Consider the following 115343-nt stretch of genomic DNA (forward strand, 5'->3'; position numbering starts at 1 on the left):
TTCCGAGAAGAAATAGTCGATGGTGTCTTGGCTGTAAGCAGGTTCGATGCGGAAGCGTTCCACGCCGTCGAAATCGCTGTCAAAAAACGAACGTGCGCCGACATTGAGCATATTGTCCACGACAACCAGTTCGGTATTGGGGAAACGGTGTTTCCTGAAGGCTTCTAAAATCAGATGAACGCCTTTGATTTTGGTTTTTCCGCCGACATAGCCGAAGCGGATAACGTCTTTTTTCCGTTTGGATATTTGACCCAAGGGGCGGGTAACACCGTTTTTGTTGACGAGGACGTTCCTGCCCAAGGTTTTTTCATGCAGTTCGGCAAAATATTTGCTGGGCGCAAGCAACATATCGATTTTCGCCAAGGCGCGGGCTATGGTTTTGCTCCGTTCGTCTTCGGTATTCCATTGCTCGCGGAAGACTTCATTTTCGTCAAGCATGAACTGGTTCGGACAAATCCACCATGCATCATGCAGGGTAACGAGGGTTTTGACACCAGCTTCCCGACAAATATCGACCATACCGACGCCCATGCTTTGAATGCAATGGATATGGGCGATGTCGGGCTGTACAAGTTCGATGATGTCTTTGACAGCCGCATCAAAACGCGGGTTTTCGTGGGCGGCTGCATCTTCTGAAGGAACGGCAACGCCAAACACGGTTACTTTGCCGTATTCGTAACGGATGACGCTGTACGGCGGCAGCCAGCTTTTCATCGGCAAAGTCGTTACCGCATATATTTCGTAGGCTTCTTCATCGGCAAGCAGTTTGTTCAGTTGCTCGGCAACAATAGTCGCCCCGCCAAATGATTGCGGATGATAGTAAACATTAAACGATAAGACTTTGGTTTTCCCTTTTGCGGCAGATTCAAAACGGATGGCAGGTGCAAGCTGCGTGCTGCCGATGGCTTGCGGGCTGTATGTTTCCGTGACCGTACGGTATGCCTCCTGCGCCATACTGTCGCGCAACTCGGGATTTTGAATCAGGGTGTCGAACGCTTCATGCCATTGCTGTTCGCTGTCTGCCAGAAAGCCGTTTTCACCATTGACAATCACATCGGCGAAAGCCGCCCTTGGCGAACATACGGACGCCACTTTGGTAATCGATGCTTCAAGGTATTTGATATTGCTCTTGGCATCGTTGAAAACGAAGTTTTCCAAAGGCGCGATGCTGATGTCGCATTCGGACAAATAAGTCAGGTATTCTGTATAGTTGCAAAACGGGATGCGCTCGATTTGGCTTTGTACTTCATCGAAATATTCGGGCAGCTCCAAATAGCCGATGATTCTGAACCTGACATTCGGATTTTCTTTCAATATGTTGGCAAGCGCGGGAGCGGCTTCCAAAAAGTCGATGTTGTGCGTTTTGGTGCCCGAACCGTAAATAATCCGAATCAAGCCATCTTCTTGTTTTTTCAGACGACCCTCGATGCTGTGTGCCGCTGCCAGCGTTTCATCATCCAACGCGTTTTCAACCACATAAACGGTTTCCAAACCTGCTTCCTTCATGGCTTTTGCCAGCCCGGAAGTCGAAGCGATACCTTCGTCGCACGCCAACATGGCTTGCCGGTAAAGTTTCGCGCCGTTGATCACGCCTTCTCTTTCTGCCGGTTCAAGCGAGTTGATGGTGCTGCTGGTTTTCAGGACATCTTCGTCAAAAATCAAATCATCGACATCCCATAATGTTTTGATGTTCAGACGACGGCATTCCGCAATTAAATCCATTACGCTGTCAAAACCGGGAACGCGGTAGAAAATCACCAAACTTGCCAAAGAAATCTGTTTCTTGGCTTCGTTGCTGTCCGTCCATGAAGTCACGGAACAAGGAATACCCAGCTCTTCAAGCATTTCCTGCTTTTGGATGACGCGGTATTTTTTGCATTGCGGAATACTGAGTTCGGCAATGATGGCAACTTTAGGCGCAAGCGTGTCGGCAGCGTGTTTGGTCAGCCGTTGGATAAACGTTTGCGGAATCGGGTCTGCCTGAACACCAAGAACTTCCTGTGCAACAACAGGCGAAGAACCGACCATTTTTAAAAGCTGTTTCACGCTTTTAATCGAATGGGTTTGCTTGTAATGGCGGCGTAAAAACTGATATGCCTTGCCGATACTACCCTTCTCGCGCACCAAAAGACGGAAGCCTTTGCGGTAGCGGTTGGCAGAGCTGATGGCCTGTTCGGTTTTAACGAAAGGCTTGAATACCTTAACCGTCCACAACCCTTTGTATTTTGCCAATCGTTGGCTTTCCTGACGGATGTGCTGCTCCAATAAAGCACGGTTTTCATTGAGTCCGTGTATGGTTTGCTCGAACGATTGTCTGTTTTCATTCAAGGTATGGATGGTGTGTTCGAGCGACTGTTTTTCCTGCTGCAAGGTATCGATTTGTTTTTTCAGCAGTTCGATTTGTTTGTCTTGTTCTTTCGATTGCTCTTCTGCTGCCTGGCTGCGCACCATCAACTGCATCAACATGTCGATTTGCTGTTGTAGAGACTCGGTCTGCTTGGCAGACAGTTCGGTTTGTTGCAGCAGTTTTGCCATTACATGCTGCAATTCTTGGTTTTGATTTTGCATATTGGTATTGTCTTCTCGCAATTGAAGGTTTAGCTCGGATAAAGATTGGATTTGTTGTTCTAGTAAGGATATTTTTTGAATACAGTCGGAATATCCCAAATGATGTTGCATAAACAGCGCGCGGTTTTTCTCGTAGACTTTTTGCCAGTCTTCGCGGTTTAAATCAGGATTTTGCTCCAAGCGGTTAATCAGTGATGACCCGTCACGGCGTTTGCGGTAGCGGAACAACACTTCCGGAATACGGATAACGGTTCCTCCGTTGCTTAAGAGGCGTATCCAAAAATCCCAGTCTTCATGTGTCGTCAGGTTTTCATCAAACCCACCCAAGGCGGCAAAATCTTCGGCGCGGTGCATGGAGACGGATGAAGGAAAACGGTTGCCCATCAACAGGCTTTCCAAACCGTCATAATCCGGCAGATTCCATAAGCCTTCTTGCGCATCGAAATATTCCGCCAACGGATACACCAGCTTGCAGTCGGGATTGTTTTCCAAAACTGTGACGCATTTTTCGATGTAATCCGGCAGGATGAGGTCGTCTGAATCGAGAAACAGGAAGTATTTGCCCCCCGCCAGCCGCGCCGCATGGTTTCGGGCGGCGGCAACGCCTTGATTGTTTTGTACGGCGTAACGTATTGCAGGCTTGTCCGCCAGAAACTCCCTCAAATAATCGGCGTGTTCCAGGTCGGAGCCGTCGTCAACAATGATGATTTCAAAATTCTGATAGCTTTGGTTAAGGACGGACTGGATGGTTTCTACAATGTATTCCTTACAGTTGTAGTAAGGGATCATCACGGAGACGGTGGGGGACTGGGCTTGATGATTCATGCGGATAGTTCCTTTCTGTCTGTTCGGCAGCCTTCCTTGTCTTTCGGCTCGGTGTTTTCAGACGACCTCTTAGGCAAATCGTCCTTCAACTGACCGACAGGTCGTCTGAAAATCAACCTGCTGCCTGTTTCGGCATATTGCGCAACATGGAGTAATAGCCATTTTGAGCCATCAGCTCACTGTGTGTGCCTTGTTCGACAATATGGCCTTCATCCATAACGATGATACGGTCGGCTTGTTCGACGGTGGTCAGGCGGTGGGCGACGATGATGCTGGTGCGGTTTTCCATCAGGCGTTCGAGGGCTTGTTGGACGAGGCGTTCGGATTCATTGTCCAGCGCGCTGGTGGCTTCGTCCAAAAGCAGGATGGGGGCATCTTTCAAAATGGCGCGTGCAATGGCGACGCGTTGACGCTGACCGCCGGAGAGCTGATTGCCGTTTGCGCCTATCGGTTGGTTCAAGCCGTATGGCGAACTTTCAACCAAGTCTTTCAAATTCGCGGCTTTGAGGGCTGCCAATACTTCTTCTTCAGTGGCATCGGGACGGCTGTAACGGACGTTTTCCAAAAGAGTGTCGTCAAACAGGAAAACATCTTGGGAAACAAGGGCGAATTGGGAACGCAGGTTGTCGAGTTTGATGTCTTCGATGTTGGCATCATCCAAATAAATCGCGCCCGAGCTTGGTTCGACAAAACGCGGAAGCAGATTGACGACGGTGGATTTGCCACTGCCTGAGCGACCGACCAAAGCAACGCGTTCACCTTGGCGGATGTCAAGATTGAAGCCGTCCAAGGCTTTTTTACCGTCTTCGTGGTAGCGGACATCGACGTTTTCGAATTTCAGACGACCTGAAACGTTTTTCAGATGTTTGGTACCCTTGTCTTGTTCAGGCTCGGTATCTAGGAATTGGCAAACCGCATCCGAAGCGATAAACATGGTCTGCATGGGGATGCTGATGTTCGCCAAGTTTTTGATCGGACCGAGCATTTGCAACATGGCAACGATAAATGCCATAAATTCGCCGATGGTGGTATAGCCTTGCTGACTCTGCCAAAGGGCGATAAAGATGACGACAGCCAAAGCAAACGACGCAATCAACTCGCTGAACGGAGAACGCGCCGCGCTGGCTTGTGTGATTTTTTTACCGAGACGGACAATGGTGTCATTGACTTCGGCAAAGCGTTCGGACGCTTTCTTCTGACCGCCGAAGAGTTTGACCACGCGGTGTCCTTGGTGGACTTCGTTAACGACGTTATTGAGCGTACCGATACTTTGCTGCGCACTGGCAATGATATCTTTCAGACGGTTGCGGTAATAACGGGACAGTAAAGACAGCAACGGGAACATCAGGGCGACAATCAGGCTGAGCTGCCAGTTCAAATACAGCAGGACGCAGACCAAACCGATGACAATCATGGTATCGCGGGTCAAAACGATAAAGACATTACTGGCGTTGCTGATGGATGATTCCGCCATTTGCACCATGTTCATCAAAACTGTGCCGGAAGGGGTTTCCTGATGGAATTTGGAAGAGAGTTGCAGCATTTTGGCAAACATATCGCGGCGCAGATGACTGATTGCCATAACGGAAACCCAAGTCAAGAGATATGTGCTGACGAAGCGGCTGATGCCTCGAATGATGACCAAAAAGATAAAAAATACCGGCACGACCCAGACTTTATAGGGCGTACCCCAAATCAGGTAGGTAAATTGGTCTTTCCAGTTTTGCAGCGTGGCGACGATGCCGCCTGCGGTATTGAGTTCGGGCGGAGCGGAAGGCGGGGCGAAGCCTTGGTTGACCAAGGGGGCAATAAAGGCGGCAAGATAGCTTTCGGTGGCGGCGACGCCGAAGATAGCAATTAATGCAAAAATGATGCGGACTTTATAAGGACGGATGTAAGCCATCAAGCGCATGAAACTGCGCGAATCTTCTTGGGTAAACAGGCCGAAGGTCAGTTTTTCTATCATTGGCTCGGTGTTCCGGATTAATGCAGATTGAATATTTTATTAATCTGTCGGATTGGTAAAGCCTATGATTATATCGCAACGAAGTTACCGATGCGACGAAATTGCTGTTTTTAAATGAATAACGATTTTTATTTCTGTAAAGTTTTTTCAGACGACCTTAAATGTTCAAAATAAATTGATAGTGGATTGGAATAAGAAACACCCTCCTGCTGCCAGTCCCTTCCCTATCCAAACACAACCAACAGACATTAAAAAACGACCTTTCATTAAGAAAGGTCGTCTGAAACAGACAAGGCGGCAAGTTTAATGCGCTTCGATAAAGGCAGCGACTTGTTCGGAATTGGTCAAAGCGCTGCACACGGCTTCTTTGTTGATGCGTTTTGCCAAACCTGCCAACACTTTGCCCGGTCCGCATTCGGCGGATTCGGTAATGCCTTCTGCAACGAGTGCGTTGACGGTTTCCGTCCAGCGTACAGGGCTGTAAAGCTGGCGGACGAGTGCATCTTTGATTTTCTCTGCATCATCGTAAGCGGCAACATCGGCATTATGGATGACGCGGATTTGCGGTTGTTTGATTTCGACGGTTTTGAGCGCTTCGGCAAGTTTTTCCGCAGCAGGCTTCATCAGGCTGCAGTGCGAAGGAACGGATACAGGCAGCGGCAGCGCGCGTTTGGCTCCCGCTTCTTTGGCTGCATTCATGGCGCGCTCTACGGCGGCGGCATTGCCCGCAATCACGACTTGTCCGGGCGAATTGAAGTTGACGGCTTCGACCACTTCGCCTTGCGCGGCTTCTGCACAAATGGCTTTAACCTGTTCATCTTCCAAGCCGAGGATCGCCGCCATCGCACCTACGCCTTGCGGTACGGCAGACTGCATCAGTTCGGCGCGCAGGCGGACGAGTTTGACTGCATCCGCAAAATCCAATGCACCGGCGGCAACAAGTGCGGTGTATTCGCCGAGGCTGTGGCCGGCAACGACGGCAGGCGTTTTGCCGCCCGCTTCAAGATAGGCACGGTAAACGGCAACGCCTGCGGCCAGCATGATGGGCTGCGTATTCACGGTCTGTCCGATGAGTTCGGCATCCGTACCGTTAATCATCGCCCACAAATCTTGACCCAAGACGGCAGAAGCTTCGTCGAAGGTGTTTTTTACGACCGATTGTCCTGCGAAGCCGTCCATCATATTGAGGCTTTGCGAACCCTGACCGGGGAAGAAAAATGCAAAAGACATGATATTCCTTTGTTTCAGTTTAGTTTTTCAGAAAATTCGTCAGAGGATTATCGGCGTAATGTATCAGCAGGGCATAGGTAATGGCAACATTTATTGCCACTGTCAGCCAGAAAATCTGAACAAAAGGAACTTTCTTGGTTTTGTGGCGGAACGCGGCGCGCGCAACCAATGCGCCGGGCCAGCCGCCCAGCAGGCTGAATGCGTGCAGTTTGTTTTCTGGGATACGGTTTTGGTATTCGTTTTTACGTCTGATTTTGCGCGCGGACTCCATCGCCGTCTGCTTGTCCTGTTGATAGAGGATGAAGGCGGTGATACTGATAAGGACGTAAATGAAAAACAGTTTATTGGAAAGTACGGCGACAACGGTCAGGAAAACGACGGCGATAACGCTGTTGATCAGGAGTGCCTGCATATCGATATTGAGCCTGTTGTAGTCGGGTGGCAATTCGTCAAACAGGAATGCTTCGTCGCCCAACCGGACAACCTTGACGGCTTGTTGGCGGTTGCCTTCTATCGGGCGGTTACAGTAGAAACTGACGCGCTGTCCTGTTTGCGGACGGCAGGTATTGTAATGGTACGCACTGATGTGGAAGAAAATATTTTGGGATTCGTCGCCGAAACGGATAAAGCCGTAGCCTTTGGCATCGTCCCATGTGGTAATCGTACCGCTCATGACCTGATTGGGCGGCAACAGATTCTTTTGAGCGGATTTCGGAGCGGGATAGCGGGTTTCGGCAACCAACGGCTGCTCGATTTTGACTTCAACTTTAGGACCGTGCTCCGGACGGAAAAAGTGTACGGTTTGACCTTGCGCTTTTTGGGCGGGCGCAGCGTGTATCGATTCAGGCTCGGGTTCGGACTCAGGCGTACTGCGGATAACGGCATTGACCAGCAGCCATTGTCCGTTGGGATGGCGGCGGAGCGTGCCTTCAAGGCGGTCACCCGCCCTAGGCGTACGGGTTTGGTCGGCAAGAAACTGTCCCAACACAAAGACCGGCTGCCCTTCATTTGAAACGTCCATTCCATAACCACCATTCTTCGACCAATCCCAGTCGGTCAGCGTAATGACCGCGCTGTCATTGTTTTTATAACCCGGATTGACGCGCTCGACATCCCTTGCGACGGCGCGGTTGTTTTCCGTTTCTATTTGAAAGCTGACACGGTGTCCGGTTTCAGGTTCTTGATAATCGGGGTGGAGGGATTGGCGGTTGGCAAAGATGCGTTGCGAAGATTCGTCGCAAATAATGGAGCCGCGGCTCATTTCCCCGAACCAATGGGCTATTGTCCCGTAATGTTTATTATGGTTCATTTTATTTTTATATTAAGGAAAAAATGTATTGGATAATCAGTTTTGAAATTATACCAATTTATCATAATTTATGCATAATTTAACCATAATGAATAAAAGGTCGTCTGAAACGGTGTCGGTTTGAAGCAACGACACATTTTCAGACGACCTATTTTCAATGCTCGACAGAGACAACGCCCTTCCCCCTCTGCCTAACATATAGTGGATTAAATTTAAATCAGGACAAGGCGACGAAGCCGCAGACAGTACAGATAGTACGGAACCGATTCACTTGGTGCTTCAGCACCTTAGAGAATCGTTCTCTTTGAGCTAAGGCAAAGCAACGCCGTACCGGTTTAAAGTTAATCCACTATACTTTTCAACTACCACCCTGAATCTTCTACACTATAAACAACTAACCCGGCCCTCAAAATACAAATCCCGGCTTTCCTATCAAAAAGGTCGTCTGAAACCGCACCAACGCAGTTTCAGACGACCTTTTAAGTTTCAAACAAACAAAAAATCAGTATTTCACCAATACCGCGCCCCACGCGAAGCCTCCGCCTATGCCTTCGAGCAGCAGGTTTTGTCCGCGCTTGATTTGACCGTTTTGAATACCGACATCGAGCGCGAGCGGGATGGACGCGGCGGATGTGTTGCCGTGTTCCTGTACGGTCAGGATGACTTTTTCCATGTCCAGACCCAAGTGTTTGGCGGTGGAGTCGATGATGCGTTTATTGGCTTGGTGCGGCACGAGCCAGTCGATTTGATCGGGGGTATAACCTGCTTCGCTGATGACTTCGTCGGCGATTTTTGCGAGCATTTTGACTGCGAATTTGAACACGCCCGGCCCATCCATCGTAATGTAGGGCGAGCCGCAAACTTGTCCGTTGGCGATTTGACCGGGTACGTTGAGCAGGTCGAGGTAGTTGCCGTCGGCTTTGAGTTTGCTGTGGATGATGCCCGCTTCGTCAGACGCGCCCAACACGACTGCGCCTGCGCCGTCGCCGAACAAAACGCAGGTTGTGCGGTCGTTCCAATCCACGATGCGGCTGAACGTTTCCGCGCCGATGACCAAAGCCTTTTTCGCCATGCCGCTTTTGATGTAGGCGTTGGCAGTGGACAGGGCGTACATAAAGCCCGCGCAGACCGCCTGTACGTCAAATGCGGGGCAACCGTTTGCTATACCGAGCTTTTGTTGGACGATGGTCGCGGTGGACGGGAACTGCATATCGGGGGTGGCGGTCGCCACGATAATCAAATCGATTTCATCGGCAGTGACACCGGCAGCAACCAGCGCGCGGCGCGATGCTTCGGCGGCGAGGTCGCTGGTTTTTTCGCCTTCGTCTGCAATATGGCGGAACTTGATGCCGGTACGGGTGGTAATCCACTCGTCGGACGTATCGACTTTTTTCGCCAAATCGTCGTTGCTGACGCGGTTGGCGGGAAGATAGCTGCCGGTACCTAAAATTTTGGCGTATTGCATGTGAAGGCCTTTGAGCGTTGATTCGGATAATCGGCTATTGTAAGCGAAAACGGATGAATTGCCCAACGCCGCGAGGGCGTAAAACAGGTAAAGCGGGCAATGGCTTGAAAAACAAATATAGTGGATTAACTTTAAACCAGTACGGCGTTGCCTCGCCTTAGCTCAAAGAGAACGATTCTCTAAGGTGCTGAAGCACCAAGTGAATCGGTTCCGTACTATCTGTACTGTCTGCGGCTTCGTCGCCTTGTCCTGATTTAAATTTAATCCACTATATAAGCCCATGATTTTAATGAAACTGACTTTTCAAACCATCTAGGGATTTACGCTTCCCATCCCGTTTTCAGACGACCTCGGTTACACAAAATCCCCCCAAAGCGTCTGCATCGCCGCAATCGCCGCCAGCGAAGCGGTTTCCGTCCGCAGAATCCTCTTGCCCAGCGTTACCGACTGGAATCCTGCCTCAAACGCCAACTGCTCCTCCTCGTCCGTCCAGCCGCCTTCCGGCCCCACCATAAAAATCAGGTCGTCTGAAAACGGCTTGACGGCACGCAAACTCTGGGCGCGGTTCAAACTCATCAACAGCTTGGTCGTTTCAGACGACATCTGTTTCAAAGCCTCGCGGTAAGGCAGCAGCGGGCGTACCTCCGGCACAATATTCCTGCCACTTTGTTCGCAGGCAGACACCACAATTTCCTGCCAACGCGCCACCCGTTTGTCCGCCCGCTCGCCGCTCAGGCGCACGACGCAGCGTTCGCTGATCACCGGCTGAATTGCTATCACGCCCAGCTCCACGCTTTTCTGCAAAGTAAAATCCATACGTTCGCCGCTCGATACCGACTGCACCAGCGTGATTTTCAGCGGCGACTCATTGTCCGTCTCCTCCTCGCGCAACACTTCCGCACAGGCGCGGCGTTTCTCCAAAACATCCAAACGCGCGGGATATGCCTTGCCATTGCCGTTAAACAAAACGACCTGTTCCCCGCAGCGCACGCGCAAAACATTCAAATGACGCACAACATTATCAGGCAGTTCAACGACTTGCCCCGCATATAAAGCATCAGGCAGATAAAATCTGGACATGGTTCTTCAAGTGAAAACGGATATAATAACGCGATTATACGATTTCGCACCCCAACCGCAAAAACAAGGACAAAAAGTGTTACACCGATTGCAAAAAGTCGTCCGGCACATCGCGCAAACCGAAGTCATGCCGCGCTTCCTGAATACCCCGTCGCACCGCAAAGAAGACGGCTCCATGCTCAGCGAAGCCGACCTTGCCGCCCAAACCGCCTTCGCCGCCGCCCTGCCCTTGTTGATCGACAGCCCCATGCTCGGCGAAGAAATGAGCGTGCAGGAACAAACCACCCTTTGGAAACTGCACGCGCATACCGACGGGCTGTGGGTCGTCGACCCCATAGACGGCACCAACAACTTCGTCAACGGACTGCCCCATTTCGCCGTTTCCGTCGCCTTCGTCAAAAACGGCCGCGCCGAACTCGGCATCATCTATAACCCCGTCAGCGGCGAATGCTTCTACGCCGAACGCGGCAAAGGCGCATACCTCAACGGCACACCACTGCCCCTGCGCACCGTCGACAAAAAACTCAGCGAAGCCATCGCAGGCGTCGAAATCAAATACCTGCGTTCCGGCAAACTCACCAGCCGCATGAGCACGCTCGCCCCCTTCGGCACCATCCGCAGCATGGGCAGCAGCACGCTCGACTGGTGCTACCTCGCCAGCGGACGCTACGACGTTTACGTCCACGGTGGGCAAAAACTGTGGGACTACGCCGCCGGTGCGCTGATTTTCGAAGAAGCAGGCGGCAACCTGTCCACTTTGGAAGGCGACGACTTCTGGAGCGGCGAACATGTTTTCAAACGCTCCGTCATCGCCGCCCTGCAACCCGCCCTGTTCGAGCGTTGGGAAAAATGGATACGGGAGAACCAATAAACCCGTTTTAACAAATACAGTGGCAGATTGAACAAAACAAAGATAGAAATTATGAAAAGGTTTTTCAGACGACCTTTTTGACATCAATCGACCCATTTTGAAGCAATCAAACTGATGAGCAGACCTTCCGTTATTTTCATTGATGTGGACGACACCCTTGTCAGAAGCGTAGGCAGTACGCGCATTCCCATGCCCGAAGTCATCCGCCAAGTCCGCCGCCTGCATGAAAACGGATATATGCTTTACCTCTGGAGCAGCGGAGGAGCCGACTACGCCCGTCGCAGCGCAGAAGAATTGGGCATATCGGAATGTTTCCAAGCAGTTTTACCCAAACCAAACGCCTATATTGACGATCAAGCGGTACATGAATGGCGGTTCTGCACCCACTTCCTTCCTACCAACAGCGGGCAAATCGACGGATAGCGGCAATAGTGGCATTTTGCCCGATGGGATTAAAATGCCATTGCTACGCATCTTGGTATGTCCCGTATACAAAAAGGTCGTCTGAAAATAGTTTTTCAGACGACCTTCTAAAATGGTTGTTGTAAAAATATGACATATGAAATTTAAAATACAACAAATTTAATACCGCTTATCTCAATAAATTAACGTCTATCGGAGTTTTCGCGCAATTTATTCAAAAGATTTCACTTCTTAACAGCATTTAATACTAATGCTGCTAGAATTCAAATCGCTGACACACACCGCTCTTTTATCCCTTTTGGGCGGTGCAGCAAGTAAGACGTTTTCCCGCAATGTATTGGCCATTCATACTTCTCCCTTGGTATGAATGGTTTTTTTTATCTACGGTTTTGATAACCCATTCCTGACGCCTGATTAAGCAATATCTATATCCCAAACGCCATAAAAATCCCGCTGTAAGCCAGGGTATATCTACCATCTCATTATCCAGCTTCAAAAACCGCCTTGAAAATTCGATAACAAAATAAGGCAGATATACGCCTAACCCACGCAACAGCATTTTATGCCAAAATTTATTCAAAAACTGAAATATCAATCCACCCCAGAACCGACAATCCCATTGACACCGGCAGCCTGCGCCAACCGATATAAGATATGTTGCGGCATATCGTTGTGCCACAACCGCGTGATGTTCGCAATCACCGGCAGATGACAGGTTTGCCGCACCCTGACAATCGCATCCACATCCAAACGATAAGCATGTTCCGGCTCGAAACTTAAAGTCCCCGCCTCGCCCAAGATAATATGGTGATTGCCGCGTAAAGCGATGTGTTCGGCAGCCGCCAGCCAATCATCAACCCGATGATGCTTATCTTTACACAACACTACCGGCGTATTCAGACGACCCACTTCATCCAACAAGACCCGATTCCCCATCAGCTCTCCGCCCAGATACAAAACGTCTGCCTGCGCCTTCAAAGCCTCATCAATCTGACGCACATCGCGGATACGCACCAAAATCGGTTTTCCCTGTTCATGAAGCCGCCGAATATCCTGCTGCATCAGTTGGATTCTTGCCTTTTCGCTCCCGTTGTCCATTTCCGCATAAGGCCGTGCCGACAGATAAAACGGATCGACAAATCCCGCATCCGCATCCTCAATCCGATTGATATCCGCCGCAATATCCAAAACCTTCTCGCCGCCAAACAACACGCCCCGTATCGAAATCTTGCTGTCTTCAGGCTGCCCCTCCCGACTGATGATTTTCCAATCGTTCAAAACCCGGAACACGCGCTCCACATCGGGCAATCTAGCCAATTCATTGGAATGGAAGACCCGCTCGTCGCCCAGTGCGCCGATAATCGTCCTTTCTTCGCCACGCGAAATATGTTCCCGCAAGCCACGGCTGCGAATCGTATCCACCACCCGTTGAACAGATTCCTCACTCGACCATTTGCGCATTACGATAATCATCGACACCCTCCTCATACCAATAGAACCTGCATTATATAGCCACGTTTTATCCAAACGATACCTCAACACAAAGGGACAAGTGCAAACCGCCCACATTCATATTTATAAGGCATAGCAAACCATCAGGTCGTCTGAAACCCGCAACCACCATTCATACCCATTTACAACCCTCTGTCCTGCCGCACCAACCATCCCAAAGGCATGTGCTATACTCTTATACTTTAATTTTTATAAAAGCCCATGAACCTTCTGCCAAACTCCGGAAAATTCTGGCTGAAACTCCTCATCTTCAGCCTCATAGCGGTCATCGCCACCGCAGCCGGACTATACGCATCGGTTTACAACTTCTTCACACCCAAACGCATCGAAACCCTTACCCAATCCGCCCTGCAATCAACCCAACGCACCATCCGCTTCAGCCCTGAAATCCGGCGCAGTTGGTTCCCCCGCCCTACCCTTACTCTCAAAAACGTCGTCATCTCCTATCCCAACAGCACGCAAGCCGCCATCCACATTAAAGAAACCAACATCGGAATCGGCTGGAGCAGCCTGTGGAACGACACACCCATTATCGAAAAATGGGTGCTTAAAGGCGCAGATGTCTCAATCGAACGCGCCGAAAACGGCAAATGGAGCCTGCAAGACCTTTGGCAGCAGCCCCGCAACACGGCCACGCTCAACCGCCTCGTCGTAGAAAACAGCACCCTGCGTCTGAAACTCGACAACACACCGTACACCATCGAAGACTTCAGCCTCAACCTCCGTTCGGAAGATTCCGACGGCCGCCGTTTCAAAATCGGCGGCAACATCCGCAATCCGCAGTTCCCCCTCGAATGGAACGGCAACGGCCTGCTTCAAACCAACGCAGCAAACTGGAGCATTCCCGAGTTCCGCTTTGAAGCGCAGAGCCGCCGCGACCAAAACACGGTAAAAATCAACATCACCAGCGCCTTAGACTGGCAAACGCAAAACCACACCCTACAAGTCAGCAACATCAACCTGCGCGCAGACAGCGTTCAACAAAACCTCCACTTGACCGCCCAAGCACCCCTGCTCATCTTCAAAGACAACCACCTCAGCCTCAATACCGTCAGCGGAGCCTTTACCGCAGGCTCGCCCGACAGCCAATGGGACGGCTCCTTCAAACTCGACAAAACCAATCTGCGTCCGAGCGTCATCACCCTGGACAGCTTCGATCTCAACGGCAGATACAAAAACCAACTGCGCCAAACCAGCTTTACCGTCAGCGGCCCCATGTTGTGGCAGAAAAAAACCGGATTGCAATCCGACAGCCTGCGCATTACCACCCTGCAGGACACCGTCAACCGACTGCCCCAACCGCGCTTTATCAGCATGCTCGACGGAAATTTCAGCCTGACCGATTCCGGCAACTGGCAAGGCAGCTTCAAAGGCACATTCGACCGCCAACCCGTTGCCTTGAGCTTAAAATACCAAACCCAAGCCGAGCAAAAACCCAGACTCGAAGCAGGCGTCGCCCTGCAAAAACTCAACCTCACCCCCTACTTGGAAGACTTTCAAGCCGGTTCAGACGACCCCTACCCGAAATTTCTCAACCACGCCAACACCCCCGATATCGAAGCCAGCATCAAGGTCAACAATATCCAAACGCCCGGCTTCCAATTGGACAACGTCGAAACCCGGCTGACCGCCAATAACGAACATATCACCCTGAGCAACTTCAAAGCCGGACTCTACGGAGGCCGTACCGAGGGCGGCATCAGCATAGCCAACACCACACCCCTCTCCTACCACCTCCAACAAAACGCAGAAAGCGTACAAATCCAACCCTTGCTGCAAGACCTGTTCGGCTTCCACAGCTTCAGCGGCAACGGCAACGCCGTCATCGACCTGACCACCAAAGGCAACAACCGCGAGCAAATGCTCAAAAACCTCAACGGGATGCTGACCCTCAACATCTCCGAAGGCGCATGGCACGGTATCGACATGGACAACATCCTCAAAAACGGCATCATCAGTAAAGACAACACCCAACAAACCCCGCCGCCCAAAACCCCTTTCCACCATTTCGTCCTCAACAGCGAAATCGACAAAGGCATCAGCCGACACGTCAATACCGAGCTCTTTTCCGACAGCCTGCACGTTGTCAGCAGCGGCTATACCGACCTCAGCACCCAAGAGCTATCGGAAGACCTGCTCATCCGCAATGCCCTGAACCCGCAAAACAAACCCATTCCGCTCAAAATCAGAGGCACAGTACAAAACCCGTCCATCACCATCGACTACAACCGCCTGACCGACGGCCTCAACAGCCCGCAGGAAAAACAAAAAGCCCTCGAAAACACCCTGCGCGAACAATGGCAATGGATCAACCCCAACCGCAAATAACTCAAAGGTCGTCTGAAAACCGTTTTCAGACGACCTGCCTAGCCACACGGCAATCCGCCTTTTCACGGTTCGCAAGAAAATGAAGCTAAAACTGACTGATACGCAGATACCCCCTCTTCCGCCAAACAGAAGAAGGGGTATTTTATTGCTGGCCAGAATTTTGACTTATGGCAAGAGTATGTGAAAAAACGTGAGGTCGTCTGAAAAAACGGTTGCCATTTTTTACAGATGGTTTATAGTTCTTTATAACTAATTTTCAGCTAGTTCCTTATATCTATCTTTGCAACCTTGGATAAGCAGTTGCCATTGGGTATTCCGCCCGGCGGCAACATTTTTTTATCCGCCGGGATTTGATAAAATCCGTCCGTTTTATCTGACGCAGGTCGTCTGAAAAACATAATACTTTGAATATTTATAGTTTTTATGGTTATAAATATCAAATAAAAATAAACATTTTACGACAACAGCTTTATCTGGAATCAACCAAATGAACAATACAAACAAAGAGAAACTTTTCAAACTCAGCACCTTGGCGTTCTGTCTTGCCGCGCTGCCGCAAGCCGTTCACGCCGCTGAAGAAGTGCAGCAGGTCGAATTAAAGCAGGTCAATGTGGTCGGCAAAAACCGCAGCCTGCGTACCGAAAATCGAAATGACTATACGACTTCGGCTATGAGTTCTACCACAGGACTGGCATTGACTCCGCGCGAGACGCCGCAATCCGTCAGCGTTATTACAAAAAATCAAATTAACGATCAAGGTATTACTACGCTGGCAGATGCGTTGAAAACAACGACTGGCGTAAATGTCGTTCGCCAAGGGAACCGCACCCATTTCCAAAGCCGCGGATTCTATATTGAAAAATTGGAAGAAGACGGCATGGCTACCACTATTGGTGCGCCGGGCATATTTGGCAGTCCTGCCAGAGACGGGCACAACATCACCGACCTTGCCATGTATGACCACATTGAAGTTGTGCGCGGTGCGGCCGGGCTGACCCAATCCAACAGCGCGCCCGGAGGTACGATTAATGCCGTACGCAAAAAACCGACGGTTAAAAAACAAATCAGTATGAATGGTTTAGCCGACCGTTTCGGCAAACGGCATATCGAATTGGATGCCTCGGGCACTTTAAGCTCAGAAAACCAACTCCGCGGGCGTATTGTCGGCAGTTTTGATCATGACAAAACATTTCAGGATAAAGTGAAAGGGCAAAATAGCCTTCTTTATGGCGTTTTGGAAAAAGACATCGGAGAAAACAGCAAGGTTTCTGTCGGTGCGTACCGTATCGCCCAGCGCAACACCCCTAATCTCAACGGCTTACCTTTATGGGAAGACGGAAGCAGTCTGCCGCGCGACAGCTATTTCGGTGCCGATTGGAATCATGGGCGATTCATCAAAAATGGTGTTTTTGCAGAATTTGACCACTACTTCAACGACAACTGGAAATGGAACAGCAAAATCGATTGGCGAAACAGCCACTCTGACCAAAGGTATGCTTTCTTAATGGCAGACAAAAGCGGGTTGAAAGCCAATCAATCCATCGGTATTGAAGACCAACAGGCTTTCCGCTATCAGCACGACAGCAAACATCTGCATATTCAAAACAACCTGCGCGGCAAGTTTGAAGCCTTGGGTCAAACCCACGACATCTTCCTGACTCATAATTATTCGAAAGAGCGCAATAACCTGCACCATACCCGTATGCAGGCAACCGGCAGCTACGATCCATTTTCTGCCGTTATCCCCCAGCCGGACTGGGCTGCCGAACCATACAGCATTATGGACAGCAACAACCATTTCTATACGCACGCCCTTGCAGCAGGTACCCGCATCAATCCTACGGAAAAACTGCATCTGTTGGTAGGCGGACGCTATACCCATTGGAAACGCGACTTCGATTACAACTGGTCCCGTTATGCAGGCGCTCCGGACAATGATGCAAAAACCTATTCGGTCAAAAACAGCAAATTCATTCCATACATCGGCATCACTTACGATTTCATGCCGGGGCAAAGCCTCTATGCAAGCTATACATCCATCTACAAACCGACTCTGAAAACAAATGCAGACAACAGCTATCTCGCGCCCGAAGTCGGTAAAAACTACGAATTGGGTTGGAAAGGCGAATGGATGCAGAGCAAACTCAATACGGCCGTTTCCCTGTTCCAAACCGATAACACCAACGTCGGCGTGCGTGTCAACGTTCCGGCCAGCGGCAACAGGAAACAGACTTTCTACTACGTTCCCGCAAAAGAACGCAGCCGCGGTGTAGATGCGGAAATTTCCGGAGCAATCGGCGCAAATTGGAAACTGTTTGCCGGCTATACCTACAATATCCGCAAAACAGAAAACCATCCCAATACCGAGGGCGATTTTGCCAACTGGACCCCAAAACACATTTTCCGCGCTTACAGCAGCTATACGCCGCCGTTTGCAAACGGTAAGTTAAGTATCGGTATAGGCTTGTCCAGTCAAAGCAAAACCGGCAGCAAGCTGCCCCAGGGCGGCTATACCGTTTGGAATGCCGGTTTGCAATACCGTCCGACCGACAATTTGCAACTTGGGCTGGCGGTCAACAACCTGACTGACAAACGCTACTATGAAAACAACAGCAACCGTACAAAAAACTACGGCGGCTTCTACGGCGAACCGCGCAATGCCGTGTTCAGCCTGAAGTGGAAAATGTAGTCCGTCTGCGGTAGCAAAATTAAAAAACAATAACCAAATCATATTCGGCAATCTATCCGACCTGCTCCTGACAGACAGGGAACGGTTGCCGTTGCTGTAAAAGAAAGGGGTCGTCTGAAAACCGCCGTTGGGTTTTCAGACGACCCCTTTCCCATAAAAACCTCTTCATCCCCACTTGAAGGAGCTGCGATGAACCATCCGATCCGCTACGCCTGCCTGCTTGCCGCCGTCCCGCTGCAACTTTCCGCCCAAACCGCCGAACAGACGGAACATGTTGACCTGCCCGCCGTTAACGTAACCGGACAAAGCCGTACTGCTTCGCGTGACAGTTATACCGTGCCAACCATGTCCACCGCCACCGGCCTGCCGATCTCCCCCAAAGACACGCCGCAATCCGTCAGCGTCATTACGCGCAAACAGATGGACGATTCGGGCGCGACCACGCTGGAAGACGCATTGAAAACCACCACGGGGCTGAATATTTACAAACAGGGTTTCCAAACCCGCTTTCAATCCAGAGGCTTCGACATCGCGCAGATCAGCGAAGACGGTGTCAATTCGACGGTCTGTACCATGTGCGGCAATAATCCGCACGATGCCAAACAACTGACCGACACCGCGCTTTACGACCGCATCGAAGTCGTGCGCGGGGCAACCGGCTTGCGTAAAGCGCAAAGCGAGCCGGGCGGCAGTATCAACGCCATCCGCAAACGCCCGACCGCTGCGCCGCTGCTTGAATTTGACGCAACCGCCGACCGCTTCGGCACGCTGCGCACTTCCGCCGATGTGTCGGGATTCCTCAGCCGCGACAATGGCTTGCGCGGGCGCGCGGTTGCCGTACTTGAAAAAAACAAAAGCTGGCGTAAAAACAGCGACGGCAATAAAGGGATCATTTACGGCGTTATCGACAAGCAAGTCGGGGAAAACGATATGCTGACGTTGAGTGCGATGTACCACCGTGAAAAAGATGTACCTTCCCTGTTCGGGCTGCCCGCCAATCCCGACGGCAGCGACCTGCGGTTACCGCGCGACAGCTATTTGGGTGCAAACTGGAACCGTGCGGATTACAAAAAAGCCAATATATTCGCCGAATGGAAGCACCATTTCGGCGATCGTTGGAATCTGACCACTTCCGTCGATTACCGCCGCAACAAATCCGTTACCGAATATGGTTACGTCCCGCAGCGGCAAGATATTTCGCCCGCAGGCACATTGAGCGACGGCTATACCGGCAGAAGCGACCGCAACAACAGTCAATGGACTGTGCAAAGCGATTTAGAAGGAAAATTTGATTGGTTCGGTCGCGAACATGAGCTTTACGCGGGCTATGAATACACCAAAGAAAAATTCGATAATATGTGGCGAGGCACACCCTTGAAAGATGGCAACTATTCTGTTTTTGCTTGGACGGGTGATGAAATTGCCAAACCTGATTGGAACACGGCCCGCAATATCGAAATCCGTAAAACCGTTCCCGACACCCACACGGCAACCATAGCCACCCGCCTGAACATTGCCGACAAATGGCACATCCTGCTCGGCACAAGTTACAGCCGCTGGCGGCAATCACAATATCTGTCATGGATGAAAACCCCCGACAGCCACTATAAAAAAGGCCGTTTCATCCCCTACGCAGGCATTACCTACGACATTACCCCGCAACAAAACCTATATGCAAGTTACACCAGCATTTTCAAATACTCGGGCGATTATTACGACATCAATGACAAGCTCTTGCCGCCTGTAATGGGCAACAGCTACGAAATCGGCTGGAAAGGCGCGTGGAACAACAATAAATTGAACACCACCCTCGCCCTGTTTCAAACCGAAAAACACAACCAACCCACAGACACATGGTTGGGTAAAGACCTCGCAACGGGCAATATCCGTCCTTGGGTACGCGGCAACCGCGCCATCTACACGCCTGTACGCATGGAAAGCCGCGGTATTGATGCCGAAATTGCCGGCAACATCACCGACGACTGGCAGATTTTTGCGGGCTACACCTTCAACAAAAGGCGTTATACCTCCACCGCTGCCGCCCAAACCGCAGAGCGCAACGGTCGCGGGGTCGATTTCAGCCAGCACACGCCCCGACATATCTTCCGCCTCAATACCATGTACCGCCTGCCCGGTGCGGCGCGCAAATGGACGGTGGGCGGCGGTGTCAACGTCCAAAGCAAATCCAGCCCGATTATGGTGGACGGAGAGAAACAATATTTGGGCGGTTACGCAGTTTGGCATGCAGCCGTACAATACGAACCCTCCAAGCACGCCAAACTCAGTCTGAAAGTCGACAACCTGACCGACAAACGCTATTACGAAAGTTACGCCCACCGCGCTACCTACCAAGGACATTTCTACGGACAACCGCGCAATGTAACCTTGAACTTCAAGTGGAAGATGTAGCCATTTTATAAAGCGAGGTCGTCTGAAAATACAATCCGGCTTTCAGACGACCTCCCGTCCTGCCGCCATGCTGCCCATCCCGACATGACGGCATCGGTATTTTTATTTGAACCACTGCAAACCGTCGTCTGAAAACCGGCAGGAAACAAAAGCGTCGGATAGCGTGTCTGATGCCGTTATCCCACCAATGCAGATTTTCAGACGACCTCCCGTTATTTGTACCAACACACCATCCATGAACATCCTCAAAAAATTCTCCCGACTCGCCCGCCCCTTTTGGACGGGGGCGCACGGGCGCATCCAATGGTTGATGCTCGCCATCCTCATCGGCTTCACCCTTTGTTCCATCACCATCAGCGTTTGGATTGCTGCGTGGGACAAACGCTTCTACGACGCGCTCGCCGCGTTTGACGGCGCGTCCATGCCTTCGCTCATCGTCGAATACCTCGGTTACATGGCGATGATTATCGGCTGCATCGTCTGCGGCGACTGGCTGCAAAAACGCCTCATCTTCCGCTGGCGCACCCACCTGACCGAACAATTCCAGCAAAACTGGCTCGAAGGCCACAAACACTACCGCCTGCGCCTGACCGGTGAACCCGACAACCCCGACCAGCGCATCGCCGAAGACATCTACCTCCTCGCCGACAAAAGCATCAGCCTCTTTCGCTCCTTCATCAATAATATTGCCAAATTCAGCGCATTCGTCGCCGTATTGTGGACGCTCTCCGGCGTGCAGACCTTCAACATCGGCGGACGCGACATCACCATACACGGCTACCTCGTCTGGGTTGCCCTGATTTATTCCGTCATCAGCACCCTGATTGCCCACCTCGTCGGCCGCAAACTCAAAAATCTCAACATCGACCGTCAGCACCGCGAAGCCGACTACCGCGCCGCCCTCCTGCGCGTGCGCGACCACGCCGAACAAATCGCCTTCTACAACGGCGGCGAAGCCGAAACAGGTCGTCTGAAACAACGCTACCTCCGCATCCGCGACAACTGGCGGCGGCTCACCAACTGCGAATTCCGCCAAGAAACCTTCTGGGCGGCCTATGTCCGCATCAGCATCTTCATCCCCATCCTCGCCACCCTGCCCATGTACCTCGCCAAAACCATGACCTTCGGCGACATGATGCAGACCCGCACATCGTTTGCCCGCGTCCAAGACAGCTTCGGCTGGTTTACCGACTCCTACCGCCGCCTCATCGAATGGGCGGCAGTCGTAGAACGCCTCTCCGGTTTTCAGACGGCATTGGAACAAGTAGAGCAGGAAGGCAGAAGCGCCGCCCACCCAACGTCCGCACCCGCCCTGACTTTAAACAACCACCGCCAAAGCGGCATCCTCGTCCTGCAAAACCTTACCGTCCACACCCAAACCGGTAGCCCACTGCTCACCGACATCAACCTCGAAGCCCACGCCCCCGAATGGGTGTTGCTCGAAGGCAGAAGCGGTATCGGCAAATCCACCCTGCTGCGCGCCCTCGCAGGCTTGTGGCCGTATTACCAAGGCAGCTTCGCCCTCGACGGCAGCCTCCTCTTCCTGCCCCAACGCCCCTACCTCCCCGCCGACACCCTGCGCCACACCGTCAGCTATCCCCACCCCGCCTGCCAAGACGACCGACTTATTCAGACGACCTTGGAACAAGTCGGACTAGGCCGCCTGAAAGATAATTTAGACGAACCATACGAATGGCACGGCATCCTTTCCGGCGGCGAACAGCAACGCCTCAGCCTCGCCCGCGCGCTGCTGCACAAACCGCAAATCCTGTTCCTCGACGAAGCCACCAACCAGCTCGACGGCGAATCCGCATTGACGCTGATGCAGGTTCTCAAGCAAAACCTTCCCGACACCCTCGTCATCGGTATCAGCCATCAACCCGAAATCCAAGCCTTGTTCGGACGTAAAGTTAATTTAAAACCACTTGGCGAACTTGCAAACCGTTCAGATTAGTAATATAGTTCTTTCTGACTAGTTTCATAGTTCTTTAGGGTTACTTTTAAAACTCCTTGGATAGCCTCCGCCAGCTCCCGGCAGGAGGCGTTTTTTTGTCCGCAGTTTTTTACCTTCGCTTAAGACATTGAATTTCAAAGCACCCGGCCAATATCAACCGCACTAAAAAAGGTCGTCTGAAAAACATTTCTGCTTTTCAGACGACCTCTTGCCATATCCAAAATCAAATAGAGAAATCTTCGACCACCGGCGTATAAAGAATACGGTCTACCACATCCCGCGTCAGCTTCGGCGAGAACATTTCGATAAAATCGTAGGTATAACCGCGAAGATAAGTATCCGAGCGTACTGCAATCCAAATGGGCGAAGGCTCAAACAGATGCGCAGCATCGACCAATTCCAAATCCGCATCCTTCTCCGGATCAAATGCCATCTTCGCCATCAACCCGACCCCAAGCCCCAGTCGGACATAAGTCTTCAAGACATCCGTATCCGCTGCCGACAACACCACATCCGGATTATCCAAATGCGCCTTATTAAAAGCACGCGCAATACTGCTGCCCTGATTAAATGCAAATTCGTAAGTAATCAAAGGAAACGAAGCCAAATCCTCAATACTTAAAGGATTCATACATTCCAACAAAGGATGCTCTTTCGGCACGATGACCGCATGGTTCCATTCATCACACGTCAACTTGCTCAGTTCGGGATGATCGTCAATCCGCTCCGTCACAATCGCAATATCCGCCTCGCCATTGCTGACCATTTGCGCAATAGCAGCAGGACTCCCCTGCTTGATCGTCAGATTGACCCTCGGATAACGCTTCACAAAATCCGCCACAATCAAAGGCAGCGCATAGCGTGCCTGCGTATGCGTCGTCGCAATCGTCAGAGCACCGCTGTCGTGATCGGTAAACTCGCTGCCGATATTCTTAATATTTTGGACATCTCGCAAAATCCGTTCCGAAATTTCCAACACCGCCTTACCCGGCTGGGAAACAGACACCACACGCTTGCCGCTGCGTATAAAAATCTGCACCCCCAGTTCTTCTTCCAAAAGGCGGATTTGCTTGGAAATACCCGGTTGCGAAGTAAATAGCGCATCCGCAGCCTCAGATACATTCAAATTATGGCGGTACACCTCCAACGCATACCGCAATTGCTGTAATTTCATAGGTAGTCCGGTTGTATTGTGTTTGTATGTTTTATACGACAAGCGGCACATAATTTAACATATTTTGCCGGATTTGTCGGACATCCAAAAAACACACAAGGAAGCTTTTGTTTTCAATAAAACTATACATATAAACTATGAAAACCGTCTTTACAGCACGCAAACTCTTGTTGCGTTTCCGCAACTGCAAATGGAAACAGACCCGAATTTCCTGATAAATAAATGACACAAGCTTGATTTTTAGGCATGATTCACCATTAGGAGGCAAGCAGTTTCATGTTTTTATCAAGGCATCGAGTATTGACAGTCTGTGCCATGCTTCTTTATAGTGCAAACTGATATATCCGATTTGCCGCTGTTTTATGCTGCGGCCTGTATATTGGTAATTTGCTGCGGCTGCTTCCTGTATCCGCCGCATAACAATTTTGATGAGGGAATAAAATGACCAAACAGCTGAAATTAAGCGCATTGTTCGTTGCATTGGTTGCTTCAGGCACTGCAATGGCAAGTGAAGCGCACACCAAACACGGCTACACCGTAAGCAGCCAATCTCAAGAAGTCGTCCGTAACAACTACGGCGAGTGCTGGAAAAACAGCTACTTCGACAAAGAAACCCAAGGTCGTGTCGAATGTGGTGACCGCGAAGCGGTAGCCGCAGTTCAACAAGCTCCCGAATACGTTGACGAAACTGTTTCCCTGTCTGCGAAAACCCTGTTCGGCTTCGACAAAGACATCCTGCGTCCTGAAGCTCAAGAAAACCTGAACAGCCTGGCTCAACGCCTGAGCAACGAAAACGTACAAACCGTACGTATCGAAGGTCATACCGACTTCATGGGTTCTGAAGAGTACAACCAAAACCTGTCTGAGCGTCGTGCCAACGTAGTTGCCAACTACTTGGTAGGTCGTGGCGTTCCTTCCAGCAAAGTTTCCGCTACAGGTCTTGGCGAGTCTCAAGCTCAAATGACTGCTACTTGTGAAGCAGAAGTAGCAAAACTGGGCAAAAAAGTATCCAAAGCCAAAAAACGCGCTGCTTTGATCGCATGTATCGAGCCTGACCGTCGCGTTGATGTGAAAATCCGCAGCACTGTTACCAAACAAGTTGCTCCGGGTCAAACAATTGAAGGTCAAGGCGAACGTCCGGCAGTGGATGAAGGCTGGATTCCTTCTCCATACAACGGCGTACACGGCTACGCTAAGCCTTAATCGAAACATCCCAGAAACCCCGCTTCCCTGCGGGGTTTTTATTTTGTCGGATTAACGTTGATACAAAGGTCGTCTGAAAAATCGAGATTTGGCTTCTTTTAACTTTGCCACAACTTCCCCTTCAGACGACCTAGATTTTCCTCATGAATCCTTTTCTACCTCTTCTCGATCAATCTATCTGATAGAAGCTGAGAATTTCGGTATCAACCTGCCATATATCGCCGTCACCATTTGACACAGATAATAGCCAAATACAAAAAATTAAAAAGCGTACAAAAGCAAAAGGTCGTCTGAAACCAGAAAACCTGTTTTCAGACGACCTTTATTTGCAATACCGTTTACCGGAAGATTATTTCTTCGAGCCGACGAATGCGCCTACCGTATTGCCGCTAGAGAATCCGCCTGCAACTTCCGCTGCATTTTTGCCAAAGAAACCGCCTTTGACTTGGGTCGCACCGGATTGTTCAAACTTGTTGCCGCTAATTTGGGCATTAACAGCAATGTTGTCGCCAAATTTAGCATCACGAGAGATAGTGCCTGTTAATTTTTTACTGTCAAAATTGGCAGTCAACTCTGTGCGGGTAATATCGTAATTTGCGCCGCTATGCATAGAGGCAACGCTGGTGCTGTAATGAACTTGTCCTTTAGGCAGCTCGGCTGCGGGCGTAAAGTGTCCGCTGAAGAAAGCTTGTTTTTTGCCGTTAACTTCCAACACGCCGGCAGTAGCGTTTGCTGAAGCGGTATTGACCAAGAATTTCTGTACGGATTTCGGCTCGCCGGATGCAATTCCTGAAATGAAACCAGGAACTTTGCCTTTCCAATTATTCAAAGAAATACCGCCGCTTTGGGTCAAGTCGAAATCCACACCGTCAACGCGGATGTGTTTGATGTTGCTATTATCGATGGCAATGCTATTACCGCCAACTGTTTGCTGTGCGGCGGTAGGAACCGTCGGAGTAGCAGGAGTTTTAGGAGCGGTAGGCGTTTTAGGAGTAGTCGGCGTTTTACCCGTCTCAGGTTTTGCAGGAGTTGTCGTTGATGGGGGAGTTGCAGGCTTCTGCGACGTTGATGGGTTGCTTGGACCTGCGTTAGGCGTAGATTGTGAAGATGGAGTGGAATTTCCACCGCCACCCCCGCCTCCGCAGGCAGCCAAAGTTGCTGTACAAATCAATGCAAGTACTTTTTTCATGTCGTATCATCCTTTTTTAAATTGAATCTCGAAGTTTCTGTATTCGGGAACAAGTCTTGATTGTGCTTGCGATGCACCTGAATCAATGACTTAGACATTTTATACTAAAAAGGTAAGCCGACCCATATGTAATAGTTAATTCAAGTAAATTTACAAACAAAATATAACTAAATTATGACTAAGTTAACAATTTATTGGCAGGAAACACATAAAATCAACTCACTTTTTCAGACGACCTGCATTTTCCTCATGAATCCTTTATAATCTCTTCCTTTATAAATCAATATCTTTTGAAAGAAGCAAAATGTCCGATTTCCGTCAAGATTTCCTCAAGTTTGCGCTGGCGCAGAATGTATTGAAATTCGGTGAATTCACAACCAAGGCAGGCCGTCAGTCGCCTTATTTTTTCAACGCCGGACTGTTTAACGACGGCGCATCGACGCTGCAACTGGCGAAGTTTTATGCGCAGGCGATTATCGAGAGCGGCGTAAAATTCGACATGCTGTTCGGCCCGGCTTACAAAGGCATTATTTTGGCGGCGGCGACGGCGATGATGCTGGCGGAAAAAGGCGTGAACGTGCCGTTTGCCTACAATCGCAAAGAAGCGAAAGACCACGGCGAAGGCGGTGTGTTGGTCGGTGCGCCGCTCAAAGGCCGCGTATTGATTATCGACGACGTAATTTCTGCGGGAACATCTGTGCGCGAATCGGTCAAACTGATTGAAGCGGAAGGTGCAACGCCCGCCGCCGTCGCCATCGCGCTCGACCGTATGGAAAAAGGTACGGGCGAATTGTCCGCCGTTCAGGAAGTGGAAAAACAATACGGCTTGCCCGTCGTCGCCATTGCCAATCTGAACGACTTGTTCACGCTCCTGCAAAACAACGCGGAATTCGGCGGCTTCCTCGAGCCGGTCGGAGCCTACCGCGAACGCTACGGCGTTGCCTAAAATCCGATAAACAAAAGGTCGTCTGAAAACGGACAATCCCTTTTCAGACGACCCAATCCAATCAAACACACATTAAAACAACACATTCCACACTTTACACGGAAAACCCCTATGCCCGCCTGTATCTGCCCACACTGCAAAACCTCACTTTGGGTCAAAGACACCCAGCTCAACGTCGCACAAGGCTTTGTCGTTTGCAATAAATGCGAAGGCCTGTTCAAAGCCAAAGACAGCCTGGCGCCGTCTTCCGCACCCGCCAATCCCGACACGCTGCCCAACGCCGTTACCGACGTTCGCCTCGTACACGACATGGGCGGCAACATCCGCAACCGCAAACAACTCTCCCGCCACGAAATCGCCAGCTTGCTCGACAGCGCCGAACGTGCCAAAAAAGCCAAAGAAGAGGCGGCACGGCGTACCGAAGAGGAAAAGCGTCGTGTAGAAGAAGAAAAACGGCGGACTGAAGAATTCCAAGCCCTGATGGCGGCAGCCGCTGCCAAACCCGCCAAATCCGAAGAAGGCTTCAACTGGACGCTGGCGGTACTGGTTGCGCTGACCGTCCTCATCATGCAGCTTTTCTATCTGGTCTTGCTATGAACACATCTCCGGGCTTTGTCGCCGATTTTCGCGAAGCCGCGCCCTATATCCACTACCTGCGCGGCAAAACACTGGTTATCGGCATTACCGACAGCCTGCTCGAAGGCGACACCCTGAACCGGCTCGCCGCCGATTTCCACCTGCTTGCCGGATTGGGCGTGCGGCTCGTATTGGTACACGGCACGCGCCATTTCCTCAACTGCCTCGCCGCCGACAGACAATTCGTTCCGCAATACCACCGCAACCGCCGCATTACCGATGATGCCACCCTGCGCGACGCCAAGCAGGCAGTCGGCATGATACGCAGCGACATCGAAGCCGCCCTGTGCAGCAGCGCATCCGCCCCCTTGCGCAACAAACCGATTCCCACCGCTTCAGGTAATTTTCTCACTGCCCGTCCGCTCGGTGTCATTGACGGCATAGATATGGGCTACACCGGCATCGTCCGCAAAACCGACACAGACTCCATCAACCGCCGCCTCGACGATGGCGCTATCGTCCTAATCAGCCCGCTCGGACACTCCTACGGCGGCAAAACCTTCAACCTCAGCATGAGCGAAGCCGCCGAAGCCGTCGCCGTCGCCCTTCAAGCCGAAAAACTCGTGTACCTGACCGAAGAAGCCGGCATTTGCAACGCCGACGGCATCCTCATGTCCACCCTGTCCTCAGGCGAAGTCCGCCACCTGATAGAAACCGCACACAACGTCCCCGTGCGCCTGCTTCAAGCCGCCGTCAACGCCGTCGAAAACGGCGTCAGCCGCGTACAAATCCTCAGCGGGCGCGAAGACGGCGGACTGTTGCGCGAACTCTTCACCCGCGAAGGCTGCGGCACCGCCATCGCCCGCGATTCCTTCGTCTCCATCCGCCAAGCCCACAGCCGCGACATCCCCCGCATCATCGCCCTGATACGCCCGCTGGAAGAACAAGGCATCCTGTTGCACCGCAGCCGCGAATATCTCGAAAACCACATCTCCGGCTTCTCCGTCCTCGAACACGACCGCAACATCTACGGCTGCGTCGCCCTCAAAACTTTCGACGCCCCCGAAATCGGCGAACTCGCCTGCCTCGTCGTCTCCCCCGAAGCCCGCGACGGCGGCTACGGTGAAATGCTGCTCGACCACCTCTTCCAAAAAGCCCGCGCCATGGGCATCCGCCGCCTGTTCGCCCTCTCCACCCACACAGGCGAATGGTTTGCCGAACGCGGTTTTCAGACGACCTCTCCCGACGCATTACCCGAAGAACGCCGCCGCGACTACCTCGCCAACGGCCGCAATTCGCAAGTGTTCGTCCGAGAATTAGCCTAAACGGGATTTAAACCCAAGGTCGTCTGAAACTGCCGACGACCTTGTTTAACGCGCCCAAACATCAAACATGACTGAAAAAATAAGCCTGACGGCTTGCCGCCCTCTTTCATGAAGAGAAGACGACAAACCGTCAGGCTTACGTTTTGAAAAACTAAAAAGAAAACGCTGTTGCAGCAGGTTTTCAGGCGGCTTGATGTTCACAAAAAATCTATATTCCTAAACGGCCATTCCTCACTCAACGGCGCGACAATTTCAAACGTCTGACCTTGATAGTCGAATTTGATTTTCCACGCATGGAGGAACATCCTCGATGCAGGCTTCCCGCCGTAGAGCGTATCGCCCAAAATTGGGCTGCCCAAGCTTTTCATGGCGACACGGAGTTGATGGGTTTTACCCGTATGCGGATGCAGGACGAACAGGCGCAGGCCGGGTTCTAAACTATGACTGCCAAATTCGGTCACGGCGGGATTTTCCATGCCGCGCGTCAGTTTCCATGTGCCGCGCCGCGATTTTTCCATATCGCCTTTGATCCAACCTTGCTTCTTAGACGGCTTGTCCGTTGCCAGCGCCAAATAAGTTTTACGCATGGTTTTGGCGGCAAACTGCTGCGCCAACTCCGACGCGCTTTGCGGGTTCAGTGCAAACAGCAGCACGCCGCTGGTCAGCTTATCCAAGCGGTGCAGCAGCCAAACCTGCTCAAGACCGAGCTGCGCCGCCAGCGTCTGCGTCAGGCTGACTGCGCCCTCTTCCTGATGCACGGATACGCCGCAAGGTTTGTTGACGGCAACAAAATCCGGATGTCTGAATAAGATTTCCCACATTTCAGACGACCTATTTCAACATAATGCCGTCGCCCGCCAAAGTGATGACGCCCAATACGCAAAACAGTACGCAGGCGGAAATCCGCACGGCTTTGGCGGGGATTTTTTTTATGAGCATATCGCCCAGATAAACCACGGGGACAGTTGCCAACATCAATCCGGCAACGCTGCCGAGTACGACCATGGATAAGGATTGGTATTTTGCCGCCAGCAAGACCGTGGCGATTTGGGTTTTGTCGCCGATTTCCGCCATGAAAAACAGAAAAACCGTCGCCCCGAACGCGCCGTATTTGAGCCAACGGCTGTCGGGATTTTCATCTTTATCAGGCAGGAGCAGCCACAAACCGACCGCGATGAAGCTGATGCCGACCGCCCATTTGACGGTATCGGGGGAAACGGTTTCCGCCAGCCATACGCCGACAAATGCGGAGACCAAATGATTCAGCAAAGTGGCAATGAAGATGCCGGAGACTACCGCGTTTTTCTGGGCGAAACGTGCAGCAAGGAAAAGGGCGAGCAGTTGCGTTTTATCGCCGATTTCGGCAATGGCAACGCCCAGTATTGAAGAGAAAAATGCTTCCATAAGATACTCAACCGAAGCGGGCAAAAACAAAAAGCGTTGCACATACCGCCCGCAAGGGTATGGACAACGCTTACGTCTTGCCTGTCTCCCTGTTGTCAGGAAGATGCCGCCACCATGACCGATCTTTGTCGAACTCGGTCAATTATGTTGATAACGGCTCTGATTGTCAGTGAAAATCAGATGGCTACTCCCGTAAGAGTGTGCGCATTATAAAGAGGTTGGCACGTAAAGACAATCATAAAGGTCGTCTGAAACGGCTTTCACTTTCCAGAAGCTATTTTTACCTGCTTCACAAAAATGCGTTTCAGACGACCTTTGGTGTCAGACTCAGCCAGCATCAATACAATAATTTGCTGGGTTTGTGTTCGGCTTCGGACAGCTCCACCGCGTTGAGCAGGCTCAAATCCAAAGATGTTTCGGAGATACAGGTTTCGCCGAACACATTGCAATACGTCATGACAAGCTTCATGATGCCGCCGAATTTTTTCTCCGGCAGACTTGCCGACAGCTCGCGGATATCGCCAAAGACGCTGCCGTACACTTCTCCCGAAGCCAGCATATCCAAGCCGTCGCCAACGATGACCAATTTGCTGACCGCTTCAACGATAGCGCGTTCCGCCGCTTTATCGGACACGGACGACACTTGCAGGCGGATGTTTTTCGCCATGCCTTTGCCGTGGTTGCGGATAGTCAATGCCAGCATCTCCGGCTGTTCTTCCACGCTTTGCAGGGAAGCATGCAAGACGGGATGGACTTTTTCCTGCTGTATCAACTTTTCCCTGCGCAGCCATTCGTTCTTTTTCCGCGCAATGACTGAAACCGCCGTCCATGCCAACCACACCAGCGCAACGGCGCAAACCGCGGCAACAACGGGCGCCAAATCAGCAAGATAGTCTTTGGGGTTAAACCAAAGGCAGGCGGTCAGAAAGCCCGCAAAAAATATTACGACGTATAAAATCGGCGCGAAACGGCTTTGAATCGTAGCATGCATAGATTTTCCTGTTTGTGGCACAAAGGTCGTCTGGAACCGGACTGCCGCGTTTATCGCCATACAGCCGGAATTTCGGGTGGCATTCTAACGTAAACCGTATTTTTCGGCGCAATTGAATAACAAGCGGTAACAGTTGGGAAATATACGGCACTTTGCACCCGGTTCCGAGACAGGCCCAACCCGTTTTCAGACGACCTCTTTCAGGCATTTGTCCGCTTCGTACAGGAAAGCGGATCCGGCCTCACCCGCCCCCAATCAAGGATTTTAATTATTGAATATCAACCAATTAGATACATTATTTCACGCCGATATAAAACTTTTTCAATTTGTTGACAGTCTGTTACAATGCACTACTTCCGAACGGCGGCAAACCGTCCGTCATTCAAACTCAGAAAGGTTTTTATGGATAACAACTTTACCGAATCGCTGCACCAATTGGTTCAGAAAATCAATGATCCGATGTGGACAGGGCTGGTGTATGTCCTGCTGGGTGCAGGGCTGTTTTTCACAGTTGCCACCGGTTTCGTACAATTCCGCCTGCTCGGACGCAGTATCAAAGAGATGCTCGGCGGCCGCCAACAAGGCGATGATCCGCACGGTATTACGCCGTTTCAGGCTTTCGTTACCGGACTTGCCAGCCGCGTGGGCGTGGGCAACATCGCGGGCGTAGCGATTGCCATCAGCAGCGGCGGTCCGGGCGCGGTATTTTGGATGTGGATCACCGCATTGATCGGTATGAGTTCGGCTTTTGTCGAATCTTCACTGGCGCAGTTGTTCAAAATCCGCGATTACGACAACCATCATTTCCGCGGCGGTCCTGCTTACTATATTACCCAAGGCTTGGGTCAAAAATGGTTGGGCATCGTATTTGCATTGAGCCTGATTTTCTGCTTCGGATTCGTTTATGAAGCCGTTCAAACCAACACCATCGCCGTAACCGCCAAAGCCGCGTGGGGCTGGGACGAACATGCGGTCGGCGTCGCATTGGTCATCATGACTGCGCCGATTATTTTCGGCGGTATCCGCCGCGTTTCCCGCTTTGCCGAAATGCTTGTCCCGCTGATGGCGACTTTATATCTGCTGATGGCACTCTACATCATCATTACCAACATCAGCCTGATTCCCCACGTCTTCGGTCAGATTTTTGACAGCGCGTTCAACTTTGAAGCAGCCGGCGGCGGCCTGCTCGGCGGCTTGATTTCGCAAACCATGATGATCGGTATCAAACGCGGCCTGTATTCCAATGAAGCAGGTCAAGGTTCTGCACCTAACGCCGCAGCGGCAGCCGAAGTCAAACACCCTGTTTCCCAAGGTATGATTCAAATGCTGGGCGTATTCGTCGATACGATTATCGTATGTTCCTGCACGGCGTTTATCGTTTTGGTTTACCAACAACCTTACGGCAATTTGAACGGCGCAGAGCTGACCCAAGCAGCGATTATCAGCCAAGTCGGTGCATGGGGCGCAGACTTCTTAGCAATCATTCTGTTTATGTTTGCCTTCTCTACCGTCATCGGCAACTATGCCTATGCCGAGTCCAATGTGCAGTTCATCAAAAACCATTGGCTGTTGACCGCCCTTTTCCGTATGCTCGTTTTGGGCTGGGTGTATTTCGGCGCAGTCGCCAACGTGCCGCTGGTTTGGGATATGGCGGATATGGCGATGGGTACGATGGCATGGATTAACCTGGTCGCCATCCTGATCCTCTCTCCGCTTGCCTTCCTGCTGTTGAGGGACTACACGGCGAAACTGAAAATGGGCAAAGACCCCGTCTTTAAACTTTCCGAACATCCAGGCTTGAAACGCAAAATCAAATCCGATATTTGGTAAACCCATAGCCCGGTTAAAAAGGTCGTCTGAAACAGCATACAGCGTTTCAGACGACCTTTTGCCTTTTACCGAATCTCCCCAAACCAATCCGTTTCAGCCCTGCCGAAAATCCTTTATTCAGAAACCTATATCTCCCTATCGATTCCCGTTACAATACCGCCCGATAAACCCAAAAATCTCAACAAGATAGCCCCAATCATGAACGCCTCACAACGCGAACGCTTCGTCAAACGCTGGCTCAACTCCTACGAACGCTACCGCTACCGCCGCCACATACACGCCGTCCGGCTCGGACTGGCCGTACTGTTTGCCACCCTGCTCGCCAAACTCCTCCACCTCCAACACGGAGAATGGATAGGCATGACCGTATTCGTCGTACTCGGCATGCTCCAATTTCAAGGCGCGATTTACTCCAAAGCCGTCGAACGCATGCTCGGTACCGTCATCGGTTTGGGCGCGGGCCTGACCCTGTTGTGGCTCAACCAACACTACTTCCACGGCGGCATCCTCTTTTACCTGACCGTCGGTACCGCCAGCGCGGCCGCAGGTTGGGGGGCGGTCGGCAAAAACGGCTACGTCCCCATGCTTGCCGGACTGACCATGTGCATGCTTATCGGCGACAACAGCAACAACTGGCTCGACAGCGGCCTCATGCGTGCCATGAACGTCCTCATCGGCGCTGCCATCGCCATTGTCTCCGCCAAACTCCTCCCCCTTCGTTCCACGCTCATGTGGCGGTTCATGCTTGCCGACAACCTGACCGAATGCGGCAAAATGATTGCCGAAATCAGCAACGGCAAACGCATGACCCGCGAGCGGCTGGAGCAAAACATGGTCAAAATGCGCCAAATCAACGCCCGCATGGTCAAAAGCCGCAGCCACCTCGCCGCCACATCGGGCGAAAGCCACATCAGCCCCGCCATGATGGAAGCCATGCAGCACGCCCACCGCAAAATCGTCAACACCACCGAGCTGCTCCTCACTACTGCCGCCAAGCTGCAAGCCCCCACACTCAACGAACACGAAATCCGCCTCCTCGACCGCCATTTCAACCGCCTCCAACGCGACCTGCGCCTGACCGTCCGCCTCATCAAAGGCCACTACGCCCGCCGCATCCGCATCGACACCTCCATCAATCCCGAGCTGGGCAAACTCGCCGCCCGCCTCCATTACGAATGGCAGGGCTTCCTCTGGCTCAGCACCAATATGCGCAACGAAATCTCCGCACTCGTCATCCTCCTGCAACGCAGCCGCCGCAAGTGGCTGGACAAACACGAACTCCAACGCCTGCGCGAACACCTGCGCGAAACCCGCGAAGGCGATTTGGAAGAAGAGGTCGTCTGAAAACAAATCCTTTCAAAAAACCCGCCATATCAAAGAAAAACAGAAAACAGATTCAGCCAGACAACCCGCCAAGATTTTTCGAGAAGCGCTGCACCCACATTTAGGATGAAAATGTTTCCGCAAAAAAACCAGCGCGGCGAAAGGGAAGCAGAACAAAGACCAAGATTTCAGACGACCCCAAACCCTGCCATCTCCTGCAAAAAGGAAAAACGTATGGACTACCCCGCCCTGCTCGCCGTCCTGCAACAACACGCCAACCTCGAACGCGCCGTGCCGATGCAGGCATACATGAAACACCGCTTTACCTATTTCGGCATCGGCAAACCCCAGCTTGCCCGCCTGTGCAGCCCGTTTTTCAAAGGCGCCGCCAAACAGCCGGTCGATTGGGATTTCGTGCGCCGCTGCTGGGACGACCCGAACCGCGAATTGCAATACGCCGCGCTCGAATACCTGAAAAAAATGCAGCAGCGCCTGACCCCGCAGGACATCCCGCGCTTGCAAACGCTGATTACCGAAAAATCATGGTGGGACAGCGCCGACGTACTCGATCGTATTGTCGGCGACATTGCCCTGCGCTACACCGAAGTCAACACCGTCCTATTGGCATGGAGTACGGACGACAACATCTGGCTGCGCCGCGTCGCCATCGACCACCAACTGCTCCGCAAACAGCACACCGACACCGCGCTGCTGGAAAAAATCATCTGCAACAATCTGGGGCAAAAAGAATTTTTCATCAACAAAGCCATCGGCTGGGCATTGCGCGATTACAGCAAAACCAACCCCGAATGGGTACAAGGCTTTATCAACCGACACCGGCACAAAATGGCCAAACTGAGCTTGCGCGAAGCAAGTAAATATTTGCCGCCAAAGGTCGTCTGAAAACGTGAGCTTCAACGAAGTTAAACAAAGTTCCTACATAACTAAAATGTAAATATCATCCTGCACTTACCTCTATCAAAGTGCAGGATGTTTTGTTTCAGGCTGCCTGAAACGCCCAAAAAACAGTATGATTCATTTGTTTTCTGTTTGGAGGAGTCATCCATGATTGCAGCTACCATCACCATCCAAGACCAAAACCTCGCCGGCAAAGTGCTGCACGAACTGTTTTTGAAGTTCCGCACCAACCACATCAGCGCGGCGGAGCTGATTGCCGAACGCGTGCGACAGGAAGTCGCCGCCTACAACGACCGCGCCGCTGATGCCCTGCTGCGCCACAGCCTCGTCATCCCCACCGATCGCGGCGACATCGTAATTCAGGAATCGCGCGGCAAAAAGGGGGCAAATCCGCAGCCCGTGGACGCGGAAAAGCAAATCGCCGTTGCCCTAAAAGCTTTTGAACAAAACGCGTTTTTCATCCTTGCCGACAACCGCCAACTGGAAACGTTGGACGACATGGTGTACCTGCATGACGGACTGGTCGTCAATTTCATCAAACTCACGCCGCTGGTGGGCGGATAAGCAATCTGAAAACCGCCGCGCAAAACGCTACCGCGCCTTTGCCGAAACCACCCGATACAGCCTGAATAGTGCGGACAAGAAAACCCTTACCGACGTTGTCCGCCTTTGCAGCGAAATAACCAACACATTGATACGCAAGGAAAGTCCCATGATCCAAAACCAAACCGTGCAGATTTCCGACAGTCGCCGTGCCGAGTTCAATCAGCTTCTCGACGTACTGCAAAAGGAATGGCGCCAAAAATGTTTGAACGAATACGACACGATAAATCTGAAACTCTGCCCCAGCTTTGCCGAAGTGGAGAAAGCCGCTCCCGAATACCGTGTCGATTTCCTTATCCACTGCATTGATTTGATACGCGGCTGGGGGCGAAATAAAGTTTTTAACAACAAAGGCAGTGACAGGATACACAATTACGGCACCACCCGTGCGGCGGTGGCGATGGCTCTAGCGCGCAAAACGCTGCCGATGACAGAGCAGGATGTGCAGCGCATTTTTGCCGCCATGCTGGACGACAACGGGCTGTCCGAACGACAGGCAGATGACTATCCGCTCAAATATCTGATCAACCAAATCAAAAAACAGTTTCCCAATCCGAGCGAAACGCTTTCGGAATGCCTGAAAAACGCCTGCGACCGTTACCGCATCTTTGCGGAACACCTGTGGGACAAGAAAGCCGCTACCGCCAACCTTGCCGCTCTGGCGGAACTGGCAGGCGGTTCTGCTGAAGCCTGCTTCCCCGCCCAAGACGACGAGCTTGCCCAGTACGCCAATCCGCAGCTTGCCGCGCTGCCACCGGAACAGCAGGACGTATGGAGCAAGATCATTGCGCTTGCCCTATCCGCCAATGCGGGCAAGCCAAGCGAGAAATACCTGAAAGAAGCCAAAACGCTGATTGACACTCTGGGGGCGGACAGGTTCAAAAAGATGCTGCACGGCTGGATAGAATTTGTCTACGGTAATGAAGAAGTACGTATTGAAACCTTTACCCACGAATACAGAGGCGGCTCATACAACTACGACACCCATGTCCTGCCTGTTTGCAGCGTCAACCAGACCGTGCTCAAAGGGCTGGTGTGGATGTGCAGCCATTTCCACGACAGCGCCACCCTGTCCGCTCTTACCCAACTTGCGCTGCATTCATACGACAAAATCCCCAATCTCGGCGCGCGCTATGCTTCCGTGGGCAACGCCTGTTTCTACGCGCTGTTCCGCTCCAAAGGGTTGGACGGCATTGCCTGCCTTTCACGCCTGCGCCTGCGGATTAAGTTCAGCAACGTGCAGAGCGCGATTGCCAAATATTTGGACGAAGCCGCTGCGCAGCGAGGCGTATCCCGCAACGAAATCGAAGACATGGCGGTGGACAGCTTCGGCTTGCAGGAAGGCTGCCGTGACTACGACTTCGGCGGCTACACCTGCCGTCTGGCGGTAACGGGCGTAGGCAAGTCCGAACTGCGCTGGTTCAAACCCGACGGCTCTCCGCAGAAGACCGTACCCGCCTTTGTGAAAACCGACTACGCCGACAAACTGAAAAAGATTAAAGCTACACAGAAAAACCTTAACGCCACGCTCACCGCCCAACGCGACCGCTTGGACCAGATGATGCGCTCCGAACACCGCGTACCGCTGGAACACGCCGAACAGTATTACTGGCAACACGGACTGATGTCCTGCCTCACGCGCCCGCTAATATGGCAGTTTTTCCGCGACGAAAACGATACGCAGGGTCGCGCTGCATTGTGGTTGGACGGAACATGGGTGGACGAAACGGGCGCGCAAACCGATGTTTCAGACTGCCTGCAAATCAGCTTGTGGCATCCCGCGCTTGCCACGCAGCAAAGCATCGCCCAGTGGCGTCAACTGCTGTTGGACAAAGAAATCCGCCAGCCGCTGAAACAGGCATATCGTGAAATCTATCTGCTCACAGAAGCCGAAATCAACACCAAAACATACAGCAACCGCTTTGCCGCCCACATCCTGAAACAACACCAATACATGACGCTTGCCAAGGGGCGCGGCTGGAGAGGCTCGCTGGCAGGCGCGTGGGACGGCGGCGACGACGCAACCGTCTCGTTGGAATTGCCCGAATACAACCTGCTCGCCCAATTTTGGGCAAACGCAGTGGACAGCGAAGAAGCATGGACGGAAAGCTATATCTGGCAGTATGTCAGTACCGACCAAGTGCGCTTTCACCGGTTGGACGACGATTACAATGCTACCGCGCTGGACTTAATTGATATTCCGCCGCGCGTGTTTTCCGAAGTGTTGCGTGACGTGGATTTGTTTGTGGGCGTGGCGAGCGTAGGCAACGACCCGACTTGGGAAGACAACGGCGGAGAGGCGCGTTTTTACAGCTACTGGCAGAGCTATTCCTTCGGCGATTTGGGCGAAGTCGCCAAAACCCGCAAAGCCGTGCTGGAAACCCTGCTGCCGCGCCTGAAAATCGCCAAGGTTGCCCGCATAGACGGCAACTTCCTCGTCGTGCAGGGCAAACTGCGTACCTACAAAATCCACATCGGCAGCAGCAACATCCTGATGCTGCCGGACGACCAATACCTCTGCATCGTGCCCGACAGCCGCAAAAAAGACGCATCCGACAAGCTATTTATCCCGTTTGAAGGCGACAACACGCTCTCGGTTGTCCTCTCCAAAGCCATGCTGCTGGCGGAAGACGACAAGATTACCGACAGCACGATTACCTCGCAGATTCAGCGGTAAATTGGGACAGCCTGAAAACGCAAATGCCTCCATCCTTGCGGTTTCAGGCTGTTTGGGAACACAGGACGCGTAGGCAACACATGACCGCCCTACTGCGAGAACACAAGGCATAGGTCAGGTTCAAACCCAACATTTTGGGAATATTTGACCGTTTTGTTGCGGTTTGAGCCGACCTGCGCTTGTTAAATATCTGCTGCCGAAGGTTGTCTGAAAAAGGCAGCCTGTCCTTCGGGTTATCAAATTTCAGACGACCCGAAACCTTCACCAACAAGGAAAAACCATGCTTACCACCCAAGCAGAGCAACTGATGCAACAATATAAAACACAATTTATGCAGGACTGCGCCGAACGCGCTCCCAAATTGACCGCCTTTATCCAAGAAATATTGCAGGGCAGGCATTGGGGGTTTTCAGATGAAAACGAATCATTTGATCAGGCCGTGGCACTGATTATGGAATACGAATATCAGAATTTCTCTGTTTACGGCTGGCTGCGCAACCCAAATGGCGGCTATTTAGGCGACCGCATCATAGACTTCCCCGAAGAATGCCTGCCTAAATTTGATGCAGATGTGGAAGACGAGATATACGGCTTGGTACAGGACGAGGACGAGAACGAAGAAGACGAAGAAGACGAAGTATGGGATGCTGTAGACGATTTTTACAGCGGGCTACACGAATATTTCAGCCATTGGTTTGCGAACTGCTTCCGAACCGCCGCGCAAAACACCGCCTCCGCCCTGCCCGCCTATTTTTCTGTACACGACACCAACAGCTACACCAATCTTGCCACCATGCAGGAGGAACTTTGCGACGATATTGCCGAAAAATTCGGTTGGACATCGTTTTGGCAGGATTAGGCAACGTGAAATAGTCCGAAGGTCTTCTGAAAACTCAGTTTTAATACAATAAAACAGCTTTCCCGAATTTCCCGAAGAAAACATAGGTTACTTTCCCATCCAACCCAACGACAAACCCCATGAAGTTTCTCAAAAAACTATGCGAACGAATTCTTGACTGGCTCGTCACCAGTAACATGGCGGGCTATGTGATATTGCTGGTTATCGCCACTGTTCTCGGACTGATGTACGGCGGAGATATGATTCTGGATAAAGTCCTTGGTCACATTGATACACCTTGGCTCCCTATTATCGGCTTCTGTCTGGCATTGGCTACACTCTTCGCAATTTGTTTTATCGAAGAAGATTTAGCCGAGCAGACAACGGAATTCAAACGGCGCGACAAATATCTGTGCGGCGCAATCGGCGGTTTGGTCAGCGCGCTACTGATCAAATGGACGTGGCAGGCAGCCTTGGTGGGATTGTCGATCGGCATACTGCTGGCGGCGTTGATGAGATGGTTGAAATATGTGATGCGTTATATGTAAATTGGTCTAAGCATCCCTTTTCAGACGACCCTTCACACACAATCCTTTGAAATGTTCTCAAGAAACTGCATAACAATTCTAGAATTGATTCACTATCCTTGCCGCAGGCATACTGCTACCGAACAATCATCATGATAGGGAACCCTTTTTACTGCTCGGCGTAAGGCTTCCAACTTATCTAGCAAAGACGGGGAAGCGTTCCATAATGCTTCCAAGCGTTCATGAGATAGCGCATCGTGCAGACCGTCAGAACAAACCAAAACTGCCTCGCCTCTTTGCAGAGTAAATGAATCGGTAAAAATTTTAAAATGGGTTTCTTCGTCATCCGCAATCAGGCAGTGCGCCAAAGCATAGTACATATCAGCGTATTCCGTATCTGCCCGCGCTTCCCCCTGCTCAATTAAATCAGCCAACACAGTGTGGTCATGGCTTACCTGCCGCCAATGCCCCTCTGCCGATATATGGTAAACACGGCTGTCGCCGACATTGCAGATGCGGCACAAACCGTCCGCCTCGACGACTGCCGACGCGAAAGTCGAGGACGAGCCGAAATATTCCTCGGCAAGCGTGTCGCAGAAGCTGCCGTGCAACCTTCGCAGGAAACGCCCTTCCGCATCGCCCTCGCGAACGAAGGCATCCAACCAAAACCGGCTGGCAAGATGCGCGGCAGGGCTGCTGGATACACCATCTGCCACTGCCAGCCGAACGGCATCTTCCGCCTCGGACACACGGGTTTTGTGCAGCCTGACCTGACGCACCGCCGTGCCGTCAAACAAGGCATCCTGATTGCGTGCTTTACCGGCACCGACCATTTGAAAATAAGCAAGCTGAAACATGGTAATCCTGACAATCCAATCCTGATTTATAGTGGATTAACTTAAACCAGTACGGCGTTGCCTCGCCTTGCCGTACTATCTGTACTGTCTGCGGCTTCGTCGCCTTGTCCTGATTTAATTTAATCCACTATAAATAAACCTACTTCGGCGCTTTTCGCAAAAACGAATTTCAACGCAAAGCCCCTTGTTCATTGGCGACAGTATATATCAATAATGCCGATGCGCTTCTCCCTAACGCCATTTCCTCAACCAACCCAAAACACCTTACAACAGGTCGTCTGAAAATACGAAACCCATTTTTCAGACGACCTGACTTTGCCAAAGCAATCGATTTTATGTAAACTGGAAACTTCTTGTCGGAGTGCTGCTTGTTCCCGCAAACAGCTGAGACCGCATCAGCGGAATCCGTAGAACCTGTCGGGGTAATGCCTGCGTAGGAAACAAGCTGTCAAACGCCTGAAAAGGCTTCCGTTCCCTTTCCCGCATTTCCCGCCATTCGGTGGATTCCGCTCCCGTCTTATCTTTCGACTTCCCGATTGCACCATACTACAAAGGAATCCATCATGCCCCGCATCGCCATTCTCGGCGGCGGCCTCTGCGGCCGTCTGACTGCCTTACAACTTGCAGAACAAGGTTTATCGGTTGCCCTCTTTGACAAAGGTGGGCGCAAAGGCGAACACGCCGCCGCTTATGTTGCCGCCGCCATGCTCGCACCGGCTTCGGAGGCGGTCGAAGCCACGCCTGAAGTCATCAAACTGGGCAGGCAGAGTGTTCCGCTGTGGCACAACATCCGAGGTCGTCTGAAAACGCCGACCATGATGCAGGAAAACGGCAGCCTGATCGTGTGGCACGGGCAGGACAAACCTTTATCTAGCGAGTTCGTCCGCCACCTCAAACGCGGCGGCGTAGCGGATGACGAAATCGTCCGTTGGCGCGCCGATGAAATCGCCGAACGCGAACCACAGCTTGCAGGACGTTTTTCAGACGGCCTCTACCTGCCGACCGAAGGCCAGCTCGACGGACGGCAAATCTTGTCTGCACTTGCCGACGCTTTGGACGGGCTGAACGTCCCTTGCCATTGGGAACACGAATGCGCCCCCGAAGACCTGCAAGCCCAATACGACTGGCTGATCGACTGCCGCGGCTACGGCGCAAAAACCTCGTGGAACCAATCCCCCGAACACACCAGCACCTTGCGCGGCATACGCGGCGAAGTGGCGCGGGTTTATACGCCCGAAATCACGCTCAACCGTCCCGTACGCCTGCTGCATCCGCGCTATCCGCTCTACATCGCCCCGAAAGAAAACCACGTCTTCGTCATCGGCGCGACCCAAATCGAAAGTGAAAGCCAAGCCCCCGCCAGCGTACGTTCCGGGTTGGAACTCTTGTCCGCACTCTATGCCGTCCACCCCGCCTTCGGCGAAGCCGACATCCTCGAAATCACCACCGGCCTGCGCCCCACGCTCAATCACCACAACCCCGAAATCCGTTACAGCCGCGCCCGACGCCTGATTGAAATCAACGGCCTTTTCCGCCACGGCTTCATGATTTCCCCCGCCGTAACCGCCGCCGCCGTCAGATTGGCAGTGGCACTATTTGACGGAAAAAACGCGCCCGAACGTGATGAAGAAAGCGGTTTGGCGTATATTGAAAAATAAGTTTGGGGTCGTCTGAAAACGCCGCGGCATAGGTTTTACAGCAAAGCGGCACACCCCGACACCAGCCTGTATGAATATAATACGACAAGGCGCGTCAACGCCGTATCGTCATCAATCTACTTAATATCAGCAAGGTTTCCAATGAATCTGAAATCCCTGTATTTACTGCCTGCGCTCTTACTCGCCCACTCCACTGCCCTGGCCGCTCCCAAGTTTTCAGACGACCCCAAACCGCGTTCTGCCGAAAAAATCATTTATTTCAAACAAAACGGCAAATTCGGTGCAAAAACCACAAGCGGCAAAATCATCGTCCCTGCGCAATACCACTGCGAATTTATGTGCGAACACGTCAAACACGGCGAAACCGCCGACGGCGAGTTGCTGTTTACCGACAACAGCCGAGAAGTCCGAGGCAAAGTTGCCTATTCGCCCTTCTTCCTGCATTCGCGGCAGGGCAAGTTTTTATATCAACCGATGATGTACGACTTGGCCGCAGACTATTTTTCAGAAGGCAAACGCCGCTATGTTTCAAAAGACGGCAAGGTCGGTTTTGCCGACCGCGCGGGAAACTTGGTCACGCCCGCCCAACACGATTGGGCAGGACCGTTTGAATACGGCTATGCCGCATTTTGCGACGGCTGCCGAGAAGTGCGCGTGGACGAAGAACACACTACCGTACAGGGCGGCACTTGGGGCATGATGGACGCACGCGGCAATACCGTTGCGCCCAGCGATACTCGCCGCGCCGCTTCCGACATCGAACGAAACGGCAAATTTTATCCGCACCCGTTTGCCTACACCGCTGCCGAACGCGATATTCTGCAACGCATCAACCGCTACAAAAACCTAATTGTCGGACTGGACGCAGTTTCCCATTCACCATACAAAACCACCGAAGAACGCGCTGCTTACCGCTTTGAAATCGTGTCGCAACCCGTGCAAGGCTATCCGTATTACGAAATCGTCCTGTTTGACGGCAAAGGCAACACCGTTGAAGGCGAACGCTTTCTCGCCGGCGCCGACGGCAAACGGCTCTACGCCCTGCCTGTCGGAGAAGAAACACCGCAGCTACTGGAAACCTACCTGCGCCACGCAATCCGCAGCACACTTGCCGAGCAGCCCGAAAGACAGAAAAGCGGCTCTTGGAACGACAACCCGTTTCGCTTGAAAGATTATCCCGAAGCAAAAGCCTTGTTGAAACGCAGGAAATGAGTTTCAGACGACCTCATCAGATGGCTATACCAGGCTCACTTTCATTAAACAATAAAACAAAAAGGAAAACGTCATGATTGAACAAGCATTAGGAAACCTGTCAGGTATCTTTTGGATTTTCCTGCTCGTCATTCCCCTGCTTCTTTTGAAAGCGCTGCTCCAAAACCCCAAAGTGAAAGGACGCATAGGCGAACGGGCAGTCCGTTCAGTAATCGGAAAAGATTTGGATGAAGAAACCTATATCGAATTTCATGATTTGATTATTCCATCCCGCAGCGGCACGACGCAAATCGACCATATTTATGTTTCGGTTTTCGGGATATTTGTCATAGAAACCAAGAATTACACAGGTTGGATTTTCGGCAGCGAGAAGCAATCGAAATGGACACAAGTCGTCTATAAGCAGAAACACTACTTTCAAAATCCGTTGCGCCAGAATTACGCACACATCAAGGCATTATCCGAACTGCTGCAACTGCCGGAAGAAAAATTTCATTCGATGGTGGTTTTCCTCGGCGATTGTGAACTGAAAACGCAAATGCCGCCGAATGTCTGCCGTATCAGACAGGCAGCATCCTATATTAGACGTTTTCAGACGACCTTATTGCTGCCACAGGAAATAGAAGCGGCAACTGCCGTGCTGTCTTCAAACGAATACCAAGCCGACGGCGAAAAACTGCAGGCGCATACCGAACGCCTGCAAGAACGCCATCAGCGATAACTTAAAAGGACACCCCATGACCTTCCCGCCCCTAAAATCCCCGCTCAAATTCTACGCCGTCGTTCCCACCGCCGATTGGGTGGAGCGCATGGTCAAAGCAGGTGCCGACACTGTGCAACTGCGCTGCAAAACCCTGCACGGCGATGAATTGAAACACGAAATCGCCCGCTGCACCGCTGCCTGTCAGGGCAACCGCACACAGCTTTTCATCAACGACCACTGGCGCGAGGCGATAGAAGCGGGCGCATACGGCGTGCATCTCGGGCAGGAAGACATGGACACCGCCGACCTTGCCGCCATCGCCGCCGCCGGTTTGCGTTTGGGTTTGAGTACGCACTCCGTCGCCGAACTTGACCGCGCCCTGTCCGTACACCCCAGCTACGTCGCTAGCGGCGCGATTTTCCCGACCACGACCAAACAAATGCCCACCGCCCCGCAAGGCTTGGACAAACTGCGCGAATATGTGAAACAGGCACGCGGCACGCCCGTCGTCGCCATCGGCGGCATCGATTTGAACAACGCCGAAGATGTGCTGGCAACCGGCGTTTCTTCACTCGCCGTCGTCCGCGCCGTTACCGAAGCGGAAAATCCCGAAGCGGTGGTTAAAGCGTTTCAGGCTTTGTGGGATGAATAAGGCCGTCTGAAAGCCAAATTTCAGACGACCTGCTCAATTAGGATATTCGATTGCTAGGATATTCGATTGCCGTCATTTCGGATGCTATACAGGCAGAAGCGGGTATAACGGCGCAAAGAATAATCGGCGAATTCAGTTGTCCCAGCCTTCCACCACCAGTTTGCCAATCATATCTCCGCGTTCCAGCATCTCATGTGCGCGGCGCAGGTTGGCGGCATTGATGCCGTGCAGGATTTGGGTGGCGGTCGGGCGGATGATGCCTTCGTCCACCAGCCGCGCGGTTTCGGCCAGGATTTCGCCCTGCCGTTCGATGTCTGCCGTTTCGCGCAGCGGACGGGTAAACATAAATTCCCAATGCAACGACAGGCTTTTGCCTTTGAGCGGGTTCACGTCCAACGTTTCGGGGTCGTCAATCAGTGCGATTCTGCCTTGCGGGGCGATGAGTTCCACGATTTGCGGCAGATGGCGGTCGGTATGGTTGGTGGAAAAAACAAACGACGGCGCGCCGATATTTAACGCGGCAACCCGTTCCGCCATGTTTTCATGATGGTTGATGACGAAATCCGCGCCCAGTTCCTTCACCCACGCGCGGCTTTCGGGGCGGGAAGCGGTGGCGATGACCTGAATGTCGGTCAGCTTTTTCAGCAACTGGATGGCAAGCGAGCCGACCCCGCCTGCGCCGCCGATTAAGAGCAGCGCATTGGCGCCGCCTGCCACGGGTTTGTTCACGTCCAAGCGGTCGAACAGCGTTTCCCATGCGGTAATCGCTGTCAGCGGCAGCGCGGCGGCTTGGGCAAAATCCAGCGAACGCGGCTTTTTGGCGGCAATGCGCGCGTCCACCGCTTGTAATTGAGCGTTCGAACCTTGGCGGTTGATGGCGCCCGCGTAATACACTTCGTCGCCGACTTTGAAATTCCGCACTTCGCTGCCGACCGCCTGAACAATGCCTGCCGCGTCGTAACCCAATACGCGGTACTGCCCTGCCGCAGGCGTATGCGCCGCCCGAACTTTCACATCGACAGGATTGACTGAAACCGCCTGCACGGCAACCAAAATATCGTGCGGCCGCAGCTCGGGTTCGGGCAGTTCGATGTCGAGCAGGGCCTCAGGGTTGGAAACGGGCAAAGGACGGTTGAAACCGATGGCTTTCATGATGTTCTCCTGTTAGGTCGTCTGAAAGCGTGTATCATGCGCCCGAAGCACACCACTAACAAGAACGCACTTATTTTTCATATAGTTACATAAAGGATACTGCCATGCCCCGCACACCGCACCCAAGCTACGACTGCGCCGAAGGCTGCTCGGTGGAAGCCGCGCTTTCCGTTATCGGCGGCAAATGGAAAGGCACGATACTCTACCGCCTGCACACGGACGGTACGCTGCGCTTCAACCAAATCCGCCGCATCCTGCCCGATGTGTCGCAACGCACGCTGACCGCGCAACTGCGCGCATTGGAGGCCGACGGCATCATTTTGCGTACTGTGTATCCCGAAGTCCCGCCACGAGTGGAATACCGCCTGACCGACTACGGCAAAACGCTTGCCCCCGTGATGACGGCATTGAAGGAATGGGGCGACGGGTTCAAGCAAGGGCAGGCGCATCGCGAATAAAGAAACTTACCTACGAAATATCGAGAAACCATGAACATCATCTTAAACGGTAAACCCGCCGAACTTCACGGCACAACCGTTGCCGACCTCATCGCTCAAACCGCGCCGCAAAAGCCTTTTGCCGTCGCGGTAAATACCGGATTCGTCGCCAAAGGCGCATATGCGGAAACGGTTTTGAACGAAAACGACAAAGTCGATATTGTGCGGCCCGTAGTTGGCGGATAAGCGGTTTTACCTTTTCAGACGACCCCTGTCCCCAAAAACAACCTTACAAAGGAACCCATCATGCTCACCCTATACGGAGAAACTTTCCCTTCACGGCTGCTGCTCGGTACTGCGGCCTACCCGACCCCTGAAATCCTCAAACAATCCGTCCAAACCGCCCGTCCCGCGATGATTACCGTCTCGCTGCGCCGTGCGGGAAGCGGCAGCGAGGCACACGGTCAGGGGTTTTGGTCGCTTTTGGAAGAAATCGGCGTACCCGTACTGCCGAACACCGCAGGTTGCCAAAGCGTGCAGGAAGCGGTAACGACGGCGCAGATGGCGCGGGAAGTATTTGAAACCGATTGGATCAAACTCGAACTTATCGGCGATGACGACACGTTGCAGCCCGACGTCTTCCAGCTCGTCGAAGCGGCGGAAATCCTGATTAAAGACGGCTTCAAAGTGCTGCCTTATTGCACCGAAGACCTGATTGCCGGCCGCCGCCTGCTTGACGCAGGCTGTCAGGCGTTGATGCCGTGGGCGGCGCCGATCGGCACGGGTTTGGGCGCGGTTCACGCCTATGCACTGAACGTCCTGCGCGAACGCCTGCCCGACACGCCGCTGATTATCGATGCGGGCTTGGGCCTGCCCTCGCAGGCGGCGCAAGTGATGGAATGGGGTTTTGACGGCGTATTGCTGAACACCGCCGTTTCCCGCAGCGGCGACCCCATCAACATGGCGCGCGCCTTCGCACTCGCCGTCGAATCCGGACGGCTGGCATTTGAAGCCGAACCGGTCGAAGCGCGTACCAAAGCGCAAGCCAGTACGCCGACCGTAGGGCAGCCGTTTTGGCATTCGGCGGAATATTGACAAATAGCGTGTTGCGGGTATATGAAAAGGTCGGCTAAAATTTCAAACGACCTTGTTTGAGGCAAGGATGGCTTTGTGTCCTTGCTGCATTTCACGCGGTAAGTTTAGAAGTTCGGGTAAAAACAAATTTTAAAAATACGGACAGAGGTCGTCTGAAAAAAGAAATCAGGCAAACGTTTACTCAAAGAGCTTTCCCTGCGCCAGCAACGCCTTCACGGGCGCGAAATCGCGTCGGTGTTCAGGCAATACGCCGTATCGCTGCAAGGCTTCGAGGTGTTGCGCCGTGCCGTAGCCTTTGTGTTTGTCGAAACCGTATTGCGGATAACGTTCCGCCAACGCATACATCTCGGCATCGCGCGCGGTCTTCGCCAAAACGGAAGCCGCCGAAATTTCCATGATTTTGCTGTCGCCTTTGACCACCGCTTCGGCATCCACGCCAAGGTCCTTCGGCACTCTGTTGCCATCGATAAACACCTTATCGGGCTTGATCGCCACCCCGTGTATGGCGCGGCTCATTGCCAACATCGTGGCATGAAGGATATTTAGTTCGAAAATTTCTTGCGGATCGGCTTGTGCGACACACCATGCCAGCGCCTGTTCTTTAATCAAGACCGCCAACGTATCGCGCTTTTTTTCGCTGAGTTTTTTAGAGTCGGTCAAACCGGGCAAATGGTAAGACGGCGGTAGGATAACGGCGGCGGCAAACACGCTGCCGACCAAAGGCCCCCGCCCTGCCTCGTCAACGCCGGCAATCAGAAAAGAATTTGTCATCGTTGTTTGAAAATAGAAAAATGGACATTATTTAAACTAAGGAGCAGCCGAAACGGAACACCTATCCCGCCAGCCGCCTAACCACTATATTTAACGCAATAATCGCCGCAGCCTGTTTAGGTTTGCGCCACGATATCCTCGTGCAGCGCCTCACAATGATAGGCGGCATCGGAAAATTTTACCTTGTTTGAAATAAGTTGATTCGTTATAACTGGCTGCATAGTATAATCAAAACCTTTGCCATATACCGAAATAAAGATGAAACCGATTTTTTACCGACTGATTTTGGCTTTCGGGCTGGGAAGCGCCGCCCTCTCCGCACAAGCCGGCTATATCTGCAAAGTGGACGGCAACGCAGTATTTACCGAGAAAAAAATCGGCAACGATTGCACCGAATCCCATACGGACGGCACTGCAAACGTCAGCCCTGAAGAAGCCGGCAGGGCCGTACCCGAGCGGGTCGACCTGAAAGAAGCCCTCGGGGAAGCCGCTCCCGAGCCAGGCGACATCAAAGTCTTGCCGCGCACGACGGGCGGCAGCGTAACCAACACGGCAGAAGCCGCCAATCCCCGTTTGGACATCAAATTGCGCAACGGTAAGCTTGGCGAAGCGACTTCCGTCGGTGACCTGAAAGCAGCCAAAGCCCGCGCCGCCGAGTTGAACCGCAAAGCCAAAATCCTGCCCGCACCCATCCTGCCGGCATCCAAACCCAAACCGCAACTGACCCGCAAGCAAATCTTGGAAAACGAAGTCCGCAACGAACAAGTGGCTTTGGTCAGGGCGCAGGCGCAACTGAATGTTGCCAAGAAAAAAGGCGATCAGGCAAAAATCAGCCGCCTGACCCAAGCCGTCAACGACCGCCAGGCCAATATCCGCGCCATTGAAAGCGAAATGAAACGCTAAACGGACAACGGTTCGGAAAGTTTTAATCCAAGCTTTCCGAACCATTTTCAATCGAAATCCATCATGCAGCCCATCCCCGACAACATCATCAAATTCCTACACGCCAACCATGTGATCAGCATTGCGGCAGCCGCAGACGGCGAAATTTGGAGCGCCTGCTGCTTTTATGTGCCCGATGAAGCGCAAGCAAGGCTGATTGTCCTGACTTCGGCACGTTCCAAACACGGCAGCCTGATGCTGAAAAATCCAAACATCGCCGGAACCATCGCAGGCCAGCCGGAAAATATCGCCAAAATCAACGGAATACAGCTGACGGCCAGCGCGCAACTGCTGACTGACGAAACAGAGAAAAAAGCAGCGCTCGCCCTCTATTACAAAGCCCATCCGCTTGCCCGCGCGATGAAAAGCGATGTTTGGTCGTTGCGTCTGGAAAACGTGAAATTTACGGACAACAAACTGGTTTTCGCCCAAAAAACCCTTTGGCAGCATGAAGCCCAAAACGCCTGAATCATTAAACCCTTGGCGATTGGTTTCAACGTTGATGGGTTAAACCCAATACCCAAAGACAAAGGTTTTCAGACGACCCCTGCATACAAGGTCGTCTGAAAAGCAGTACCCAAACAAAAATCCTGAAACCGGCAAACGGATTTCAGGATTTTTTGATATTCGGATCATCCGCACGCAAAAAAGCGGCAGCCATGCCCTACCGCCCTTTCCTATCCAAAATCTTAATATCTCGCCATCATCCCATCCACCTGCAAAGCCCAAGCATCAATCCCGCCTTGCAGGTTAAACAGATTTTCAAAACCCGCATCCGCCAGATACATCGCCGTATGCAGGCTGCGGATGCCGTGGTGGCAGTAAACGACAATCGGCAAATCGTCGTCGGGCAGCTCGTTTTGGCGCAGCGGAATCAGGTTCATCGGGATATGGATGGCGTCAGGCAGGGCGCAGACGGCTGTTTCCTCGTCGGTGCGCACGTCCAGCAGATGGAACGCGCGGCCTTCTTCCTGCCATTGTTGCAGTTGCAGCGGGGTGAGTTGCGGGATCGTCATGATGTTGTGTGTAAAATGATGGAAACGATGAAAGGTCGTCTGAAAACGTTTCGCCATGTCCGGCTGGTTTTCAGACGACCTTTGATTTCAAAAAAGTTTAAAAATCGAAATCGCCGAAAGGACGGTTTTCTTTGTCGTCCAAATGCGCGACCAGCGTGTCGAACAGGACTTTTTCTTCAAATTCGTCGCCCTTGCGCGTAATCAGCAGCGCGCGTTGTACCGGCTGACGGCCGACGATGACTGCCATGCGGCCGCCGTCTTTCAACTGTTCTTTCAATACTTCAGGCACGCTATCCACCGCGCCGCCGACGTAAACCGCATCAAACGGCGCGCCCGCGGAAGGCTCGGTCAGCCCGTTGTTTTGCACATAATCGATATTGTTCAAAGCCAAACCGTCCAACACTGCTTTGGCGCGGTTTTGCTGCTCGGCATCGAGGTCGTCTGAAACCACTTTACCCGCCAGTTTCGCCAAAAGCGCGGTCGCATAGCCCGAACCCGTGCCGATTTCCAAAACCGTATCGGTTTGGGTCAGCTTCAAGCCCTGCGCCAACCGCGCTACGATTTTCGGCTCGAGCATCTTATGTCCGTTGGCAAGCGGCAGCTCCATGTCGGCATACGCCAACCCCTGCAAAGACTCGTTCACGAAACGCTCGCGCGGAATCTCCTCCAAAGCGTCCAAAACGTCAAAATCCAATACATCCCACGGACGGATTTGCTGTTCGACCATATTGAACCGCGCTTTTTCAAAATCCATTTTGTGCTCCGTTAAATAATTGTTTTAGCAATGGCAGACATTATAAAACCACACTCCCGCCGCGCCAACTTCAGCGCGCGCCGCCCGCCTGTTTTTCAGTCTCAAGCCGCCTGACGTGAAGCCTTAAACCGCTTCGCCAAAATCTTCGCCAGTTCGCCCAAATACAAAGCATCCGTTTCATCAAACTGCGCCAAATGCTCGCTGTCCACGTCCAACACGCCGATACAGAGGTCGTCTGAAAACAGCGGAACCACAATTTCCGAACGCGACAAAGACGAGCAGGCAATATGGTCGGGATGCGCGTTCACATCCTCGACGACCATCGTCTCGCCCTTCGCCCAAGCCTGACCGCACACCCCGCGCCCGAACGGAATCCGCGTACACGCCAAAGGCCCCTGAAACGGCGCCAAAACCAATTCGTCCGTACGCGTATCGACCAAATAAAAGCCCACCCAAAACCAGCCGAACGCTTCCTTCAAAACCGCCGCCGTGTTCGCCAAATTCGCCACCCAATCCGTCTCGTCCGCCACCACAGACTCAATCTGCGGCAACACCTCCCGATAAAGCGCGGCCTTGTCCGAAGCCGAAAAATGAAGCGCGTGCATAGCCATGTCCTATATATGTGTATATCAAACAGTTATTATAAAACAGGTCGTCTGAAACAGCATTTCAGACGACCCCGGGCATCCCGTTTCAAGTTGCTAACCCGTCGCATATCCACTAAACTTCACGTTACATCGCGCTACACGCAGCGTACAGCCAAAGAAACACAACACGGAGCAAAAAAGATGTATCACCAAATCGGAATGTGGGATCAAAAATGGGTCATCGGCAACTGGAAAATGAACGGCCGACTCCAAAACAACAACGCACTCATGCACCGCTTCCGCATCATGCCCACCGCCGAACGCGTCCTCATCGGCCTCGCCGCACCGACCGTTTACCTGTTGCAACTGCACAACGCCATGCAGATTGTCCTCAACAACCGCATCCTCACCTGCGCCCAAGACGTCAGCCGCTTCCCCAACAACGGCGCCTACACAGGCGAAGTTTCCGCAGAAATGCTCGCCGACATCGGCACAGACATCGTCCTCATCGGACACTCCGAACGAAGCCTCTATTTCGGCGAGAAAAACGAAATCCAACGCCGCAAAATGGAAAACGTCCTCAACGTAGGCCTCATTCCCCTATTGTGCGTCGGCGAAAGCCTCGAAGAGCGCGAAGCCGGCAAAGAACACGAAGTCATCGCCCACCAACTCTCCGTATTGCATGGACTGAACACCAAAAACATCGCCGTCGCCTACGAGCCGGTATGGGCAATCGGCACCGGCAAAGTCGCTACCGTAGAACAAATTGCCGACATGCACGCATTCATCTACAAAGAAATCTTGTCTTTGTGCGGAAGCGATGTTAAAATCCGCGTTCTTTACGGCGGAAGTGTGAAAGCAGACAATGCAGCCGACATCTTCGCAGTACCTCATGTAGACGGCGCATTGGTTGGTGGCGCGTCATTATCATATGACTCATTTACCGCCATCATCAACGCAGCACAAGCCTCGTAGAAAACATATGGAAGCCTTTAAAACCCTTATCTGGATTATTAATATTATTTCCGCTTTGTCAGTGGTTGTGTTAGTATTGCTGCAACACGGCAAAGGCGCGGACGCAGGCGCGACCTTCGGGTCAGGCAGCGGCAGCGCACAGGGCGTATTCGGTTCCGCAGGCAACGCAAACTTCCTGAGCCGCGCAACCGCCATCGCAGCGACTTTCTTCTTCGCAACCTGCATGGCAATGGTTTATATCCATACCCATACAAACAAACACGGTTTGGACTTCAGCGATGTGAAACAAACCCAGCAGGCTCCGAAACCTGCCGCTCCCGCTGAAAACCAACCCGCACCTGCTGCACCCGCTCCTCAGCAGCAGAAATAAAAGTTTTCAAAATGCCGACATGGTGAAATTGGTAGACACGCTATCTTGAGGGGGTAGTGGCCGTAGGCTGTGCGAGTTCAAATCTCGCTGTCGGCACCAAAACAAGAAACCGCTTAGAATTAAAAATCTAAGCGGTTTCTCTTTTCTGTCCAACGCATCGGATAAAAAGAAAAACCACTTACTATAGTGAATTAAATTTAAATCAGGACAAGGCGACGAAGCCACAGACAGTACAGATAGTACGGAACCGATTCACTTGGTGCTTCAGCACCTTAGAGAATCGTTCTCTTTGAGCTAAGGCGAGGCAACGCCGTACTGGTTTAAAGTTAATCCACTATATTCCCCCTATCCGATATATCCCAAGTATTGCATCCAATGCATCTCCACAATAAAACCAAACTTAGTAAAGGCGAGGTTTTCAGACTATCGCTTGCTATCCCGAAATTTCCTTTTTAATCATAAAGTATCGCCTTATTGAATCTCGTTAAACCAATCCCTATCAGACAGGAAATTCAGGTGATTTATTGATATCTTTGAAGCAAAAAGAATTGGCTTTACACCAGCGTACAGCCTTATCCCATCCACTCAAATTTTAAAAGCACCATTTTCCAGAACACTGAAAACAAGGCGAGAATTTCTTTCACGCCAAACCCATTCATTTTCCCCTGCCCTTTTCACTGTCTTCGACTTTCATTGCCCTCCCCAGATTCAAAGTTCGTCCTCCATCATTTTCCTTACATCATTCCCTATCTTGCAGCACTAAACATTACTCTCCCGCCCTTCAAAATCGACATTTTGTTGATTCGTGATATATCTTTACTTAATTTCAATTAGCTTTGCGTAAATCAAATCCACTGTTTTCAAAAGAACAAATAGCACTTTATTGATAATGAGTATCGTGTTTTCATATATGGACGAGACAAGCCTTCTTTTCTCTGTTAAGGTAGGGCTTTCTGTCAGTTTATGCTGACCCCGATAGACTAAATCCGGAGTAACTTGATGAAATCCAATCTGAAATTAATCGTTCCCGCCGTCCTTATCGCTACCGCGCTGTCTGCATGCGGCAGCTCCGGCTCTAAATCTAAACCGGAAACTGCTCCGACTCCTACTGCGCAACAATCCGCTCCCGCGCCTGAAACGCCTAAAACCATGGAAGTCAATAATATTGAACGCACCAAGGAAGTGGCTTACAAATGCGGACCAAACGGTACTGATCCTTTGAATGTCATGTACGGCTTCCAAGGTGATGAGCCTGTGATTGCCCAAGTGAAATACCAAGGCCAGCTGACTCCGGGTCTTTCCCGCATCGTCGGCACCGGCAATGATGTCAATGGCTTCTGGGGTGAAGGCGTGGCATGGATTGCCAACCGCGCCAACTATGCCAACATCGACAAAGTGGACGGCAATATGCTGACTATCCGTCAACAAACTGTCGTCAACGGTCAAAACCAAGTCGTGGACAACATCATCACCAAGTCCTGCGTATTGGACCAAACCGCTACGGCCCAATTGAACAAAGCACCTGCCAAACCTGCTAAGGGCAAAGGCAAAGCGAAGAAATAAAGACGTTGTATAAAGCGAAAGGTCGTCTGAAAACTTGAAATCGGGTTTTCAGACGACCTTTTTGCATCGTCGGCTGTCTTTCTGCATGATTCGGTAACAGACACTGCAACAACACAAACAGCCCGCCTTATCACCGGCTCTCTAGATTGCCCCACTCTATCGGCTCAAGGCTGCACACATATCAATCCGTTTCTTACCACCAGTAATACGGCCGGTAAAACGGGAATCCCCACTCGTCGTAATAGCGGTAATAGCGTGCTTCGCGCAGCTGTTGTTGGGAAATATAATTTTGCCATGCCATCTTATAGCAGGCTTGGAACATCGGGTCAGACACTTTGTCGATGTATTTCAGGCGGAAGGCTTTTTGTTCTGCACTGGGCGTGCCGACTTGCTCCGCCTGCTCGAACTGTTTGCGCATCAGTTTGGCAGTCTCCGGATCGCATTCGGCAGCCAGACTGACTTGAAGATTTTGTTCATAACGTCTTTGCGCGCGTTCGCGGGCGGCTTTTTGTTCGGGCGTAGTGGCACAAGCGGCCAGGGTTGCCGCGATGCACAGCATCATAGAGGCTCGAATGAGAGACATGATTTTTCCTTTTTATATCAAGGGATAGGGGTAATGTACGCCTTTTGCGGCAAATTGTGAAGCCTGTCGTACCGTCCGTGTTCAGCCGACAAAACGGCAAAGCCCGGCTAAAACAAACCGTACCACCTGACAAGAGGTCGTCTGAAAAGTGAAGAGCCATTTTCAGACGACCTCGTATCTCGCCCTGATCTTTTTATAGTGGATTAACTTTAAACCGGTACGGCGCTGCCTTGCCGTACCGGTTTAAAGTTAATCCACTATAGTGATTTCGCCATATTCATTGAAGAAGCCCTTAGCGATACAATATCGCACCATATCCAATCGAATCGAGGTCGTCTGAAAAATTGAAAAGGGATTGATATGACGGCAAATCATCACGAAGAAACACCAAACGAGCCACAGCAGCCGACCAGCCGCCACAAGCGTCGGCACGAACGCCTGCACGCGCCGCCGTTTTGGCAGGCGGACAGGCCGTATCTGCACGAACACCATATTTCCGATGCGCGCTTCCGCAGGCTGGGCTATATCATGGCGATGTTGGCGGGCGCAATCAATGCGGGCGGTTTCTTTGCGTTTTCACGTTATACGTCGCACGTTACCGGCTCGATGTCGATGCTGGCGGACGCTGTTTATCTGCGCGAATGGTTAACGGCGGCGGTGGCTTTGATCAGCGTGTTGTGTTTCATTGTCGGCGCGGCGCATTCGGGCTGGGTGGTTTTGTGGACGCAGCAGAAGCGGTTTCGCGGCAGCTTCGGTTTTTCCATGTGGCTGGAAGCGGTTTATCTGCTGATATTCGGCTTGTTCGGTCTGACGACATCGAAGTGGAACATCGGGGACGGGAATTTGGTTTTCCCGTCGTTGGCTTTGTTTTTAATGTGTTTCATCATGGGAATGCACAATACGGTGATGACGCTTTTGTCCGGCGGCGCCATCCGTTCGACACACATGACCGGCACGGCGACCGACTTGGGCATCGAGCTTTCGCGTGCGCTGTATTATTCAAAAAAACATCATCCGCGCCTGCCTCATGTTCATGTCAACAAACCGAAAATGTGGCTGTTGAACGGCTTGATGTGGGCATTTCTATTGGGCGGCGTCGTGGGTGCTTGGGGCTACCACAAAATCGGACACCATTTCGCGCTGCCGGTATCCGCCGTCTTGTTCATCTTGGGCGCAGGGTCTGTGGGCTATGATGTGAAAGTGCGCTTGAAATTTGCGCTGGCGGGCTGGTATCGGCGGCATCGTGCGAAACAGCGTTAAAAAGCGCTATTGCGGCAAATCCGCATACCACCATGCCAATTATCGGCGCTCAGTGAACCAAATCGCTTTTCTTTTGCCCAATCAAATAGATACTCCTGCTTGATGACAATCCCTCCAAATCTTCTAATCGTTTGTTTTGAATGAAAAACACCTTAATCAAGGCTGCCGCATCGCGTTATCCCTGAAACGCGCGGGCAATGAGCGGACAGCGATTGGATTAATGGCAATATGAGTCATGGCGGGAACCATCCCTTCTTCCAACTGATTTTCAGACGACCCCTGCGTCGTTGTCGAAAGGACATCTTAATGAAACTCTTGAAATCCCTAACCGTTGCCGCATTGGCAATCCCTTTGGCACTGACCGGCTGCGTAACCGACCCTGTAAGCGGACAACGCAACACCAGCAAAACCGCCATGTACGGCTTGGGCGGCGCGGCAGTGTGCGGCATCGTCGGCGCACTGACCCATGGCGGCAAAGGCGCGCGCAATTCCGCGTTGGCGTGTGGCGCGATTGGCGCGGGCGTAGGCGGCTACATGGACTATCAAGAGAAAAAACTGCGCGAAAACCTGAAAAACACCAACATCGAAGTGGAACGCCAAGGCAACCAAATCAAGTTGGTGATGCCTGAAAACGTCACCTTCGCCACAGGCAGCGCGGCATTGAGCGATCAGGCGCGAAACGCTTTGGCGACCGCCTCCGAAACGCTGGTGCAATACCCCGACACGACCTTGACGATTAACGGTCATACCGACAACACCGGCAATGATGCCATCAACGAACCGCTGTCCCGAAATCGCGCGCTTGCCGTTGCCGACTACCTGCAATCGCGCGGCGTGAACGGCTCGCGCCTGACCACCGCCGGCTACGGCTCGCGCCACCCGATCGCGTCTAACGCCACAGTCGAAGGTCGCGCCCAAAACCGCCGCGTCGAGATTTTGATCAATCCCGACCAAAACGCCATCAACGCGGCGAAACAGCAAATGTAAGCTATCCGTCTGAAGATACAGCTTAAAGGTCGTCTGAAATCCGATTTTGGGTTTCAGACGACCTTTTTTCATTGCGCCATCGGTTCGCCGGTTTTGCCACCTATTCATCAGGTTTTCGGTTGAATGCCTCATCACTAAGGCCAAAAGCAAAACAAGCCTTTGATTTTTCAGACGACCTTAAACCATTCCACCAATATAGTGGATTAACTTTAAATCAGGACAAGGCGACGAAGCCGCAGACAGTACAGATAGTACGGAACCGATTCACTTGGTGCTTCAGCACCTTAGAGAATCGTTCTCTTTGAGCTAAGGCGAGGCAACGCCGTACCGGTTTAAATTTAATCCACTATATTTATTCACCTGCCGACACTGTTTATGTTCCGTTTTCCCGCTCTATCATCCTTGACACTGCCTGATGACAGTGATTTAATTTCCTAATATGATTAATAATCATTTTTAATCAAATATGGAAAAGCAGATCGTTTGGACACCGCGCCAATCCGCGCCTAAAGCCTTTCCCGAACGGCAGGCGTTGATGCCGATATGGGGCGGCATACCGATTCCCCGTCCGCAATGGCAAAATATTTGGCGGCAGAAGCTCCCCCATGCCGCCGACTCCGACGCGCTTGCCTATCTGCACATCCCTTTCTGCGCCAACCACTGCGTGTTCTGCGGCTTCTACCGCAACGCGTGGAAAGAGAGTTACAGCAGCGTTTACACCGACAAAATTATCGAAGAAATGGCGGCGGAAGCCGAAATCCGTCAGGGCAACGGCAAAATCCGCGCCGTCTATTTCGGTGGCGGCACGCCCACCGCGCTGCAAACCCCAGACCTCGCCAGGCTCATCCGCGCCTGTTACCAATACCTGCCGATTGCCGACGACTGCGAGTTCACCATCGAAGGCCGCATGAGCCATTTCGACATAGAAAAAGCCCAAGCCTGCATCGAAGCGGGTGCCAACCGCATTTCCATCGGCGTGCAAACTTTCGACACCGCCATCCGCCGCCGCCTCGGCCGCAAACACGGCGGCGACGAAGCCTTTGCCTATCTGGAAAAACTGTGTGAAATCAATGCCGTCATCGTTGTCGATTTGATGTTCGGCCTGCCCAACCAAACCGACGCCGTTTGGCAAAACGATCTCGAACGCGCCACCGCCCTGCCTTTGTCCGGACTCGACACCTACGCCTTCAACCTCTATCCCATGCTGCCCATCAACCGTATGGTGGAGAAAGGCGCATTTCCCGCCCCGCCGGGTTTCGACGTTCAGGCCGACCAATACGCCTACGCCGTCGAAACGCTGGCGCAAAAAGGCTGGAACCAAGTCAGCAACAGCCATTTCGCCTATCCAGGCCGCGGCGAACGCAACCGCTACAATACCTTGGTCAAATCCAACATCCCCTGCTGGGCGTTCGGCTCCGGCGCAGGCGGCAATTTCGGCGGCTTCAGTTATCAGGTGCAGGGCGATTTGGACAGCTATCTCGCCACCCCGAAAGGCGAAAAAAACATCGCCTTCATGAGCGGCCACAGCCCGAACAAAACCCTGCTCGGACAAGTGCAGCACGATATGGAAACAGGTCGTCTGAATCCCTCGCTGTTTGACGGCAACGCCGCCGCGCAGAAACTGATTGCCCAATGGCAGGCAATGCAGCTCTTTGAAGAACAAGGTTCGGACGGCCTCATCCGCCTGAACACCAGCGGCCGCTACTGGTCGCCCACCCTCATCCGCAAACTCATGCTCACCCTCCCGACCCAAGAAAAGGATCAAACCATGCAAAAACTTTCATCCGAACAACAAATCATGTTGCGCCAATCATTGGAAAAAAATCCCGGCCAAGTGCTCGAAATGCTCGCCGCGCAAAACCAATGCAGCTTTGAAGACGTCATCCGCTGCCTGCCCGAAAACTGCATCCGCCAAACCGAAGGCAGCCGCATCGTCGAAATCCTCCAAGCCGTCGCCGCTTGGGACGAAGTCGTCACCTTCATCGCCCACACCCCCGACGCCATCGTCGAAGTTACCGGCAAACTGCCCGGCGGCAAAGTCGGCCGCGGCTTCTACAATTTCGACCATCCCGAAACCGACGGCGGCGTACACGGTCATATCTATTATGAAAACTGCGCCGCCATCTACCTTTTAGAACGCCCGTTTATGGGCAAAGATACCTGCTCACTCAACTTCATCAACCGCAACGGCGGCGCCATGTTCAAAATCTTCGTCGGCCGCGACGAAGCAGGCGAACTCAAACGACACCAAATCGAAGCCATGAGAAAACTGTTCGAGGCGGCTTAAACAGTTTTCAGCCGACCTTTGCCTGAAGCTGATAGAAATTGCCGCATTCCTGCCCAAACGAAATCTTTCGGCATCGTAAATAGCCGATGAAATTCGACAGGCTGCCTGCAAGATTGGCGTTTGCCACAAAGTAAGCTTGCGCTTACCGCCCTCTCCCTAACCCTCTCCCACGGGGAGAGGGAATTGAGGATGCTGAGATTCAACCATTTTTGGATTCTCTGTCGCCTAGAATTTCTCTACCCATACATCCCCTCTCCCCGTGGGAGAGGGTTAGGGAGAGGGCAAAGCGCGAAACGGTAAGTCAATTCCTCAGACAAACCCGCGCTACGGCAGTTTTTATAAAACCCGCTTTGCCCGTTTTCAGATGACCTCACCCGCCACAAAAGAGAACCGAAAAGAAGTAGCGTGGGCTTTGCCCACGACCACGCAGCATCAAACACAACAAGGTCGTCTGAAAATCAACCAGCCTACCCCAACCACTCAACCAAGTAAGCAGATTATTGAACCCCTAACCACCCGACACACAAAGGAGACCCCATGCAACTCATCTTCGGTGCCAACGGCCCATCCGGCCGCGCATTCATCCGCACGCTCACCAACCCCACCGATACCGTCGCCGTCTTAAGAAGGCCGTCTGAAGACTCGTTCTTCAGCGATCATCACATTCAGACGACCGTAGCCGATGCACTCGATGCCGACGCGCTCGACAAAGTATTCGCACAATACCGCCCCGACAGCGTCATCAGTTTCGTCGGCGGCAAAAACGAACAAGGCATACGCAGCGACGCACTGGGCAACATCAACATCATCGCCGCCGCCCAGTCCGCCAATCCGCAAGCCCGTTTCATCCTGATTACCAGCATGGGCTGCGGCGAACAATGGGACATGATGAGCGAACCCTTCAAACAAGCCCTTGGCGAAGCCGTCCGCGCCAAAACCGAAGCCGAAATCTACCTCAAACAAAGCAGCCTGAACTGGACCATCCTCCGCCCCTGCGGTTTGGACAACAGCGAAGACAACCGCCACATCCTGACCGACCGCCCCGACGGCATCCCTAAAAACTACATGAGCCGAAACGGACTCGCCACCGCCGTCGCCGCCGTCCTGCAAGACCCCAGCAGCATCGGTAAGGTTTACACCGTCGGCGCAGGCAGTTAACACCGCGCCCATTGCCAAACAGGTCGTCTGAAACCGTTTCAGACGACCTGCTTCCTATTACCGACAATCAGCGCGGCATCCATTCATCCGCTTAAAAAACCATTCCCAAACCCCGCTTTCAGACGACCTCCTGCCTTGTGTTATGATAATGGCTCTTCACACAAAGGTATTTTATGGACAAACCCGTCTATCTCTACACCGACGGCGCATGCAAAGGCAATCCCGGCGCCGGCGGCTGGGGCGTGTTCATGCGTTACGGCGCACATGAAAAAGAACTGTTCGGCGGCGAAGCGGAAACCACCAACAACCGCATGGAGCTGACCGCCGTCATCGAAGGCCTGAAATCCCTAAAACGCCGCTGCCAAGTCATCATCTACACCGACTCGCAATACGTCAAAAACGGCATGGAAAGCTGGATACACGGCTGGAAAAAAAACGGCTGGAAAACCGCCGCCAAAAAACCGGTTAAAAACGATGATTTATGGAAAGAACTCGACAGCTTGGTTCAACAGCACGATGTCCGTTGGACTTGGGTAAAAGGCCATGCCGGACACCCTGAAAACGAAAAAGCCGACGAGCTCGCCAACCGAGGCGCGGCAAAATTTTTATAACACTTCATCCATGACTGCACTCAAACATCTCAAACCATTCTTTTGGATTGCCATCATTGCATTGATTTGTGTGACGCCCATAGCATTTATGTTCGCCTATTCGCCCTTTCATGATGTCGATGATTTTTTTCGCTTTGGCTTGTGCGATCACATTGAGAGTGCCGAAGAATGTGACGACTTAATCACGCCCGCCTATTTATTTTGGTGGTTTATACCTAAACCGTGGCTTTTCGCATTCATACTACTGACTGCCATTTACCTCGTTCTAAAAATCCTGATTGAAATCATCCGATTCCTATTCAGACTCAGAAAGAAAAACCCATGACCTGCCCCATCTGCACCGCAGACAACGAAGACATTTTGCTGCAAACGCCAAACCTGCGCGTCATCGCCATCCACAACGAAGCCGCAGCCCCGGCATTCTGCCGCGTCATCTGGAACGACCACATCGCCGAGATGACCGACCTTTCAGCCGCCGAACGTGCCGAAATCATGGAAATGGTGTATAAAGTCGAAGCCGCCATGCGCCAAGTGTTCCATCCCGCCAAAATCAACCTTGCCAGCCTGGGCAACGTCGTTCCCCATCTGCATTGGCACGTCATCGCCCGCTTTGAAAACGATGCCAACTTTCCCGCCCCGATTTGGGCAGCCCCCGTCCGCGAACACGGCATGACCCTTCCGGACAACTGGACGGAACAAGTCAAAGCCCTGCTGGCGTAACGTTCAGACGACCTCAATAGGCGTATCGGATACCGCATATCAACCGATTTTCAGACGACCCCTGCCGAAAAGGTCGTCTGAAACCCAAGCAAAGGAAACCATATGACCTGGCAAACCTCCCGCCGCCATTTCCTCCGCGCCTGCTCCGCCGCAGCCGGAGCCGGACTGCTGCAAGCCTGCGGCACCGGCACTACCGTCACCCCATCCACTCAAACCGGCAACACAGCGAAAGCCCAACCCGTGCAGCCCAAAACCAGCCATCCCCCACGCTCCGGCGACAACCTCCTCCGCGTCGTCGCCCCTTCCGGCTTTGCCGAAGACCCCAACCGCGTCAACGCAGGCTTGACCCGCCTCTATAACGCAGGTTTTACCGTGACCAACCAACAAGCAGGCAGCCGACGCTATCAACGCTTCGCCGGCTCCGACGCCCAACGTGCCGCCGACTTCCAAGAGGTCGCCACCGGCCGCGTTGAAACCCCCAAAGTCCTCATGGGTTTGCGTGGCGGCTACGGCGCGGCACGCATCCTGCCGCAAATCGACTTCGCCTCACTCGGCGCCAGAATGCGCGAACGCGGCACCTTGTTCTTCGGCTTCAGCGATGTTTGCGCCGTCCAACTCGCCCTACTCGCCAAAGGCAATATGGCAAGTTTCGCCGGCCCTATGGTTTACAGCGAATTCGGCAAACCCGAACCCAGTGTCTTCACCATGGATTCGTTCATCCGCGGCACCACCAACAACGTCAACATCATCGACGTTCCCGCCATCCAACGTGCCAACGTCAACGTCGAAGGTACCTTATGGGGCGGCAACCTCAGCGTCCTAGCCTCCCTCGCAGGCTCGCCCTATATGCCCGACATCCAAGGCGGCATCCTGTTCGTCGAAGACGTCAGCGAGCAACCCTACCGCATCGAACGCATGTTGAACACGCTTTATCTTGCAGGCATCCTGCAAAAACAACGCGCCATCATCTTCGGCGACTTCCGCATGGGCACCATCCGCGACGTGTACGACTCAAGCTACGACTTCTCCGCCGTCGTCAACCACGTCTCACGCACCGCCAAAGTCCCCGTCCTGACAGGTTTCCCCTTCGGACACATTACCAATAAAAGCACCTTCCCCTTAGGTGCACATGCCAAAATCCACAGCACTGCCAACGGCGGCTACACCGTAACCTTCAGCGGCTACCCTACCCTGAACCCCGCCGCCCTGACCCTCAACAACCTGCTGCCCCCGCCCGTGCCGACGTTCAACGGCTCTACCTACCGCAGCACGACAACCGAAGAAGTCATCGAATAAACAAGCTTTCGATTCAAACAAAGGTCGTCTGAAAATCCGAATCCGGTTTTTCAGACGACCTTTTTCTATCCAATAAACTTCACATAATGAGGGAATGAGCGGTACTATAGTAGATTAAATTTAAATCAGGACAAAGCGACGAAGCCGCAGACAGTACAGATAGTACGGAACCGATTCACTTGGTGCTTCAGCACCTTAGAGAATCGTTCTCTTTGAGCTAAGGCGAGGCAACGCTGTACCGGTTTAAAGTTAATCCACTATACAATCCACGGCAATCTTCCATCGTTATACTGTCTATGCAAGCCATAGCGGGGTAAATTCAAATCAGGACAAGGCTGCGAAGCCACAGACCGTACAGATAATACGAAACCGATACACATCCAACCCAACACACATCATTCAAAAAACAAAAGAGCCTGCATAAAGCAGGCTCTTTATTTAAACTAATCGTACTAGATTAGAATTTGTGACGCAGACCAACCAGACCGGCGGTAGATTGAGTTTTGTCGCCACCTTTGCCTTCTTTCAACCAGCCGGCAGAAACCAAAGCAGAAGTACGTTTAGAGAAGTCGTAATCAGCACCAACAATCACTTGGTTGTATTGGCTGTTACCTTGTTTCACGCCGTTTTCTTTAGCTTTGAAGCCGTGAGCGTAAGACAGACGAGGCATTACGTTACCCATACGGTAGCCGCCAGTTACAGCAACTTCAGTACGTTCGTTTTTCTTAGCGTTAGCTACGTCAGCTTTAAAGCCTTCGTATTGACCGGCAACAGAAACCAGTACGTTGTTAGCATCGTAACCACCTACCAGACGGTGTACTTGGTAGTCTTTGTAAACGCCAGAACCCAAAGTGGTGTTGCTGTTGAACAGTTCCAGATGTTCTGTATCCAAAGATTTACGTTTTGCGAAAGTACCAGCGTAGCGACCGAAGAAACCAGAATTTTCATAGTTCAGACCCAAGTCGAAAGAGTGACGGGTTTTCTCGTTATGAACATGTTTGTCCTCAGGGTTAGCATTGTCGCGTGGTTGGTATTGAGCGCTTGCGCTGAAACCAGCAAATACTGGAGAGTCGTAACGTACAGATACTTTACGCTCGTCAACACGTTTCAGTTTACCGAATTGCAAAACTGATGCATTCGCGTCGCTAGATTCCCAAGGATCTACGCTGTCGCTGTTGTCTTTCAGAGCAGTGTTCAATTTACCTGCGCGAACTTTACCGAAGCCGCCTTCCAAACCGATGAAGGATTCACGAGTACCCCAACCTTTGTCAGTACCGGCAACAGAAGTATTTTGCTCTACTTGCCAGATAGCATTCAGGTTGTTGCTCAGGTGTTCGTGACCTTTGAAACCGATACGGGAACCAAAGTCAGCAATTTCAGTTGCAGTTTTGTTTTTGGTGCTTACGTGATTAACAGTTTCTTTAGTACGAGAAACTTCAACACCGGCTTTAACTTGACCGTACAGAGTCACGTCAGCCATAGCTGCAACAGGCAAAGCTGCCAAAGTCAGAGCAATCAGAGATTTTTTCATTGCTGTATTCCTTTTCTATCGTGAAGAAATAACTTAAGCAGACCCGGATAGAATCCGCTTAGGCTTTACATTATCGCTGGAATCAGCGATTCCATGACTCTCACTATAATTGTTCCTCTCTAAAAAAACAAACTTTATTCACTACCCCTACTGACCGCCTGACCTCACAGCACCCGCATCACAACAAGGCATTCGCAATATTTTCCTTATAAATCATGATGTAATATTGAATTGCCCGCTGTTTGCATTTTTACAACACACTTTTCCTAAACGGTCGTTTTTGGAGATTGGCTGTTGTTTTTTGGCTAACTCGGGTAAACGAGTAAATTAAGAGAGAATCAGTATGTACTCTCTTAAAGCGTGCAATTTATAGGCTTAGCCAGTCATGCACATTGGAAATACCCACTCTTTTAAGATGGAAGTATGCATTTTCCTCTTTTGATTTACGATTTCACTGACGTAGCATCAGCATTACCTATGCTGCTCCTCCAAAGAAAAGGTCGTCTGAAATCTGTGTAGCGTTTTCAGACGACCTTTTACAATTTGCACATACAAAGCTAGGAAACCAAATTTTCCAAAGGACTGGTCAGAATATCTATGTTGTATCGGATTGCTATACCTTACTCATGTAGTGTGTGCTTTATCCACAAACGGGACATTACTAAAAAAGATTCCCTATAAGCGGACACTTTGTTTTCAGACGACCTCACAGCCATGCCGGCATTTCAGGACGAATGATACCGAACTCTGGCGGATAATCCACTCCGGTCAGGTACAGCCCATCAGGCATAAAAGTCGGCGGGGCTTTTAATCGGCTGCGCTCTTCGATTAAGTCCTGAAATCCGGAAACGCTAAGCCTGCCGCTACCAACATAAACCAATGCCCCCATGATATTACGCACCATATGATGCAAAAAGGCATTGCCGTGTAAGTCTAGTTTTAAGAATTGCGGCGTACCGCTGATTTTTGCACTATACAGGGTCTTAACGGGTGATTTTGCTTGGCATTCGGCAGCACGAAAGCTGGAGAAATCATGTTCGCCTTCTAATAATAATGCCGCCTGCTGCATTTTTTCAGGATCGAGTTTGAGGTGCGTCCACCCTACTCTACCTTGCAATATCGGGGAGCGGACGGGAGATGATTCCAAAAGGTAACGATACCTTCTACCGTATGCGTCAAAGCGGGCGTGAAAATTTGGGGCAACCTGCTGCGCGAACAATACAGCCACACCTTCAGGAAGATAAGCATTGACGCCCCGCACCCAAGCCTGCTCGGGACGAATTACTGAGGTATCGAAATGGACGACTTGCGCAGTCGCGTGTACGCCCGTGTCGGTTCGTCCGGCAACAATGGTTCGGATGGTCTCGCCTGCAATTTGACTGAGTGCGCTTTCCAATACCGTCTGGACAGTGGGCAAACCGTCAGCTTGTTTTTGCCAACCGTAAAATCGACTGCCGTCATAAGACAGGGTTAATGCCCATCTTTGTATGGTTTTTGTGGATAATGATTCGGTGTATGCAGTCATATGTCGTCTGAAAATAATAAAAGATGCCGTTTTCACAGCATCTTTTATTTTAGCATTGTTTAATTTCGATTTACTTGCTGATATTAGGCATTCAATTCGTTCATCAATGCTTGGGCTTTATTACGGATCTCACCGCTTGCGTCTTCCAGCAATTCAGTCAACGTCTCGCGGGCAGCATCGGGATCGCCGATTTCGACATACATTTTAGCCAGGTCATATTTAGCTTCCAGTGGAGCCGTCATACCGACGGACTCGGAGATGAAGCCTGATTCAAAACCGGAATGTTCATTACTGCTGTCAGCAGTATCTTCCACACCCAGATTTTCCCATTCGATGGTTTCGTCAGCGCTGGCTTCTTGAGTATTTTCAATACTGAAATCTTCGCCATCTTGGAATGCTAAAGGTTCGTCTTGCTTAATCTCAAACGGTTGAGTATCGGCTTCAGGCTGTGGCTGTTCTGTTTCTTCAACAACGAAATCCAGTGCTTCTTCTGAGCTATCTGCCTGTTTGTCTGCTGCTTCAACTTCAGACAAAGCTTCTTCTTGTATATCAGCAACTTCAGACGACGTTTCTTCTTGCGCACCTAATTCAGGGAAAGGCTCGATGGCTTTAACTGTTTTCGGCTCTTCCGCAAAGAAATCCCAACCCTCTTCCGATTCTTCGGATTTGGTTTCGGCTTCTTCTGTTTCTACTACGTCAATTGTTTCCGACTTAGGCTCTTCAATCTCCACTTCGAATGGGATAGGCTCTTCTTCCGGTGCTTCCGGTTGAGCTTCCGGCAGGTCGTCTGAAACAGATGAAACAGGCGTTGCTGCAAAAGAGGAAACCGATGGAGCCTCTTCCTCATGCTGAGGCTCTGTTTCTACTTCAGCATTTCTATCTTCCATTACAACAGCAACGTGTTGATATGGATTTTCCGGTTCCGGCTCATATACGCTTTCGGTAGATTCGACAGTATCCCAATCGATATCACGGCGTTTTTCGGTTTCTTCGTCGATGGTAACGGCGCCGGACACGATACTGGCTTGAGTATTATCCAGTTCGTTCAAATCCAGATCGACGTTTTCTTGAGCAGGTTCAGCAACAGGAGCCGGCTCATTGAAGAATACTTCATCATCGAAATCATCTTCAATTTCCAAACCGTCTTCTTCAGATTTGGAAGTTTCTGCTACAACTTGTGGTTGCGGTTGCGGCGCAGTGGCAGCAGGGAATACATGATCTTCGATACTGATATCGAGATCGTCCTCATCCTGATCGTCCTGATCTATCGCACCAGCCACAGGCGCAACAGCTGAATTCTTCCGTTTACCCAACAAGAACAGCAACAGCAACAAACCTGCCGATGCCGCACCGCCAATCAACAGCCAGCGCCATAATCCGCCGTCTTCCGATGATGCTTCTTCTTGTTGTTTTTCTGTGGCAACTGCCGAGGCAATGCGCGCTTCGACATCAGCTTGTGCCTGAGAAATTTCTTGTGGTTCTGTGTTTGCTGTTGCAGACGACGCATTTGGCTCAGGCAGGACATTTACTTGCTCGGCAGATGCCGCAACTGTTTCAGCTTTATTTTGTTCCGAAGTACCTGCCGTCGTTATAGCCGGTTTGGTTTCAGGCTTGGCTTCTTGTACCGGCTCAGCTTTTTTATCTTCTTTTTTATTTTCTACTTTGGTGTTTTCTACCGGAGTCTCTTTAGGAGGCGTTGCGGTACCGGCTTTTTCAGACGACCCTTGGGCTTGAGGCTTATTGCCTTCCTGAACCGGAGGTTTGACTTGTGCAGGTTTGGATGCCGTCGATTTCATATCGCCGTGCATCGGAATGTACAACACCTTGCCCGCAAGCATACGGTCGGCATCTTTACCGATGAACACGCCGGGGTTAGCATTGACCAATGCCTGTATCGTTTGTTCGACGGTCATGCCTTGCGGACGGATTTTGGTGGCAATTTCGGTCAGAGTTTCACCCTGACGAACCAGATGCTGCTTGCCATAACGAATCTCGGTTCCATTGGCGCCTACAGAAGATTGTTGCTGTTGTTTTGACGGCTGTGCCTGTGTCTGTACCGGTTTATTTGTGTTGTTTTTATCTTTTCGTACAGCTTCCTTGCGAACGGTTTCATTTTGATTTCCGTTTTGTATCGCGCGGTTGATGCGGTCACGCGCCGCCTGACGGTCAAATTGAGAATGGTATGAATTGTTGTCAGCAGAAGAATTGGATGAAGATTCGCCACCGCTGCGCGCACGGCTTGAACCATCCGTTTTACCGGAATAGCCTGCGGGATCAATGATGGCTGTGTATTCGCGTGATTGTGAACCTGCGCCGACTTGGAAAATCAACACAGGGTCTTTAATCGCTTTGCTTGAGTGGATAGTGACGACTGCCTTGTCGCCCGACTTACGGACACTGGTACGCAAATTGCTATTGGAAACAGTCGCTTTTCCGCCTTTCAACAGCGCCTGAGCCTCGTCACCGGTTACGGTAATACTGCCTGAAAACGGCTCGCCCAGATGGGATTGGACATTCAGCCCGCCAAGCCCTGCGCTCGCACCAAACGACACTGCCAAGGCCACAGATGCCGCGATTAATTTGATTTTATGATGGTTTTTCAAAACTTGTCCCCTGTGTAAAATGACAACCCTGCTAGAACTGCTACATACTTAACCGTATATTACGATATATTACGTTATGATATCTTCTAAAGTCGCAGTCTGCCAAGTAATCCGATGAATTAAGTGATGAAACGAACGAGAAATTAACAGGTTTGTAATTTCTGTGTTTCTTTTTTACAAATCCTACTGATAACATAGTTTATCATCCCGACGGCATTTTTTAAACCCTTTTTTAGATTATTGCCCGCCTGCATCGGCAATTTCGTTTCTAGGGTGGTGCAAAAAGGTGAGGCTGCCTGTATGATTAGCGTTTAGCCGATTGGTTTCATCTTTTTTGTTTGTTTGATTATGAAAGTTTTAAGCGATTTATTGGCAGTCATCTTGTTTTTCCTGACTTACACAATCACGAAAAACATGATTACTGCGACTGCGGTTGCCGTTGTATTCGGCATTTTGCAGGCAGGTTTTACTTACTGGAAATACAAAAAACTCGATACGATGCAGTGGGTCGGCCTGATCCTGATCGTCGTATTCGGCGGCGCGACCATTCTACTTCATGATGACCGTTTTATCATGTGGAAACCGACCGTTTTGTTCTGGATTGGCGCATTGGTTTTGCTGATCAGCCATCTAAGCGGAAAAAACGGATTAAAAGCGACTATGGGCAAAGAGTTGGAACTGCCTGAACATGTTTGGAGCAAACTGACTTATGCCTGGGTCGCATTCATGATTTTCTTAGGTATTGCCAACTGGTTTGTGTTTACCCACTTCAAAGAACAATGGGTAAATTACAAAATGTTCGGTTCTACCGGTTTTTTGTTTGTTTTCTTTATCGCTCAATTTTCCTATTTGAGCCGATATTTACCCAAAAAGGATAGTTGATGGAATATTACATGCTCCTGGCCACCGATGCCGATAATGTACACGAAGCCCGTATGGCGGCACGCCCTGCCCATCTGCAACGCTTGGAAGCTTTGAAGGCTGAAGGACGTCTTCTGACTGCCGGCCCAAACCCTCTTCCCGACAATCCGGAGCGCGTGTCCGGCAGTCTGATTGTGGCTCAATTTGAATCTTTGGATGCCGCTCAAGAATGGGCGGAAAAAGACCCTTACGTCGATGCGGGCGTCTATGAAGAGGTATTGATCAAACCGTTCAAAGCCGTATTCAAATAATGGATATGCGTGAAGCTATTGAAGGTCGTCTGAAAACGCTGAATCCTGTTTTTTTTGACTTTCAGGATGACAGCCATCTGCATGCGGGCCACTCGGGAAACAAAGGAGGCGGGCATTATACGGTCGTAGTCGTCAGCGAAGCTTTCGGCGGCGTCAGCCGTCTTAACCGCCAACGCACCATTAAAACCTTACTGCACGATCTGTTTTCCGAAGGGCTGATTCACGCATTGAGCATCAAAGCGGCCACTCCGGACGAATACTTCCACTAATTACAGACATACTGGACATAACAAGAGAAAATCATGAAGAAAAAATATCTCATCTCTATGCTGATGACTGCTCTGGTTTCCGGCAGCCTTTCTGCCCAAACCTTAGTTACAGTTAATGGACAAACCATCGACAGCAGCGTTATTGATGCCCAAGTTGCCGCGCTGCGTGCAGCAAACAACAAAATTCCCGATTCTCCCGAGCTACGCAGAGAACTGACTGAGCGCCAAGTCATCAATACCGTCGTATCACAAGAAGCCAAACGCCTGAAACTCGACCAAAGCGCCGAATTCAAACAAGCTTTGGAACATGCCCGTACGGATGCAAAAAAACAAGGTGCCGATAAAAAAGCACATTTCAAAACCGAATGGGCGGCATTTGAAAGCGATTTACTTGGACAAGCTTATGCGATTCACGTCCTCCGTCAAAATCCTGTTCAAGAAAAAGACGTCAAAACCGCTTACGATAATTTCAGCAACTTCTACAAAGGCACTCAAGAAGTACAACTTGGCGAAATTATTACCCGCACTCAAGCGGATGCCCAAAAAGCCATTTCTGATTTAAATGCCAAGAAAAGCTTTGCCTCCGTCCTGAAGCAATATTCAATAGATGAACGCGCCAAACAAGCGGGCGGCATCCAGCAAGGTTATGTTCCCTTAAAAGATTTGCAGGAGGCTGTTCCCCCGCTCTATGCCGCAGTTAAAGATTTGAAAAAAGGCGCGCACACTACAACGCCTCTGCAAGACAGCGACGTATATGCCGTCTTCTATGTCAACGACCGTCGGGATGTAAAGCTTCCGTCTTATGACGAATCCAAAAGCAGTATAGCCCAAGACCTGCAAGCCTCCCGCGTCGATGAAGCGCTCCAATCTCTGTTGCAAAAAGCCACAATTAAATAACTGTTCACGGAGTTTTTATAATGAAATACCAAACTGCCGCCGCAGTCATCATGGCGACGGCTGTTGCCGGATTCGCTGTTGCCAAAGCGCCTGATATTGATCCGGCACGCATAGACAGCGAAGTCGCCCGCATTCTCAAGCAAGCCGAACAGCGTCCTGAATCCAAGCAGCAGCCTGACGGCAAAGCAATCCGCCAAGAAGTCGTCAAACACTTGCAAAGCATTGAAATTCTCAAAAATGCCGCACTCAAAGCCGGATTAGATAAAGATCCCGAGGTCCGCAACCAATTCCTCACTATGGAAGCGGAATTTTACGCGGCGCAATATGCCGACTATCTGAAGCGCACTGCCGAAATCAGCAATGCTGAATTATTGAAGTTTTACGATCAGCAAACCCGCATGATCAAGATTCAGCAGGTTAGCTTCGATACGCCCGAAGAAGCACGAGCAGCACAAGAATTGCTCTTGAAAGGCTTGTCATTTGAAGAATTGACGAAACGATATCCGAATCAGCAACCCGCATTTGAAGATTTCGTCATGGCAAGACAGCTGCGCCAACCGCTTGCAGGCATCTTGGGCCCAATGAATCGGGGAGAGGTAACTCACAATCCTGTTGAAATTGAAAACAAGTTCTTCCTGTTTAAAATCAGCGAAGTACAAAAAGACCCTCAAGCACCGCCGTTTGATCTGATTCGCGATCAACTCACCCAGCTGTTGAAAGAAGATAAAGCCCAACAGCAAATTCACCAGCTATTGCGTGAAAACGGTATCGAGCAATAACACGCACTGAAACGATACGGACTTCGGTAAAACCACGCCGTACCGGTTTAAAGCGGATTCCCATATAAAAAGGTCGTCTGAAACCTGTTTTAAGGTTTCAGACGACCTTTCGTTTGATATGCTTGGTTTAATTAACCCGGTTTGCCGTCCAAACGCGGGCGGATGAGCCAAGGGATGTATTTCCATGCGTAAAGCAGCAAGGACAGGGCAAACAAGACTGCGGAAGTGCGGATGCTGTGGGTGTAACCGGTGCCGCTGACGAAGGTTGCAATGATGCGGATGACAGTGGCGGCTATCATCAGCCAAAAGGCGACGGGTACGGATTTGGGCGGCGGATAGATGGAGTTGCCGGTATGTCCGAGCGCGGTGCGCGCCATCATGCCCAATGTCAGGACGCCGATACCGCCGACGCCGATGAGATGTACGCCAAGATTAAGGAAAGAGCCGTGAAAGTAGGAAGCACCGATGGCAATCAATCCCAATCCTGTGAACAAATAGCCTGCGAACAAAATCCACAGCATCGGTTCTTTCAGAACGGCTTTATACCACCAGCGGTAAACCTGTACGGTAAAAATTACGCCCGCTGCAAAGGCAAAAGCAGATGAAAGCCAAGGCAGGGCATGGTGCGCCATCAGCATGGCAGTCAGCATGGGCAGCCAGAGGGACGCGTGCGCGACCCACATCGGACTGGGGATTTGCGGAACATTCAGGCGTTTGGAGGTAAAGAAGGAAATAATCCGCATGCCGATAAGGCCGATAAAGCCTGAGACCATAATCAGACCGGACTGCAGCCCGCTGAGCAGTGCAGATGCGTTTCCGGCATGCAGTTGGAAGTGGAATGCGGCGTGTGTACAGCCTAGGACGATGATAGCGAATACAGCGACGTAGTTGCGTTTGTTTTTGGAACGGATGACGGGCAATGCCATGCAAACTGCGCCGTACCAAAAAAACAGCGTGCCGAGTATGCCGCTGGCGGTTGCACCCCAGCCCGGAATGAAAACGGCAATCCTTGCTGCCAACCAAAAAGCGGTTAATCCAGCCAAAACGCCGCCGCGCGTGGGCGGCTGCCCCGTCCAAGTGGCAACGGCGGTCAATAGGAAGGCAATGACGACGAGTCCGGCATAGCCCCAGATCATCTCATGGGCGTGCCAATAAAAATTGGACAACTCGGGCGTACCCGTATAGCCGAAGCCCCAAAGCAGGATGGAGAGTGCGCCGTATAGTGCCGCCAGTGAGTAAAACGGGCGGAATGCCATTGCCCAAACAGGGTGTTTGAAAAAGGCGGTCATGGTAGTTCCTTGGTTTGCTTTTTGAATGGTTTGTTTTAGGTTTGAATGGACAGGAGGGTCGTCTGAAAACGCTAAAATCGTGCTTTTGGACTTTTCAGACGACCTTTTTCAGATTCCTTCGGATTCCGGCAAAAACGGCTCGACTGCGGGAAACAGTTCGCGTTCTTCAAAACGGGCATGGTCGCGCAGAGTAACGGCAAAGTCTTTGTTCCATGCTTCGTTAAGATATTCAGGATTTGCCATCATGCTGCGCAGTTTGGCGTGTTCGGCTTCGAAACGTTCGCGCATCGCAACGGGAATATTCTGCCAATGCGGGGCGAACATGGTTTCTTCTTCGACAAAATGCGGTTCCAATTCAAGGAAATGGGCTTCAAGCTCTGTTTGATGGCTTTCAGCGGGCGCGCGCAGGAGGCGGACGCAGAGTGAAAGGGCGTGATGGTGTTCGCGGGAAAGTTCGATAAGTGCTGGGTGGCGTTTTAACGGCTTCATAATATTTGATTATAATGATAATAAATTATCAAACTACACTGGATTAATTTAAATGTTTCAGATATTATGAAACTTAATCATATATAAAGTCAAACACATAACGGCGACAATTCTCCACTGGAAACACTGCCGCCGTCCTAAAAAAATAATATATTCTGAACAGAGAAAACCATGTATCTGACGCAACATACGGATTATGGTCTGCGGGTATTGATTTATGCGGCCATAAACGACGATTCGTTAGTCAATATCGGAACCATTGCCGAAGCCTATAACATTTCAAAAAGTCATTTGATGAAAGTCGTTACCGCGCTTGTCAAAGGCGGATTCCTGACCAGCATAAGAGGGAAAGGAGGCGGACTGCGTCTTGCCGACACACCCGATAAAATCAATGTCGGCGCGGTCGTTCGCCATCTTGAACCCATGCAGGTTGTCGAATGCATGGGGGAAAACAACGAATGCCTGATTACACCGTCTTGCCGTCTTACCGGCATTTTGGGCGGAGCGATTAAGGCTTTCTTTGCGCATTTGGACGGGTTTACTTTGCAGGATCTGCTCAATAAACCAACCTACGATTTGCTATACGAACCCAAAATCGAAATCGTTGTCGAAAAAACAGACGATAAATCGGCATAAGCTACCTACTCTGCCGATATGTTTTAAGAGACTTAACTGAAAACCCGCACAATCCCAAAATTAGGAAACATCTGATCATTCTTGTAACCACAACATTTCACAAGCATCAAATTTTCTATTTTCAGACGACCTTTTTGGGAAAGTGTACGGGTCTATCCCGCTATTCAAGCCACACCAACTACCGACCTGCAATAGCGGGAATCAATCTAAGAACACAAGCCAATCAATAAAATAATATTTTTGCAGCTTTTTCTCCTCTAAGGCACGCCATCGCCATCGTTTTATCCAAACCACTTTTATTGTAAATTTGTGAACTTTTCCGGATGAACAACTTCTAATGCAGTTGACTGAGGCGTCGCTTCCTCTTTTTCTTTTGTTTTATTGTGATAATGAATAGCAATATCAAAATGTTGCATTGTACATATTAATATTTTAGATTATTCCAGAATAAATATTAACTCAAAAAACAGATGTAAAAACAGGTTGCAAACAAAAATTGTTGCTATTATCATGCGTCGATTATGAATAAAGACCGAATTTTAATCCCAGTAGCCGTCATTACCGTATCATTGCTTCACGCGGGCTTGATTGCGCTTTTGTGGGAAACATATAAACCGCTTATACCGGAAATGGCAAATATTGAGTTTGTCGATTTGGCGGATTTAGGTGGTGGCGACGGAGGTGGAGACGGCACCCCCGAAGGCGAAGGTGCGCCTGCCGCTCCCGAAAAAACACCCGAACCGCAAAAACCTAAGCCACAACCTAAACCCAAACCGGTCGAACGGCCCAAACCACAGTTCAAGCCGGTCATAACAAAAAAAGCGGATGCTGATATCCAGCAGCCGAAAGAGAAGCCCAAGCCGGTTGAAAAACCAAAGCCTGAGCCAAAACCAGAATCCAAACCGGAACCTAAGCCTGAACCTAAACCCGAACCACGTCCAGAGCCTAAACCCCAACCCAAACCAGAATCCAAGCCTGCACCTAAAGCCTCGGACTACACCAGCAGCAGTAAAACCGGGCCGAATACTGCGGAAAACGGTAAAGGCAACGGACAAGGTAAGGCTCCTCATGGCGACAGCAAAGGAAACGGCGGAGGCAACAAAGGCCCTGGTAACGGACAAGGTGAAGGCAGCGGCCCCGGCAGTGGTGGCAACAAAGGCGAACATGGTTCAGGTAGTGGCAGTGGAGGAGGTTCCGGCGGTGGAAATGGCCCTGGAACAGGACCGGGTAGTAGTAGAGCCAATCCCGTTAAAGGCGGCACTTGCCATATTCCTAAACCGCCATATCCGCCTATAGCGGCAGAAAACGGAGATACAGGTACAGTTATGCTGAGTGTCTTGGTTGGGCCGGGAGGAAAAGTTGCTGAAGTTAAAATTTTAAAACGCAGTGGCTCCAATGCTCTTGACCAAGCTGCCCGTAAAGCAGTTAAAAATGGTGCTTGCAATGCCTCTGTCTGGACTGAATTCCGAGTCCCGGTCTCTTTTACTCTTGAGTAATCGGGCGCAACACCTTTATCGACAAAAGTTTTAATTTACTTGGAAAATTTGGAAAAATTATGGATTTAAAAACAATATTCGAATCAGGCGATTTTGTTCTGATCAGTGTATTCGTGTTGATGTTAGTGATGAGCATCGTGACTTGGTGCCTGATTATCCTGCGCTCCATCAAACTGAAAAAAGCCAAAACCGCCAACGCACTCGTTAAAACGCAAATGCTTAATGCCTTTACGCTTACCGAAGCTGTGCAAAAAGTGAAAGATATTGATGCACCAATGAGCCGTGTAGCGGACGAATCCCTGCGTGCCTACCAAAGCTATCGTCAAAGCAATGCGAAAACACTTACTACCGAGCTGCCTTTGAATGAATACCTCGTCATTCAAATCCGAAACAGCATGGAACAAAACATGCGCCAGTTCGATTACGGCATGACTGCTTTGGCATCCATCGGTTCAACTGCCCCGTTTATCGGCTTGTTCGGTACGGTTTGGGGGATTTACCACGCCTTAATCAATATCGGTCAAAGCGGTCAAATGAGTATTGCCGCGGTAGCCGGTCCGATTGGTGAGGCGTTGGTGTCAACCGCCATCGGTTTGTTTGTCGCCATTCCTGCCGTCTTGGCGTATAACTTCCTCAACCGCGGTAAGAAAACCCTCTCTCAAGATATGGACGCTTTCGCACACGATTTACACGTCCGCCTGTTGAATCAAAAGGACTAAATTATGGCATTCGGCTCTATGAATTCCGGCGATGATGCACCGATGTCAGACATCAACGTCACGCCTTTGGTCGACGTGATGCTGGTACTGTTGATCGTTTTCATGATCACCATGCCCGTACTGACCCATTCGATTCCTTTGGAACTGCCGTCCGCTTCAGAAAATGCAGCGAAGCAGAAGGAAAAGCAGCCTAAAGACCCCCTGCGTCTAACCATAGATGTTAATGGCAACTATTACATCGATGGTGATTCTGCAACCAAAGCGGATATTAATACGGTCACTTCCCGACTGAAAACTGAAAAGCAGAAAAACGCCAATACCATCGTTGCCATTTCAGCAGACAAGGCCGTTGAATACGAATATGTCAACAAAGCCCTCGAAGCTGCCCGCGAAGCAGGTATTACCAAAATCGGTTTTGTGACCGAAACTAAAGCACAATAATACCGGCACAGTAAAAAAGGTCGTCTGAAAAGCATTCCTACTTTTCAGACGACCTTTTACATACAAATCAGACACGGCCTAAATATAGTGGATTAACTTTAAACCAGTACGGCGTTGCCTCGCCTTGCCGTACTATCTGTACTGTCTGCGGCTTCGTCGCCTTGTCCTGATTTAAATTTAATCCACTATACATCCAATACATTCATTTTCAGCAATTCCTCTTTTCCTTCATAGTGCAGATGAATTGCATTTTTTATAAATTCGACTTCCTAGACACTCAAATCTACCCTGACCTTCCCGATTGGAGAATAGTTAGACACAAAGCCGGAGGCTCTCCATTCGCTCAAGGATAAGGGGTCGTCTGAAACCTTCACTCTTTTCTGTATAAATACCCTTAGCAGCTACAATATAAGGATTCAGAAAGGTTGTTTTTTAAATACCCCCCACTCCCCGATTTTCCTTAATAACAAAACCGCCATGCCGGATTAGCATCCACCCAATAAAGCGATAAAACCATCTTTATCTTCAATCAAACGAGCACAGAACACACTCTCTACAAAACACTTTCCATTTCAAAAAAGGTCGTCTGAAACCAGATGTGTAATATAGTGGATTAAATTTAAATCAGGACAAGGCGACGAAGCCGCAGACAGTACAGATAGTACGGAACCGATTCACTTGGTGCTTCAGCACCTTAGAGAATCGTTCTCTTTGAGCTAAGGCGAGGCAACGCCGTACTGGTTTAAAGTTAATCCACTATAAAAAAGGCAAACCCGATTAGGTTTGCCTTTTTTATTACAAGACTTAATGAACGTCTTTCCAATATTCTTTTTTCAGGAAGTATGCCAGAGGCAGCATTACTGCAAGCAAGAACATCAACACGATATAGCCTGTACGTTTGCGCTGGAGTTGCGCCGGTTCACCCATGTAAACCAAATAGTTCACCAAATCGCGTACATAAGCATCGTACTCTGTTTGGACGACTTTGCCGTTTGGCAAACGACGGCTGTGCGCGCCAGTAGATTCCCAATAGAGCTTGGGTTTCAATTCGCCATGTTCGTCTTTCACCATGACCGGCCGTCCCTTAGCATCCAGCTCAACCGCTTGAACGCCTTGTTGCTCCCACAAGGGGTGAGGCATGCCGACTTTGTCAAATACGACATTGTTCCAACCGTTCGGACGGGTCGGATCTTTATAGAAGCCGCGCATATAGGCATACAGATAATCCGCGCCTTTAGAACGGGCAATCAGCGTCAGATCCGGAGGAGCCGCACCAAACCATTTGGCAGCATCTTTAGGATTCATCGCCGCCAACATGACATCACCGACGTTGTCTGTCGTAAACATCAGGTTTTTCTTGATTTCTTCATCAGTCAAACCGATGTCTTTCAGACGGTTGAAGCGCATACCGCTTGCCGAGTGGCAGGATAAGCAGTAGTTGGTGAAAATTTGAGCACCGCGCTGCAAGCTGACTTGGTCGCGCAGGTCAATCTCGACTTTTTCATAGTGTCCGCCACCGCTGGCGACGGCGGCACTCATAGGCACTGCCAATAACAAGGCAGCAAACCAGTTTTTCAGGGTATGTTTCATTTTCGCTGCCCTCATCAGATATTGGTTGCAAACAGGTAAGCACCCACTGCGGTAATACCGACATAAACAAAGAACATGATTTTTTGTTTAGTGGTGCTCATGGTTACGCGTTCCGGAACCGGTTTGTTTGTATCCAGTTTGGTATAGAACGGCATACCCAGGAAGAATGCAAAATAGACGACGGACAGAATGCGAGCAACCAAAGTACGGGTATCGGTTGCTACCATCGCACCCAAAATACCCAAACCGATAAAGGCAATGATGAACAGAACCAACGCAGTTTTGAAGATTGGGCCGCGATAGCGGACGGATTTCACTTCACCTTTATCCAACCAAGGCAACAGGGCAATCAGGACAACTGCCGCGCCCATACCGATTACACCCCAAACCTGAGTACCGAGGAATGAAGGAATCGCACGCAAAATGGCGTAGAACGGGGTGAAATACCATACCGGTGCAATGTGCGGCGGTGTTTTCAGCGCGTTTGCCGCATCAAAGTTCGGGGCTTCAAGGAAGTAGCCGCCGCCTTCGGGGGCGAAGAACAATACGGAGCAGAAAACAATCAGGAATACGACAACGCCCAAGATGTCTTTGACGGTGTAGTACGGATGGAAAGGAATGCCATCGAGCGGAACGCCGTTTTCATCTTTGAGTTTCTTGATTTCCACGCCGTCAGGGTTGTTCGAACCCACTTCGTGCAGGGCGATGATGTGTGCCACGACCAAACCGAGCAACACCAGCGGTACGGCAATAACGTGCAGTGCGAAGAAGCGGTTCAGGGTAACGTCAGAAACATTGAAGTCGCCGCGAATCCAAGTGGATAAATCAGGACCGATAACAGGGATGGCAGAGAACAGGTTAATAATCACCTGCGCGCCCCAGAAGGACATTTGACCCCAAGGCAGCAGATAACCCATAAAGGCTTCGGCCATCAATGCCAAGAAAATCAGGGAACCGAAAATCCACACCAATTCGCGCGGTTTTTTGTACGAGCCGTAAATCAGGCCGCGGAACATGTGCAGGTATACGACAATGAAGAAGAAAGATGCGCCTGTGGAGTGCATATAGCGGATAATCCAGCCGCCGGACACGTCGCGCATGATGTACTCTACTGCGGTAAAGGCAGCAGGCAGGTGATAGGCATTCAGGTTGCCGTCCGGTTTGTAGTTCATGGTCAGAAAGATACCGCTGACGATTTGAATCACGAGGACGAGCAGAGCCAAAGAGCCGAAGTAGTACCAGAAGTTGAAGTTCTTCGGCGCGTAGTATTGAGCTAAATGCTCATTCCACATTTTAGACAGAGGGAAACGAGCGTCCGTCCAGTCTAACAATGCTTTTGCTTTGCTATTGGTTTGGTTTGCCATAATTATCGTTCCTTATTTTTAGTCTTCGCCTACCAAGACTGTCGTATCGCTCAGATATTTGTAGGGCGGAACAACCAGGTTGGTCGGTGCAGGAACACCTTTATATACGCGACCTGCCATGTCGAATTTCGAACCGTGGCAAGGGCAGAAGAAACCGCCTTTCCAGTCTGCACCCAAATCCGCGGGGGCAACGTCGGGACGGTAGGTCGGCGAACAGCCCAAGTGGGTACAGATACCGATGGCTACAAGGATGTTCGGCTTAATCGAACGGGTCTCGTTTTTAGCATATTCGGGCTGTTGATCCGCATCGGAATTAGGGTCGGCAACCGCGCCGTTCAAACTTTTCAGGTCTTTGAGCTGCTGATCGGTACGGTTAACCACCCAAATCGGTTTACCTTGCCATTCGGCAGTCAACATTTGTCCGGATTCGATTTTGCTGACATCTATTTCGACGGGAGCACCTGCGGCCTTGGCTTTTTCCGACGGGAAAAAGCTTGCCACGAAAGGCGTAGCTACGCCCAAAGCCGCCACACCGCCCGCGCCGCACGTAGCCAGCGTCAGAAAGCGGCGGCGACCGCTATTGATTTCTTGATTATCCATTATTCAGTCGTCCTAAAATTTTGGGAATACCGAGCCATTAAACGATGTAATTCTACCTAGTTTACCGTGATACTCAAAGCATTATTTAAATTAAGGTAAATTTTCATGACGATTATCAAGGCTTAAGCGGGATTATCTTCGTCGAAATGACAGACTTCCAACTCAAAATGCTGTGCCACGGCTTCGCCCAGGGCGCGGATGCCGTAACGTTCCGTCGCATGGTGTCCCGCGCTGACAAACGCAACGCCTGTTTCATTGGCAAGGTGAAACTGGGCTTCCGAGATTTCTCCGGTCAAATAAGCATCGACACCTTCGTCTATGGTCGTCTGAAAAAATCCTTGCGCACCGCCGGTACACCATGCGATACGTTTGATTTCGCGAGACATATCGCCGACGGCTACGGGCTGCCGTCCCAACGCTGCAGCAATGTGTTGCAACCATTCAGCCAAAGTCTGAGGCGTTTTCAGACGACCTATATTCAACAGGTTCTGTTCGCCGAACTGCCTTTCGACTTCCCAACCCAACTTATCTGCAAGCTGCGCGTTGTTGCCCAACACAGGGTGTGCATCCAGCGGCAGGTGGTAGCCCGCCATATTGATTTGGTGTTGCAATAATGTTTCGATGCGCGCTTTTTTCCAGCCCGTAATCGTTACCGGCTCGCTTTTCCAAAACATCCCGTGATGCACCAAAAGCATGTCCGCGCCCTGCTCCGCAGCAAAATCGACCGCCGCCTTGCTTGCCGTTACCGATGTCGCTATTTTGCCGACTTCTGCCCTGCCCTCGACCTGCAAACCGTTGGGCGCATAGTCTTTGAACATGCCGACCTGCAACACCTCATCGCACCACGCCAAAATATCATTGCGTTTCGCCATATCATTCCTTTCAACACATAGCGGATTGAATTTCACAGGACAAAGCGAAGCAACGCCATCCCTGTTTCAAATCAATTCACCGCATTCATACAAAATCGGACGCACATTCTAACCGCAAACCCTGACGCGCCCCAATCCCCACGCCGTTCGACACGCGCCCGCATTTACACCCCGGCATGAAATATTTTAATATTGCCCGTTTCAAAAGGTCGTCTGAAAGCGTGAAAACCAATGGATTCCATCATCGAACTGCGCCATCTCAAAACCCTGCTGGCACTCGAAGAAACCGGCAGCGTATCCCTTGCCGCCAAGCGCGTCTTCCTGACCCAATCTGCCCTTTCGCACCAAATCCGCGCGCTTGAAAACTATTACGACACCCCCCTGTTTGAGCGCAAATCCACGCCCTTGCGTTTTACACCCGCCGGCGAACGCCTGTTGAGGCTCGCACGCGAACTCCTCCCGCAAGTTTCCGCCGCCGAGCGCGACCTCGCCCGCATCATCGAAGGCGAAGCAGGCGAATTGCGGCTAGCTGTCGAATGCCACACCTGTTTCGACTGGCTCATGCCCGCGATGGGCGAATTCCGCCCCATGTGGCCGCAAGTCGAATTGGACATCGTTTCCGGCTTTCAGGCAGATCCCGTCGGACTCCTGCTGCAACACCGCGCCGATCTCGCCATCGTATCCGAAGCCGAAAAACAAAACGGCATCAGCTTCCGCCCCCTGTTCGCCTACGAAATGGTCGGCATCTGCGCCCAAGACCACCCGCTTGCCGCCAAAACCGTTTGGGAGGCAGAAGACTTCATCGGCGAAACCCTCATTACCTATCCCGTTCCCGACGAAATGCTCGACCTGCCCAAAAAAATATTGTTACCCAAAGGCATCAACCCACCGCGCCGCCGCAGTGAACTGACCATCGCCATCATCCAACTCGTCGCCAGCAAACGCGGCATCGCCGCCCTGCCCTACTGGACCGTGATGCCCTATCTCGAAAAAGGCTACGTCGTCCACCGCCAAATCACCGCCAACGGCCTGCAAAGCGAACTCTACGCCGCCACACGCACCGAAGACGCCGACAAAAGCTATCTCGACAACTTCTGCCAAATCGTCCGCGAACGCAGCTTCGCCGACCTCCCCGGCTTGAGCGAACTGAAAATGCACGGGCACGATTGATGTTTTCTTGAAACACGGTGTTATATAGTGGATTAACTTTAAACCAGTACGGCGTTACCTCGCCTTGCCGTACTGGTTTAAAGTTAATCCACTATAAATTTAATCCACTATACAGTATCAAATCAATCCGACTTCAATATCAAAAGATCGTCTGAAAACCCAAATCTCAGGTTTTCAGACGACCTTTTTATTTCACAATGATAATTTGATTATCCTTCTTCAGGCAGCCTGATAATTTTTACCCGCTCAATGCGTTGACCGTCTTTTTCAACGACTTGGAAACGCCAGCCGTGGAAGTCGGCAAAATCGCCGACATCGGGAATGCTTTGCAGCTCTTCCATAATCAGTCCGGCGACAGTGTGGAAGTCGGCATCTTCTTCCTGCGGCGGGAGGTTGAGTTGCGGCGCGAGTTCGACGTATTCGAGCGAACCGTCCACAGTCAGGCTTTCATCGGCGTTTTCTTGAACGGCGGGTTCTTCTTGGCGCTCAAACTCTTCGGGGAATTCGCCGGCGATGGTTTCCAGCAGGTCTTTCATGGTAACCATGCCCAAAACTGCGCCGAATTCATCGACTACCAAAGCATAATCCGCGCTGCTTTGGCGGAACAGTTCAATCGCACCCAACGCGGTCGTACTGTCCGGCAGGACAAGCGGCTGGCGCAGGACGGCTTGGATATTGAGTTCGCCGGTTTCGAGCAGTTGGGCGAGCAGGTCTTTTTTGTTGATGTAGCCCAACGGTTCATCCACTCCGGCTTTACCGACGACAAGCAGGCGGCTGTACGGGGTGTTTTGCAGTTGGGCATGTTGCTCTTCACGGCTTTGAGAGATGTCCAAACGCTCAATGTCGCGACGCGGAATCATCACGCCGAGGATAGGGCGTTCGGCAAGCGTAAGGACGCTGCGTATCATGGATTTTTCGTTTTCTTCGAAATGCCCATCATCCTCTGCTTCATCGCCCGCTTTGGCAAGTACGCTTTCGCGTATGCCCATCATGCCCAAGACGTTCTCGGCGGTGCGTTTGCGCCACGAGCTGCTGATGTAGTCGTTTTTTCGGCTGTTGCGCTGCGAAATTTGGTTGAACGCTTCAATCAGGATGGAGAAGCCGATAGCGGCGTAGAGGTAGCCTTTCGGAATGTGAAAATGGAAGGCTTCGGCAATGAGGCTGAAACCGATCATCAGCAGGAAACCCAAGCAAAGCATGACGACGGTAGGATGCCTGTCCACAAACTCGGTCAGCGGTTTGCTGGCGGAAATCATGACGGTCATGGCAACGGCAACGGCGCCCATGGCGACGACGATGTGATCGACCATGGCGACGGCAGTGATGACTGAATCGATGGAAAATACCGCATCAAGAATCAGGATTTGGGCAACCACGCTCCAAAATCGCGCGTGTTTTTTCTGACTGTCGGCAACGGCAAACTGGTTATGCCCTTCGAGGCGTTCGTGCAGTTCGGTGGTGGCTTTGTAGAGCAGGAAGATACCGCCCGCGAGCATAATCATGTCTTTGCCGGAAACGTCCAACCCGCTGATGTGGAACAGCGGGCGCGTCAGGGTCATGATGTGTGCCATGAAGCCGAGCATGATGATGCGGATAACGACCGCAAGCCCCAGACCGGTAATACGCGCGCGGTCTCGTTGGGCGGGTTTGACTTTGTTCGCCAAAATGGCGACGAAAACGAGGTTGTCTATCCCCAAGACGACTTCGAGTACCAGAAGCGTGGCAAAGCCTATCCAAGTATGCGGCTCTGCCAACCAACTGAAATCCATGATTTTTGTATTCCTTTATGTTCAAACGCGAAAAGGCAGCCTGAAACGCTCAAGCTGCCTGATTCATATCGATACGCACGAAAAACGGCGGGCGGTCATGCTGCTCTGCTCTGGGTCTTTCATGTGTGCGTATGTCTCAAGTAAAAATAATGTAAATAGTTTAGCAGTTTGGAAGGCGGATGGCAAAAGGTCGTCTGAAAACTGGAATTTGCGTTTTCAGACGACCTGCCAAACCGCTTAAATAACCTGCTCTTTAGTTTTGGTCTCCGCGGCTTTATTCGTCATAAAACCGTCTATCGGCGCATAACCCACAAAATCTGCGTTTTCATCCATGATGACTACCCAATCTTTCGTGCGCCCGCTGGTCAGGGGCAGGAAGAACAAAGGCTTTCCGGAGGCAGATACTTTGGCTGATTTGACGATATCCGCTTCAGACATATTGCGGGCGGCAGCCAATTCGGACAACGGCTTCATCACGCGGCGGATTTTTTCGCGCTCGGCAGGGCCGTCGGGCAGCCACCAATTCGGCCGCATACTCGGCTCGATACCCTTCAGCGACAAACTCAGGCTTTCATTGCCTTCATCGACATTGGCAGCCTCGCGTACGCCTACGCGCTCTATACCGAACCAAGGCAGGGTTTTGAAGCCATCTTTGGCTTTTGCCAAATCCGCCTTATCGATTTCGGCGGCAGTCACAATATTGATACGGTCGCGCTCAAAAGCTGCGGCAACAGGACGGGCAAGGGATACGCTGTACAACCCGTAAATCAAAGCGGCAAGCTGGATCGCGCCGATTAAGGAAAAATCGACCACGCGCTCGCGCATTTTTTTCTTGGGGCTGGCAAGAATCAGGGTCAACAGCGGACCGCACACGATATCCACCGATACAACCAACTTATACAAATCCAAACCGCCGGTCAGTTCGGCATAGGGAAAGGGATACCAGACTTCAAAAACAAGCAGCGCCGCCAAGCCCGCCAGAACCAGACTGACAAGCAGATGCAGCGAGGCGCTTTTCACGGCGAAACGCCATCGCGAAACATGTTGAGTATTTTCCATAATGTTTGTCCGTAACGTAATTATTTGAAATATGATTTTTTGAAGACGTCATTATATCGGAATATAAAAGTTTTGCGGAAAACCAAATAAACATTTTTTTACATATCCCATGTTAAAATCCGCGTTTCTCAAATATTTCAATATGATGCTATGCATACTTCCGATATTGACACAGACGATACGGCTCACGAATACCACGCCGACAATCCCGACTTTCCTGCCAAAACCGTTGTAGCGACGCTATTTATCGGCGCGTTTTTCGGCTATCTCAACGACACGCTTTTAAATGTTGCGCTCACGCCGATTATGAAGGATTTTGGGGTCGACAAGACCACTGTCCAATGGCTGACGACGGGCTTTTTGCTGGTGATGGGCGCGTTCACGCCGATTACGGCGGGCGTGATTCAATGGTTTGAAACGCGCAAGATGGTGTTGTTTACGCAGGCGACGTTTCTGGCGGGTTCGCTGATTTGCGCGTTTGCGCCGACTTTCGGGATTCTGGTCGCGGGGCGGATGGTGCAGGCGGTGTCTGCCGCGTTTTTCGTGCCGCTCCTGTTTAACGGCATTTTGTCGATTTACCCTCCGAACAAACGCGGAACGGCGATGGGTGTGATTACCATGATGTTCACCGCCGCGCCTGCGATGGGGCCGACGCTGTCGGGCATCATCATCGACCACACGCATTGGCGTGTGCTGTTCGGCTTTACCGCGCCGTTTATGCTGGCGGCGATGGTGTTGGTGGGCAAGTATCTGACGGTCAATTTGAGTACCATCAGCCGTCCGAAGATTGATATTTTGTCTGCCGTGCTGTCGATTGCGGGCTTGGGCGGGCTGGTGTATGCGAGCAGTAATTTCGCCCGTCTGCCGCTGGCGGAATTTATCCTGCTGTTTGCAACTTCCGTCGCGCTGGTGGGCTGGTTCGCATACCGCCAGTCCCGCTTGGCGACACCGCTGCTGAACCTTCGGGCGTTTGAGTATAGGCAGTTCCGCCACTGCGTCGTGATTCTGGCGGGCGCAGTGTTCCTGTTTTTAGGCTTGGAACTGATGATGCCGATGTACACGCAGCAGGTACTGATGCTGACGGGTACGGCGACGGGGCTGATTCTGATGCCCGCGAGTATCGCCCAAGCGGTTGCCGCGCCTTTGTTCGGCAAACTGCTGGACAAGAAGGGCGGACGGTTTGTCGTGTTGCCCGCCACGGTGATGTTGACAGTGTCGCTGGCGGTGTTGTGGCTGTTTTTGCGGATTGACACGCAAGTCATGATGCTGACCGCCATGTTCACGCTGATGGCGGTGTCCGTGTCCGCCTGCGTAACGGGCGAAACCCACGGCTTGAACGCGCTGCCGAAAAAACTCAATCCCCACGGCGCGGCGATTCTGACCACCATCAACCCGATTGCCGGCGCGATTGGCGCGGCATTTTTCGTCGGCGCGACCAATATCGGCGAGAAACTGTCTTCCGCCGCCTCGCCGCAACAAGCCATGCTCGACGGCATCCATTTGGCGATGGGTAGCGCGTTGGTGTTGGGCGCGGTGATGGTGTTTTTCGCCATGCGCCTGAAGCGCCACGAACCAGACCAACAAGTTTGAACATAAGGTACTAAACGGGCATTTGAAAGAAGCCGCAAACAGCACAAAGAGGTCGTCTGAAAAAATGCAAAAAACGTCAGGACGACAGGTTATCTCTTGTTTTCTATACCGAAACCGCCCCAGTTTGCTATAATGCCCAGTTTCATCAAACCGCAATACCACACTTTAAAGGACAAAAAATGGGTTTTCTGCAAGGTAAAAAAATCCTGATCACCGGCATGATTTCCGAGCGTTCCATCGCTTACGGCATTGCCAAAGCCTGCCGCGAACAAGGCGCGGATTTGGCGTTCACCTACGTTGTTGACAAACTGGAAGAGCGCGTCCGCAAAATGGCCGCCGAATTGGGTTCCGAACTCGTATTCCGCTGCGATGTCGCCAGCGACGAAGAAATCAACCAAGTTTTCGCCGATTTGGGCAAACATTGGGACGGCTTGGACGGCCTCGTCCACTCCATCGGCTTCGCACCGAAAGAAGCCTTGAGCGGCGACTTCCTCGACAGCATCAGCCGCGAAGCGTTTAATACCGCACACGAAATTTCCGCATACAGCCTGCCCGCATTGGCAAAAGCCGCCCGTCCGATGATGCGCGGCAGAAACTCCGCCATCGTCGCCCTGAGCTACTTGGGCGCGGTTCGTGCGATTCCGAACTACAACGTCATGGGCATGGCCAAAGCCAGCCTCGAAGCAGGCATCCGCTTTACCGCCGCCTGCTTGGGCAAGGAAGGCATCCGCTGCAACGGCATTTCCGCCGGCCCGATTAAAACCCTCGCAGCCTCCGGCATTGCCGATTTCAGCAAACTTTTGGGACACGTCGCTTCCCACAACCCGCTCGGCCGCAACGTAACCATTGATGAAGTCGGCAATACCGCCGCCTTCCTGCTCTCCGAACTCTCTTCAGGCATTACCGGCGAAATCACTTACGTTGACGGCGGTTACAGCATCAACGCCCTGAACGACGAAGAGGCGTAATGATTTGTAATATTTTGTAGAAAAGACAACTTATTACACAAAAAACCGTCTGAATAAGTGGTGTAAAAAAGGTACACCGGCTATTTCAGGCGGTTCTTTTTTCGTATAAAAGGCGGCATATTTCGGGAATTTTGTCATAAAAACAAATTTTAACTTTTCTGAATTTTATTTAACGAATAAAACGATACCATGCCTGCCGGTTTGAAAAAGCCCGTCCGTCACTTCGGACGCACTTTTTTAAAAATTTCACTTTATTATCCACAAACATACAGGAGGACATTTATGTCTATTGCTTCAGAATTCAAACAGTTTATTATGCGCGGCAACGTTATCGACTTGGCAGTCGGTATGGTCGTCGGTACTGCGTTCAGCGGCATCGTTAAATCTTTGGTTGACGACGTAATCATGCCCCCTATCGGTCTGTTGATCGGCGGCGTTGACTTCTCCAACCTGTTCATCACCCTGAAAAACGGTGCGCAAGCGCCCGCAGAAGGCTATGCCAACTTGGCGGCAGCCCAGGCAGCCGGTGCCGTCACCCTGAACCTCGGCCTGTTCATCAACTCCGTTATCAGCTTCCTGATCATTGCTGCTGCGATTTTTGCCGTTATCAAAGCATTGAACTCCATGAAAAAAGCCGAAGCGCCTGTTGAAGAAGCACCTGCAGAGCCTAGCGAAGAAGTATTGCTGTTGCGCGAAATCCGCGACTCTCTGAACAAAAAATAATCTTTTGAAGATTTGAAATAAAAGGTCGTCTGAAACCGAATGTTTGGTTTCAGACGACCTTTTTGTATCCATTTCTTTTCTAAGACCTTTGCAAAATTCCCTAGAATCCCATAAATTCCCATCAAGATATTTATGTGCAAGAAATCACCTCGTTGTTTACACAATAGTTTGAGAAAAATAAGCCTGTAAAACCTCAAAAGGTGTATCACCTTTCAAGTCTTATGCGGCTTCACCTTATTATAAAAATTCACAAAGTGGCACAACTCCTTTTGCTAGTGTTCCAAATCCCTAAACAGAAACTATTATGTTTATGTTATATTTCTATCAAGATGCGGTTCACACACTCCGCCTTGCCGTTGGTCTGCGACCGGGCAATGCGAGTAAACTTTGATCGATGTTGTCCCTTCCTACAGGGTAGAAATCGCCTCAGGCTTGAAATCCCATAGGCACGATCCAATATAGCAAAAACAAAACTATTCTGAGTGCATCATAACCCCATCCGTTATGTACTAAAAAATTTATGGAGATTGACTATGGCTGACTACAAAAGCGATTACTTAAATTCTGTTCTGGAAAGTTACAGGATGAAACATATTGAAGAGCTAATCAATACATATCGCACCAAACGAAATGCAATTAAGCTATTTCTAAATAAACAATACGGCAGTCACATTTATGAGCCATTTAATTCAGGTTCATATAAAAAGCACACAGCTATCAATACCAAATTTGATTTGGATTTGGTCGTACCATTTAAACGCAATGCTTTTTCAACATTAGAAGACATGTTTGAAGATGTTTTTGAAAAATTAACTGAAAAATATCAGCATGAAACGACCATTAAAAAACAAGGTGTTTCGATTGGTTTGACTTTTAATGAAGAAGATGAAATTAATATTGATGTTGTCCCTGCAAGAGAGACAAGTCAAGATTCATTTCCATTAGAAAAAAACTTAAATTTACATAAAACACAAAGTGATGGATATCTTAAAACCAATATTCATGCTCAAATTGAACACATTAAAGCCAAAGAAAATGAAAGAAAAGTTATTCGCTTGCTAAAAATATGGAAAGCTTGTCATCAATATAAATACAAGTCTTTTTTTATTGAACTATTGGTAATTAAGGCTTATGAAAAATCATCTCCACAGGGTAACTTATGGGAACAATTTAAAACCGTTTTAAATTATATTATTGATAATGTTCAAAGCGAAAATTTTACACTCAAAGACCCTGGCAACAATAATAACGATTTGGCATTATCGCTAGATGATATTGAGAAAAATATGTTGGTTTTCAGATTAAAATCTATGTTAGAACAAATTGAATCAAATGAGAAGCAAATAGAGTTTTATCTTCCATTAAATGAAAAATTTGCCGAAGATAATAAAGATGAGAATAAGGCTTATGGTCTTAAAAGTTCAGTTTTAATTTCAACACCACCAGTTTCACAGAGATTTGGTTGATATGAAATTTTCGCAAATTGAATTAGAGCAAGCTATTCAATCCATTCCGTACATTCAAAATTTATCTGCTCTTCATTTTTCACAAGAGCAGGTAAGTTTTGACATTACTTTTGATTTTGAAGAATTAGATAAACCTATTGATTTTAATATTATCATTGATCAAGCCTACCCATTAAAAATCAGTGATAGTGAGTCTATTCGCTTTTATCTAAAAGATGATGAGTATAAACAATTTAGCCATGTAATGTTGAACAATGCAATTTGTTTTCATAATCAACATTGCATTACTTTTCACAAAAAATTACAGCAAGATTTCCAGGCAATCAAAAAATGGATTGTTCAATATATTATTCATCAAGAAAAAGATGAGCATTATGAGCATCTAATTACTCCAAATCATAGCTATAATGGAGCATATTTTTCCTTTCAGTTTACTGATGTTGATAAATCATTTTCTCAAAATGAGATTGGCATTGTTACTAATACTTACTTAACAAAATCAAAATATCAAGATAAGGATATGCACAATTATTTAGTGCAATCCTTTACACATAATATTACCAATAAAAATTGCCAATGGTCATCGTTTTACTCAAGCAAGGAAAATAATTTATTAGGAATTTATATCTTTATTGCTGAAAAACCAGCTATTTATGACAGATTTTCATTTTTAAATTGGCAAGAATTTAAATCCATATTGACTCAAGAAATATTAAGTGAGATTTGGAAAATTTCTTTTTCCATTCAACAAGAATTTATACCTATTTTTATTGGGTATTATATAAAAAATAAAAATATTCACTGGCAAGTTACCATGATTGATTTAAAAGACTTATTCTTTAAAAATAAAAATGGTATGTATGAGCTTTGCGACAAGCAAATAAACTGGGTTATTTCAAAAAACTCATCCTATCATTATTTTTTTGGAAGAGGTGCATTTCATCCAAATCTGACTAATAAAAAAGTGCTTATTATTGGATTAGGAGCAATTGGAAGTCAAGTTGCAAGGACACTTGTGCGTGGAGGTTGTACAGATATTACTATTGCCGATTATGATATTAAAGAACCAGAGAACATTTGTCGTTCGGAATATGATTTTATACCACCTTATGCCAATAAAACAGATGAATTAGCAGGTATTTTGTGGCATATCTCTCCTTTTGTTCAATTGAGCTCTATTCGTCATTTTGCAACAGAATGTATCAAATTTGATTTGTCATCAGAATATCTTAATTTTTTATCAGAGCAATTTTCAGAATTTGACTATATATTTGATTGTTCTACTGATGATGATTTAATGTATCTTACAGATAAGTTAGATTTAACCAGTACTATATTTAATTTATCCATAACCAATCATGCAAAAGTATTAGTATGTGGTATTTCACCCAATCATTACCGATTTATTAGGCATCAATTTGATACAATTTTAGAGAATGATGCTTTAGATTTATATAATCCTATTGGTTGTTGGAATCCAACTTTTAAAGCATCTTATAATGATATTGCTATTATGGTTCAGCTATCATTAAGAACAATTAACCTAATGATTCAAGAGAATAATTATCAACATTTTACTATTCAATATGATGATAATCTCAATTTAAATGTTGAGAGGTTTTAATGATTGTTAAAAAATATAAAAACCTTCAATTATGTTTTAAACGTCAACTCGTTGAAAAAATGACAAGAATAACAATTCATCATTATCCAAATGAATATGGTGGATTTCTTTTAGGTTGTTACGCTGATGATTTTACTAGATTGTATATTAAAGATTTTTTATTAGTTGATAAATATACCAGCTCATCTGTGGAATTTAGGCGTGAATTAAATTTAAAAATTCATAATTTTGAAAATATATTCCAAGAAACTGGATTATATTATATAGGTGAATGGCATAGCCATCCGAATGCATCAGCGTGGTATAGTTTGACAGATTTACAAGCAATGAATGATATTGTTTCTTGCGATACAGTTCAACTCTATAATCCAGTGCTGCTTATTTTGAGTATTTCTAGCAATAAATTATTAGATTTTAATTTCTTTATTTTTGATAACGGTAGGTTGGTTGTTTATGAATAATGTTAATTTATCAGCCTTGTTTCGTGGCATGCAAGGGCAAATGCAAAGCCAATTAAGTACTAATCGTGAATTTATTCATCATCCGGGGTCAAAAGGCGATGCCTTAGAAAATGCTTGGATTGAATGGTTGCAAAATTATTTACCGAATCGTTATAGTGTAGATAAGGCAATTGTTATTGATTATCATGGGAATACCAGTGATCAAATCGATGTTGTCATTTACGATAATTGGTTTACGCCATTTATTTTTAATCAAAATGGCTTTAAATACATTCCAGCCGAAGGGGTTTACGCTGTGTTTGAAGTTAAACCTGATATTCAGGGAAATGTAGGTGATATTAATTACGTTCAGTATGCAGGTCAAAAAATTGCCAGTGTCAGAAGATTAGACCGTACATCAACATCCATGATTAATTCTGGACAAAAGCTACCTGCCCGCCCATTGACAAAGATTATTGGTGGGATTTTAACCACCACTAATTCTTTTACGCACAGTAATAATGCTACCATTGAGAGACATATCAAATCTTTAACTGATTTAGAGGGAATTGATTTGGGCTGTATTGTGGACTACGGCAGCTTCTTTGTGCAATATCAAGGGGAAGAAGATATCAATGAGACAGCGGATTTTAGAAAACGAATCTGTGATTATTATCACAATCGAACTTTTCAATCATTAGTATTTAGTCAGCCTGAAAATTCATTAATCACTTTCTTTATGCAATTAACCCGTTATTTGCAACAAGCAATCGGAACAGTGCCTGCTATTGATTTACAAGCATATATGGATACGATCGGTGAAAAAATTGACAATGAAATTTAAACTAAATTTCTTGATTATTATCAGCCTTTTTATTCATAACAAATTGTTTTAAACAAAATCTCTTCAATCCAAATCCACTAACTTTTTAACTTAATGACTATCAACTTTACCGTTTACGCCGCGTCGTACAAACCGCGCACCACCCTGCCGATGGCGGCGATGCCTTTTTCCAGCGTTTCCGCATCCTGTGCGATGCTCATGCGGATGCACTCGCGGGCGTGCGGGTAATCCTGCGTGTCGATGCCGACGAAGAAATGTTCGCCCGGAATAATCAGCGTGTCTTCGGCTTTGAGCATTTCGTACAGGGTTTGCGATGAAACGGGCAGGTTTTCAAACCAGAGCCACAGGAAAATCGCGCCTTCGGGCTTGTGGATTTTCAGCGGATACGCGCCCAGCTCGCGCTTGAGCAGCGAGACGGCGGTTTGCGCCTGATTGCGGTAAAACGGCCGGATGACGTCGTCTGAAAGCTGTTTCAGACGGCCGTCCTGCAACAGGGGCGTTGCGATGGCTGCGCCGAAGCGTGTGGGCGACAGGTTCACAATCGCGTTCAGGCTGCTGACGGCTTTGACGACTTCGGGCGCGGCGACGATGATGCCGGTACGCACGCCCGGCAGGCCGACTTTGGAAAGGCTGAAGCAGAGGATGATGTTTTCGTGCCAATTCAGCGTCACGTCGCTGTAAATGATGTTGGGGAACGGCATTCCGTAGGCGTTGTCGATAATCAGCGGAATGCCGTGTTCTTGCGCCAAAGCGTCCAGTCGCGCCATTTCTCCGTCAGTCAGCACGTTGCCGGTCGGGTTGGTCGGGCGCGAACAGCAAATCGCACCGATTTTGCCCGCTTTGAGTTCGGGCAGGCTTTCCAGCGCGTCAAAGTCCACGCGGTATTTGAAGAAGCCTGCTTCGCCTTCGTGTTCGACAGCTTCGATTTTCGGTTTGACGGAAACGAAGTGCTGCCCTTCGACATGCACGTCGGCATAGCCGATGTATTCGGGCGCGAGCGGCAGCAGGATGGCTTTCTCTACGGAAAGGTCGTCTGAAACCTTGAATTTGCCGCCGAAGAGGTTGAAAAGATAGAAAAACGCGTTCTGCGAACCGTTGGTCAGCGCGATATTGTCGGCAGTCAGGTTCCAGCCGTATTCGCGGTTGAGGAAGGCGGTCAGCGCGTCAATCAGCGCGGCATCGCCTTGGGGGTTGGAGTAGTTGCCGATGTTCTCGACGGCGTGTTCCGCCGCCAGCTTGGAAAATACGTCGGCGAACACGGCGTTGACTTCGGAGATCCGCGCCGGATTACCGCCGCCGAGCATGTTGACGGGCTTGTCGCTTTTGAGCGCGTCGCCGAGGTCGTCCATAAGTTGCAGGATGCCGCTGTGTTGCGTGAATTTTTCGCCGAATACCGAGAACTGCATGATGACTCCGTGTAAATATGATTGGCGGGGATTATATCAGCTTGATATGGTGAGGGGTCGTCTGAAAATGAATGTGGCGGGTTTGACGCACCATTGTCCCAACATCGCAAGAATATGTGACGGCAATTCATCTGCCCTGCCCTCTTAAAAATTCAGACGACCTGATGAATCTCATCAGGTCGTCTGAAAATGTGAACGTCGGAAAAGGGAAAGAGATTTAGCGGATTTTCAGCGTACTCAATCCGATTAACACCAAGACGATGGTAATGATCCAGAAACGGACGACGACTTGGGTTTCCTTCCAGCCTTTTTGTTCGTAGTGATGATGGATGGGCGCCATCAGGAAGATGCGTTTTTTGGTTCTCTTATACCAGCCGACCTGAAGCATAACGGACACGGCTTCAACGACAAATAATCCACCCATAATGACGAGGACGAACTCTTGGCGGACGATGACGGCAACGGTACCGAGTGCCGCACCCAAAGCCAGCGCGCCGACGTCACCCATGAAGACTTGCGCGGGATAGGCGTTGAACCACAAAAATCCGAGACACGCTCCGCACATGGCGGTACAGAAAATCACGACTTCGTTCGCGCCTGCGACATAAGGCAGTTGCAGGTATTGGGCAAATTGGGCATGACCGCTGGCGTAGGCGAAGATGGCGAGGCCGGCGGCAACGAGGACGACGGGGAAGGCAGCAAGTCCGTCAAGACCGTCAGTCAGGTTGACGGCGTTGGAAGTGCCGACGATGGTCAGATAGGTCAGGACGACGAAGCCGAGCACGCCCAGCGGCAAGGCGACTTGTTTGAAGAAGGGGACGATGAGGATGTTGTTGGAGGAGTTTTCAGCAAGGAAGAACAGGGCAAGCGCGGCAATAATGGCGACGCTCGATTGCCACACCATTTTGAATTTGGCGGAAACACCGTTGGGGTCTTTATAGACGACTTTGCGCCAGTCGTCGTAAAACCCGAGCGCGCCCGTGGCGAGCAATACGCCCAAGAGAATCCAAATATACGGGTTTGCCCAGTTGCCCCACAACAGCGTGGATACGGTAATAGCGGTCAGAATCAGCGAACCGCCCATCGTCGGCGTACCGTTTTTGATGAGGTGGGTTTGCGGCCCGTCGGTGCGTACCGCCTGCCCGACTTTCAACTGCGTCAGTTTGCGGATGGTCCACGGACCGAGCAGCAGGGAAAACGCCAAAGCGGTCAAAGCTGCCATGACGGCGCGGAATGTGGTGTATTGAAAGACATTCAGACCGGTCAACCAGTTACTGAAATGTGCAAGCCATAAAAACATGGGGCTTCCTTTTGTTTTTGTTGTTACATTGGGCTTATTGCCCGTTTTAAATTTTGGTTTTGGGGTCGTCTGAAAAAATTTCAGACGACCTTTGTTGATTATCAAGCAGGTTATGACAGTCAGCGCCTGCTGAAGTTCACTCTCTATGCAGGCTTCTAGCGAACCCGTTTCCGTTGTTTAGAGAGATGGAAGCATTATTGAGTGGCAGCGTTCGCGTCTTTCTCAATCACGCAAATCGGATAATTTCGTACCAATCAGCAATAAGGCTTTTCATTTTCAGACGACCTCTTTATCGGTCAATGCCTCGACCACTTCTTCCATCTTCATAAAGCGCGAACCTTTCACCAATACGGTGGCGCGTTCGGGCAAATCGTGGCTCAACACTTGAATCAACGGGTCTTTGGCGGCGAACCACAAACCGTCCGCACCAAACGTTTCCGCCGCTTCGACGCTGTTGTCGCCGACAAAATAAGCCGCTTCGATGCCTTGGTCGCGGGCGTACGCGCCGACTTCGGCGTGCATGGCGGCGGCTTCGTCCTCGCCCAGTTCGCCCATATCGCCCATCACAAAAATGCGCGGCGCAGGCATGCGTGCCAACACGTCAATCGCAGCTTTCATGCTGTCGGGGTTCGCGTTGTAAGTATCGTCAATCAGGGTCGCGCCTTTGATACCTGCTTTGACGTTCAGACGACCTTTGATGTTACTGAAGCCTTTCAAACCTTCCGCCACATCGTCCAAACTCAAACCCGCAGCCAAAGCCAACGCAGTGGCAGCGGCGGCGTTGTGGACATTGTGGCGGCCGGGAACAGGAAGCACCACGGCGGCGCGCTCGTTGCTGCACACCAAATCAAATTCACACGACAAAGGTTTCAGCACGATATTTTCCGCGTGGACATCGCCGCTATCGACACCGAAAGTCCGCTGCTGATGACTTTGGGAGGCCGTCTGAAACACGGCGGCATGTTCGTCTTCGCACGGAATCAAAGCCAATCTGTCTTCGCCCAAGCCTTGATAAATCTCACTTTTCGCCTTGGCAATATCGAGCGTACCGTCAAAACCGCAGCCGACATGGGCGCGCAGGGCGTTGTTGACCAAAGCGGCATCGGGTTTGGCGATTTGCGTCAAAACCGCCAGTTCGCCAAAATGGTTCATGCCCATTTCGATCACGGCATAACGGTGTTTTTCGTTTAATTTCAACAAAGTCAGCGGCAGCCCGATATGGTTGTTGAAGTTGCCCGCCGTCGCCAACACGGCATCATCGCCGAAACGGCGGCGCAATACCGCAGCCAGCATCTCCTTCACCGTCGTCTTGCCGCCCGAACCGGTAATGCCGAACACAAACGGGTTCACATTCCCGCGCCACGCCTTCGCCAACGTTTGCAACGCGGCAAGCGTGTCATCGACTTTCAACGCGCCGTCCATTGCAGCGCAATCTTCGCGCGAAACCACAACCGCCGCCGCACCCGCAGCCAATACGTCTTTAACAAAATCATGCGCGTCAAACCGCTCGCCCGCCAAAGCAAAAAACACATCGCCCGCGCGAATGTCGCGGCTGTCGGTTACGATGCGCGAAACGGGTTTGTTTTCAGACGGCGTCGGAAGGTTGAGGGTTTGGCAGATGAAATTTAGGTCTAATGGTTTCATGGTTTCTTTCGTTTGTTTTTTTCAGACAGTTTTTTAACACTCAGCTACCAATTTTTCCGTACTCCTGATAATCGGAGAAACACAATACGATGGTTTTACCGTTTTTACGGTAAGGGTGGCAGAGGCTGTAATGACCGTCTTCCGCTTCATAGCGCATTTCCTGAGTTTGTCCGGCAAATACTTTTTGCAGGTATTCGCGCTCCTTCAAATTCGGAGAATAGACATAGTCCATTTTCTTGACCATCACTTTCTCACCATTTCGATCCATGACAAAATTATCATTACCTTCTACATTTTGATTGGCAGCAGGTACAGCTTCATTTTGACTGGCGGCAGGTACAGCTTCGCCACCCACGTTAAGGCGGGAATCGGCTGAAAAAGCCAGATAAACCGGTTTGTTGTCGATCTTATCCTGCACGATAATCATGGCAGATTTGAACGACAAATCGTCTTTAGCCATCAAATCAAGGATTTCTGACGATTTTTTAATATACGCCAAGTCGAAACGGTAATCTGTCAAGGCATCTATTTGAGCAGGATTGTCTTTGACGATGCGCTCCGACGATTGGGTTAAGATGTCGCGTTTTTGCCGAATAGTCAGGTAATTGCCGCCGAACAGCAACGCCGCCAAAATAGGAAATACCGCCAACAGCAGATATACGGTTTTCCTGCCGCCACGGACTTCTTCTTCCTGCCCGCGCTCGGCAATACGGGTCAGATTCAACATGATGTTCAACATCAACGTACCGCCCATCACAGCCAAAATCCCCAAAATACTCATCAGGAAAATTTCTGTAATGTGTTCACGGAACACCTTGAGTCCGAAGACTTGGATCAATATCAACGCGAACACCCAGTACACCAGCAGTGTCACTGCTACCATACCGATGATGTTCGTTGCCTTGACCAATTTTTTTGCGTTCATCTCTTCACTCTTTTTTCAGACGACCTATTTGTCCTGATTAATCAATGGATACGGATTAATCGCACCGCTTGGCAGATACACGCCGTAATGCAAATGGGCCGGCGTGGTTTTGGCATTGCCGGTTTTACCGACATAGCCGATGACCTGTCCTTCTTTCACGCGTTCATACAGGCGGACGCTGGCGAATTTGTTGAGGTGGGCATAGTAGTGCCATGCGCCCGGCCCTTGGATGCCGATGACTTTGCCACCCAATCGGTTGCGCCCGATTTTGGTGACGATACCGGGCGTCGTGCTGCGTATTGGTGTGTTTTTCTTAGCGAAAATATCCACACCTTCATGTCTGCGCCCCTGACTGCGCGCTGCGCCCCAAGTGTCGTCAAAACGTTTGCCTTTAACAGGATTGGGCAGACTTTGCGCCATCGGCGGTTCTTTCGTCCTCAGTTCGGCAATTTCGGCGTTCGGACGCGGCAGTTGTTTGGTGGTACAACCCGCAAATAAAATCATGGCTGCACTGATTAAAAGGGGTTTTGTCGGCATTTTCAGCATCAAATCGGTCTCCTCGTTTTTCAGACGACCTTTGAAATTTGAAATCAGGGTCGTCTGAAACAACTGTGATGGGTTTAATGGCTGACGTGCCGTAATGCGTGGGTTGTGTTGCTTTTATTTTGTGGGGGATAAACGTTTTCAGACGACCTTAAGGCTGCCGGGCCGTCTGAAAATTGATTACATTGTTGTCAAATTTATAGTGGAATCGATAAGTCGAATACGAAGTACAGCAAAACCTCTCTACCCTACGGTGACTCCACTCTGTCTGTATACACTCAAAAATTACTCTTCAATATCGACATATCCTAAATCGATCAGTGCCTGCTCTACATTTCCCACTGCCTCATCATCATCTTTGACCATCAGTAGGAAGGCATTTTCAGCATAACCAATGTCTATTAGCCGAAGCCCATGAGGCTTAAGTAATGCATCGTAAGCCTCTAAGACATAGTTACTATCATTGAACATTGCAAACATTTCCATCTCTTCACTCTCAAAAAGATCTTCCAATTCACCTTGATCATCCGGCACGGGAATACCTTCGTGAGCACAAAATTCTGCTAATGTACGTTTGCATACTTCGTCATCAATTCCTGTCGCATCTATTTCAATGCCTAGCTTTTGTATAGGATAAAACTTCCCTAATTTTAAATGCGGTTCTTTCCACTCCATATACTCCATAAATTGATGATCAGCATAATGCCATTCACCTGATTCGTGATACCAACCTAAATGCTTAAATAACCAATGACATACCAAATCCTCATCTTCAGCCGGAGGAGCTTTTGGTAAATCTTCACGGGTTAAGTAAGGGACGGCTGCAAGTAAAGCATTGAATAAAGGAGTATAACGTTGCATATTTTTGCCTATTAAAAGTGAGATGGAGTAATGTGTAATTTCCTATTTGCCAATGGCCTTAAGGAATTATCTGGAAAATATTTTTACCTGAGTTCTGCCAATGCTTTTTCTGCGATTTCAAAATCGGAGAAATGGTACTTCACGCCTTGTACATCCTGATAGTTTTCATGTCCTTTACCGGCAATCAGGATGATGTCGTTTGCCGCGGCGCGTTCGACTGCGTAACGGATGGCGGCGGCACGGTCGGCTTCGACGCATTCGGGCGCGGGCACGGCAGGCAGGATGTCGTTGATGATGTCTCGCGGATTTTCCAAGCGCGGGTTGTCGCTGGTTACGACGACTTTATCCGCCCCCTGTACGGCTGCTGCGCCCATCAGCGGGCGTTTGCCTCGGTCGCGGTTGCCGCCACAACCGAATACGCACCACAAAGCCGCACCCTGCGGTTTGATTTCCTGCAAGGTGGAGAGTGCTTTTTCCAATGCATCGGGCGTGTGGGCGTAATCGACGACAACCAAGGGCTTGCCGCTGTTCATGATGCAGTCCATGCGGCCTGAGGCGGGACGGATTTTTGCCAGCACATCCAATACTTTATTAAGCGGATAGCCGTTGGCGCAAAGCAAGGCGATGCAGGCGGCGAGGTTTTGCGCGTTGAACCGTCCGAGCAGGCGGGTACGGCAGCGGCCTTCGCCCCACGGGGTTTGGAATACGGCTTCCATGCCGTCTGAAGAGGCAGTGAAATGAACAATGCGGATGTCAGCGTGTTCGCTGAAGCCGTAGCCGTAAACGGCCAAATCAGGACAGTCTTTTTTCAGACGACCTGCGAGTTCTGCGCCATATTCGTCATCTACGTTGATGACGGCGTGTTTCAAGCCGTGCCAGTAAAACAGGCGCGACTTGATGGCGCCGTAGGCTTCCATCGTGCCGTGGTAGTCGAGGTGGTCTCGGGTGAGATTGGTAAAGATTGCGCTGCGGAATGGCACGCCGTTGACGCGCGATTGGTCAAGGCCGTGGCTGGAGACTTCCATCGCGGCGGCTGTTGCGCCCTGTTGACGGAAACGGTAGAGCAGGGTTTGGACATCGACGGGGGCGGGGGTGGTATGTGTGGTTTCTTCCAATGTGCCCCAAAAGCCGTTGCCGACCGTGCCGATAATGGCGGTTTTTTCGCCCAATAAATCGGCGGCTTGTGCCAGCCATTGTGTGATGGAGGTTTTGCCGTTGGTACCGGTTACACCCCAGACTTTGAGGTCGTCTGAAACGTTGCCGTAAACTTGCGCCGCCAACATGCCGGCACGGTGTTTCAAATCTTTGATGCCTTGATTGGGGACTTCCCATTCGGGATTCCACGCAAATTTGCCGTCGTCGTCCCAAAAAACGAAAGCCGCGCCGTTGGCAATGGCTGCGGGGATATAACTGCGGCCGTCCGTATATTCGCCCTGACAGGCAACGAAAATATCACCTTGTTTAATTTGACGGCTGTCTGAATGCAACAAACGCCCTGCTGAGTTTGCACACAGCAGAGGCGGAATGTTGGTTTCAGCTAAAGGGGTTAACTTGCTGAACATAAAATAATCTCGTTGATACTCGGATTAAGACGGTGTTTTGACGGCTGCAACATTGGTCAGAGGCTTGGTGGGGGAAACGCCCAAGATATTCAGGCTGCCGCCCATGACTTGTTTGAAGACCGGACCTGCCACTACGCCGCCGTAGTAACCATTGGCAGTCGGTTCGTCAATGGTTACCGCCACAATCACACGGGGATTTTTGGCAGGGGCAAAACCGATGAAAGTTGCGACGTGTTTGTTATCAACGTAACGTCCGTTGACCAACTTACGCGCCGTACCGGTTTTCGCGCCGACGTCGAAACCATCTACCGCACCTGCTGTACCCGTACCGCCAGGCTCGGTTACAGAAACCATCAAATCACGAACTTCACGCGCGGTCGAAGCTTTAATGACGCGTTTGCCTTTTGGCGCAACCGCCTGTTTCTCAAAGCTGACCGGCAACAATTCGCCGTCGTGTGTCAACATGGTATAAGCACGCGCCAATTGCAGCAGGCTCAATTGCAAGCCGTAACCGAAAGACATGGTTGCCTGTTCAATCGGCTGCCATCTGCGCCAGCTTCTCAAAAGACCGGCCGTCTCACCTGGGAAACCGGAGTGCATCCGCACGCCCACACCCAAATCATGATAAAAATCATACATTTCTTTAGGTGTGAATTTTGCAGACAGTTTGCTGGTACCGACGTTGGAAGATTTTTGCATAATGCCGCGCACATCCAAAGTAGGATACACATGGGTATCGCGCACGGTAGCGGGACCGATTTTATAAGGCATGGTGTTAAAACGATCAGCCACACCGACTTTGCCGGAATCCAATGCTTTGGCAATCGTAAACGGCTTCATGGCAGAACCCGGCTCAATCATATCGGTAACGGCTCGATTGCGGCGCTGTTCGCTATCGGCGCTGCCTGGTTGGTTGGGATCATAGGCAGGGCTGTTAACTAAAGCCAAGATTTCGCCGGTTTGCGCATCCAATACTACCACCGTACCTGCTTTGGCTTTGTGATAAGCCACTGCTTTATTCAGCTCATCATAGGCAAGTGTTTGAATACGTTGATCCAAAGACAAAACCATGTCCTGCCCGTTTTTCGGATCGCTGTTGCGCGGAGAATCCAAACTATCGACGATATTGCCTTTATTGTCGCGCAAAACCACTTTCGCACCGTCCGCACCATGCAGACTGTCTTCTCGCGACAATTCCAAGCCTTCCTGTCCTTTGCCGTCGATATTGGTGAAACCGATAACGTGTGCGAACAGGTTGCCCATCGGATAATGGCGTTTCAGCTCTTTTTGGAATGCCAAGCCTTTAATGCCCAAAGCTTTAATTTCTTCCGCTTTTTCTTGGCTGAGTTGACGCTTCAGATAAATAAAATCTTTATCTTTTTTCGCCAATTTTTCCTGCAATGCCTCAACAGGCAGCTCAACAATAGCCGCCAACTTAGCCATCTGTTCGGCAGTCGGCATTTCTTCCATACCGGAAGGCATGGCATACAAAGATTCAGTCGGTGCACTCAACGCCAAAGTCGCGCCGTTACGGTCCGTAATCATGCCGCGCGACGCAGGTAAAGTCAGGGTACGGACAAAACGCTGATCGCCCTGATTTTTCAAAAATTCATGCTGCGTGGTTTGCAAATAGATGCCGCGAGCCAGCAGTCCGACAAACGCAGCCGCAATCAGCCACAACACCAAAGAAATCCGCCCATCACTGGTGATGGGTTTTTTAGCTTTGGCTGCCTTGGGCAGCATGCTCGGTTTATATTCGTTTTTAATCAACATCTTAACATCTCAATTCATAATCACCCGAACCGTGTCTTTATCTAACGGTACCAATTTGCAGTACCGGATAAGCCGGCTATATTATTTTTTTCGTTCCACCATCACGGTATTATCCGCGCCGGGCGGTTTGAGGCGTTGCTTCTCAGCCGCCACCTTAATCAGCTTGTGGTTCGCCAGCCGCGCCTGATCCAATTTCAAGCGTGCATAGTCCTGATCAAGCTTGATTTCCTGCTTTTGCGCTTTATCCAAAGCGATGAAGTGCAAACGCGATTGGTCTTGCACAGTGACCACCGCAAAAGCAGATACCGATACCAAGACCAACAAAAGGATATTTAATTTATTCATTATTTTCAGACGACCTCAATCTGTTTGTTCCGAGGACACCTGCCCCACATAATGCTTATTCTGTAATCTCACCGCCCGTCCGCTCTGCCACGCGTAAAACTGCGCTGCGCGCCCGCGGATTGGAGACGGTTTCCTCAACACCCGGCTTTATCGCCTTTCCCACCGCCTTTAACGGCGGCAGAGGCAAATCCGCTTCTTTTACTGCCGCCCAACGCGGTAAAGGAGGATGTTGCGAATACTTTTTGACAAACTGTTTTACGAGGCGGTCTTCAAGCGAATGGAACGCGATAACCGCCAAACGCCCGCCTTGTTTCAGACGACCCATCACTTGCGGCAGAACCGCCTCTACCTCTTCGAGCTCGCGGTTAATAAAGATGCGAACTGCCTGGAAGGTGCGCGTCGCAGGGTCTTGCCCCCGCTCACGAGTACGGACGTTTTGCGCCACGAGCTGCGCCAGCTTGCGGGTTGTATCGATCGGACTTTCTGTCCGTTGCGCAACAATGGCGCGCGCAATCTGGCGACTAAACCGCTCTTCACCATAATTCTTGATAACCTCGTGCAAATCCTGTTCTGATGCTGTTGCAATCCATTCTGCAGCGGACATTCCCCGCGTCGGATCCATGCGCATATCCAAAGGTGCATCAAAACGGAAACTGAAACCCCGTGCGCCGTCATCTATCTGCGGGGACGAAATCCCCAAATCAAACAACGCACCATCTATTTCTTCAATACCCAGCTTATCCAGGGTCGTCTGAAAACTGGAAAACCCGTCATGGACTACCGTAACGCGCCCATCCTGCTCGGCCAGCTTTTGCGCCGCCTCAATCGCTTGCGGGTCTTTATCGAACACAATCAGACGACCTTGACTGCCCAGACGGGACAAAATCAATCGGGAGTGCCCTCCCCTGCCAAACGTCCCATCCACATAAATACCGTCTTCACGAACCGCCAGAGCATCAACCGCCTCATTTAACAAAACGGTGATATGTTGATATTCAGCATTACTCACAATTGCAAATCCGTCTGACTTAATTGGAATGCCAACTCTTCAGGATCATCATCCAAAGCCTGAGTCATTTCAGCTTCCCATTGATCACGGCCCCACAATTCCAAACGGTTGGCGCGACCGACCAAGGTAACGTCTTTTTCAAAATCCACCCGTTTGCGCAGATTGGCAGGAATCAGTACGCGGCCGGCGCTGTCCCATTCCAGCGTATCCGCATTGTGCAGCAGCAGATTTTGATAACGCTGCAACATCGGATTTCCTGCCGTTTTCAGGTGCAAAAGCTGCTCGGCAACCTTTGCCCATTCAGCCTCCGGATACATCAGCAATTTTTGACGGGAATCCAAAGTAACCACAATCGACGGCGTATAATGGCGCAGCAAAATATCGCGGAACTTGGCAGGAATTGCCAACCGCCCTTTGCTGTCAATACTCAATTCGTGAGCGCCACCAAACACAATTTCGTCCTAATCGGTTTAAATCGGAATTTTTTGGGCAATGCAGACACTTTTACCCACATCGCCCCACTAGCCCACACTATAAAAAATTTTAACGCCTCGGTCAAATCGCCTTACTCTAAAATCCCAGTACATATGCAACAACAAAATCATTAAAAAACAGTATTTTAACCAAACAAGCAAACAAGCCGAACCACCCATTTTACCCGATTTGGTTTTTAAAAACACAATATGTAGTATTAAAAATATTATTTAGACACAACATATGGTATAAAAAAATGAAAAAACGCCCCTTTTCCGTTCACGTTATAATAGACAAATAAATTCATAAATTTTACATTATCTAACAATTATGAAGGCACACCTCCCCCTCCCCTCCCCTGCCGCGCAAGCCTCAAGTTCCAAACTATTCGAAATCATCAAACAGGAAATAAAAGCCCAAAATAACTGGATTCCTTTCTCACGATTTATGGAGCTTGCACTCTACACACCCGAATACGGCTACTACACCGGAGGCAGCCACAAAATCGGCACAGACGGCGATTTCATCACCGCCCCCACCCTCACCCCATTATTCGGACAAACCCTCGCCCGACAACTTGCCGAACTACTCCCGCAAACCGCCGGCAACATCTACGAATTCGGCGCAGGTACAGGACATCTCGCCGCCACCCTATTGAAAAGCCTTTCAGACGACCTCAAGCATTACTACATCATCGAACTCTCTCCCGAGCTTGCCGAACGCCAACGTCAATTCATCGCCGAACACACCCCCCCGCAACTGGCACAAAAAGTCATACACCTGACCGAACTGCCCGAATCCTTCGACGGCATCATCATCGGCAATGAAGTCCTAGATGCTATGCCCATTGAAATCATCCGCCGCACCCAAAACACCTTTCAACACATCGGCGTCTCCATCAACCCCGACGGACAGCTTGAACAAAGCCCGCAATCTTTGAAACAACCCGACCTCCTGCGTTTAGCCGCCACCTATTTTCCCGAAACCGAACACCCCTACACCAGCGAGCTACACCCCGCCCAATACGCCTTTATTCTCACCCTTGCGCAGAAAATCAGGCGTGGCGGCATGATATTTATCGACTACGGTTTTGACGCCGCCCAGTATTACCACCCGCAACGCGACGAAGGCACGCTCATCGCCCACTACCGCCACCACACCGTTCACGACCCGTTTTTCCATATCGGTCTGACCGATCTGACCGCACACGTCAACTTTACCGACATTGCCCAAGCAGGCACCGACGGCGGACTAGACCTCATCGGCTACCTGCCCCAATCTCATTTCCTATTCAACCTAGGCATTACCGACCTGTTGGCACAAACCGCCCCACCAGGTACGGCAGACTACCTCCGTGTCAGCACCGCCGTACAAAAACTGACCGACCAACACGAAATGGGCGAACTCTTCAAAGTCATCGCCTTTGGCAAAAACATCGACATCGACTGGACAGGTTTCCGCTTCGGTGACATCTGCCACAAACTTTGAAATCTCCCACCTCAAACCATCCTCCGAACACATAGGTCGTCTGAAACACCGTTTCAGACGACCTCATCCATGTTTTATTCCATTAAAAAACAAAAACAAAACATAAAGTACAAAATAAAACTTGCCAAAAACTCAAAACAACATATAATAGCGACTTCACGAAACGGCGAATTAGCTCAGTCGGTTAGAGCAGAGGAATCATAATCCTTGTGTCCGGGGTTCGAGTCCCTGATTCGCCACCAAATTTCGGGGGTATAGCTCAGTTGGTAGAGCGCTTGCATGGCATGCAAGAGGTCAGCGGTTCGATCCCGCTTACCTCCACCAGATAAAAAAGACCTTGTTTAAAACAAGGTCTTTTTTATATTTATTGGCTCTATCATGGATTGAGACCTTTGCAAAAAAGCCTTTCCCCCAACAGCCGAAACCCAAACACAGGTTTTCGGCTGTTTTCGCCCCTAATTGCTCCTGATTTTACCCAAATGCCCCCTTAATCCTCCCCGGATACCCGATAATCAGGCATCCGGGCCGCCTTTTAGGCAGCAACAGGCACACTTAGCCTGTTAGCCGCTTTCAACAGGTTTAAACACATCGCCTTCAGATGGCTTTGCGCACTCACTTTGAGCAGACCAAAATAGGCTGCCCGGGCGTAGCGGAATTTACGGTGCAGCGTACCGAAGCTCTGTTTGACCACATAACGGGTCTTCGACAAATACCGGTTACGTTTGGTTTGCGCTTCCGTCAGCGGACGGTTGCGGTGGGCTTTGCGCATAATGCCGTCTAACAACTGATGCTCTTTCAGATGTTGCCGGTTTTCCTTACTGTCGTAGCCTTTGTCGGCATAGACGGTCGTGCCTTCGGCAATACCTTCCAACAAAGGGGACAGATGGTTGCACTCATGGACATTGGCGGGGGTGATGTGCAGTTTCTCGATATAGCCTTCCTCATCGGTACGGGTATGTTGTTTGTAACCGAGTTTGTAGAGGCCGTTTTTCTTTGTCCAGCGGGCATCTTTGTCTTTACTCGGTGTGGTTTGGCCGCTGACTTGTCCTTCTTCATCGACTTCTATGGCCTGACGCTGTTTGCTGCCGGCGGTCTGAATAATGGTGGCGTCAACGACGGCGGCGGATGCTTTCTCTACTTTTAGGTTTTTTTTCGGCCAGTTGGCAGTTAATCAGTTTGAGCAATTCGGACAGGGTGTTGTCTTGCGCCAGCCAGTTGCGGTAGCGGCATAAGGTGCTGTAATCGGGGATGTTCAGTTCGTCAAAACGGCAAAACAGGTTGAAGTCGATACGGGTGATGAGGCTGTGTTCGAGTTCGGGATCGGAGAGGCTGTGCCATTGTCCGAGCAGGACGGCTTTGAACATGGACAACAGGGGATAGGCGGGACGGCCGCGGTGGTCTCGGAGGTAACGGGTTCTTTGACGGTTCAGATACTGTTCGATCGGTTGCCAATCAATCACCTGATCCAACTTCAATAGTGGGAAGCGGTTGATGTGTTTGGCAATCATGGCTTGTGCGGTTTGCTGGAAGAAGGTGCTCATGGAAAATCCCCTAAATGTCTTGATGGGAATTTAGGGGATTTAGGGGAATTTTGCAAAGGTCTCGGATTAACAGCAGGACCTACATTCCCAGCAATCAATTTTCTAAGTACCAAATACAAAAAACAGATTGGCCTCACACCCCCTCTCTGTTCACAACGTCATCACTTTCCCTTTATTTTCAAGAGGCTGCCATGATGCAATTATCTTGGCAGCCTCTTATATCGTAGTGCTAACTTGTTCTGTTTTACATGAAGTTATGGACACATTCTAACGACATTACTTGACCTTCATAGATACGGACTCAAGGTTTGGCGCAAAATTTCCATATCCGTAATCTTCGTAATGTTTGCCTCACCCAGACGATTCAATCCGATAAAGCGCATAACGCCGCCACTCACTTTTTTATCATGACTCATGTGTTCTATCCATTTTTCAAATTCAAACTTCGGCGGTGCCGATGGTAATTTTGCGGCCTCAAACAATGCTGCAATACGAAGCGTATCTGCCTCATGAATTTTACCCAGTTTCTCGGATAACCGTCCCGCCAACACACATCCCGCGGCTACTGCTTCACCATGCAGCCACACGCCATAACCCATTTCTGCTTCGATAGCATGCCCAAAAGTATGCCCCAGATTCAACCATGCACGAATCCCTTGTTCTGTCTCATCTTGAGCCACAATCTCAGCTTTCATTTTGCAACAATGGTACACAGCCTGCGCAAGTTTCTCCTGATCCTGCATCATTAAATCGGTCATGTGCTGCTCTAACCACTCAAAAAACTCAATATCACCAAGCGCGCCGTATTTAATGACCTCTGCCATACCGGCAGATAATTCGCGTTGCGGAAGCGTTTTAAGCGTAGATAAGTCCGCCAGTACAGCCTTAGGTTGATAAAACGCGCCTATCATGTTTTTCCCAAGAGGATGGTTGATTGCTGTCTTACCGCCAACTGAGGAATCGACTTGACTTAACAATGTAGTCGGCACTTGGATAAATGGGGCGCCACGCTGATAAGTTGCCGCCGCAAAACCAACCATATCGCCAATGACCCCTCCTCCCAATGCGATCAAGGTCGTTTTGCGCTCTGCCCTATTTTGCATTAAACCGTCAAAAATAAGATTGAGCGTTTGCCAATTTTTATATTCTTCCCCATCAGGCAGAATAATACTGAAACTGGGAATACCTAATCTATCCAAGGTCGTCTGAAAAGATCCTAGATATAAGGGCGCAATCGTCTCATTCGTAACAATAGCCACTTTATTACTTAAATATGGCTTTAATAAAACATCAGCTTGTTCAATAAGATGATTCCCGATAAAAATAGGATACTGATGGGAGGGAGTTTGGACGGTCAGGGTACGCATTTTGATTCCTTGTTAATCTTTAGTTGCCGACTCTCATTGAGGGTCGTCTGAAAACCTATATCGCTACTCACTGATAACAAATCTATTATCGATTTAACGCCTCAAACAACCGTTTCACCGTTTTTGCACAGCTGTCGGACTCGATCACAATGTGCGCAGTATTTCGATATAAAGGATCACGGGCATTATAGAGCTCTTGCAACTTAGCAAGCGGGTTCTCTACCTGCAACAAAGGGCGGCTGCTGTCATAACGGGTCCGCTCTAACAGAACTTCAGGCGAGGCATGAAGATACACGACCGTACCATTTCGTCGCATATTTTGCCTATTTTCCTCACGCAAAACCGACCCTCCTCCTGTTGATAAAATAATATCCTTCATCGCAGTCAATTTCTTGAGCATAGCAGTCTCTCGATTGCGAAACCCTTGCTCACCCTCCATCTCAAAGATGATGGGGATAGAGACACCTGATGCCGTACAAATCTCATGATCACTATCATAAAACGGACGATCCAACATTTGGGCAATATACCGCCCCAAAGTGGTTTTGCCTGCACCCATCAAGCCAATTAATATTAAATTACCGTTGATTTTTTCCATAAAAAGCATTTTATACGATACTCAGCATTATTTGTGCCACCCTTCCAAACTCGTGTCTGCAAACACCATACTTCGATTTTTAATCCGTTGATTCTAATTGTTTTTAATTTCAGACTTCTAAAAGTCTTTGGCTATTATATTTGACACACAAATCCCGACTATCAAATTGAATAAATAAAAACCGGGCAGATATCCAAAAGACATCTACCCGGTTTTATTGCATCACTTAATAACGCAAATTACTACCCACGCCATCCATAATGCGAGGCGTTATGAAAATCAACAATTCGCGTCGTTCTTCTTTCTTGGCTCGTGATTTAAACAAGTTTCCTACTACAGGAATATCACCAAGCAATGGAACTTTATTAATGGTATCGCTATTGTCCTCTTCATAGATACCACCAACGATCAAAGTGCCACCATCTTCAACCATAGCCTGAGTATTCAAGTTCTTAGTCTGAATACACTTGGTTATCAAAGAATCTACAGTACAGTCGACCGGAGTATCTTTAGTGATCTTAACGGTCATAATAATTTGACCATCCGGAGTTACATTAGGAGTAACTGTCAGACCCAAAACCGCTTTTTTGAATGAAACCGAAGTCGCACCGCTTGAAGAAGCTTCTTGGTAAGGAATTTCGGTACCGGATTCAATCGTAGCTTCTCGACGATCCTGAGTCAGAACGCGAGGATTAGAAATGGTTTTGCTCTTACCAGTTGCTTCAGAAGCAGAGATTTCCAAACCTAATGCACCAGATGACAAGGCTCGTACTAAAGCGATACTGTTCGTCGCCGCTGTAGCAGGCAAACTTACGTTAGGCTGCAAAGACCAAGTTGGATAAGCAGACTCTCCGCGGAACACTGAGGCGTTAGTATTGTGGTTATTCTGAGCAGCTGACCAATCATTGCCCCAAGAGTTTCTTCCTCTTGCACCAGCAGCACCAAACTTAACGCCCAAATCGCGTGAGAATCCATCTTTTGCTTCTACAATGCGCGCTTCAACCATAACTTGACGTGTAGGAACATCCAACTCATCAATCAATTTACGGAATTTCTCGATGACGTTCCGATTATCTGTAACAATCAAGGTATTCGTTGCGGGGTCAATCAAAGCACTGCCTCGGCCGCTCAACAAGGTATTGCGACCATTGGAATTGCTACTTCCATTATCTTCCAAACGAAGGATTTTGCGGAACTCCTCCACATTTTTATATTTCAATTGGAAGGTTTGCGAATACAAAGGACCAAGCTCTGCAATTTCTTTTTCTGCTTGCAAGAAGGCCTTATCCTTCGCCAACAATTCATCACGTGGAGCAATATTGATGATATTACCTTGACGACGCATATCCAAATTACGGGCTTGCATTACCAAGTCCAATGCCTGATCCCAAGGCACATCCTTGAGGGATAAAGTCATCTTACCATTTACCGTATCGCTAGCCACAATATTGACGCCTGACTCTTTTGCAAGAATCTGCAGAATAGTACGAACTTCAACATCTTGGAAATCTAGAGAAATTTTACGACCATTGAAAGATTTATTTGCATTACCACCATTCAAACCACGTGACTCCGTATCAGCGGCTTTAGGTAAAATTTCAAAAGTAAAATGCCCTGCTGCCGGCTTAGTACGAACTTCCCAGTTTGCACTATTTCGAATAATCAGCTGAGTATCATTACCGATGCGTTTTAAAGTGATATTTTTTACCGGCGTATTAAAATCACCTACATCCAAACTACGTTGTGTTTGTGTTGGCAACGGATAGTTTTTCAATGTAATGATGACACGATCACGCTGTTGTTTAATATCAGGCTGTCCAGTAAAAGTCGGAACGCTTAATTCAACAACACCTGAATTGCGCGAGCCCTTACGGAAGTCGATATTAGCGGAATTAGCGACTTGCTTTGCTTTTTCTGACGGAACAGAATCCTGCATAGAAGGTTTATTATTTGATACAGACATTGCAGAATTTCGGTCAGCTGACTCACTAACAAAAACCCAAACTTCATTACCATGAATTTCAGTATTATATTGGGCAGTTTTATTCAAACCCAACACAATACGGGAACGGTCATTATTTTGTGCCGCCGTAATCTGATTTAATAACGGGTCAGCATACTCCAATACTGATTGAGGCAATCGAATAGTAGTGTTAGCAAAATCAAGTGCAATTCTAGCTGGAGCCGAAGTAACAAAACCGCTCGGACTGGTTACATCACGATCAAAACGGATTTTGATAATTTTTTGACTATCAGGAAGAGTAGATACATTAATATCAGTAATATTACCTGCAAAAGCAGTTTGCACAGCCATGGCTACGCCAATACTGGCAAAAAATTTTGTCATGTGCTTAGTTTTCATAAAGTGAGACCCCTTAATTAATTTGGAATTGCGGCAGATTCGCTTCGAGATTCAGCTGTCGAAGCACCACTTGAACCTTCATCTGACTGTGTACTTAACGGCAATTCAGCCTTTCGATATATCCAGTTACCAGAACTGTCTTCTATTAATTCAGTCAAAGTAATTTTATCTTCAGTAATCGTTTGGATTTTACCGTAATTTTGACCGATATAGTTGCCCGGCATAACGGTATAAACATGTCCATTTACATCGATAAAGCCAGATGTCTTGTTATTACCACGCAGAATACCGACATAACGCATATTTTCCAAACTAAATGCTTCCAATGTCTCTTTCTGACGATTCAAATTAGGAGCATTATTCCCCTTGGGTGCATTTTCCAAACGTCGATAGTCAAACGCATTCAACCCATTATATGCTGGAGGAGTATATGCAACTGGCGGAGTAATCGTCGGTGCTTGAAATGGAGTAACCTTAACTTTAGCTTCATCTTGCGTCTGTTTTATCCACATATTTAAATCATCATGAGTGGGGGAACATGCTGCTAAAGACAAAACACCTACGAGTAAGATAGTATTTTTCATGATTTCCCTAATAACTTTTATTTATTGTCAACTTCAGCACCATTCTGCGCATCACTTCCGTTAGCCTGTGCCTCCTTCTGTTTGGCTGCAAGCTCGGCAGCAACTTCTTCTGCAGGACGAGCCTTATAAGTTGTTGCAGTGGCACTCAGTGTCAAAATATCACTTTTGCCCTCTTTACCACTTTTTCCGTCTGCTGCTTGGGAGAGCTTCAGAGATTCCAAAGTAATGATTCGCGATAAACCTCCGACATCACGAGCAAACTGGCTAATCTGATTATGCTTACCCGTAATGGAAATTTCATAGGGTAACTTTTGAATTGGACCATCATTAACCGGAGCTTGAGGCACAACACTATCCAACCGCAAACCATTAGCGGATCCAGCCTGATGCAATTCTTGGATTAAATTAGGAATTTCGGCATCTGTCGGCAGTTGTTTCAACAAAACATCAAAAGCTGAACGGATAGACGCCAACTCCTCCTGAAGATTATGCAAATTAACAGCCTCAATACTTTTTTTCGTATATGTTTCCTTTAGTTCGGCTTCTTTAGCTTCCTGCGTAGAAAGTGTTTCGAGTTGCTCTTTGAAAATACCAACATATCCTATTGCCAAGACCCCCGCTATTGCCAACCCTGCGATAAATAACTTAGCAGGCATATTTAACAAATAGAGGTTTTGGATATCAATATTTTTTGCTTTACTTACAGACATTTATTTTACCTCTTGCTTCTGTTCGCCAGTTTCAGTCGTGTTCGCGGCTGGATTTTGTACGGGTACTGATGGATGACCTGAATTATTCAACAAAACCTTCAGAGTAAATTCTTGATAATTATCAATTTTCTTAATACTCAAAAGTTCTGGTTGAGCAAAAACCCCGGTACTTGGTAAAGAACGCATAAACATTGCGATCTTATTATCACTACTTGCTCGACCCGTAATTTTGTAAGATGTCGAACTTTCTGCTTCCAACGCTGTCAGATAAGAGTTATCGGGAGTAACTACATTTAAGCTGTCGATGATATAGGCAGCCTGTGAACGTTTTTCCTGTAACTCTTCTACTTTTTGTTTTTTTGATAGGAAATTTTCTTTTTCTTGTTGCAGTTTTAGAATTTCTCCCAAAGCTTTATCCAGCTTTTCAATTTCCTTCCCTAGAAGGGCATTACGGTCTTCCTGCCTGCTGATTGCATTATTAATTGTCAAATATGTCAACACAAGCAGACCTGCACCTATCAATAAAGCCGAAAGCATTAATACTTTAAATTGTTGCTTTTTGCGCTGTTTGATTTCTTCCCTATAAGGAAGAAGGTTAATTTTAACAAATTCGATCATATTACAGTCCCCTTAATGCTAATCCGAATGCTAATGTTAAAGACGGTGCATCAATTTGCAGCTGTGGCAAATCAATTTTATTGTTTCGTTCAGCATATAAAACCGGGTGAATACACTGTGTCGCAGTATTGGTTTGAGAAAAAATACTTTCCGCCAATCCGGCCTGTTGCGATGCAAACCCAGTTAATAAAATATGTTTAATGTTTGAGAAGGTCTCTGTTGTCTGCGTAGTGTAGTAAAACTGCAATACACGTTGGATTTCTTGCGCTACCTGAACGTTAAAGCGATCTGCGACTTGGGTCTGATAATCAGATGGTTTGCTGGATGAAGCTATCATCTGCGCCGCTTTTTCTTCTGTCACTTGATAAGTACGCTGAATCAGTTGATTCAACTGTTCCGTACTGACAGGAGTCTCTTGTTTATACAAAATCTGTCCGTTTTGCATCACCAATGCGTACATTTGGGTAGCATGAATGCCAAATACGGCAACTTTTTCATTAGTCAATTCA

Annotated in this window: 105 protein-coding genes, 3 tRNA genes, 4 pseudogenes and 1 riboswitch (2 of these 113 only partly in view); of the genes and pseudogenes, 60 read left to right on the top strand and 52 right to left on the bottom strand. The window is 50.0% G+C overall.

Annotated elements, in window-relative coordinates:
* The 6 genes from MON40_RS11275 to MON40_RS11305 form a co-directional block, all read right to left on the bottom strand.
* Positions 1–3393, bottom strand: the 5' portion of a protein-coding gene (locus tag MON40_RS11275; protein WP_003776397.1) for a glycosyltransferase. 327 nt of this gene lie to the left of the window's left edge; 3393 of the gene's 3720 nt are visible here — the first part of the coding sequence; its start codon is at positions 3391–3393; the stop codon falls past the left edge of the window.
* Positions 3394–3505: 112 nt separating this feature from the next.
* The gene (gene msbA / locus MON40_RS11280; protein ID WP_003776392.1) at positions 3506–5359 is read right to left on the bottom strand and encodes a lipid A export permease/ATP-binding protein MsbA; all 1854 of its coding nucleotides are present in this window, start codon (positions 5357–5359) and stop codon (positions 3506–3508) included.
* Between the two features lie 303 nt (positions 5360–5662).
* Positions 5663–6589: an ACP S-malonyltransferase gene (gene fabD / locus MON40_RS11285; protein ID WP_003776389.1), complete on the bottom strand. Its 927-nt coding sequence runs from the start codon at positions 6587–6589 to the stop codon at positions 5663–5665.
* Between the two features lie 19 nt (positions 6590–6608).
* The gene (locus tag MON40_RS11290; protein ID WP_003776387.1) at positions 6609–7898 is read right to left on the bottom strand and encodes a DUF1294 domain-containing protein; all 1290 of its coding nucleotides are present in this window, start codon (positions 7896–7898) and stop codon (positions 6609–6611) included.
* 502 nt (positions 7899–8400) lie between these two features.
* The gene (locus MON40_RS11300; RefSeq protein WP_003776383.1) at positions 8401–9363 is read right to left on the bottom strand and encodes a beta-ketoacyl-ACP synthase III; all 963 of its coding nucleotides are present in this window, start codon (positions 9361–9363) and stop codon (positions 8401–8403) included.
* A gap of 354 nt (positions 9364–9717) precedes the next feature.
* Entirely contained in the window at positions 9718–10443 is a 726-nt protein-coding gene (locus MON40_RS11305; RefSeq protein WP_003776382.1) for a 16S rRNA (uracil(1498)-N(3))-methyltransferase, read from the bottom strand.
* Between the two features lie 76 nt (positions 10444–10519).
* Here MON40_RS11305 and MON40_RS11310 point away from each other — a divergent pair, with 76 nt between their 5' ends.
* Positions 10520–11314 carry an inositol monophosphatase family protein gene (locus tag MON40_RS11310; RefSeq protein WP_036492236.1) on the top strand — a complete coding sequence of 265 codons (795 nt, stop codon included), beginning with the start codon at positions 10520–10522 and terminating at the stop codon, positions 11312–11314.
* A 114-nt stretch (positions 11315–11428) separates the two neighbouring features.
* Positions 11429–11737 carry a DUF705 domain-containing protein gene (locus MON40_RS11315; protein ID WP_003776379.1) on the top strand — a complete coding sequence of 103 codons (309 nt, stop codon included), beginning with the start codon at positions 11429–11431 and terminating at the stop codon, positions 11735–11737.
* 591 nt (positions 11738–12328) lie between these two features.
* Here MON40_RS11315 and MON40_RS11320 read toward each other — a convergent pair.
* Positions 12329–13210 (bottom strand): chorismate mutase, encoded by an 882-nt coding sequence (locus MON40_RS11320; RefSeq protein WP_039862729.1) that lies wholly within the window; start codon positions 13208–13210, stop codon positions 12329–12331.
* Between the two features lie 240 nt (positions 13211–13450).
* On the opposite strand from MON40_RS11320, the gene MON40_RS11325 reads away from it, so the two are divergent.
* The 4 genes from MON40_RS11325 to MON40_RS11340 all read left to right on the top strand — a co-directional run bounded on the left by MON40_RS11325 (position 13451) and on the right by MON40_RS11340 (position 22629).
* Positions 13451–15577, top strand: a complete 2127-nt coding sequence (locus MON40_RS11325; protein ID WP_003776373.1) for an AsmA family protein — start codon at positions 13451–13453, stop codon at positions 15575–15577.
* Positions 15578–16064: 487 nt separating this feature from the next.
* Complete coding sequence (locus tag MON40_RS11330) at positions 16065–18266, top strand: TonB-dependent siderophore receptor (protein WP_003776371.1); 2202 nt, start codon at positions 16065–16067, stop codon at positions 18264–18266.
* A gap of 189 nt (positions 18267–18455) precedes the next feature.
* Positions 18456–20675 carry a TonB-dependent siderophore receptor gene (locus MON40_RS11335; RefSeq protein WP_003776369.1) on the top strand — a complete coding sequence of 740 codons (2220 nt, stop codon included), beginning with the start codon at positions 18456–18458 and terminating at the stop codon, positions 20673–20675.
* 235 nt (positions 20676–20910) lie between these two features.
* Positions 20911–22629, top strand: a complete 1719-nt coding sequence (locus MON40_RS11340; protein WP_039862728.1) for an ABC transporter ATP-binding protein/permease — start codon at positions 20911–20913, stop codon at positions 22627–22629.
* 223 nt (positions 22630–22852) lie between these two features.
* Here the strand turns inward: MON40_RS11340 and MON40_RS11345 are convergent, their stop codons facing one another.
* Positions 22853–23803 carry a CysB family HTH-type transcriptional regulator gene (locus tag MON40_RS11345; RefSeq protein WP_003759222.1) on the bottom strand — a complete coding sequence of 317 codons (951 nt, stop codon included), beginning with the start codon at positions 23801–23803 and terminating at the stop codon, positions 22853–22855.
* 441 nt (positions 23804–24244) lie between these two features.
* Here MON40_RS11345 and MON40_RS11350 point away from each other — a divergent pair, with 441 nt between their 5' ends.
* Positions 24245–25006, top strand: a complete 762-nt coding sequence (locus MON40_RS11350) for an OmpA family protein (RefSeq protein WP_003759227.1) — start codon at positions 24245–24247, stop codon at positions 25004–25006.
* Between the two features lie 349 nt (positions 25007–25355).
* Here the strand turns inward: MON40_RS11350 and MON40_RS11355 are convergent, their stop codons facing one another.
* Positions 25356–26195: a transferrin-binding protein-like solute binding protein gene (locus MON40_RS11355; RefSeq protein ID WP_242925912.1), complete on the bottom strand. Its 840-nt coding sequence runs from the start codon at positions 26193–26195 to the stop codon at positions 25356–25358.
* 304 nt (positions 26196–26499) lie between these two features.
* Here MON40_RS11355 and pyrE point away from each other — a divergent pair, with 304 nt between their 5' ends.
* From pyrE to argA, 3 genes are all read left to right on the top strand, one after another.
* Positions 26500–27141, top strand: a complete 642-nt coding sequence (pyrE, locus tag MON40_RS11360) for an orotate phosphoribosyltransferase (RefSeq protein ID WP_003776358.1) — start codon at positions 26500–26502, stop codon at positions 27139–27141.
* Between the two features lie 111 nt (positions 27142–27252).
* On the top strand, positions 27253–27738 hold the full coding sequence (locus MON40_RS11365) for an MJ0042-type zinc finger domain-containing protein (protein WP_003776356.1): 486 nt from the start codon (positions 27253–27255) through the stop codon (positions 27736–27738).
* Complete coding sequence (gene argA, locus MON40_RS11370; protein ID WP_003776354.1) at positions 27735–29042, top strand: amino-acid N-acetyltransferase; 1308 nt, start codon at positions 27735–27737, stop codon at positions 29040–29042. Before MON40_RS11365 ends, argA begins: the two co-directional genes overlap by 4 nt.
* A gap of 45 nt (positions 29043–29087) precedes the next feature.
* On the opposite strand, the gene MON40_RS11375 is transcribed toward argA, so the two are convergent.
* From MON40_RS11375 to MON40_RS11390, 4 genes are all read right to left on the bottom strand, one after another.
* Complete coding sequence (locus MON40_RS11375; RefSeq protein ID WP_003776352.1) at positions 29088–29243, bottom strand: hypothetical protein; 156 nt, start codon at positions 29241–29243, stop codon at positions 29088–29090.
* On the bottom strand, positions 29240–29863 hold the full coding sequence (locus tag MON40_RS11380) for a TIGR01621 family pseudouridine synthase (RefSeq protein ID WP_003776350.1): 624 nt from the start codon (positions 29861–29863) through the stop codon (positions 29240–29242). Before MON40_RS11380 ends, MON40_RS11375 begins: the two co-directional genes overlap by 4 nt.
* Before the next feature lie 10 nt (positions 29864–29873).
* The gene (locus tag MON40_RS11385) at positions 29874–30446 is read right to left on the bottom strand and encodes a TMEM165/GDT1 family protein (RefSeq protein WP_003776349.1); all 573 of its coding nucleotides are present in this window, start codon (positions 30444–30446) and stop codon (positions 29874–29876) included.
* A 337-nt stretch (positions 30447–30783) separates the two neighbouring features.
* Positions 30784–31437 (bottom strand): hypothetical protein, encoded by a 654-nt coding sequence (locus MON40_RS11390; RefSeq protein WP_009310985.1) that lies wholly within the window; start codon positions 31435–31437, stop codon positions 30784–30786.
* A 402-nt stretch (positions 31438–31839) separates the two neighbouring features.
* Here MON40_RS11390 and MON40_RS11395 point away from each other — a divergent pair, with 402 nt between their 5' ends.
* The 7 genes from MON40_RS11395 to MON40_RS11425 all read left to right on the top strand — a co-directional run bounded on the left by MON40_RS11395 (position 31840) and on the right by MON40_RS11425 (position 40174).
* Positions 31840–33267: an alanine/glycine:cation symporter family protein gene (locus MON40_RS11395; RefSeq protein WP_039862725.1), complete on the top strand. Its 1428-nt coding sequence runs from the start codon at positions 31840–31842 to the stop codon at positions 33265–33267.
* A gap of 198 nt (positions 33268–33465) precedes the next feature.
* Positions 33466–34611: an FUSC family protein gene (locus MON40_RS11400; RefSeq protein WP_003776343.1), complete on the top strand. Its 1146-nt coding sequence runs from the start codon at positions 33466–33468 to the stop codon at positions 34609–34611.
* A 213-nt stretch (positions 34612–34824) separates the two neighbouring features.
* Positions 34825–35493 (top strand): DNA alkylation repair protein, encoded by a 669-nt coding sequence (locus MON40_RS11405; protein WP_039862723.1) that lies wholly within the window; start codon positions 34825–34827, stop codon positions 35491–35493.
* A 162-nt stretch (positions 35494–35655) separates the two neighbouring features.
* Positions 35656–36072: a hypothetical protein gene (locus MON40_RS11410; RefSeq protein ID WP_242925913.1), complete on the top strand. Its 417-nt coding sequence runs from the start codon at positions 35656–35658 to the stop codon at positions 36070–36072.
* Positions 36020–38788, top strand: coding sequence for a DUF4132 domain-containing protein (locus MON40_RS11415; protein ID WP_242925914.1), 2769 nt, complete (start codon positions 36020–36022; stop codon positions 38786–38788). The genes MON40_RS11410 and MON40_RS11415 overlap by 53 nt, the downstream gene beginning before the upstream one ends.
* Before the next feature lie 280 nt (positions 38789–39068).
* Positions 39069–39647 carry a hypothetical protein gene (locus MON40_RS11420; protein ID WP_003776334.1) on the top strand — a complete coding sequence of 193 codons (579 nt, stop codon included), beginning with the start codon at positions 39069–39071 and terminating at the stop codon, positions 39645–39647.
* A gap of 119 nt (positions 39648–39766) precedes the next feature.
* Positions 39767–40174: a hypothetical protein gene (locus MON40_RS11425; RefSeq protein WP_003776332.1), complete on the top strand. Its 408-nt coding sequence runs from the start codon at positions 39767–39769 to the stop codon at positions 40172–40174.
* Between the two features lie 92 nt (positions 40175–40266).
* Here the strand turns inward: MON40_RS11425 and MON40_RS11430 are convergent, their stop codons facing one another.
* A complete protein-coding gene (locus MON40_RS11430) occupies positions 40267–41010 on the bottom strand; it encodes a PP2C family protein-serine/threonine phosphatase (protein WP_003776330.1) in 744 nt (247 codons plus the stop codon).
* A gap of 347 nt (positions 41011–41357) precedes the next feature.
* A riboswitch (TPP riboswitch) is annotated at positions 41358–41467 on the top strand.
* Positions 41468–41573: 106 nt separating this feature from the next.
* On the opposite strand from MON40_RS11430, the gene MON40_RS11435 reads away from it, so the two are divergent.
* The 4 genes from MON40_RS11435 to thiE all read left to right on the top strand — a co-directional run bounded on the left by MON40_RS11435 (position 41574) and on the right by thiE (position 45235).
* Complete coding sequence (locus MON40_RS11435) at positions 41574–42668, top strand: FAD-dependent oxidoreductase (protein WP_003776326.1); 1095 nt, start codon at positions 41574–41576, stop codon at positions 42666–42668.
* Positions 42669–42809: 141 nt separating this feature from the next.
* Positions 42810–43880 carry a WG repeat-containing protein gene (locus MON40_RS11440; protein ID WP_003776324.1) on the top strand — a complete coding sequence of 357 codons (1071 nt, stop codon included), beginning with the start codon at positions 42810–42812 and terminating at the stop codon, positions 43878–43880.
* 73 nt (positions 43881–43953) lie between these two features.
* Positions 43954–44601, top strand: a complete 648-nt coding sequence (locus tag MON40_RS11445) for a nuclease-related domain-containing protein (RefSeq protein ID WP_003776321.1) — start codon at positions 43954–43956, stop codon at positions 44599–44601.
* Between the two features lie 16 nt (positions 44602–44617).
* Positions 44618–45235: a thiamine phosphate synthase gene (gene thiE / locus MON40_RS11450; protein WP_003776318.1), complete on the top strand. Its 618-nt coding sequence runs from the start codon at positions 44618–44620 to the stop codon at positions 45233–45235.
* 132 nt (positions 45236–45367) lie between these two features.
* Here the strand turns inward: thiE and MON40_RS11455 are convergent, their stop codons facing one another.
* The gene (locus tag MON40_RS11455; RefSeq protein WP_003776317.1) at positions 45368–46387 is read right to left on the bottom strand and encodes a zinc-binding alcohol dehydrogenase family protein; all 1020 of its coding nucleotides are present in this window, start codon (positions 46385–46387) and stop codon (positions 45368–45370) included.
* A 104-nt stretch (positions 46388–46491) separates the two neighbouring features.
* On the opposite strand from MON40_RS11455, the gene MON40_RS11460 reads away from it, so the two are divergent.
* From MON40_RS11460 to MON40_RS11470, 3 genes are read left to right on the top strand one after another with little or no spacing between them, the layout of a single operon-like run.
* On the top strand, positions 46492–46845 hold the full coding sequence (locus MON40_RS11460; RefSeq protein WP_003776316.1) for a winged helix-turn-helix transcriptional regulator: 354 nt from the start codon (positions 46492–46494) through the stop codon (positions 46843–46845).
* A gap of 30 nt (positions 46846–46875) precedes the next feature.
* Positions 46876–47070: a sulfur carrier protein ThiS gene (thiS, locus tag MON40_RS11465; protein ID WP_003776314.1), complete on the top strand. Its 195-nt coding sequence runs from the start codon at positions 46876–46878 to the stop codon at positions 47068–47070.
* Positions 47071–47130: 60 nt separating this feature from the next.
* Complete coding sequence (locus tag MON40_RS11470) at positions 47131–47919, top strand: thiazole synthase (RefSeq protein WP_003776313.1); 789 nt, start codon at positions 47131–47133, stop codon at positions 47917–47919.
* A 177-nt stretch (positions 47920–48096) separates the two neighbouring features.
* On the opposite strand, the gene rnhB is transcribed toward MON40_RS11470, so the two are convergent.
* Positions 48097–48690: a ribonuclease HII gene (gene rnhB / locus MON40_RS11475; RefSeq protein ID WP_003776311.1), complete on the bottom strand. Its 594-nt coding sequence runs from the start codon at positions 48688–48690 to the stop codon at positions 48097–48099.
* Between the two features lie 258 nt (positions 48691–48948).
* Here rnhB and MON40_RS11480 point away from each other — a divergent pair, with 258 nt between their 5' ends.
* Positions 48949–49593, top strand: a complete 645-nt coding sequence (locus MON40_RS11480; RefSeq protein WP_003759290.1) for a hypothetical protein — start codon at positions 48949–48951, stop codon at positions 49591–49593.
* A gap of 63 nt (positions 49594–49656) precedes the next feature.
* The gene (locus tag MON40_RS11485) at positions 49657–50100 is read left to right on the top strand and encodes a PNPOx family protein (RefSeq protein WP_003776309.1); all 444 of its coding nucleotides are present in this window, start codon (positions 49657–49659) and stop codon (positions 50098–50100) included.
* A gap of 221 nt (positions 50101–50321) precedes the next feature.
* Here the strand turns inward: MON40_RS11485 and MON40_RS11490 are convergent, their stop codons facing one another.
* From MON40_RS11490 to MON40_RS11500, 3 genes are all read right to left on the bottom strand, one after another.
* Complete coding sequence (locus MON40_RS11490) at positions 50322–50648, bottom strand: rhodanese-like domain-containing protein (protein WP_039862834.1); 327 nt, start codon at positions 50646–50648, stop codon at positions 50322–50324.
* Between the two features lie 97 nt (positions 50649–50745).
* On the bottom strand, positions 50746–51402 hold the full coding sequence (locus MON40_RS11495) for a protein-L-isoaspartate O-methyltransferase family protein (RefSeq protein WP_003776305.1): 657 nt from the start codon (positions 51400–51402) through the stop codon (positions 50746–50748).
* Between the two features lie 101 nt (positions 51403–51503).
* Positions 51504–52007, bottom strand: a complete 504-nt coding sequence (locus MON40_RS11500; protein WP_147611943.1) for a GAF domain-containing protein — start codon at positions 52005–52007, stop codon at positions 51504–51506.
* A 183-nt stretch (positions 52008–52190) separates the two neighbouring features.
* Here MON40_RS11500 and tpiA point away from each other — a divergent pair, with 183 nt between their 5' ends.
* The 4 genes from tpiA (at position 52191) to MON40_RS11520 (ending at position 54897) form a co-directional block, all read left to right on the top strand.
* Entirely contained in the window at positions 52191–52964 is a 774-nt protein-coding gene (gene tpiA / locus MON40_RS11505; protein WP_003759302.1) for a triose-phosphate isomerase, read from the top strand.
* A gap of 7 nt (positions 52965–52971) precedes the next feature.
* Positions 52972–53334 (top strand): preprotein translocase subunit SecG, encoded by a 363-nt coding sequence (gene secG / locus MON40_RS11510; RefSeq protein ID WP_003776299.1) that lies wholly within the window; start codon positions 52972–52974, stop codon positions 53332–53334.
* Positions 53335–53347: 13 nt separating this feature from the next.
* A tRNA-Leu gene (locus MON40_RS11515) sits at positions 53348–53433 on the top strand.
* Positions 53434–54333: 900 nt separating this feature from the next.
* Positions 54334–54897 carry a hypothetical protein gene (locus tag MON40_RS11520; RefSeq protein ID WP_003759309.1) on the top strand — a complete coding sequence of 188 codons (564 nt, stop codon included), beginning with the start codon at positions 54334–54336 and terminating at the stop codon, positions 54895–54897.
* 193 nt (positions 54898–55090) lie between these two features.
* Here the strand turns inward: MON40_RS11520 and MON40_RS11525 are convergent, their stop codons facing one another.
* Positions 55091–55480 carry a hypothetical protein gene (locus tag MON40_RS11525; protein ID WP_039862719.1) on the bottom strand — a complete coding sequence of 130 codons (390 nt, stop codon included), beginning with the start codon at positions 55478–55480 and terminating at the stop codon, positions 55091–55093.
* Between the two features lie 360 nt (positions 55481–55840).
* On the opposite strand from MON40_RS11525, the gene MON40_RS11530 reads away from it, so the two are divergent.
* The 8 genes from MON40_RS11530 to MON40_RS11565 all read left to right on the top strand — a co-directional run bounded on the left by MON40_RS11530 (position 55841) and on the right by MON40_RS11565 (position 63799).
* Complete coding sequence (locus MON40_RS11530) at positions 55841–56740, top strand: YoaK family protein (RefSeq protein ID WP_003776296.1); 900 nt, start codon at positions 55841–55843, stop codon at positions 56738–56740.
* A gap of 306 nt (positions 56741–57046) precedes the next feature.
* A complete protein-coding gene (locus tag MON40_RS11535; protein WP_003776294.1) occupies positions 57047–57727 on the top strand; it encodes a YiaD family glycine zipper/OmpA-like lipoprotein in 681 nt (226 codons plus the stop codon).
* Positions 57728–58193: 466 nt separating this feature from the next.
* The gene (gene hutW / locus MON40_RS11540; protein ID WP_003776293.1) at positions 58194–60014 is read left to right on the top strand and encodes a heme anaerobic degradation radical SAM methyltransferase ChuW/HutW; all 1821 of its coding nucleotides are present in this window, start codon (positions 58194–58196) and stop codon (positions 60012–60014) included.
* 537 nt (positions 60015–60551) lie between these two features.
* Positions 60552–61172, top strand: a complete 621-nt coding sequence (locus MON40_RS11545) for an NAD(P)H-binding protein (protein ID WP_003776288.1) — start codon at positions 60552–60554, stop codon at positions 61170–61172.
* A 173-nt stretch (positions 61173–61345) separates the two neighbouring features.
* A complete protein-coding gene (gene rnhA / locus MON40_RS11550; protein ID WP_003776286.1) occupies positions 61346–61783 on the top strand; it encodes a ribonuclease HI in 438 nt (145 codons plus the stop codon).
* A gap of 10 nt (positions 61784–61793) precedes the next feature.
* Positions 61794–62108, top strand: coding sequence for a hypothetical protein (locus tag MON40_RS11555; protein WP_003776285.1), 315 nt, complete (start codon positions 61794–61796; stop codon positions 62106–62108).
* On the top strand, positions 62105–62503 hold the full coding sequence (locus tag MON40_RS11560; protein ID WP_003776281.1) for an HIT family protein: 399 nt from the start codon (positions 62105–62107) through the stop codon (positions 62501–62503). Before MON40_RS11555 ends, MON40_RS11560 begins: the two co-directional genes overlap by 4 nt.
* A 102-nt stretch (positions 62504–62605) precedes the next feature.
* Positions 62606–63799: an LD-carboxypeptidase gene (locus tag MON40_RS11565; RefSeq protein WP_003776278.1), complete on the top strand. Its 1194-nt coding sequence runs from the start codon at positions 62606–62608 to the stop codon at positions 63797–63799.
* 457 nt (positions 63800–64256) lie between these two features.
* Here the strand turns inward: MON40_RS11565 and porB are convergent, their stop codons facing one another.
* From porB to MON40_RS11580, 3 genes are all read right to left on the bottom strand, one after another.
* Positions 64257–65330 (bottom strand): trimeric porin PorB, encoded by a 1074-nt coding sequence (porB, locus tag MON40_RS11570; RefSeq protein ID WP_003776276.1) that lies wholly within the window; start codon positions 65328–65330, stop codon positions 64257–64259.
* Positions 65331–66036: 706 nt separating this feature from the next.
* Positions 66037–66855, bottom strand: coding sequence for a tRNA pseudouridine(38-40) synthase TruA (gene truA / locus MON40_RS11575; RefSeq protein ID WP_039862715.1), 819 nt, complete (start codon positions 66853–66855; stop codon positions 66037–66039).
* Positions 66856–66938: 83 nt separating this feature from the next.
* A complete protein-coding gene (locus MON40_RS11580) occupies positions 66939–69458 on the bottom strand; it encodes a motility hub landmark protein FimV (RefSeq protein WP_003776271.1) in 2520 nt (839 codons plus the stop codon).
* Between the two features lie 348 nt (positions 69459–69806).
* Between MON40_RS11580 and MON40_RS11585 the strand changes: the two genes are divergently transcribed.
* From MON40_RS11585 to MON40_RS11605, 5 genes are read left to right on the top strand one after another with little or no spacing between them, the layout of a single operon-like run.
* Positions 69807–70340 carry a septation protein A gene (locus MON40_RS11585; RefSeq protein ID WP_003776270.1) on the top strand — a complete coding sequence of 178 codons (534 nt, stop codon included), beginning with the start codon at positions 69807–69809 and terminating at the stop codon, positions 70338–70340.
* The gene (locus MON40_RS11590; protein ID WP_003759356.1) at positions 70340–70630 is read left to right on the top strand and encodes a YciI family protein; all 291 of its coding nucleotides are present in this window, start codon (positions 70340–70342) and stop codon (positions 70628–70630) included. The genes MON40_RS11585 and MON40_RS11590 overlap by 1 nt, the downstream gene beginning before the upstream one ends.
* A complete protein-coding gene (locus tag MON40_RS11595) occupies positions 70630–70899 on the top strand; it encodes a BolA family protein (RefSeq protein WP_003759357.1) in 270 nt (89 codons plus the stop codon). The genes MON40_RS11590 and MON40_RS11595 overlap by 1 nt, the downstream gene beginning before the upstream one ends.
* 33 nt (positions 70900–70932) lie before the next feature.
* Positions 70933–71796 carry a peptidylprolyl isomerase gene (locus MON40_RS11600; RefSeq protein ID WP_003759359.1) on the top strand — a complete coding sequence of 288 codons (864 nt, stop codon included), beginning with the start codon at positions 70933–70935 and terminating at the stop codon, positions 71794–71796.
* A 20-nt stretch (positions 71797–71816) separates the two neighbouring features.
* Positions 71817–72575 carry a peptidyl-prolyl cis-trans isomerase gene (locus MON40_RS11605; protein ID WP_003764894.1) on the top strand — a complete coding sequence of 253 codons (759 nt, stop codon included), beginning with the start codon at positions 71817–71819 and terminating at the stop codon, positions 72573–72575.
* 131 nt (positions 72576–72706) lie between these two features.
* Here MON40_RS11605 and MON40_RS11610 read toward each other — a convergent pair whose 3' ends face one another.
* On the bottom strand, positions 72707–73864 hold the full coding sequence (locus MON40_RS11610) for an NnrS family protein (protein WP_003759363.1): 1158 nt from the start codon (positions 73862–73864) through the stop codon (positions 72707–72709).
* A gap of 108 nt (positions 73865–73972) precedes the next feature.
* Entirely contained in the window at positions 73973–74353 is a 381-nt protein-coding gene (locus MON40_RS11615) for a hemerythrin domain-containing protein (RefSeq protein WP_003776267.1), read from the bottom strand.
* 171 nt (positions 74354–74524) lie between these two features.
* On the opposite strand from MON40_RS11615, the gene MON40_RS11620 reads away from it, so the two are divergent.
* The 4 genes from MON40_RS11620 to MON40_RS11635 all read left to right on the top strand — a co-directional run bounded on the left by MON40_RS11620 (position 74525) and on the right by MON40_RS11635 (position 77645).
* On the top strand, positions 74525–74989 hold the full coding sequence (locus tag MON40_RS11620) for an Rrf2 family transcriptional regulator (protein ID WP_003759367.1): 465 nt from the start codon (positions 74525–74527) through the stop codon (positions 74987–74989).
* Positions 74990–75510: 521 nt separating this feature from the next.
* Positions 75511–76485 carry an energy transducer TonB gene (locus MON40_RS11625; protein WP_003776262.1) on the top strand — a complete coding sequence of 325 codons (975 nt, stop codon included), beginning with the start codon at positions 75511–75513 and terminating at the stop codon, positions 76483–76485.
* A 59-nt stretch (positions 76486–76544) separates the two neighbouring features.
* Positions 76545–77204 (top strand): MotA/TolQ/ExbB proton channel family protein, encoded by a 660-nt coding sequence (locus MON40_RS11630; protein WP_003759374.1) that lies wholly within the window; start codon positions 76545–76547, stop codon positions 77202–77204.
* Positions 77205–77207: 3 nt separating this feature from the next.
* Positions 77208–77645 carry an ExbD/TolR family protein gene (locus MON40_RS11635; protein ID WP_003759376.1) on the top strand — a complete coding sequence of 146 codons (438 nt, stop codon included), beginning with the start codon at positions 77208–77210 and terminating at the stop codon, positions 77643–77645.
* A gap of 79 nt (positions 77646–77724) precedes the next feature.
* On the opposite strand, the pseudogene MON40_RS13605 reads toward MON40_RS11635, so the two are convergent.
* Positions 77725–77835 (bottom strand): annotated as a pseudogene (locus MON40_RS13605) (IS5/IS1182 family transposase); the annotation flags it as partial.
* Positions 77836–78249: 414 nt separating this feature from the next.
* On the opposite strand from MON40_RS13605, the pseudogene MON40_RS11640 reads away from it, so the two are divergent.
* Positions 78250–78312 (top strand): annotated as a pseudogene (locus MON40_RS11640) (transposase); the annotation flags it as partial.
* A 137-nt stretch (positions 78313–78449) separates the two neighbouring features.
* On the opposite strand, the gene MON40_RS11645 reads toward MON40_RS11640, so the two are convergent.
* From MON40_RS11645 to MON40_RS11660, 4 genes are all read right to left on the bottom strand, one after another.
* The gene (locus MON40_RS11645; protein ID WP_174263539.1) at positions 78450–79235 is read right to left on the bottom strand and encodes a cytochrome c1; all 786 of its coding nucleotides are present in this window, start codon (positions 79233–79235) and stop codon (positions 78450–78452) included.
* Between the two features lie 14 nt (positions 79236–79249).
* Positions 79250–80599: a cytochrome b gene (locus MON40_RS11650; RefSeq protein ID WP_003776257.1), complete on the bottom strand. Its 1350-nt coding sequence runs from the start codon at positions 80597–80599 to the stop codon at positions 79250–79252.
* Positions 80600–80617: 18 nt separating this feature from the next.
* Positions 80618–81199, bottom strand: coding sequence for a ubiquinol-cytochrome c reductase iron-sulfur subunit (gene petA, locus MON40_RS11655; protein WP_003776255.1), 582 nt, complete (start codon positions 81197–81199; stop codon positions 80618–80620).
* 122 nt (positions 81200–81321) lie between these two features.
* Entirely contained in the window at positions 81322–82071 is a 750-nt protein-coding gene (locus tag MON40_RS11660; protein WP_003776253.1) for a Nif3-like dinuclear metal center hexameric protein, read from the bottom strand.
* A gap of 231 nt (positions 82072–82302) precedes the next feature.
* Here MON40_RS11660 and MON40_RS11665 point away from each other — a divergent pair, with 231 nt between their 5' ends.
* The gene (locus tag MON40_RS11665; protein WP_003776250.1) at positions 82303–83241 is read left to right on the top strand and encodes a LysR family transcriptional regulator; all 939 of its coding nucleotides are present in this window, start codon (positions 82303–82305) and stop codon (positions 83239–83241) included.
* Positions 83242–83450: 209 nt separating this feature from the next.
* On the opposite strand, the gene MON40_RS11670 is transcribed toward MON40_RS11665, so the two are convergent.
* On the bottom strand, positions 83451–85010 hold the full coding sequence (locus tag MON40_RS11670; RefSeq protein ID WP_003776248.1) for a TerC family protein: 1560 nt from the start codon (positions 85008–85010) through the stop codon (positions 83451–83453).
* Here MON40_RS11670 and MON40_RS11675 point away from each other — a divergent pair.
* The gene (locus MON40_RS11675) at positions 85009–85251 is read left to right on the top strand and encodes a hypothetical protein (RefSeq protein ID WP_003776246.1); all 243 of its coding nucleotides are present in this window, start codon (positions 85009–85011) and stop codon (positions 85249–85251) included. The genes MON40_RS11670 and MON40_RS11675 overlap by 2 nt on opposite strands.
* Here MON40_RS11675 and MON40_RS11680 read toward each other — a convergent pair.
* Entirely contained in the window at positions 85248–86069 is an 822-nt protein-coding gene (locus MON40_RS11680; RefSeq protein WP_003776244.1) for a hypothetical protein, read from the bottom strand. The two genes, MON40_RS11675 and MON40_RS11680, sit on opposite strands and share 4 nt — an antisense overlap.
* A gap of 150 nt (positions 86070–86219) precedes the next feature.
* On the opposite strand from MON40_RS11680, the gene MON40_RS11685 reads away from it, so the two are divergent.
* The 3 genes from MON40_RS11685 to mscL all read left to right on the top strand — a co-directional run bounded on the left by MON40_RS11685 (position 86220) and on the right by mscL (position 89350).
* Positions 86220–87659 carry an MFS transporter gene (locus tag MON40_RS11685; protein WP_003776243.1) on the top strand — a complete coding sequence of 480 codons (1440 nt, stop codon included), beginning with the start codon at positions 86220–86222 and terminating at the stop codon, positions 87657–87659.
* A gap of 179 nt (positions 87660–87838) precedes the next feature.
* Positions 87839–88627 carry an enoyl-ACP reductase FabI gene (gene fabI, locus MON40_RS11690; RefSeq protein WP_003766805.1) on the top strand — a complete coding sequence of 263 codons (789 nt, stop codon included), beginning with the start codon at positions 87839–87841 and terminating at the stop codon, positions 88625–88627.
* A gap of 282 nt (positions 88628–88909) precedes the next feature.
* Positions 88910–89350, top strand: a complete 441-nt coding sequence (gene mscL, locus MON40_RS11695; protein ID WP_003766815.1) for a large conductance mechanosensitive channel protein MscL — start codon at positions 88910–88912, stop codon at positions 89348–89350.
* A gap of 156 nt (positions 89351–89506) precedes the next feature.
* On the opposite strand, the pseudogene MON40_RS13610 reads toward mscL, so the two are convergent.
* Positions 89507–89762, bottom strand: a pseudogene (locus tag MON40_RS13610) (integrase core domain-containing protein); the annotation flags it as partial.
* Between the two features lie 121 nt (positions 89763–89883).
* Here MON40_RS13610 and MON40_RS11700 point away from each other — a divergent pair.
* From MON40_RS11700 to MON40_RS11715, 4 genes are read left to right on the top strand one after another with little or no spacing between them, the layout of a single operon-like run.
* Positions 89884–90816 (top strand): nucleotidyltransferase domain-containing protein, encoded by a 933-nt coding sequence (locus tag MON40_RS11700; protein WP_242925915.1) that lies wholly within the window; start codon positions 89884–89886, stop codon positions 90814–90816.
* 1 nt (position 90817) lies between these two features.
* On the top strand, positions 90818–92440 hold the full coding sequence (locus MON40_RS11705; RefSeq protein ID WP_242925916.1) for a ThiF family adenylyltransferase: 1623 nt from the start codon (positions 90818–90820) through the stop codon (positions 92438–92440).
* A complete protein-coding gene (locus MON40_RS11710; protein ID WP_242925917.1) occupies positions 92440–92901 on the top strand; it encodes a M67 family metallopeptidase in 462 nt (153 codons plus the stop codon). Before MON40_RS11705 ends, MON40_RS11710 begins: the two co-directional genes overlap by 1 nt.
* A complete protein-coding gene (locus MON40_RS11715; RefSeq protein WP_003776236.1) occupies positions 92894–93724 on the top strand; it encodes a DUF6602 domain-containing protein in 831 nt (276 codons plus the stop codon). Before MON40_RS11710 ends, MON40_RS11715 begins: the two co-directional genes overlap by 8 nt.
* Before the next feature lie 113 nt (positions 93725–93837).
* Here the strand turns inward: MON40_RS11715 and MON40_RS11720 are convergent, their stop codons facing one another.
* The 11 genes from MON40_RS11720 to mraZ all read right to left on the bottom strand — a co-directional run bounded on the left by MON40_RS11720 (position 93838) and on the right by mraZ (position 105544).
* On the bottom strand, positions 93838–95130 hold the full coding sequence (locus MON40_RS11720) for a valine--pyruvate transaminase (RefSeq protein ID WP_003776235.1): 1293 nt from the start codon (positions 95128–95130) through the stop codon (positions 93838–93840).
* Positions 95131–95347: 217 nt separating this feature from the next.
* On the bottom strand, positions 95348–96430 hold the full coding sequence (mraY, locus tag MON40_RS11725; protein WP_039862712.1) for a phospho-N-acetylmuramoyl-pentapeptide-transferase: 1083 nt from the start codon (positions 96428–96430) through the stop codon (positions 95348–95350).
* 276 nt (positions 96431–96706) lie between these two features.
* A complete protein-coding gene (locus MON40_RS11730) occupies positions 96707–98074 on the bottom strand; it encodes a UDP-N-acetylmuramoyl-tripeptide--D-alanyl-D-alanine ligase (protein ID WP_003776230.1) in 1368 nt (455 codons plus the stop codon).
* A gap of 40 nt (positions 98075–98114) precedes the next feature.
* Entirely contained in the window at positions 98115–98999 is an 885-nt protein-coding gene (locus MON40_RS11735) for a hypothetical protein (protein ID WP_003776229.1), read from the bottom strand.
* A gap of 24 nt (positions 99000–99023) precedes the next feature.
* On the bottom strand, positions 99024–99545 hold the full coding sequence (locus tag MON40_RS11740) for a M23 family metallopeptidase (protein WP_039862711.1): 522 nt from the start codon (positions 99543–99545) through the stop codon (positions 99024–99026).
* 282 nt (positions 99546–99827) lie between these two features.
* Entirely contained in the window at positions 99828–100403 is a 576-nt protein-coding gene (locus MON40_RS11745) for a hypothetical protein (RefSeq protein WP_003776226.1), read from the bottom strand.
* Between the two features lie 83 nt (positions 100404–100486).
* The gene (locus MON40_RS11750; protein WP_003776224.1) at positions 100487–101965 is read right to left on the bottom strand and encodes a UDP-N-acetylmuramoyl-L-alanyl-D-glutamate--2,6-diaminopimelate ligase; all 1479 of its coding nucleotides are present in this window, start codon (positions 101963–101965) and stop codon (positions 100487–100489) included.
* 24 nt (positions 101966–101989) lie between these two features.
* Entirely contained in the window at positions 101990–103738 is a 1749-nt protein-coding gene (gene penA, locus MON40_RS11755; RefSeq protein WP_003776222.1) for a peptidoglycan D,D-transpeptidase PBP2, read from the bottom strand.
* Positions 103739–103819: 81 nt separating this feature from the next.
* Positions 103820–104083, bottom strand: a complete 264-nt coding sequence (ftsL, locus tag MON40_RS11760) for a cell division protein FtsL (RefSeq protein WP_003761340.1) — start codon at positions 104081–104083, stop codon at positions 103820–103822.
* Between the two features lie 55 nt (positions 104084–104138).
* Positions 104139–105092 (bottom strand): 16S rRNA (cytosine(1402)-N(4))-methyltransferase RsmH, encoded by a 954-nt coding sequence (gene rsmH / locus MON40_RS11765; RefSeq protein WP_003776220.1) that lies wholly within the window; start codon positions 105090–105092, stop codon positions 104139–104141.
* Positions 105089–105544, bottom strand: coding sequence for a division/cell wall cluster transcriptional repressor MraZ (mraZ, locus tag MON40_RS11770; RefSeq protein WP_003761336.1), 456 nt, complete (start codon positions 105542–105544; stop codon positions 105089–105091). Before mraZ ends, rsmH begins: the two co-directional genes overlap by 4 nt.
* A gap of 352 nt (positions 105545–105896) precedes the next feature.
* On the opposite strand from mraZ, the gene MON40_RS11775 reads away from it, so the two are divergent.
* The 3 genes from MON40_RS11775 (at position 105897) to MON40_RS11785 (ending at position 107378) form a co-directional block, all read left to right on the top strand.
* Entirely contained in the window at positions 105897–107054 is a 1158-nt protein-coding gene (locus MON40_RS11775) for a class I SAM-dependent methyltransferase (RefSeq protein ID WP_003776218.1), read from the top strand.
* A 165-nt stretch (positions 107055–107219) separates the two neighbouring features.
* Positions 107220–107296, top strand: a tRNA-Met gene (locus tag MON40_RS11780).
* Positions 107297–107302: 6 nt separating this feature from the next.
* Positions 107303–107378: transfer RNA gene (locus MON40_RS11785), tRNA-Ala, on the top strand.
* Positions 107379–107586: 208 nt separating this feature from the next.
* On the opposite strand, the pseudogene MON40_RS11790 reads toward MON40_RS11785, so the two are convergent.
* The 8 genes and pseudogenes from MON40_RS11790 to pilM all read right to left on the bottom strand — a co-directional run.
* Positions 107587–108595, bottom strand: a pseudogene (locus MON40_RS11790) (IS5 family transposase).
* A 287-nt stretch (positions 108596–108882) separates the two neighbouring features.
* Positions 108883–109962 (bottom strand): 3-dehydroquinate synthase, encoded by a 1080-nt coding sequence (gene aroB, locus MON40_RS11795; protein WP_003776214.1) that lies wholly within the window; start codon positions 109960–109962, stop codon positions 108883–108885.
* An 85-nt stretch (positions 109963–110047) separates the two neighbouring features.
* Positions 110048–110560 carry a shikimate kinase gene (locus tag MON40_RS11800; protein WP_301185886.1) on the bottom strand — a complete coding sequence of 171 codons (513 nt, stop codon included), beginning with the start codon at positions 110558–110560 and terminating at the stop codon, positions 110048–110050.
* A 226-nt stretch (positions 110561–110786) separates the two neighbouring features.
* Positions 110787–112922: a type IV pilus secretin PilQ gene (locus MON40_RS11805; protein ID WP_003776207.1), complete on the bottom strand. Its 2136-nt coding sequence runs from the start codon at positions 112920–112922 to the stop codon at positions 110787–110789.
* Between the two features lie 17 nt (positions 112923–112939).
* Entirely contained in the window at positions 112940–113506 is a 567-nt protein-coding gene (locus MON40_RS11810; protein WP_003765902.1) for a pilus assembly protein PilP, read from the bottom strand.
* Between the two features lie 17 nt (positions 113507–113523).
* Positions 113524–114216, bottom strand: a complete 693-nt coding sequence (locus tag MON40_RS11815; RefSeq protein ID WP_003765893.1) for a type IV pilus inner membrane component PilO — start codon at positions 114214–114216, stop codon at positions 113524–113526.
* Positions 114217–114834 carry a PilN domain-containing protein gene (locus MON40_RS11820; protein ID WP_003759517.1) on the bottom strand — a complete coding sequence of 206 codons (618 nt, stop codon included), beginning with the start codon at positions 114832–114834 and terminating at the stop codon, positions 114217–114219.
* A gap of 1 nt (position 114835) precedes the next feature.
* Positions 114836–115343 carry the end of a type IV pilus assembly protein PilM gene (pilM, locus tag MON40_RS11825; RefSeq protein ID WP_003776205.1) on the bottom strand. It continues 602 nt past the right edge of the window, so only the last 508 of its 1110 coding nucleotides appear in the window; its start codon lies off the right edge, out of view — the gene reads right to left on this strand; its stop codon occupies positions 114836–114838.

It is taken from the genome of Neisseria macacae ATCC 33926 (assembly GCF_022749495.1).
GTDB lineage: Bacteria > Pseudomonadota > Gammaproteobacteria > Burkholderiales > Neisseriaceae > Neisseria > Neisseria macacae.

What these genes read in the sequence shown, in the direction of transcription:
- MON40_RS11455 (WP_003776317.1), bottom strand. Translation starts at nt 46,387, where the DNA reads ATGAAAGCCATCGGTTTCAACCGTCCTTTGCCCGTTTCCAACCCTGAG.
- MON40_RS11810 (WP_003765902.1), bottom strand. Translation starts at nt 113,506, where the DNA reads ATGAAAAATACTATCTTACTCGTAGGTGTTTTGTCTTTAGCAGCATGT.
- MON40_RS11610 (WP_003759363.1), bottom strand. Translation starts at nt 73,864, where the DNA reads ATGACCGCCTTTTTCAAACACCCTGTTTGGGCAATGGCATTCCGCCCG.
- MON40_RS11525 (WP_039862719.1), bottom strand. Translation starts at nt 55,480, where the DNA reads ATGTCTCTCATTCGAGCCTCTATGATGCTGTGCATCGCGGCAACCCTG.
- MON40_RS11720 (WP_003776235.1), bottom strand. Translation starts at nt 95,130, where the DNA reads ATGCAGTTCTCGGTATTCGGCGAAAAATTCACGCAACACAGCGGCATC.
- MON40_RS11305 (WP_003776382.1), bottom strand. Translation starts at nt 10,443, where the DNA reads ATGTCCAGATTTTATCTGCCTGATGCTTTATATGCGGGGCAAGTCGTT.
- MON40_RS11820 (WP_003759517.1), bottom strand. Translation starts at nt 114,834, where the DNA reads ATGATCGAATTTGTTAAAATTAACCTTCTTCCTTATAGGGAAGAAATC.
- MON40_RS11380 (WP_003776350.1), bottom strand. Translation starts at nt 29,863, where the DNA reads ATGTGGGAAATCTTATTCAGACATCCGGATTTTGTTGCCGTCAACAAA.
- MON40_RS11590 (WP_003759356.1), top strand. Translation starts at nt 70,340, where the DNA reads ATGGAATATTACATGCTCCTGGCCACCGATGCCGATAATGTACACGAA.
- MON40_RS11300 (WP_003776383.1), bottom strand. Translation starts at nt 9,363, where the DNA reads ATGCAATACGCCAAAATTTTAGGTACCGGCAGCTATCTTCCCGCCAAC.
- MON40_RS11660 (WP_003776253.1), bottom strand. Translation starts at nt 82,071, where the DNA reads ATGGCGAAACGCAATGATATTTTGGCGTGGTGCGATGAGGTGTTGCAG.
- mscL (WP_003766815.1), top strand. Translation starts at nt 88,910, where the DNA reads ATGTCTATTGCTTCAGAATTCAAACAGTTTATTATGCGCGGCAACGTT.
- MON40_RS11710 (WP_242925917.1), top strand. Translation starts at nt 92,440, where the DNA reads ATGATTGTTAAAAAATATAAAAACCTTCAATTATGTTTTAAACGTCAA.
- MON40_RS11435 (WP_003776326.1), top strand. Translation starts at nt 41,574, where the DNA reads ATGCCCCGCATCGCCATTCTCGGCGGCGGCCTCTGCGGCCGTCTGACT.
- MON40_RS11335 (WP_003776369.1), top strand. Translation starts at nt 18,456, where the DNA reads ATGAACCATCCGATCCGCTACGCCTGCCTGCTTGCCGCCGTCCCGCTG.
- MON40_RS11495 (WP_003776305.1), bottom strand. Translation starts at nt 51,402, where the DNA reads ATGGATTTTGAAAAAGCGCGGTTCAATATGGTCGAACAGCAAATCCGT.
- MON40_RS11425 (WP_003776332.1), top strand. Translation starts at nt 39,767, where the DNA reads ATGAAGTTTCTCAAAAAACTATGCGAACGAATTCTTGACTGGCTCGTC.
- pyrE (WP_003776358.1), top strand. Translation starts at nt 26,500, where the DNA reads ATGTCCGATTTCCGTCAAGATTTCCTCAAGTTTGCGCTGGCGCAGAAT.
- MON40_RS11675 (WP_003776246.1), top strand. Translation starts at nt 85,009, where the DNA reads ATGATTTTTGTATTCCTTTATGTTCAAACGCGAAAAGGCAGCCTGAAA.
- MON40_RS11665 (WP_003776250.1), top strand. Translation starts at nt 82,303, where the DNA reads ATGGATTCCATCATCGAACTGCGCCATCTCAAAACCCTGCTGGCACTC.
- MON40_RS11730 (WP_003776230.1), bottom strand. Translation starts at nt 98,074, where the DNA reads ATGAAACCATTAGACCTAAATTTCATCTGCCAAACCCTCAACCTTCCG.
- MON40_RS11365 (WP_003776356.1), top strand. Translation starts at nt 27,253, where the DNA reads ATGCCCGCCTGTATCTGCCCACACTGCAAAACCTCACTTTGGGTCAAA.
- aroB (WP_003776214.1), bottom strand. Translation starts at nt 109,962, where the DNA reads ATGCGTACCCTGACCGTCCAAACTCCCTCCCATCAGTATCCTATTTTT.
- thiE (WP_003776318.1), top strand. Translation starts at nt 44,618, where the DNA reads ATGACCTTCCCGCCCCTAAAATCCCCGCTCAAATTCTACGCCGTCGTT.
- MON40_RS11735 (WP_003776229.1), bottom strand. Translation starts at nt 98,999, where the DNA reads ATGAACGCAAAAAAATTGGTCAAGGCAACGAACATCATCGGTATGGTA.
- MON40_RS11400 (WP_003776343.1), top strand. Translation starts at nt 33,466, where the DNA reads ATGAACGCCTCACAACGCGAACGCTTCGTCAAACGCTGGCTCAACTCC.
- rnhA (WP_003776286.1), top strand. Translation starts at nt 61,346, where the DNA reads ATGGACAAACCCGTCTATCTCTACACCGACGGCGCATGCAAAGGCAAT.
- rnhB (WP_003776311.1), bottom strand. Translation starts at nt 48,690, where the DNA reads ATGACAAATTCTTTTCTGATTGCCGGCGTTGACGAGGCAGGGCGGGGG.
- MON40_RS11625 (WP_003776262.1), top strand. Translation starts at nt 75,511, where the DNA reads ATGAATAAAGACCGAATTTTAATCCCAGTAGCCGTCATTACCGTATCA.
- MON40_RS11390 (WP_009310985.1), bottom strand. Translation starts at nt 31,437, where the DNA reads ATGCATGCTACGATTCAAAGCCGTTTCGCGCCGATTTTATACGTCGTA.
- MON40_RS11445 (WP_003776321.1), top strand. Translation starts at nt 43,954, where the DNA reads ATGATTGAACAAGCATTAGGAAACCTGTCAGGTATCTTTTGGATTTTC.
- MON40_RS11630 (WP_003759374.1), top strand. Translation starts at nt 76,545, where the DNA reads ATGGATTTAAAAACAATATTCGAATCAGGCGATTTTGTTCTGATCAGT.
- MON40_RS11750 (WP_003776224.1), bottom strand. Translation starts at nt 101,965, where the DNA reads ATGTTCAGCAAGTTAACCCCTTTAGCTGAAACCAACATTCCGCCTCTG.
- MON40_RS11600 (WP_003759359.1), top strand. Translation starts at nt 70,933, where the DNA reads ATGAAGAAAAAATATCTCATCTCTATGCTGATGACTGCTCTGGTTTCC.
- MON40_RS11415 (WP_242925914.1), top strand. Translation starts at nt 36,020, where the DNA reads ATGACGGACTGGTCGTCAATTTCATCAAACTCACGCCGCTGGTGGGCG.
- MON40_RS11440 (WP_003776324.1), top strand. Translation starts at nt 42,810, where the DNA reads ATGAATCTGAAATCCCTGTATTTACTGCCTGCGCTCTTACTCGCCCAC.
- MON40_RS11595 (WP_003759357.1), top strand. Translation starts at nt 70,630, where the DNA reads ATGGATATGCGTGAAGCTATTGAAGGTCGTCTGAAAACGCTGAATCCT.
- MON40_RS11470 (WP_003776313.1), top strand. Translation starts at nt 47,131, where the DNA reads ATGCTCACCCTATACGGAGAAACTTTCCCTTCACGGCTGCTGCTCGGT.
- MON40_RS11745 (WP_003776226.1), bottom strand. Translation starts at nt 100,403, where the DNA reads ATGCAACGTTATACTCCTTTATTCAATGCTTTACTTGCAGCCGTCCCT.
- MON40_RS11395 (WP_039862725.1), top strand. Translation starts at nt 31,840, where the DNA reads ATGGATAACAACTTTACCGAATCGCTGCACCAATTGGTTCAGAAAATC.
- MON40_RS11535 (WP_003776294.1), top strand. Translation starts at nt 57,047, where the DNA reads ATGAAACTCTTGAAATCCCTAACCGTTGCCGCATTGGCAATCCCTTTG.
- MON40_RS11545 (WP_003776288.1), top strand. Translation starts at nt 60,552, where the DNA reads ATGCAACTCATCTTCGGTGCCAACGGCCCATCCGGCCGCGCATTCATC.
- penA (WP_003776222.1), bottom strand. Translation starts at nt 103,738, where the DNA reads ATGTTGATTAAAAACGAATATAAACCGAGCATGCTGCCCAAGGCAGCC.
- MON40_RS11585 (WP_003776270.1), top strand. Translation starts at nt 69,807, where the DNA reads ATGAAAGTTTTAAGCGATTTATTGGCAGTCATCTTGTTTTTCCTGACT.
- fabD (WP_003776389.1), bottom strand. Translation starts at nt 6,589, where the DNA reads ATGTCTTTTGCATTTTTCTTCCCCGGTCAGGGTTCGCAAAGCCTCAAT.
- mraY (WP_039862712.1), bottom strand. Translation starts at nt 96,430, where the DNA reads ATGTTTTTATGGCTTGCACATTTCAGTAACTGGTTGACCGGTCTGAAT.
- MON40_RS11560 (WP_003776281.1), top strand. Translation starts at nt 62,105, where the DNA reads ATGACCTGCCCCATCTGCACCGCAGACAACGAAGACATTTTGCTGCAA.
- MON40_RS11430 (WP_003776330.1), bottom strand. Translation starts at nt 41,010, where the DNA reads ATGTTTCAGCTTGCTTATTTTCAAATGGTCGGTGCCGGTAAAGCACGC.
- MON40_RS11405 (WP_039862723.1), top strand. Translation starts at nt 34,825, where the DNA reads ATGGACTACCCCGCCCTGCTCGCCGTCCTGCAACAACACGCCAACCTC.
- MON40_RS11565 (WP_003776278.1), top strand. Translation starts at nt 62,606, where the DNA reads ATGACCTGGCAAACCTCCCGCCGCCATTTCCTCCGCGCCTGCTCCGCC.
- argA (WP_003776354.1), top strand. Translation starts at nt 27,735, where the DNA reads ATGAACACATCTCCGGGCTTTGTCGCCGATTTTCGCGAAGCCGCGCCC.
- MON40_RS11635 (WP_003759376.1), top strand. Translation starts at nt 77,208, where the DNA reads ATGGCATTCGGCTCTATGAATTCCGGCGATGATGCACCGATGTCAGAC.
- MON40_RS11775 (WP_003776218.1), top strand. Translation starts at nt 105,897, where the DNA reads ATGAAGGCACACCTCCCCCTCCCCTCCCCTGCCGCGCAAGCCTCAAGT.
- petA (WP_003776255.1), bottom strand. Translation starts at nt 81,199, where the DNA reads ATGGATAATCAAGAAATCAATAGCGGTCGCCGCCGCTTTCTGACGCTG.
- MON40_RS11680 (WP_003776244.1), bottom strand. Translation starts at nt 86,069, where the DNA reads ATGGAAAATACTCAACATGTTTCGCGATGGCGTTTCGCCGTGAAAAGC.
- MON40_RS11805 (WP_003776207.1), bottom strand. Translation starts at nt 112,922, where the DNA reads ATGAAAACTAAGCACATGACAAAATTTTTTGCCAGTATTGGCGTAGCC.
- truA (WP_039862715.1), bottom strand. Translation starts at nt 66,855, where the DNA reads ATGACTGCATACACCGAATCATTATCCACAAAAACCATACAAAGATGG.
- MON40_RS11490 (WP_039862834.1), bottom strand. Translation starts at nt 50,648, where the DNA reads ATGACGATCCCGCAACTCACCCCGCTGCAACTGCAACAATGGCAGGAA.
- MON40_RS11480 (WP_003759290.1), top strand. Translation starts at nt 48,949, where the DNA reads ATGAAACCGATTTTTTACCGACTGATTTTGGCTTTCGGGCTGGGAAGC.
- MON40_RS11410 (WP_242925913.1), top strand. Translation starts at nt 35,656, where the DNA reads ATGATTGCAGCTACCATCACCATCCAAGACCAAAACCTCGCCGGCAAA.
- MON40_RS11500 (WP_147611943.1), bottom strand. Translation starts at nt 52,007, where the DNA reads ATGCACGCGCTTCATTTTTCGGCTTCGGACAAGGCCGCGCTTTATCGG.
- secG (WP_003776299.1), top strand. Translation starts at nt 52,972, where the DNA reads ATGGAAGCCTTTAAAACCCTTATCTGGATTATTAATATTATTTCCGCT.
- MON40_RS11530 (WP_003776296.1), top strand. Translation starts at nt 55,841, where the DNA reads ATGACGGCAAATCATCACGAAGAAACACCAAACGAGCCACAGCAGCCG.
- msbA (WP_003776392.1), bottom strand. Translation starts at nt 5,359, where the DNA reads ATGATAGAAAAACTGACCTTCGGCCTGTTTACCCAAGAAGATTCGCGC.
- MON40_RS11740 (WP_039862711.1), bottom strand. Translation starts at nt 99,545, where the DNA reads ATGCTGAAAATGCCGACAAAACCCCTTTTAATCAGTGCAGCCATGATT.
- MON40_RS11350 (WP_003759227.1), top strand. Translation starts at nt 24,245, where the DNA reads ATGACCAAACAGCTGAAATTAAGCGCATTGTTCGTTGCATTGGTTGCT.
- hutW (WP_003776293.1), top strand. Translation starts at nt 58,194, where the DNA reads ATGGAAAAGCAGATCGTTTGGACACCGCGCCAATCCGCGCCTAAAGCC.
- MON40_RS11800 (WP_301185886.1), bottom strand. Translation starts at nt 110,560, where the DNA reads ATGGAAAAAATCAACGGTAATTTAATATTAATTGGCTTGATGGGTGCA.
- MON40_RS11700 (WP_242925915.1), top strand. Translation starts at nt 89,884, where the DNA reads ATGGCTGACTACAAAAGCGATTACTTAAATTCTGTTCTGGAAAGTTAC.
- MON40_RS11555 (WP_003776285.1), top strand. Translation starts at nt 61,794, where the DNA reads ATGACTGCACTCAAACATCTCAAACCATTCTTTTGGATTGCCATCATT.
- ftsL (WP_003761340.1), bottom strand. Translation starts at nt 104,083, where the DNA reads ATGAATAAATTAAATATCCTTTTGTTGGTCTTGGTATCGGTATCTGCT.
- MON40_RS11715 (WP_003776236.1), top strand. Translation starts at nt 92,894, where the DNA reads ATGAATAATGTTAATTTATCAGCCTTGTTTCGTGGCATGCAAGGGCAA.
- MON40_RS11615 (WP_003776267.1), bottom strand. Translation starts at nt 74,353, where the DNA reads ATGAAGCCGTTAAAACGCCACCCAGCACTTATCGAACTTTCCCGCGAA.
- fabI (WP_003766805.1), top strand. Translation starts at nt 87,839, where the DNA reads ATGGGTTTTCTGCAAGGTAAAAAAATCCTGATCACCGGCATGATTTCC.
- MON40_RS11670 (WP_003776248.1), bottom strand. Translation starts at nt 85,010, where the DNA reads ATGGATTTCAGTTGGTTGGCAGAGCCGCATACTTGGATAGGCTTTGCC.
- MON40_RS11325 (WP_003776373.1), top strand. Translation starts at nt 13,451, where the DNA reads ATGAACCTTCTGCCAAACTCCGGAAAATTCTGGCTGAAACTCCTCATC.
- MON40_RS11645 (WP_174263539.1), bottom strand. Translation starts at nt 79,235, where the DNA reads ATGAAACATACCCTGAAAAACTGGTTTGCTGCCTTGTTATTGGCAGTG.
- MON40_RS11330 (WP_003776371.1), top strand. Translation starts at nt 16,065, where the DNA reads ATGAACAATACAAACAAAGAGAAACTTTTCAAACTCAGCACCTTGGCG.
- MON40_RS11290 (WP_003776387.1), bottom strand. Translation starts at nt 7,898, where the DNA reads ATGAACCATAATAAACATTACGGGACAATAGCCCATTGGTTCGGGGAA.
- MON40_RS11485 (WP_003776309.1), top strand. Translation starts at nt 49,657, where the DNA reads ATGCAGCCCATCCCCGACAACATCATCAAATTCCTACACGCCAACCAT.
- MON40_RS11355 (WP_242925912.1), bottom strand. Translation starts at nt 26,195, where the DNA reads ATGAAAAAAGTACTTGCATTGATTTGTACAGCAACTTTGGCTGCCTGC.
- MON40_RS11420 (WP_003776334.1), top strand. Translation starts at nt 39,069, where the DNA reads ATGCTTACCACCCAAGCAGAGCAACTGATGCAACAATATAAAACACAA.
- MON40_RS11815 (WP_003765893.1), bottom strand. Translation starts at nt 114,216, where the DNA reads ATGTCTGTAAGTAAAGCAAAAAATATTGATATCCAAAACCTCTATTTG.
- MON40_RS11340 (WP_039862728.1), top strand. Translation starts at nt 20,911, where the DNA reads ATGAACATCCTCAAAAAATTCTCCCGACTCGCCCGCCCCTTTTGGACG.
- thiS (WP_003776314.1), top strand. Translation starts at nt 46,876, where the DNA reads ATGAACATCATCTTAAACGGTAAACCCGCCGAACTTCACGGCACAACC.
- MON40_RS11460 (WP_003776316.1), top strand. Translation starts at nt 46,492, where the DNA reads ATGCCCCGCACACCGCACCCAAGCTACGACTGCGCCGAAGGCTGCTCG.
- porB (WP_003776276.1), bottom strand. Translation starts at nt 65,330, where the DNA reads ATGAAAAAATCTCTGATTGCTCTGACTTTGGCAGCTTTGCCTGTTGCA.
- tpiA (WP_003759302.1), top strand. Translation starts at nt 52,191, where the DNA reads ATGTATCACCAAATCGGAATGTGGGATCAAAAATGGGTCATCGGCAAC.
- MON40_RS11605 (WP_003764894.1), top strand. Translation starts at nt 71,817, where the DNA reads ATGAAATACCAAACTGCCGCCGCAGTCATCATGGCGACGGCTGTTGCC.
- MON40_RS11345 (WP_003759222.1), bottom strand. Translation starts at nt 23,803, where the DNA reads ATGAAATTACAGCAATTGCGGTATGCGTTGGAGGTGTACCGCCATAAT.
- MON40_RS11705 (WP_242925916.1), top strand. Translation starts at nt 90,818, where the DNA reads ATGAAATTTTCGCAAATTGAATTAGAGCAAGCTATTCAATCCATTCCG.
- MON40_RS11685 (WP_003776243.1), top strand. Translation starts at nt 86,220, where the DNA reads ATGCATACTTCCGATATTGACACAGACGATACGGCTCACGAATACCAC.
- MON40_RS11650 (WP_003776257.1), bottom strand. Translation starts at nt 80,599, where the DNA reads ATGGCAAACCAAACCAATAGCAAAGCAAAAGCATTGTTAGACTGGACG.
- MON40_RS11385 (WP_003776349.1), bottom strand. Translation starts at nt 30,446, where the DNA reads ATGGAAGCATTTTTCTCTTCAATACTGGGCGTTGCCATTGCCGAAATC.
- MON40_RS11520 (WP_003759309.1), top strand. Translation starts at nt 54,334, where the DNA reads ATGAAATCCAATCTGAAATTAATCGTTCCCGCCGTCCTTATCGCTACC.
- MON40_RS11620 (WP_003759367.1), top strand. Translation starts at nt 74,525, where the DNA reads ATGTATCTGACGCAACATACGGATTATGGTCTGCGGGTATTGATTTAT.
- MON40_RS11315 (WP_003776379.1), top strand. Translation starts at nt 11,429, where the DNA reads ATGAGCAGACCTTCCGTTATTTTCATTGATGTGGACGACACCCTTGTC.
- MON40_RS11320 (WP_039862729.1), bottom strand. Translation starts at nt 13,210, where the DNA reads ATGATTATCGTAATGCGCAAATGGTCGAGTGAGGAATCTGTTCAACGG.